Here is a 114067-nt window from a genome sequence, read left to right on the forward strand (position 1 = left end):
CGCCCGAACAGCGTGCCCGCCATCACGTAGCGCCGCCCCGACCTGAACCGGTCGAGGATCGGCCCCACGAACGGCGCCAGCAGCGCGAACGGCAACATCGTGATGACCAGGTAGAGGGCCACGGAGCCGCGTGCCTCGCCGACGGGCACCCCGAAGAAGACCGTGCTGGCCAGCGCCACCGTGACGAGCGCGTCACCGGCGCTGTTGCCCGCCGACAGCTCGATCAACCGGCCGAGCCCGGTGCGGCCGGCGCCGTTGGCGTACGTGAGCCGGCGGGTGGCCTGGCCCACCTTCCTGGCGCCGCTCGCGGTGGCCTTGCCCGCCCGCGCGGTGCCGCTCGCCGTGACCCTGCCCGCACGCACGGTGGCGCGGCCCGCGTCGGCGGCGCCGCGCGCCATCCGCCGCGAGACCTCCCGTGCCCGGCCCCAGCCACCCTCCACGCCTACCAGTCTTACCCGATTCGCGGGCGATCTCTGAGCCGGATCCGCCGTTGTGGGCCCCCGCACGTCCCGGGATGGGTGAGAATGAAGTGTGAGCGAACAGCACCTTTCGGCGGAGCCGGCCCGATGAGCCGCACCCGGGCCCGCGTCTCCGCTCCCGACCAGGCCTGTGTCGCCGCGGTCGATCTGGCTCGCGCCGCGGCCGAGGAGCTGGCGCGGCCGGGCGAGCCCGGCGAGCACCTCGGCTACGAAAGCGAAGGCGACCGGATCGTCACCCACTACTTCGCCTGCCTCGACCGCGCTTATCGCGGCTGGCGCTGGGCGGTCACGGTGACCCGGGCCTCGCGGGCGAAGAAGGTCACCGTCAGCGAGGCCGTCCTGCTGCCCGGCACCGGCGCGTTGCTGGCGCCCGAGTGGCTGCCGTGGAGCGAGCGGCTGCGTCCGGGCGACCTGGGCGTGGGCGATCTGCTGCCGACCGCGGACGACGACGACCGGCTGGCGCCGGGCTTCACCGAAGTCGACGACGACACCGACAGACAGATGGTTTTCGAGTACGGCCTGGGCCGGGCCCGTGTGCTCTCGGCCATTGGCAGAGACCGTGCTGCCAGACGCTGGCACGCGGGCGAGCACGGGCCGCACACACCGATCGCACACGCCGCTCCCGCGCAGTGCTCCACCTGCGGCTTCTACTGGTTGCTCGCGGGTGAGCTCCGGTTGTCGTTCGGGGTCTGCGCCAACGAGTACGCGCCCGACGACGGCAAGGTCGTCGCCGCCGATCACGGCTGCGGCGCCCATTCCGAGGCCGCGGTGCTGCCGCCGCCGGTGGAGCAGGCCATCCCGATCCTCGACGACCTGGGCTACGACCTGATGGAGGAGGAGGCCGGCTCGGTCGACGAATCCGCCTCCGAGGAGCTCGGGCATTCCTGAGCCTGAGTGCTCGGGCGTTCCCGAGCCTCAGTGTCGGTGCGGGCCGCTAACCTACGGTGGCCCCCTACCCTCGACCAGGATCGTGATCGATGAGCGACACCTACGGCACTGACCGGTTGCGCGCAGCCGTCCTCTCGGCGTGGACGGCCTCGCCCGCCCGGTTCCGCGAAGACGCCAACGCGGAGGAGGACTTCGCGCTCGGCGGCTACCGCGATCGGCTGATCGTCGAGCTGGCGCAGAATGCCGCCGACGCGGCGCTGCGGGCGGGCGTGCCAGGGGTGTTGCGGCTGACCTTGCGCGGTGACGTGCTGACGGCCGCCAACACCGGCGCCCCGCTCGACGCCACCGGCGTGGAGAGCCTGTCCACGCTGCGCGCCTCGGGCAAGCGTGACGAGGCCGGCGCGGCGGGCAGGTTCGGCGTCGGGTTCGCGGCGGTCGTGTCGGTCTGCGACTCGCCCTCGATCGGCTCGCGCGGGGCCCCCGCCGTGCGCTGGTCCCGTACGGAGACCGCGGCCATCGTGGCCGAGCTGCCCGCGCTGGCGGGCGAGCTGGCCGACCGGGGCGGGCACGTGCCGCTGCTGCGGCTGCCCTTCGACGAGCCGCCCCTCATCGACATCCCCGACGGCTTCGACACCCTCGTCCGGCTCCCGCTGCGCGACCAGGCGAGCGTCGAGGCGGTCCGGCGCATGCTGGCCGAGGCCGGTCCCGCGCTGCTGCTCGGCCTGCCCGCGCTGGAGAGCATCGAGATCGACGTCGACGGCTCCACCCGCGCGGTGGCCGCCGACGGCTGGCACGTGGTGTCCGACTCCGGGGTGTTCACCCCCGAGGAGGTCGGCAGGCTCTTCGCCGACCGGCCCACGGAAGAGCGGGCCCGTCCCTTCTGGTCGCTGCGCTGGGCCGTTCCGGTGACCGGCACCGGCGAGCCGGGCGCGCTGCCCGCCTCCGTGCCGCCCGTGGTGCACGCCCCGACGCCCAGCGACGAGCCCATCGACCTGCCCGCGCTGCTCATCGCCTCGTTCCCGATGGCCACCGACCGGCGTCACGTGGCCAAGGGGCCGCTCACCGACTTCCTGGTCGAGCGGGCCGCCGACGCCTACGTCCGGCTGCTGCGCGAGCTGCCCCGCACGTCCAAGCTGCTCGACCTGGTGCCCTCGCTGATGGGCAAGGGCGAGCTCGACGCCCGCGTACGCAGGGCCGTGCTGCAGCGCCTGCCCGGCACGCCGCTGCTGCCCGCCCTGTCCGCGCCCGCCCCCGTCGTGCAGACGCCCTCCTTCGCCGACGAACGGGTCTACGAGCCCGACGCGGAGTGGCAGGTCGAGCAGCCCGCCCCCGAGCCCGACGGCGACGGCTGGGTCGTGCCGGGCCGCGAGGCGGCCGTCGTGGCCTCCGCCTCGGCCGAGCTGCTCGACACCGTGGCCGGCTTCGTACCCGGCCTGCTGCCCGCCGGCTGGCCCGCCCGCCACCCCGCCATGACCGCGCTCGGCGTGCGCCGGGTGGAGCTGGCCGACGTCGTCGACCTGCTGTCCGGTGAGGCCGCCGAGGCTCGCGAGCCGTCCTGGTGGCGCGCGCTCTACCAGGTCCTGCCGGCCGACGACCCCGAGTCGCTGGGCGCGCTGCCGGTGCCGCTGACCGACGGCCGGCTCGTCCGCGGCCCGCGCGGCACGCTGATCCTGACCGACGGCGGGGCCGAGCTCGACCTGTCCCCGCTCGGGCTGCGCATCGTGCACCCCGAGGCGGCCCATCCCGCGCTGCTGCGGCTCGGCGCGGCCGAGGCCACGCCGCGGACCGTGCTCGACGACCCGCTGACCAAGGCCGCCGTGGCGGAGTCGCTCGACAGCCCCGACCCCGAGCCGGTGGCGCGGGCCGTGCTGTCCCTGGTGGAGGCGTCCGGGCTGGCGCCCGGCGAGGCGCCGTGGCTGGCCGAGCTGGCCCTGCGCGGCAGCGACGGCGAGCTCTACCCGGCCGGTGAGCTCATGCTGGCCGAGGGGGCGCTGGCCGGGCTGCTGGAGGCCGACACGCATCTCGGGGTGGCCGCGTCCGAGCTGGAGGAGGCTTACGGCGCGCGGGTGCTGGCGGCGGCCGGGGTGCTCGACGGGTTCGCCGTCGTGCACGAGCCCGACGTGCTGCTCGACCCCGACGACTGCGACCACGACCTCGACGGCGAGGCCGACTGGCTCGACCACGTGCTCGACCTGCTGCCCGAGCTCGACGTGCCGCCGCTGGTGCCCGAGTTCCTGGCGGTGCGCGATCTGGAGCTGGTGGCCGACTGGCCGGCCGCGCTCCGGCTGCTGACCACGCCGCCGCTGCGGGCCGCGCTCCATCCGCTGCGCGTCGAGGGCGTGGAGGTGCCGTCCTACACCGCCTGGTGGCTGGCCGGCCACGCCGTGCTGGGCGGGCGCAAGCCGCTGGAGCTGCGCCTTCCCGGGGCCGACCCGCTGCTGCAGGGCCTCTACGCCGACGCGCCCGCCGGTCTCGACGAGGCCGCGCTGTCGATGCTCGGGGTCCGTACGACGCTGGCCGAGCTGCTGGCCTCCCACGGCGGCCCGGAAGAGCTCCTCGACCTGATGGCCGACGAGTCCATCGAGGTCGACCGGGCCCAGCTCCGTGCCCTGTGGACCGCGCTGGCCGCCGTGGACCCGTCGCGGGTCGCGCCGCCGTCGCGGGTGCGGGCCGTGCTCGAAGGGGCCATCGTGGTCGCCGCCGCGGACGACGCCGTCGTGGTGGAGGCGCCCGACCTGCTGCAACTGGTCCAGGACCGGCCGCTGGTGCTGGCCTCCTACGACCTGGCCGAGTCGCTGTCCGAGCTGCTCGACCTGCCGCTCGCCGGTGAGCTCACCTCGGGCGAGGTCACTTCGGAGGGGGTCCGGCGTGACGTGCCCGCCGAGGTCAGGTCGCTGCTGCCGACCGCGCCGGGCACGTACGTGGAGCATGAGAAGTTGCTGGTCGACGGGGTGGAGTGCGCCTGGCGGTTCTTCGAGGGCTCCGTGCACTGCACCGGGGTCGACGGGCTGGCCAGAGGGCTCGCCTGGGCCACCGGGCAGTGGAACGACCGGCTCGCGGTGGCGGCGCTGCTGCGCGACCCGAGCTCGGTGCCCCTCCTGCTCGCCGAGGCCGACCTGTCCTGAGCGCGGAGCCGGGGAGGCGCCCCCGTGTGGCCTCCCCGGTACGTCGTGCGGCGCCGGTCAGGCGGCGCAGGTGGTGCCGTTCGCCGGGACCTTGCCCTCCACCAGGTAGGCGTCCACCGTCTTCATGACGCAGCCGTTGCCGGTCAGATAGGCGCCGTGGCCCTCGCCCTCGTAGGTGACCAGGACGCCCGTCTTGAGCTGGTTGATCAGCTTGCCGGCCCACTGGTACGGCGTGGCGGGGTCGCCCTTGCCGCCGATGACCACGATGGGCGCCGAGCCGGTGGCGTCGATGCGCTTGGCCGCGTCGTCCCCGGGCACCGGCCAGTGGGCGCACGTCCCGGTGGCCCCGTCGAAGGAGAGGATCGGGAAGATCTTCTTCACCTTCTCGTTGACCCGGGCGGTGTGGGCGGCGGTCGGCCGCTCGGTGTTGTCCGCGCAGTTGATCGCCGTCAGGCTCGTCATCATCGTCGAGTACGTCCCGTCCGCCCTGCGCCCGGTGTAGGCGTCGGCCAGGGCGAGCAGGATGGTGCCGTTGCCCTTGATCGCGGCGGCGGTCGCCTGCTCCAGCATCGGCCACGTCTGCTGCGCGTACAGCGGCGTGATGACGGCCAGCTGGCCCAGGCCGTAGGTGAGTTCGCGGTCCCCGACCTTGATCGGCTTGGTCTTGAGCCCGTCGACGAAGTCCTCGATCGTCTTCTCCACGGCCGCCGGGTCGGCGCCCAGGTCGCAGCCCTTGGCCACGCAGTCCTTGGCGAACGCCGCGAACGCCTGGTCGAAGCCGGTCGCCTGGATGACGGCCCGCTCCTCGAACGTCACGGTCGGGTCGAAGGCGCCGTCCAGGACGAAGCGGCCGACGTTCTTGGGGAAGTGGGTGGCGTAGACGGCGCCGAGGTGGGTGCCGTACGACAAGCCGAAGTAGTTGAGCTGCTCGTCGCCGAGCGCGGCCCGCAGGACGTCGAGGTCTTTGGCCGCGTTGACGGTGCCGACGTGCGGGAGGACCTTGCCGGAGTCCTTCGCGCAGGCGTCGGCGTACTCCTTGGCCAGCGCGTCCTGGTCGGCGTCGAGGTCGGCGGTCAGCAACTCCTCGATCTCGTCGCCGCACGTGACGCCCGAGCTGCGGTCGACGCCGCGGGGGTCGAAGCTGACCAGGTCATAGCTCTTGCCCAGACTGGCGAAGGCCGTGGCGGCCATGGCCAGCGTGTCCACGCCCGAGCCGCCGGGGCCGCCGAAGTTGAAGACGAGCGAGCCGGCGCGCTCGCCGGTGGCCTTGATCCGGATGAGCGCCAGGTCGATCTTGTCGCCGTCGGGCTTGGCGTAGTCGAGGGGGACCGGGAGCTTGCCGCACTCGACGCCCGCGGCTGGGGTGGCCGGCTTGCCGTCGGGCCCGACGAGGTCGGTGCACGCGCCCCAGGCCACTGTGCCCGTGCCCGTGCTCGTGCCTGCGCTGGTGGCCGTGGGCTTCGCGCTGTCGCCCGCGGGTGCTGAAGGGCCGGCGGTGCCGCAGGCGGTGAGGACCGCGGCTCCCAGGAGGAGGGTCACTATGGGCTTCTTCATGCATCAAGGATGAGATGCCAGGCATATGCCGATGTAGTGGGCGGAAACACCACTTGTAGATGACTTCGGCGAACAGCCGGAGATGACGAATGTCAGCTCTCGTACGGAGCGGAAGTCAACGCGGTTCTGGTGATCAGCCGTTTCTGGGGCGCCGGATGTACCAGAGGCCGAGCAGGCCGAAGCCGATGCCGGCCACGCAGGTCCAGATCCACCACGAGTTCTCCGGGGCGGGGCGGAAGATCAGCAGGGCGACCAGCGCGACGGCCCAGGCGGCCGTGCCGATGGCGACGGCGGCGGTGTCGTTGGTCTCGATGGGCTCCGGATCGGGATGCCACTGCTGCTTCACGTTGTCCAGCCTAGCTTCCAATCGGGTCTCGATCTCATCACTGGCTCTTTTCGCAGTTCACCACCTACTGTCACCCTTCGCGTCGTGAGCGACACACGTAACGCAATCGATCGTTTCTTCGCGATCTCCGCACGAGGTTCGACCGTCTCCCGTGAGGTACGGGGAGGCTTGGCCACGTTCTTCACGATGGCCTACATCGTGGTACTCAACCCTCTGATCCTGGCGAACGGCAAAGATGTCACCGGTGAGTTCATCGGTGACGGCACGGTGGCCAACGTGCCGCTCGTCGCCGCGGGCACGGCCTTCGTGGCCGGTGTGCTGTCGATCCTCATGGGGGTCGTCGGCAGGGTGCCCTTCGCGATGGCGGCCGGGCTCGGCCTGAACGCCTTCGTCACTTTCAGCATCGCCTCCGTGATGACCTGGGAGGAGGCCATGGGTCTGGTCTTCCTCGAAGGCGTCCTCATCACGATCCTGGTGCTGACCGGGTTGCGGACGGCCGTGTTCCACGCCATCCCGGCCCAGCTCAAGACCGCCATCAGCGTGGGCATCGGGCTGTTCATCGCGCTGATCGGCTTCGTGGACGCCGGATTCGTGCGCAAGGGCGGCGGCACGCCGCTGGAGCTGGGCATCGGCGGCAACCTCACGTCGTGGCCGATCTTCGTGTTCATCGTCGGGCTGCTGGCCACGGCCGCGATGGTGGCGCGCAAGGTCAAGGGCGCCATCCTCATCGGCATCGCCGGCACCACGATCCTGGCCGTCATCGTCGAACTGCTGGCCAAGGTGGGCCGGGCCTCGGCCGACAACCCCGGCGGCTTCCAGCTCAACGTGCCCACCGTGCCGGACCAGATCCTCGGCTTCCACAACCCGCTCGTGCTCTTCACCGAGTTCGACCCGTTCGGCGGGTTCGTCCGCGTGGACGTGCTGCTCGCCGGGCTGTTCGTGTTCACGCTGCTGATCACGGACTTCTTCGACACCATGGGCACCATCGTGGGCGTCGGGCGGCAGGCCGACCTGGTGCAGGAGGACGGGACGCTGCCGCGTACCAAGCAGATCCTGCTCATCGACTCGCTCGGCGCGGCGGCGGGCGGCGCGGGCTCCGTCTCGTCGAACACCACCTACATCGAGTCGGCGGCCGGTGTCGGCGAGGGCGCTCGCACTGGCCTCGCCAGCGTGGTCACCGGGCTGCTGTTCCTGCTGGCCATCTTCTTCGCGCCGCTGGTCGAGGTGGTCCCGTACGAGGCCGCCGCCCCGGCGCTGGTGCTGGTCGGGTTCATGATGATGACCGCGGTCAAGGACATCGACTGGACCGACTTCGAGATCGCCGTACCGGCGTTCCTCACCGTGGTGCTCATGCCGTTCACGTACTCGATCTCCAACGGCATCGGCGCGGGCTTCATCACGTACGTGCTGATCAAGGTGGTTCGCGGTAAGGCGCGGGAGATCCACCCGCTGCTGTGGGGCGTGGCCTTCCTCTTCGCGCTCTACTTCGCGATCGGCCCGATCAGGGCGGCGCTCGGCATCTGACGATCCGGCCGCAGCCCGTCGATCCGGTCGGCACGTCCCGTATGTCGATCCGGTCGAAGCCCGTCGAGATCGATCGAGGCCGTCCCGCGCAGGCGGGGCGGCTTCGAGGTATCAAGGGATCAGACGAACGTTCTGTACGGAAATATCCCACCATGCCGTATAGTTAGCAAAGGTAATGACTCATGCTAACCAAACCCCAGCCCAAGATGGACCTGCGCAGCGACGCGGGTCTCGCTTCAGCCCTGCGCGTTTCACTCGCAAGGCTGAACCGACGCCTACGACGACAGGCGGCAGCGCACACACTGACTCCCACGCAGTTCGCGACGCTCGCCGCGGTGGAACGGCATTCCGGGATAACCCCCGGCGAATTGGCCGAGCTCGAGAAGGTGCAACCGCCCTCGATGACCCGCGTGATCGCCGCGCTAGAGGAACGCGGCCTGGTCGCCCGCAGCCCGCATCCGACCGACCGGCGGCAGGTGACCGTCTCGGTGACCGAGGCCGCCGAGAAGTTGCTGAAGGAGGAGCGACGCCGCAAGGAAGCGTGGCTGACGCAACGCCTGAAGGAGCTGTCTCCGGAAGAGAGAGCGATCCTCAGGCAGGCGGCGCCGCTGCTGGAGAAGCTCAGCAGGATATAGAGCCTGAAGAACCCAAGACCGGGATGTTCCGGTCGCTCAGGATTCGTAACTACCGCATGTTCAGCGCGGGCGGCGCGGTGTCCAACGTCGGCACCTGGCTGCAGCGCACCGCCCAGGACTGGCTGATCCTCGACCTCACCCACGGCAGCGCGAGCGCCCTCGGTACGGCGACCGCGCTGCAGTTCCTGCCGATGCTGCTCTTCGGGATGTTCGGCGGCGTGCTCGCCGACCGCTACCCCAAGCGCCCGATCCTCATCACCGCCCAGTCGCTCATGGCCGGCCTCGCGCTGACCATCGGCCTGCTGACGATGACGGGCACCGCCCAGGTCTGGCACGTGTACGTCATGGCGTTCCTGCTCGGCATGATCTCCTGTGTGGAGGTGCCGACGCGGCAGGCGTTCGTGGTCGAGATGGTCGGCCGCCAGGACCTGCCCAACGCGATCGCCCTGAACAGCTCCATCTTCAACCTCGCCCGCGTGCTCGGCCCGGCGCTCGCCGGCGTGCTGATCTACGTCCTGGGCGGCACGGGGCCGCTGTTCCTGATCAACGCCCTGACCTTCGGCGGAGTCATCTCCAGCCTGGTCTTCATGCGCAAGGCCGAGCTGAACCTCTCCGAGCCGGTGCCCAGGGCCAAGGGCCAACTGCGCGAAGGACTCCGGTACGTGCTCCGGCACGAGGAACTGCTGATGCCGGTGCTGCTGATCGCGTTCGTGTCGATGTTCTCGCAGTCGTTCTCGATGTCGATCGCGCTCATGGCCCGCGAGGTGTTCGCGGCCGGGGCGTCCTCGTTCGGACTGGCCTCCAGCATGTTCGCGGTGGGAGCGTTCGGCGGCGCGCTGCTCGCGGCCCGGCGGGCGCGGCTGTCGCGGAAGGTGCTCTTCTCGGGGGCGATCGGGTTCGGGCTGTTCCAGATCCTGACCGGGATCGCACCGTTCTACCCCGTTTACCTGCTGCTGCTGATTCCCACCGGGATCGCCTTGATCACCATCAACACGGCGGCCAACGCCAGCGTCCAGATCGCCACGTCGCCTGAGATGCGGGGCCGGGTCATGGGCATCTACATGCTGGTCTTCACCGGCGGAGCTCCCCTCGGGGCACCGCTGATCGGCTGGCTGTCCGAAATGGGCGGGCCGCGGATGGGCGTGATCCTGTCCGGCGCCCTGGTGCTCGTCGGCACGGGACTGGCCGTGGTGGTGACACGGCTGATCAGCTCACGGGTGGGCAGGCCGGCGCTCGCGGTGGCATGAGTCATTCACACCGCGAAGCTCTGGCGACACCCTTGACCATGGGGCGACGAGCTCCGAAGCGGCCGACGTAGGGCGACCCCCTCCGGGGCAGCCGACGTCTGAGGACGGGCGGCGAAGCACGGCGACGGGTTCGCGTAACGGCGCCTGCAGCTTCGACGTCGGGCGACGGGCATGGGAACAGCGACGAGCATGAGAACGGCGACGGGTATGGGGACGGCGACGAGCTCCGAAGCGTGACGACGCTCCTAGGCTAAGCCGACGACCTTGGGCGGGGGCGACGAGCTCCAAGCAGACGACGGGACGTGACCGGCGTATAAGGCACGGCGGTGGGCTTGGAGCTACGGGGCTCGACGCTTCGGGGTTCGGAGCTTCGGGGCTTGGCGGACCGGCGGTGGGAGCCGGTGTGACGGGTGAGGCGAGGCCGGGGCAGAATCGCATGACATGAAGCTCTTCACGACTCCTCCGGCACCGCCGGCATGAGGTTGTTCGCGGCTTTGGTGCCGCCTGATGAGGTGTTGGACGAGCTCTCCCACGCCATCGCCCCCCACGTCGGGCAGGTGCCGGGCCTGCGCTGGCCTGACCGTGCGACCTGGCACATCACGCTGGGGTTCTTCGGTGATGTGCCCGAGGGGGTGCTGCCTGAGCTGGAGACGCGCCTGGCCCGGGCCGTGGCTCGCCACCCTGCGCCGGAGCTGTCGTTCGACCGCTTCGGCGCCTTCTCCTCCGTACGCCGGGCGCGGGTCTTCTGGGCGGGCGTCACCGGCGACCCCATGACCAGACTGGCCGACTCCGTCAAGGCGGGTGCGCGCCGGGCGGGGGCGTCCCAGACGGACGACAAGCGTTTCCACCCGCACCTCACCCTGGCCAGGGCCAAGACGGAGCTCGATCTCCGCGACCTGGTCGAGTCGCTGGCCGGGTTCAGCGGCTCCGTCTGGCGGGCCGAGCACGTTCACCTGGTCCGGAGCCATGCCGGGCCACAGGTGAGGTACGAGTCACTCGCCGAATGGGCGCTCGCACCCGCCGAGCGGGGCTAGGCTCCAGGTCGTGGATCGTCCTCGCCCCTGGCTGCTGCCCATCGTGCTCGGCCTCCTCCTGCTGATCGTGATCATCGGCGCCTGGCTGAGCTGAGCCGCCCAGCCAACCTGAGGTACGCGGCATCCGGGTGGCCTGAGGTGCGCGGCGTCCGGGTGGCCTGAGGTGCGCGGCGTCCGGGTGGCCTGAGGTGCGCGGCGTCCGGGTGGCCTGAGGTGTGCGGCGTCCGGCCCTCTTGAGCTGTGAGGCATCGGGGTGACTGAGGTGTGCGGCGTCCGGCCCCCTTGAGCTGCGAGGTGCCTGGCGACCAAAGGCGTGAGGTGCCCGGGTGACCCGGCCGGTCCCGGCCTGATCGTCCGCCCCACCTTCCCCGCCGCACCCTCCGCTAAGGCCGCACAGCCTTGATGAGGCCACCCGCTCCGGTACGGCCGCCCGCCTAGGTCGGGCTACCCGCTCCGCCCTGCTACGACCGCGCCCACGGCTACGACCGCGCTGCCCTTGTATGGGACCCGCACGCACCGCCCTGATGCGGCCACATCGCCCTTGTCGGCCTTTGTACGGCGGCACCCGCTGTGGGGCCGCGCCGCCTTTGTCGGGCCGCACGCTTCTCCGTGATGCGATAGCGCCGCTCAAGCCGGGCCGTATCGCCTTTGTCGGGCTGCACGCACTTTTCCGGTGCGTTCGCACCTGCTGGTAGGCCGGGCCGCTTTGTCGAGGCGCATACACCTCCCCAGTACGGCGGCACCCGCTGGTAGGGCCGCGCCACCTGGGTCGGGCCGCATGCTGCGCCCTGATGCCATAGCGCCGCCCTAACGGGGCCTAAGCGCCTTGGTCGGGTCGCACGCACTGCCCCGCAATGGTCGCGCCAGCCTGGCAAAGCCGTATCGCCTATGCCAGGCCGCACGCACCACGCTGGTATGCGCCGCACCCGCTGGTAGCGGTTGCGCCGTCACTGTCGAACCGCATGCACAGCCCCGTACGGCCGCGCTTATGCACCGCCCTGGCAAGCCGAGGCCACAAGCCGAGGCCCGGTGGAGAACGGCCGGGCCTCGGGATGCGGTGTTACCAGGCGTAGTCCTCGGGGGCCGTGCGGTGGCCCGGGAAGATTTCGTCGATGCGGGCCAGGGCGGCCTCGTCGAGGTCGATCTCCAGGGCGCGCAGGCTGCCTTCGAGTTGTTCCATCGTGCGCGGCCCGATGATCGGGGCGGCGACGGCGCGCTGCTTGAGCAACCAGGCCAGGGCCACGTTGGCCGGGTCCTCGTTGAGCTCGTCGCAGAACTTCTCCCACTGCTCGATCTTGTCGCGGTGCCGTTCGAGCTGCTTGACCATGTTGTCGGCGGCCGAGCGGCCCTTGTCGATCTTGCGCAGCACGCCGCCGAGCAGGCCGCCGGCCAGCGGGCTCCACGGGATGACGCCGAGGCCGTAGTCCTCGCACGCGGGCAGCACTTCGAGCTCGGGAGCCCGGGTGAGCAGGTTGTAGTGGGACTGCTCGCTGATCAGGCCGGTGAAGTTGCGGCGGGCCGCCGTCTCCTGGGCCTTGGCGATGTGCCAGCCCGCGAAGTTGGACGAACCCACGTAAATGATCTTGCCCTGCTGCCGCAGGACCTCCATGGCCTCCCAGAACTCCTCGAACGGGGTGTCCCGGTCGACGTGATGGGCCTGGTAGATGTCGATGTAGTCGGTCTGCATCCGCTTCAGCGAAGCGTCGCAGGCCCGGCGGATGTTGAGGGCGGACAGCCGGCGTTCGTTGGGCCAGTCGCCCATGTCGCCGTAGACCTTGGTCGCGAGGACCGTCTTCTCACGCCGCCCGCCGCCCTGGGCGAACCACCGGCCGAGGATGTTCTCGGTGATCCCCGCGCCCTTCTGGCCCCCATAGACGTTCGCCGTGTCGAAGAAGTTCAGCCCCAGCTCGTGAGCCCGGTCCATGATCGCGAAGGAGTCTTCCTCCGTGGTACGCGGGCCGAAGTTCATGGTGCCGAGGCTGAGCGGGCTCACCAGGAGGCCGCTGCGTCCGAGATTGACGTAGTCCATGACTTCACCCTAAATAGCTGGAGTGCACTCCAGGCCAGAGGGTGGATTCGTGAACTCGGTCGACACCGGCGCCTGACGGGCGCATCATCGGTCGCGATGATCGCCCTGCTTCGCGCCGCCGTGCCGCTCTTTCTCGCCATGATCACCGGTCAGCTCGGCTCGCTCGTGGTCACCTCGGTGCTCGGTAACCATGCCACGGTCACGCTGGCGGCCTTCGCGGTGGTGACCGCCGTGCTCAATCCTGCCAGCACGGCCGTGCAGGGCTCGCTGCGCGGTCTCGGGCCGTTCGTCGCGCCGTACCGGGACGATCCGGCGGCGGCGGTGCCCGTGATCAGGGACGCCCGCTGGCTGAGCATGACCACCGGGCTGGTCGGCGCCACGGCCGTCGCCTGCGTGCCGCTGCTCGCCGGGGCCACCGGGGTGCCCGGCGAGGTGGTGGCGGAGATGGGGGCGCTGCCGTATTTGCTGGCGGTGTATCTGCTCGTCTTCGCCTCCACCGGCGGCGCCACCACCATCCTGGTCGCGCTCGGGCGCGGCGGGAGCGTGATGTGGCCGACCCTGTCGTTCGCGGCGCTGCTGGGCGGGCTGAGCGCCGTGCTGGTGCCGGCGCTGGGGCTGACCGGGGTCGGCGTGGCCTGGGTGACCGCGGGCGTGGTGTCGGCGGTGGTGGCCGCCCTCAGCCTGCGCCGGGCGCTCGGCCGGGCGATCGGCCAGGCCAGGCCCAGGATCCGCGAGATCATCACCCTGGCGAAGGTCAGCATCCCGCTGGCCGGCACCGTGCTGATCAAATTCGCCGTGCTGGGCGTGGTCACCCTCGCCGCGAGCACCACCGGCACCCGCGACACCGCCGCCCACGCGGTGCTGACCACGCTCACCGGCTTCATCATGGTGACCTCCCTGTCCATCGCCTCGGCCGCGTTGCCCGACGTGGCGCGCGCCACCGACACCGCCGGGGCCCGGCGGGCCCATCGCGGCGCGGTTCTGCTCGCCATAACAGGGACGCTTGTGGTGGCCGGTCTGCTGCTCGGGTTCGGGGAAAATCTTCTGGTGCTGTTCAGCGACGACGCCGCCGTCCGGGACCGGGTGCTCGGGCTGCTGCCGCTGATGCTGCTGGCCTCCGCGCTCGACGCGGCGCAGGCCGTGCAGGGCACCGGCCTCACCGCGCTCAAGCGCTCGTCGTCCAGTCTGATGTTCCTCGCGATCGGGTACGGCCTGCTGCTCCTGGCCGCCGTGCCCGTGGCCGGGACCTGGGGCGTCACCGGCCTGTGGGCGGCCATGGCGGTGGCCAACGGGCTCCTGGTCGTGCTGCAGGGCACCGGTTTCCGCCGCCACAGCGCCAAACTGGGCGAGCCTAGAACCCCGGCAGGGACAGTTCACCCGCCCACGCCCGATACGTGTACGAAACCCCCTGCCGCACCCGGCCGCTCGTGACATCCACCGCGTACACCGTCTCACCCAGCGCCTGATGGCCGGCGTCGGCGATGACGCCGACGTCGCGGCCAAACGGGAGATCATCCGCACCATGGCCGACATCCGGATCAGCCTGGCAGCCGCGTGGGCATGAGTGGCCGTTCGCGCCGCAACGAGCAGATGGACGCCACGCCGTTGGAAGGCGGGCCCGAGGCGGTGCGTGGGGCATGATGGCGGCGTGGGGGACTTCGTGACCAGGGTGCTCGCCGCCGTCGCGGCTCTTTTCCTGCTGCCCGCCGCGCCCGCCTTCGCGGCGGACGACGACGGCACGGAGAAGTTGTTCGTCTTCAAGGATCCGCGGATCACGGAGTCGAGCGGGCTCGCGGTGTCGCCGACGCACGACGGCGTCTACTACACCCACAACGACAGCGCCGCCGCGCCCACCTTCTACGCCGTGGACGGCCGGGGACGTACGCGGGCCACCTTCCAGGTACGCGGCGCCGAGGCGCGCGACTGGGAGGCCATGGCCGCCACCAAGGACCCGGCGACCGGCCGGGGGGTGCTCTGGTTCGCCGACATCGGCGACAACCTGGACGGCGCGTGGCCGAACGTCTCGGTCTACAAGGTGACCGAGCCGCATACGCTCAGGGACGCCACGCTGCCCGCGGTCCGCTACCGCTTCCGGTACGCCGACGGCGCCCGCAACGCCGAAGGCGTCATGATCAACCCGGTGACCGGGCGGCTCTACGTGGTCTCCAAGGAGTTCGCCGGCTCGGTCTACGCGGCGCCGAAGAAGCTGCGCAGCGACAAGGTGAACGTGCTGCGCAAGGTCGGTGGCGCGCCCATCATGGCCACGGACGCCGCCTACGCGCCCGACGGCTCTTCCTACGTCGTGCGCACCTACTTCTCCGCCACCCTGTTCAAGCCGTCGGGCGAGACGATCGCCAAGGTGACGATGCCGGATCTGAAGCAGGCGGAGTCGATCGCGTACACGGCCGACGGGAAGGCGCTGCTCACCGGCTCGGAGGGGCCCGGCAGCCCGGTCTACCGCGTGCCGCTTCCCGACCGGGCGCGTCCCACCGCCACGCCCAGCCCGTCCAGCTCGTCCAGGGCGGAGGAGCGTGAGGAGAGCGGCTCGCCCGTCGCCGCGCAGGCGGACTCGGGGGGCGGCGGGCTGACGGTCACGGACGTGCTCATCTGGCTGGCCGCCGCCGCGGCCGCCATCGGAGTGATCACCTTCCTGGCCCGCCGCACCCGCTGACCCGCAAGAGAGAGCGCGCTGGTCACGAGAGAGCGCGCTGGCCAGAGGCGGCGCATGGCGGCGGTGAGCAGGTCGCCCGGTCAGGGGCGGCGCATGGTGGCGGTGAACAGGTCGCCTCTCAGTGCGCGTTCGACCACCTCGATCGAACGCGCCAGCCGCACCAGCCGCGGCCCCTCCTGCCGGTAGGTGTCGAGCACCGCCTCGATGGCGTGCGGCGGCAGGTGACCCTTGAGGTCGACGGCCGCCCCCCGGTAGCCGGCGCGCGCGGCCTCGACGGCCGAGGTGACGTGGTGGCGGGCCATGGCGGCCAGCGCCACGGGGTGTCGCCTGAGCACCTCGTACGCCCGGTAGTCGGGCGGCACCGCGTCCAGCAGCCAGGCCACGGCCGTGGTCTCCCAGTCGGGCACGCTGGGCGGCCGGACCTCCGGCGGCCACTCCGGCGGCAGATACATGAGACCATCGTACTCACGTTCGATTCCGGGCTGTGGGCCCGCCGGGCATGATGAAGTGATGCCCCGTGTGATCGTCCTTGACGCGATGGGAGTCCTGTACCGGTACGGCGATGTTCAGGGCCGGGTGCTGATCCCCTACCTGCGGGCCCGTGGCTGCGAGCGGACCGAGGCCGAGATCCGGGCCGCCTACCGGTCGGTCACGCTCGGGCGCATCACGACCGGGCAGTTCTGGACGGCGGCCGGGCTGCCGGAGGAGAGGGACGAGGACTACTGCCGGGAGCACCGGCTCACCGAGGGCGCTCAGGAGGCTCTCGCCGAACTGGCGGGCGACGGTCTGGAGCTCGCCTGCCTGAGCAACGACGCGGCGGCGTGGTCCGCGCTCGTCCGCCGCCGTTTCGGCCTGGAACGGCGGGTCCGGCGGTGGTTCGTCAGCTCGGATCTGCGCGCCCGCAAACCTGACGAGGAGGCGTACGAGGCGGTGCTCGGTGCGCTGGGCGTCGCTCCTGGGGAGGTGGTGTTCGTGGACGACCGGCCGGTCAATCTCGCTCCCGCGCGTTCGCTGGGGATGAGGACGGTGCTCTTCCGCAGCGACGACACCGACGCCCACCCCGAGCCTGCCGCCGGACGAGAACCGCACCGCGCCGTCGGGACGATGCCCGAGCTGGTCGCCGCGGTTCGCGAACTTTCCCCGGCACACGGTTGAGCCCGCTCGACCGGCTCTCCGGGGATATGGCGGTCATGGGCGGATGGCCGGAAAATCGGAGGTGTGAGGGAGAAGATCGGAGTCGTGGGCGCGGGCATCGTCGGTCTGGCCGTGGCGCGGGAGCTGGCCACCGTCAGGGGCGCCGAGGTCACCGTGCTGGAGAAGGAGGGGCGCGTCGGCGCCCACCAGACCGGGCACAACAGCGGCGTCGTGCACGCGGGGATCTATTACCCGCCGGGCTCGCTGAAGGCCAGGCTGTGCCGGGAGGGCGTGGCGCTGCTCAAGGAGTACTGCGCCGCGCACGGGGTGGCCTACCAGGAGGTGGGCAAGCTGGTGATCGCGAGCACGCGGGCCGAGCGGCCCCGCCTGAGCGCGCTGGCCGAGCGGGCGCGGGCCAACGGCGTGCCCGGCATCGCCGAGCTGGACGCGCTGGCGCTGCGCGAGATCGAGCCGCACGCGGTCGGCGTCGGCGCCGTGCACTCGCCGTACACCGCGATCTGCGACTTCCCCGCCGTCGCGCGGCGGCTCGCGCTGGACGTGGCCGAGCTGGGCGGGTCCGTCCGGCTGGGGCATCCGGTCAGGGCGATCAGGGAGCGGGCGGGCCGGGTCGAGGTGCTGGCGGGCCGGCGCGGGCACGTCTTCGACCAGCTGGTGGTGTGCGGCGGGCTGGGCACCGACGCGGTGGCCAGGATGGCGGGGGCGCCGGGGGACGTGCGGATCGTCCCGTTCAGAGGAGAGTTCTACGCGCTCAAGGGAGCGGCGCGAGACCTCGTGCGGGGGCTGGTCTATCCGGTGCCTGATCCGCGTTACCCGTTCCTCGGCGTGCATCTGACGCGGCAGGTCGACGGGCGGGTGCTGGTGGGGCCGAACGCGGTGCTCGCCCTCGCCTACGAAGGCTACAGATGGCGAAATTTCCGTAATATCGGGCAAATTCTCGGCTGGCCGGGCACCCTGCGCATGGCCCGCTCCCACTGGCGGACGGGCCTGAGAGAGGTCCGCGGCTCGCTCTTGAAGAGCGCGTTCGTCGGCGACGCCCGCCGCTACGTGCCCGAGCTCACCGCCGCTGACCTGGAACGGGCTCCGGGCGGCGTACGCGCGCAGGCCGTGGCCCGCGACGGCCGTCTGCTCGACGACTTCGTTGTGGACGTGCACGGCAAGGTCGTCCTCGTCCGCAACGCGCCCTCGCCCGCGGCCACCTCAAGCCTGGCCATAGCCCGGCATATCGCCGGAATTGTCCCAGCACTCGTCCGATGAGGGCATCCTTGGAGGTGATGGAATCACGCCTGCTGATAGTCGAGGACGACCCGAACATCCTCGAACTCCTCGCCGCGAGCCTCAGGTTCGCGGGTTTCGACGTGTCCACGGCGAAGAGCGGCCTCGACGCCGTGGCCTCGGTGCAACGGCACCGCCCCGACCTCGTCGTGCTCGACGTCATGCTGCCCGACCTCGACGGTTTCGAGATCGTCAGGCGGATGCGCGGCGGCGGGGTGCACACCCCTGTGGTCTTCCTCACCGCGCGTGACGAGACGGAGGACAAGATCCGCGGGCTGACGCTCGGCGGCGACGACTACGTGACCAAGCCGTTCAGCCTGGAGGAGGTGGTCGCCAGGATCCACGCCGTGCTGCGAAGGACCAGCGGGGACTCACCAGCGGCGCCGCCCAGGCTCACGTTCGCCGACATCGAGCTGGACGAGGAGAGCCACGAGGTGTGGCGCGGCGGCAACGCCGTGGCGTTGTCGCCGACCGAGTTCAAGCTGCTGCGTTACTTCATGACGAACGCCGGCCGCGTCCTGTCCAAGCCGCAGATCCTCGACCACGTCTGGGACTACGACTTCCGCGGCGAGGTGGGGATCGTCGAGTCGTACGTGTCCGTGCTCCGCCGGAAGATCGACAACCGGAGCCCGCGGCTCATCCACACCCTGCGGGGTGTCGGCTATGTCCTGCGTCTGCCACCGAGTCCCTGATGCGCGGCCTGCCGCTGCGGATCAAGCTGATCGCGTCGATGCTGACCCTGCTCGGTTTCGGCATGTTCTTCATCGGCCTGGTGAGCGTGTCCGTGCTGCACGGCTACCTGATCGACCGGGTGGACAGCCAGCTCCACCTGCTCAGCGCGCGGATGGAGAAGAAGGTCAGGAGCGACTGGCGGAAGGACAGGGAGACGGCCGAACGGCCGATCCTCATCGAGTCCGACGCCATCGCCCTGGTCAAGGAGCCGAACAGCGACTTCGTGCCGATGCTGACCGACCGGGACGTGGACGCCAAGCCGAAGCCGGTCCTGTCGACGTCGCCCGGCACCGAGGCCTACACCGCGCCCGCCATGAGCGGCCCCGGCGAGTGGCGGGTGCTGGAGACCGTGGACAGGTGGCGCACGCTGGTGGTCGCGGTGGACCTGGAGGAGGTCGACGCGATCACCCGGCGGTTAGTGCTCATCGAGCTGCTCGGCGGCGGCGGGATCCTGCTCATCCTGGCCGTGGCCGGCGTCACGATCGTCCGGCACAGCATGCGGCCGCTCGGCCAGATCGAACGTACGGCCGAGGCCATCGCCGCCGGTGAGCTGGGCCGGCGGGTGCCGGACGGCGACCCGCGCACCGAGGTGGGCGGCCTGGCCAGGTCGCTGAACGGGATGCTGGCCCAGATCGAGAGCGCGTTCGCGGCCAGGTCGGCCTCCGAGGAGGCGGCCCGGCGCTCCGAGGACCGCATGCGCCAGTTCGTCGGCGACGCCTCGCACGAACTGCGCACCCCGCTGACCTCCATCCGCGGCTTCGCCGAGTACGCCAGGCAGAACCCGGGCGCCGACCCCGTCGAGCTGATGCAGCGCGTGGAGCAGGCCGCCGGCCGGATGAGCGTGCTGGTGGACGACCTGCTGCTGCTGGCCAGGGTGGACCAGCAGCGGCCGCTGCGGATGCAGCCGGTGGACATGCTGGCGCTGGCGGCGGACGCCGTACAGGATGCCCGGATCATCGCGCCCGACCGGACGATCAAGCTCGACGTGGTCGGCGGCACGGCCCTGATCGTCTCCGGCGACGAGGTACGCCTGCGCCAGGTCATCAGCAACCTCGTCACCAACGCCCTCGTGCACACCGACCCCGGCTCCCCGATCATCGTGCGCACGGGGACGAGCGGCGACAAGCTCTTCGTCGAGGTCGTCGACCACGGTCCCGGCCTGACGCCCGAGCAGATCGAGCACGTCTTCGAGCGCTTCTACCGGGCCGACTCCGCCCGCTCGCGCCGCCGCTCGGCCGAGGACCGGGGCAGCGGGCTCGGCCTGGCCATCGTGCAGGCCCTCGTCCAGGCCCACGACGGCACCGTCACCGTGGAGAGCTCGCCTGAGGCCGGCTCGACCTTCCGGGTCGAACTCCCACTCGCCTTGGAGTGAGCCTTCAGCTAACCCTCAGGCTGCTGCGTCACTCTAAGTAGGTGACGAAACCCGAGGCGTTGATCATGGTGGTGGACGACGAGCCCAGCATCAGGGATCTGCTCTCCGCCAGCCTGCGCTTCTCCGGGTTCGAGGTCCTGACCGCCGCCGACGGCGAGGAGGCCGTCGAAGTGGCCGTAAGGACCTCTCCCGACCTGGTGGTGCTCGACGTGATGCTGCCCGACCTGGACGGGTTCGAGGTGGCCAGGCGGATCGACGCGCCCGTGCTCTTCCTGACCGCCCGCGAGGCCACCGAGGACAAGATCACCGGGCTGCGGGTCGGGGACGACTACGTGACCAAGCCGTTCAGCCTGGAGGAGGTCCAGGCCAGGATCAGGGCGGTGCTGCGGCGTACGCGCGGCGAGTCCGCGCCCGCCAGCCGGCTCAAGGTGGCCGACCTGGAGCTGGACGAGGACGCCCGCGAGGTCTGGCGCGGCGGCCGTCAGGTGCGCCTGTCGCCGACCGAGTTCAAGCTGCTGCACTACTTCATGGTCAACGCCGGGCGCGTGCTGTCGAAGGCGCAGATCCTCGACCACGTGTGGAACTACGACTTCGGCGGCGACGCGGGCGTGGTCGAGTCGTACGTCTCCTACCTCAGACGCAAGGTCGACGATGTCGAGCCGCGGCTCATCCACACCCTGCGCAGCGTCGGTTACGTGCTTAGAGAGCCGCCGCCCGGTTAGTTTGACAGCATGGACCTGCTGGGCGCGCTCGAGTCGCTGCGGCGACCGCTGGAGCGGGAGCTGTTCCCGCTGGCCGTCGGCGAGGCGGAGGCCGACAGGCGCGCGCTGCGCGAGCTGACCGGGCAGCTCGACGACTACCTGCTGCCCAGGCTGCGGGCCTTGGACGCGCCGCTGCTCGCCGTCGTCGGCGGTTCGACCGGGGCGGGCAAGTCCACCCTGGTCAACTCGCTGGTCGGGGCCGACGTGGCCGAGCCGGGCGTGCTGCGGCCCACCACGCTGGTGCCGACCCTCGTGGTCAGCCCGGCCGACCGGCCCTGGTTCCTGGGCCAGAACGTGCTGCCGGGCCTGTCCCGCGCCACCGGCGGCGGCCCCGGCGCGCTGCGCGTGGTGGACTCGCCGGCGCTGGGCGCGGGGCTCGCCCTGCTCGACGCGCCCGACATCGACTCCGTGGTGACCGCCAACCGGGAACTCGCCGCCCAGCTGCTGGCAGCCGCCGATCTGTGGCTGTTCGTCACGACCGCCGCCCGCTACGCCGACGAGGTGCCGTGGGGCTTCCTGCGCTCGGCCCGCGAACGCAGCACCGCCCTGGCCGTCGTCCTCGACCGCGCCCCGCCCGAGGCCGTCGAGCCCGTAAGCCGCGACCTGACCAGGCTGCTCGCCGAGAACGGTCTCGAAGGCACCCGGCTGTTCACCGTGCCCGAGGCCGCGCTGCCCGACGAGAAGGCCCGGCTGCCCGCCTCCTCCGTCGAGCCCATCTCCACCTGGCTGACCGGGCTGGCCTCGGACGCCGCCGAGAGGTCGCGCGTCGTCCGCCAGACGCTGTCAGGGGCGCTCGACAGCCTGGCCGTCCGGGTGCCGTCGCTGGCCGATGCCGTCGAACGCCAGCAGACCGCGTTCGACGGGCTGCGCTCGATCGTGGCGGGTGCGTACGCGGGCGGGATGGCCGACTTCGACGAGGGCATGCGTGACGGCTCGCTGCTGCGCGGCGAGGTGCTGGCGCGCTGGCAGGACTTCATCGGCACCGGCGACCTCATGCGCTCCCTGGAGAGCCGCGTCGGCTGGCTGCGTGACCGCATCGTCGGCTTCTTCACCGGGCGGGTGCCCGAGGCGCAGCTCAGGGACGCGCTGGAGAGCGGGGTGGAGGCGCTGATCAGGGGCGCCGCCGACGGGGCCGCCGAGCGCGCCCTGGAGGGGTGGTCGGCCGCGCCGGGCGGGCCGGGGCTGCTCGACCGGCTGGGCGCCGTCGAGTCCGCCCGCCTCGGCCGGGCCTCGGCCGACCTGGGCAAGCGGGCCGAGGCGGCGGTGCGGGGGTGGCAGGAATACGTGCTCGATCTCGTACGCGAGGAAGGAGCCGAACGGCGCACCACCGCCAGGGTGGCCTCCTTCGGCGTGAACGGGGCCGGGCTGCTGCTCATGCTGGCCGTCTTCGCCTCCACCGGCGGGCTGACCGGGATCGAGGTGGGGATCGCGGGCGGGACCAGCGTGCTGTCGCAGAAACTCCTTGAGGCCGTCTTCGGCGACCAGGCCGTACGGACGCTGACCGTGCGGGCCAGGGAGGATCTGCGGGAACGGGTGCGGGGGCTGCTGGACGAGGAGTCCGGGCGGTTCCTGACCCAGCTGGAGAGCATGGAGCCGCCCCGCGGCACGGCGGACGGGCTCCGCGCGGCGGCGCGGCGCATCCGCGACCACCGCGCCGAACTCCCCAGCACGGCCGGCGACACGGGCACGGCCGGCGACACGGGCACGGCCGGCGACACGGGCACGACTGGCGACGCGGATAGTTCCGCCGACGCGGGCACGGCCACGACGGCGGAACTGCCCGCGCCGCACCTGGACGCGCCCGGGACGGAGCCGCCCGCCAGACCTGGACCGGACGCGCGGCGGGCCGGGGACCGGGACGGGCTGGGGGAGAGGTCGTGAAGCTGCTGCGGCGTAAGGAGGGGCCGTCGCTGGACTCCCGGCTGGCCGCGTTGCGGGAGGCCGCCGACCTGGCGGAGGGGCGGCTGCCCGAGCAGGTCGTGTCCGGCGCGCGGGCCGTCGCCGACCGTGCCGGCGTACGTCGTGAGCTGTCCATCGAGCACACCGTCGCCGCGCTGGCCGGAGCCACCGGCAGCGGCAAGTCCTCGCTCTACAACGCGCTGGCCGGGCAGGACCTGGCCGACGTGGGCGTCACCAGGCCCACGACCTCGGCCGCCCAGGCGGCGCTGTGGGACGGGGACGGCGCGGGGCCGCTGCTCGACTGGCTGGACGTACCGAAACGTCATGCGGCCGACGGCCACGCGGACCACGCCGGCCCCCGCACCGGCACCGACGCTGGGGCTGATCTGTCCGGGTTGGTGTTGCTTGATCTGCCCGACCACGACTCCATCCGCCTGTCACACCGGCTGGAGGTGGATCGGCTGGTGGAGCAGGTCGATCTGCTGATCTGGGTGGTGGACCCGCAGAAGTACGCCGACGCCGCGCTGCACGAGCGCTACCTGCGCCCGCTGGCCGGGCACCGGGACGTGATGCTGGTCGTGCTCAACCAGGTCGACCGCCTGCCCGTCCCGGCCGTGGAGCGGTGCCTGGCCGACCTGCGCCGGCTGCTGGACGAGGACGGGCTGGCCGGCGTCCCCGTCCTCGCTGTCTCGGCCCGTACGGGGGAGGGCGTGCGGGAGTTGCGCTCGCTGCTGCGTGAGCGGGTCGCGGAACGCGCGTCCTGGTCGGCCCGCCTGGCCGCCGACATCACGGCCGCCGCCGACCACCTCGCCCCGCCCGAGGCGCGGGGGGAGCCCGTCGCGGCCACAAAGCGGATGCAAGGGGCGGAACGGGCGCTCACCGGGGCGCTCAGCACGGCGGCCGGGGTGCCGCTGGTCGTCCAGGCCGTGGCCAAGGGGCATCGGCATCGGGCCGTGGTCGCCACCGGATGGCCGCTCACCCGCTGGATCAGAAGGCTGCGGCCCGACCCGCTGCGCCGACTCCGCATCGGCGGCATCCCGCACGACCGGCTGAACGGGAAGCGCGGACGACAGGACCGGAAGCTCGACCGGCAGAGCACGAAGCTCGACGGGCGGGACAGGACGCTCGACGGGGCGGGCAGGGAGCGCGACCGGCGGGATCGGGAGGACCGGCAGATCGTCGGGCGCACCTCCGTACCGGCGGCTTCGGCCGTGCAGCGGGCGCAGGTCGAGACCGCGATCAGGGACGTCGGCGAGGTGGCCGCGGCCGGACTGCCGGGGCCGTGGGCGGCGTCGGTACGTGAGGCGGGCAGGTCGCGCGCCGGCGAGCTGACGGACGCGGTGGACCGGGCGGTGGCCACGACCTCCGCCGGAGCCACGAGGCGGCCCCGGTGGTGGCGGGCCGTGAACGTGCTGCAGTGGCTGGTGTTCGCGACCATGCTGGCCGGCGTCCTGTGGCTGGGCGGGCTGTTCGCGATGGACTACCTGCGCCTGCCCCAGCCGCCGCTGCCGACCGTGGGCGTGGTGCCGTGGCCGACGGCGCTGCTGGTGGGCGGGGCGCTGGCGGGCGTGGTGATCGCCCTGCTGTCGCGGCTGGCGGCCTGGGCGGGCGGCCGGCGCCGGGCCCGCCGTACGGCCAAGGCTCTGCGTGCGGCGATCGGACAGGTCGGGCGGGAGTACGTGCTGGGGCCCGTGGAGACGGAGCTGGCGGTGTACGCCCGCTTCGCCGAGACCCTGGACCTGGCCCGCGGCAGAACCTGAGAGCACTCGGGCCAGAGTCAGCGTCGGACGGTGACGGCGTTCATGGGCGCCTGAGAAACGTGACGGCGTTCAAAGGCGTCTGAGGAGCGCCAGGGCCAGGGCCGCTCCGATCAGGGCGAAGGCGGCGGCGGTGAGGAAGGGGGCCGTGGGGCCGAACCGGTCGCCGGCCACTCCGGCGACCGCCGCGCCGGTCGCGCCGCCCGTGCCGATGGCCGTCGAGACCCAGCCGAACGCCTCCGCCTGCGCGTCCGGCGCGTACACGTCCACCAGCAGGGAGGACGTCGTCAGCGCCGGGGTCAGCGCCAGCCCGGCGGCGAACAGGGCCGCCCAGAACAGCCCCATCCACAGCAGCGACCCCGACGCCGGAGTGCCGAGCAGGGCCAGGGGCGTCAGGGGGAGGCCGAGGGCGAGCAGCAGGGCCGCGAGCCGGGCCGGGACCGCCGAGCGCCATCGCCGGGAGCCGTACACCATGGCGCCGGTGATGCCGCCCACCGACAGCGCCGCCACCAGCGGCCCGGTCGCGGCGGGCAGGCCGCGGGCGGCGGCCAGCGCGGGCACCCCCACCTGCACCGCTCCGATGAAGCCGCCCAGCAGCAGCACCACCGGCAGCAGCACGAACATGCCGCGGTCGGCGAACACCCGTCTCCGGCCCCGTGCGGAGACGGCCGAGCCGGTCCGCAGCGCCCGGGCGTAGGCCAGCGTGCCCGCCCCGGCCGCCGCCGCGACCGCGCCCAGCGCCAGCGAGGCCGAGGCCACCGCGATCAGCAGGCCGAACAGCAGCGGCCCGGCCAGCATGGCCAGCTCCTGGACCAGGAAGACGAGGCTGTAGGCGGCGGTACGCCCCTCGGCGGGCGTCCTGCGGCCCCATTCGAGCCGCATGCTGACGGAGATCGGCGGCAGCGCGACCCCGACGATCCAGGCCAGCGCCACCATGGGCCACTGCGGCCGGCCGGGCTGGGCGTAGCCGACCAGCGCCAGCAGCGCCGCCACGTGCAGGAGGGCCGTGGCGGCCAGCACCGGACGGGGACCGTGGCGGTCCATGAGGCGTCCCAGCACGGGCCGGCCCATGCCCGCCCCGACGGAGAACGCCGCCGCCGTCAGTCCGGCGAGGGCGAGGGAGCCGCTCGCGCGCTGCGCGACGAGCACCAGCCCGACCGGCGCCACCTGCTGCGTGAGCTGCGCCAGGAACCCGAGCACGGCCTGCGCCGCGACGCCGGGCAGGCCGAGCAGCCTGCGGTGGGGGAGGCCGCCGGATCCGTCGCGGGTCACCGCCGCAGGCTACCTCCGGAGATCACCCGATCGGGCAGCCGTACGTTCTCATCGACTTCTCGTTCTGGAACGTGATGTCCTCCGCCGGCATCGGCGTCTCCGAGATCGAGAGGGTGGCCACGCCGGGCTCGGTGAGGAAGCCGCCGTCCACGTGCCAGTCGCCGGGCACCGACGTTGCTCGGGTTCAGGGGGCCCATGGATTGGTCCTTCCGATCGGCGAACACACCCGAGGAGATGTCCGGATATGGGCGGAGTGTTTCAGCCCGTTCCGAGGGATCCGGCCACTTCGCGGAGGGCCGCGAGGAGCGGGCGCAGGAGGGGGTGGGCGTCGGAGCCCCGTCGTACGGCGGCGAAGACGCGGCGTTCAGGGCCCGGCGTGTGCCGCACCACGACCCCCGGCAGCGCCATGTCCCGGAGCGCCAGCCGTGGCACCAGCGCCACCCCGGCACCCGCCCCGACCAGGGCGACCACGGCGCGGAAGTCGTCGGAGCAGTGGACCAGGTCGGGCGTGAATCCGGCCTGCTGGCAGGCGAACGTGATCACGTCGTGCACGGGGTTGCCGGGATGGGGGCCGATCCAGGTCTCGGTGGCGAGTGAGACGAGGGTCGCCGAGCCGGCCAGTGGATGATCGCGGGGGAGCACCAGGTCGAACGGCTCGGCGTACAGGGGATGGCGGGACAGGCGGCGGTCGGCGGCGTCGGGGGCGCCGCGGTATTCGACCGCGATGGTCAGGTCGGCGCGCTCGTCGAGCAGCATGAGCAGGCCGTGGTCGCCCTCGGCGTCGTGGACGCGGACGCGCAGGCCGGGGGCGTCGTGGCGGAGGGCGGCGATGGCGGGGGAGAGCACGGCGCTGATCGCGGTGGCGAAGCAGGCCACGGTCACCTCGCCGGCCGCGCCCGTCGTGTACGCGGCCACCTCGGCCTCGGCGCGTTCGAGCTGGGCCAGGACCTCGTTGGCGTGCGCCACCATGATCTTGCCCACCGCGGTGAGGTGCACGCCGCGCCCGTCGCGGGTGAGCAGGCGGTGGCCCACCTCGTGCTCCAGCGCGGCGAGCTGCTGGGACACGGCGGAGGGCGTCAGGTGCAGCGCCGCCGCGGCGGCGGTGACCGTGCCGTGGTCGGCCACCGCGCGCAGCGTGCGCAGTCGCCGCGTGTCTATCACGCGAGCGAGGATACTCAGCCCCCGAGCTTGCGGGAGCGCCTGGAGCTCAGCCCCGGGCTTGGGCGAACGCCTGGAGTGCGCGCTCGACGTCCTGCTCGGAGTGCGCGGCCGACAGTTGCACCCTGATCCTGGCCTGGCCGTGCGGTACGACGGGGTAGGAGAAGCCGATCACGTAGATGCCCAGGTCGAGCAGGCGTTCGGCCATGGCCCCCGCCTCGGCGGCGTCACCGATCATGACCGGCACGATCGGGTGGTCGCCGGGCAGGATGTCGAAGCCGGCCGCGGTCATCCCGTCGCGGAAGCGGGCGGTGTTGGCGCGCAGCCGTTCCCTGGCCTCGCTGGAGGTCTCCAGCAGGTCGAGAATGCGCAGCGACGCGGAGGCGATGACGGGGGCGAGGGAGTTGGAGAACAGGTAGGGGCGCGAGCGCTGGCGCAGCAGCTCGCAGATCTCCGTGCGGGCGGCGACGTAGCCGCCGCTGGCCCCGCCCAGCGCCTTGCCCAGCGTGCCGGTGATGATGTCGATCCGGTCGGTGACACCGTGCAGTTCGGGCGTGCCGCGGCCGGTCAGGCCGACGAAGCCGACGGCGTGGGAGTCGTCGACCATGACCATGGCGTCGTACTGGTCGGCCAGGTCGCAGATCTCCCGCAACGGCGCCAGATATCCGTCCATGGAGAACACGCCGTCGGTCACGATCAGCCGCCGCCGCGCCTCCGACGCCTCCTTCAGCCGGGCCTCCAGCTCGGCCATGTCGCGGTTGGCGTAGCGGAAGCGCTGGGCCTTGGACAGGCGGATGCCGTCGATGATGCTGGCGTGGTTGAGCGCGTCGGAGATCACCGCGTCCTGGGCGTCGAGCAGGGTCTCGAACACGCCGCCGTTGGCGTCGAAGCAGGAGCTGTAGAGGACGGTGTCCTCCATGCCGAGGAAGTCCGACAGGCGCGACTCCAGTTCCTTGTGCACCTCCTGGGTGCCGCAGATGAAGCGTACGGAGGCCATGCCGAAGCCCCACCGGTCGAGCGCCTGCTTGGCCGCCTCGACCACGGTCGGGTCGTCGGCCAGGCCCAGGTAGTTGTTGGCGCAGAAGTTGAGCACCTCGCGGCCGGCCACGCTCACCTGGGAGCTCTGCGGGGTGGAGATGACGCGCTCGGGCTTGAGCAGCCCGGCCTCGGTGATCTCGTCGAGCGTCGTACGCAGCTGCTCGCGCACGTTCGTGAACATCAGGCGCTCCTGTTCGTGGTGGCTCCGGCCGGCTCGCCGCCGGTTTCCCCCGAGCTGGACGCGTCGCTCCAGTCGAGGATGACCTTGCCCGTCCTGCCGCCGGCCGCCGTCTCGAAGGCGGCGTCGAAGTCCCGGTACGAGAACCGGTCGGTGATCACGGGGGAGAGGTCGAGGCCCTTCTCCAGCAGGACGGACATGTTGTACCAGGTCTCGTACATCTCGCGGCCGTAGACCCCCTTGATCGTGATCATGGAGGTGACCACGGTCGACCAGTCCACGGCGAACTCCTCGGCCGGCAGTCCGAGCATGGCGATCTTCCCGCCGTGGGTCATGCTCGCGAGCATGTCGCGCACGGCCGTCGGATTGCCGGACATCTCCAGCCCCACGTCGAAGCCCTCGCGCAGGTGGAGCTGCCGCATGCCTTCGGCGATCGAGGACCTGGAGACGTTGACGGCCAGGGAGACGCCGAGCTTGCCGGCCAGGTCGAGCCGCTCGTCGCTGACGTCGGTGATCATCACGTTGCGCGCGCCGACGTGGGTGGCCACGGCCGCCGCCATCAGGCCGATCGGGCCCGCGCCGGTGATCAGCACGTCCTCGCCGACCAGCGGGAACGACAGCGCGGTGTGCACGGCGTTGCCGAACGGGTCGAACAGGGCGGCGATGTCGGGGTGGACGGGCACGCGGTGCACCCAGACGTTGGAGGCGGGCAGCGTGACGAATTCGGCGAAGGCGCCGTTCCTGTTGACCCCGAGGCCGACCGTGTTGCGGCACAGGTGCCGGCGGCCGGCCATGCAGTTGCGGCACTTGCCGCACACGAGGTGACCCTCGCCGCTGACGAGGTCGCCGACGGAGATGTCCTCGACGCCCGGCGCCACCTCGACCACGTGCCCGGAGAACTCGTGCCCGACGACGAGCGGCAGCTCCAGCGTGTGCCTGGCCCAGTCGTCGAACTTGCGGATGTGCAGGTCGGTGCCGCAGATCCCGGTGCGCAGCACCCGGATCTTCACCTCGCCGGGCCCCAGCTCGGGCTCCGGCACGTCCGTCAGCCACAACCCGGGTTCGGCCCGCTCCTTGACCAGCGCTTTCATGGCCTCACTTCCCCCTTAAGAACCTAACGCACCATGCCCGCAGGACCCGGGACGTGTCCATCGAGGAGTTCTTAAGTGCCCCCACAGCTCCGCTTCACGCGGCAGGCACGTGGCAGGCGGCCGCGCCACGGCGCGGGAAAGCGGGAAAAGCGGCGGGGAGAACGGCGGGAGGACGGCGGGAGGACGGCGGAGAAGGCGGCGGGAAAGCGTTCCGGCGGGTCCCGGCCGCCGATGAGACGGCCGGAACCCGCCGGGAACGGCAGGCCGGCGAACGCCGGAGGACGGTCAGCGATCGGCCTCCGTCGGGTTCCGGTCCAGGCCGGGGAACGGCGACGGCTCCTCGTTCCGCTGGGTGAGCTGCCGGGGCCCGTTCGGGCTCTCCGCCTCCTGGGCGTCGGCGACCGCCTCGGCCGCCGCCTCGGATGCCTTGGCCACCTCCTCGTCCGCCGCGGAGGTCTCGGGCATCTCGTCCCGCGTGGCGGCCGAACGGGGCAGGGCCTCGGTGAACGCCTTGGAGACGCCCTGCAGCGCGGAGGTGACCTCGCTGGGGATCACCCAGAACGTGTTGCCGTCGCCCTGCGCGAGCTGCGGCAGCACCTGGAGGTACTGGTAGGCGAGCAGCTTCGGGTCGGGGTCGTTGCGGTGCACCGCCTGGAAGACCTGGTCGATGGCCCGCGACTGGCCCTCGGCCTCCAGGATGGCGGCCGTGCGCTGGCCCTCGGCGCGCAGGATGCGGCTCTGCTTGTCGCCCTCGGCGGTGAGGATCTGCGACTGCCGCTGGCCTTCGGCGTTCAGGATGGCCGCGCGCTTGTCACGCTCGGCCCTCATCTGCTTCTCCATGGCGTCTTTGATCGTTTTCGGCGGGTCGATCGCCTTGATCTCGACGCGGTTGACGCGCAGCCCCCACTTGCCGGTGGCCTCGTCGAGGACGCCGCGCAGCTGGCTGTTGATGGTGTCGCGGGAGGTCAGCGTCTTCTCCAGGTCCATGGAGCCGACCACGTTGCGTAGTGTGGTGACGGTCAGCTGCTCGACACCGGTGATGTAGTTCGCGATCTCGTACGCCGCCGCTCGCGGGTCGGTGACCTGGAAGTAGAGGACGGTGTCGATCTCGACGACCAGGTTGTCCTCGGTGATGACCGGCTGGGGGCGGAAGGAGACGACCTGCTCACGCAGATCCATCATGGGGTGGACGCGGTCGATGTAGGGGATGACGAAGTTGAGGCCCGGCTTGAGCGTGCGGTGGTAGCGGCCGAGGCGCTCGACGTTGCGGGCACGGGCCTGCGGCACGATGCGTACGGCCTTCAACAGGGTCATGACGGCGAAAAGTATGACGAACAGTCCGACCAGCAACAGCGGATCCATGGGTCACTCCCGGGGATACACGAGGGCGGTAGCCCCCTCGATCTCGATGACGTCGACGGTCGCCCCTGTGGGGATCACGAGGGTCTCGTCGTAGGCGCGCGCCGACCATTCCTCTCCCCCGATGCGCACGCGGCCGTCGCGGCCCGTCACTTCCGCCACGACGTAAGCGGGCTTACCCACGAGTGCTTCGACGCCGAACCGCTGCAGCGGCGGATGTTTGATATGGCGCATCGCGATCGGCCTGAGCACCAGCAGGCCGGCCGCCGAGGAGACGGCGAAGAAGATCAGTTGCAGGGGAACGGGCAATCCGATGGCAGCGGTGGCGGCGGTCAGCAGCGCCGCGACACCCAGGAGGCCGAGCGAGGCCGTGAGCGTGAATATCTCAGCCACGCCCAGGACGACTGCGAGGATTACCCAGATGATCCATTCATCCATATCCGGCCCTCCTATAAGGGGTAACGGGCCTGAGCTCGCCGAAGGTTCCCCCCTCCTCTACCGTAATGCCGATTTCAGCGCTTCGGCACCCCGCCGCCCGCTGGGCCGGTTTCCGCCAGCGCGCTTCCCAGCCGCCATTTCTCCCACGGCAGTTGCCAGAAACCCCACCCGTTGTTCCATTCGAGCGACCGGTCGGTGCCGGTGATGGTGACGGGGTCGCCGCGCAGCGATGTGGCGTAGAACCAGGCGGCCTGGTCGGGCCGGGAATTGATGCAACCGTGACTGACATTGGCCCGGCCCTGCGCCCACACGTTGTCCTTGGCGTGCACGTATTCGCCGCTGTTGGAAATGCGCACCGCGTGGTCGATCATCATGTCGTAATAGCCGGGGTCGCCTTTCTCCCGGCCGGGGGAGACCATGCGGACCGGGTTTCCCTTGTCCATGGTCAGGTGGACGCCGCTGGTCGTGGTGTATTCGTGGGTGGTGGCCATGCCGGCGCTGATGGCCATGCGCTGCACGATCTGCCCGTCGCGGCTGACCAGCATCTGGTGGGTCTTCGCGTCGATCAGGCTGGTCTGCCGGCGGCCGACGGTGAAGGAGAAGGTGGAGTCGGCGGCGCCGTAGAGGCCGGCGCCCGCGCGCACGCCGGCCAGGTGGGCGCTGACCGTGACCCGCTGCCTGGCCGGCCAGAACCGCCGGGTGCGGTAGACCACCTGCGTGTCGCTGATCCACCGCCAGGCGCCTTCGACCGGCGTCTGCGTGGTGACCTCCAGCGCGCGCTCGACCGCCGCCCGGTCCTCGACGGGCGTGTCGAAGTCGATCACGATCGGCATGCCGGCGCCGACGGTCTCGCCCGGCAGGGGCGCGGTCGCGGCCACCTGGAACGTCCTGACGGCGGCGCGGGTGCGGACCCGGCCCATGGCCACGGTGGCGGGCGCCCCTTCGCGCCCGGCGGTGGCGGTGATCGTGTATTCGGTGGCGGGCTTGAGCGTCCAGTCGGTGCGCCACGTCGTCCGCGACTCGTCGAGCCGCCCCGGCACCGGCTCCCCGCCCTGGTAGACCAGGACCTGGCTGAGCGTGCCGCCCTGCGCGCTGACCAGCAGGCCGCGATCGGGCCGCGCGTGCTTGCTGCCGAACGGCGGCCACACCCGCACGACGGGAGGCGCCGAAGGGGTCTCGGCCGTGACGGAACTACAACCGCCACAGGCCAGGACAAAGGCGACACAGAACATCACGGCGCGGCGCATGTGACTCCTGCTTTCCGAGGGAAGGGGAGGTCCCAGGGTAGCGGTGAGTCATCACACAAGCACGTCGAGTCACTTATCCGACGGATCCCGACACCTCGCCCAATGTCAGGTCACCGGCGGTGGCGCGGATGACGACCGTGTCGCCGTCCTCCAGGAAGCCCCGGGTCTCGCCGCCCGCCAGCTTCACCGGCTCGGTCCCGTTCCAGGTCAGCTCCATGAGCGAGCCGCGCTCGCCCGGCTCGGCGCCGGAGATCGTGCCGCTGGCGAACAGGTCTCCCGTACGCAGCGAGGCGCCGTTCACCGTCAGGTGGGCGAGCATCTGGTCCGGCGTCCAGTACATGGCCGAGTACGGGGGCCGCGCCACCACCTCCCCGTTCAGCAGCACCTCCAAGGAGACGTCCAGCCCCCAGTCCGCCCGCCGGCGCAGGTAGGCGGCCGGCTCGGGCTCCTGGACCGGGCCGGGAATCCGGGGCAGCGCCTCCAGCGGCGTGATCCACGGGGAGATCGAGGTGGCGAACGACTTGCCCAGGAACGGCCCCAGCGGCACGTACTCGAAGGCCTGGATGTCGCGCGCGCTCCAGTCGTTGAGCAGGGTCACCCCGAACACGTGGTCCTCGAACGCCCCCGCCGGCGACCCCATGGCGGACGGCACGCCCACCACGAACCCCAGCTCCGCCTCGATGTCGAGCTTCCCGCTCGGCCCGAAGGAGCCCGGCCCGAGTTGCCCGTGGGGGCGCCTGACCGGCGTGCCCGACACCACGACCGTGCCCGCCCTGCCGTGGTAGCCGACGGGCAGGTGGCGCCAGTTCGGCTGCAGCGGCTCCGAGCCGGGGCGCAGGATCCGGCCGATGTTGCTCGCGTGCTCGAGAGAGCAGTAGAAGTCGACGTAGTCGGCCACCTCGAACGGCAGGTGCAGGCGCACCTGGTCGAGCGGGATCAGGTGCCGTTCGGTGACCGACACGTCGCCGGTGAGCTTGTTCTGGATCAGGGTCCTGGTGTCGTGCCAGGCCGCGCGGCCCCGCGCCATGAACGGGTTGAGCGAGGACGCGGCGAAGACCTCGTCGTGCAGCGCGGCGGCCAGGTCGAGCACCTTGTCGCCGTAGCGCACGCCGACCCTGGGGCGCTGCCCTGGGCGGGAGAAGACGCCGTAGGGCAGGTTGTCCACTCCCCAGCTCATGAGTCCTCCTCGACCAGTCCGAGCGAGCGCAGGTCGTCCAGGGGCGCGGTGGTGTTGCACGAGCCGTAGCTCACCAGCAGCCGCCTGGCCCGCCTGGCGGTCTCCTCGCGCACGGCCGTGGACAGCCGGACGAGGTGGCCGACGTCGGTGGTGCGCAGGACGGGCGCGGGGTCGCGGCCCTCGACGGCCTCGCAGACGGCCAGCACCAGGTTGAGGAAGCCGTGCCGGTCGACGCCGAGCGAGGGGTCGAAGTGGCGTACGGCGTGGTGCAGCCCGGCGGAGGCCTTGAACGGGATCCCGTTCTCCACGCAGGACCTGATGAACTGCCCGAGGTGCTCGACCGGCGGGAACTCCTCGCCCGTCGCACCGCCGCAGCGCACCTTCAGGCCGGCGCCCTCGGGCACCTCCATGGACGTCTTGCGCGCGGGGACCTCGGCCCAGAGCCGCACGCCGTCCGGCAGATCCAGCCGCGCGGCCAGCTCCTCGACCGACATGTCGGGCGGCAGCTTCGTCTCGACGTAGTCCACGGGCAGGTCGCCGAAGTCGGGCAGTTCGTCCATGTCGCAGATCAGCCCGATGCGCTGAGGCAGGTAGTCCATGCCGCGCAGCCGGTCGAGCCGGCCGGCCGGGCACAGGAAGCGGTGCGTCAGCACCGGGTGGCCCTGCTCCAGATCGCGCCGGTTGCGGGCCAGGGCCTCGTCCATGTGCAGAGACGTCGGCGGGAACAGGCCCGCGTCGTCCACCAGATCGGCGTAGAGGGTCATGATCGCGCCCACGTCCACGCGTAGCCGGGATCCTCGCAGGCCAGCGCGCTGCCGCCGAGGTCGAGCGGGCGGAACGTGTCGACCATGACGGCCACCTCGCTCGTCGTGGTGACGCCGCGCGAGACCGCCTCGATCACCGCCTCCACCGCCCCCGGCTGCGGCCCGTGGGTGAACCCGGCCGGATGCAGCGAGATCGAGCCGACGCCGATGCCGGAGCCCTGACGGGCCGAGTAGTCGCCGCCCACGTAGAACATGAACTCGTCGGAGTCGACGTTGTGATGGTTGTACGGGATCGGCACGGCCTCCGGATGGTAGTCGAGCGGCCGGGGGCAGAAGGAGCACACCACGAACCCGGGCCCCTCGAACGTCTGGTGCACCGGCGGCGGCGCGTGCGTGCGCTTCACGATCGGCTCGAAGTCGTCGATGTTGAACGCGAACGGATAGAGGCAGCCGTCCCAGCCCACCACGTCGAACGGATGGTGACGGTAGACGAGCCTGGTCAGGCCGCCGCGCGTGCGGACCAGGACCGGCACCTCCTCGCCCTCGACCGTGAACGGCTCGGCCGGCGCCCGCAGGTCGCGCTCGCAGTAGGGGGCGTGCTCCAGGAACTGCCCGTGCTGCGACAGGTAGCGCTTGGGCGGCCTGATGTGCCCGGCCGCCTCGATGGCCAGCACGTTGACGGTCCCGTCGGGCACCCACCGGTGGATGGTGCCGGTCGGGACGACGACGTAGTCGCCCTCGCCGGCCTCGATCACGCCGTAGGTGGACTCGAAGCGCACCCGGCCGCGCTGGACGTAGACGCATTCGTCGCCCATGGAGTTGCGGTAGAGCTCGCTCGGCTGATCGCTGGTGGCGTACGACAGCCGGACGTCGGCGTTGCCCGCCAGCGGCATGCGGCCGGAGACCAGGTCGCCGGCGCTGGAGAGCTCCTGGGTGCGGAAGTGGCGGGGGGAGAGCGGCAGGTTGGGCTCAAGGCGCGTCTCCCCGATGGGTGTGACCGCCTCGGCCTTGACGATCGCCGTGGGCAGGTGCCGGTGGTAGAGCAGCGAGGAGTCGGACGAGAAGCCCTCCTCGCCCATCAGCTCCTCGGCGTAGAGACCGCCGTCCGGCCGTCTGAACTGCACGTGCCGCTTGCGCGGCACCTCTCCCACGACCCGGTAGTACGGCATCCCGGCCCCCTCCACATCTGTCCGGTTATCGGACGGAAGTGTCCTCTATATGTGAGCCACCGTCCGCCATCCGCCGGGAGATGTCAACCCAGCACGGCGGCCAGTTCGGCGGCGGCGGCCACCACCGCCGGGCCCGTGGACTCCTCCAGCGGCCCGAACGTCACCACCCCCACCGACGCCTCCAGCCACGGCAGCCCGGTGACCGGCGCGGCGACGCCACGCGCACCCTCCTGCAACTGCCCCTCCGTGACGAAGTAATCGTGGCTGCCCGCGCGCAGGGCCAGGATCGCCCGCCCGGCCGCGCCCCTGGCCAGCGGATGGCGCGAACCCTCCCGGTAGGCCACGTGCATGTCGGTCCAGGACGGCTCCACCACCGCCACGGCCAGCCCGTCGTCGCCCTCGGCCACGGTCAGGTGCGCGGTCGCGCCCACCTGCTCGGCCAGCCGCCGAAGCGTCGGGACCGCCGCCGCCCGCAGTAGCGGCTGCACGGCCTGGGCCAGCGCCAGCACGCCGAACCCGAGGTGCACCCGGCCCTCGGCGTCCCTGCGCACGAAGCCCGCGTCCAGCAGCGTGGTCAGCAGCCGGTACACCACGGGCCGGCTCAGCGATAGCTCGGCGCTCAGCTCGGTCGGCGTGCGGCCGCCCTTGCCGTCGGCGAGCAGGCGGAGCAGGCGGAGCCCGCGTTCGAGGGTCTGAGCGGATTCGGCGGCCATGCGACCGATTATGTAGTGACGCCGCGCGGTTAGGGGGGTAGGTATGGGCGTAGAACCGCCGGGGGGTGACGATGCGGCATTGGTGGGTGCTCCTGCTGGCCGGAGTGGCAATATGCGCCTTTTCTCCCGCCATGTCCTCCATCACCACGCCCATGGCGTACCAGACGCCGCTCGCGCGGCCGGAGCGCGCCCTGGTCGAGGACACCTTCTACGTCACCCAGGGCATCGAGGTGCGGCAGCAGCTGCTGCCGATCGCCAAAGGCGTCACCTTCCGCGCCGCCTATCTCGCCGTCGGGGTCAGGGTCGACGCCGGTGGCCGCCTGTCCGGCAGGCCGCAGCGTCCCGGCACGTTCGTCGCGCCGGTCCAGCTCTGCATGGACCGGTCGTGCCAGGCGCACAACCTGACGCTCGTGGTGCTGGCCAACGAGCCGTGGGAGCCGCGTGAGCTGACCTTCCCCGGCAAGGTGGGCACGCCGCTCGACGGCGAGATCGGCATCAACGGCGGGCCCTCGGGGGTGGTGCCCACCTTCACGGTGACCGACGTCGAGAAGGTGCCCGGCGGCGTGAGCATCGGCCCCGACGGCCACGTGGGCGGGGTCCCGGTGGTGGCGGGCATCAGCGAGGTGCCGGTGCGGATCTGCGTGGCGGGCAACTGCGCGGGTGTCGTCGTCCGCCTCATCATCGTGTGACAGATCTGAGGTCTCTTGCGGTGAGGCGGGGTTTCCGGTCACCGTGGTTCCATGAAATCGGTCATCGTGGTCGGAGCGGGCATTTGGGGGTCATCACTGGCGCTGCGGCTGGCCGACGACGGCTGGCGGGTGACGCTGGTCGAGCAGCACCGGCCGGGCCACCTACGGCAGGCCAGCGCGGGCGAGACCCGGCTGCTGCGCTGCGCGCACGGCGGCGACGAGTGGTACACCCGGCTCGCCTGGCAGGCGCGGGACGGCTGGCGGCGGCTGGAGGAGCGGGCCGGGGAGGAGCTGTATCTGGAGGCGGGCATGATCTGGTTCGCCGGCACGCCGGACGGGTGGGAGCACACCAGCGCCCAGGTCCTGAAAAATCTGGACATCGAGTGTGAGGTGCTGGACCCGGCGGACGGCGGCCGGTTCTTCCCCGACTTCCGCGGCGACGACCTCAGCTTCCTGCTCAGAGAGCCGTACGCGGGCGTGATCAGGGCCCGCCGGGCCACCCAGGTGACGGCCGCACTGGCCCGCGACGCAGGGGTCCGGCTGGTCAGGGCGCGGGCCCTGCCCGTACGGGACGAGCAGACCGGCTCCCACCTGAGCGCGGTGGAGATCGACGGCGAGCGGCAGCACGCCGACCGGGTGGTCTGGGCGTGCGGCGCCTGGTTGCCCGCGCTGTTCGACGGGCTGCCGATGACCGTGACGAAGCAGGACACGCTGCACTTCGCGGTGCCGCCCGCGTGGTCGCTGCCCGAGACGCCGGCCTGGGTGGACCACGGGGCCGCGGCCTACGGGCACGGCGACGTGGACGGCGTGGGCATGAAGGCGAGCACCGACGGGGAGGGCCCGCCGTACGAGCCCGAGCACGGCGAACGCGTCGTGGACCCGGCCGGCGTCGAGCAGGCCAGGACCTATCTGCGCCGGCGGTTCCCCTCGCTGGCCCAGGCGCCGGTGCTGTTCACCCAGGTCGGCCAGTACGCGCTCACCCCCGACGCCGAATGGCTGCTGGCCGAGACGGCGCCAGGGGTGTGGCTGCTGGGCGGCGACTCGGGGCACGGCTTCAAGCACGCCCCCGCGCTGGCCGGCTACGTGGCGGGCGTGCTGGACGGCGCGTACGAGCCGGAGCCGCGCTTCGGCCCGCACGAGCGCACCCCCGCACGTGAGCTGCGGACCAGCGGCCGGCCCCGGTAGGGCTCTCCCCACCTGGACTGGGGGGACGGCGGGCATGATCCGGGCCAGGTGCGCGGCGGAGACTTGTCCCCATGAAGCACTCCATGACCACCCTCACCGAAGCCCGCGAGCCCGCGACCGCACCCGCGCCGCCGCCCGTCGTGCACGCCGCCGCCATGCTCTGGCTCTCGGCGGTCGCGTTCGGCGCGTTCGAGGCCGCGCTGATGATCGGCGAGCAGTTGACCGAGGGCACGGCGGTGATGGACCTGCTGCCGGGCGCCGGGTTCCGGCTGGCCGTGTTCGCCGGGGCGATCTTCCTCGCGCTCCGGCTGAAGGCCGGGGCGAACTGGGCCCGCTGGGCGCTCGCGGGTACGCTCGGCGTCTTCGGCACGCTCTCGCTGGTGATCGAGCCGGTGCGGTGGCTGCTGGACGGCGGCTCGATCGCCGCGGCCGTGTCCGGGGCCGACGCGATGGCCTGGGTCTTCGCGGCCAGCAGGATCCTGCACATCGTGGCCGTGCTGGGGGCGCTGACCCTGATGTTCCAGCCCAGGGCCGGCGCCTACTTCAGGTCGGCCTGAGCGGGGGCCACGGGGGCGCGCAGGTTCCGCACCCCGGGGGAGAGCAGCGCGGCCAGCGTGGACACCACGACGATGACGGCGCAGCCGAGCAGCGACTCCTCGGTGCCGAACAGCGCCGCCGCCGGTCCGGCCAGCAGCAGCCCGATCGGGCCGAACATCAGCGAGCCCAGTACGTCGTACGAGCTGACCCGCGACAGCGCCTCCGCCGGGATCTCCCGCTGCATCGTGGTCTGCCACAGCACGCCGAACACGTCGAAGCAGACGCCGAGCACGAACGCCCCGCCGACGATCGCCCAGAGCGGCGCGTCGACCCCGAGCAGCACGTACGGGAGCGCGGTCGGCAGGCAGAGCAGCACCGCCACCAGGATCGGCCGGCGTGGCCGCACCCGCAGCGACACCAGCACGCCGACGATCGTCCCGACGGCCTCGCCGGTCAGGAACGCCGACCAGGCCGCGGGGCCGCCCAGGGTCTCCTTCGCCATCAGCGGGCCGAGCACGCCGTGCCCGGCCTGGATGGCCATGACCATCAGCGAGAACTGCGCGACCACCACCCAGATCCACTGCCGCGAGCTGAACTCCCGCCAGCCGTCCCGCAGGTCGGCCAGCACGGAGTGGGACTCGGCGCGGGGCCGCTCGCCCGGCTTCAGCCGCAGCAACGCGATCAGCGCGCCCGCCACCGCGAACAACGCACTGCTGATCATCAGCGCCCAGCCGCCGCCGAACAGCACCACGGTGGCGCCGCCCAGCACGGCGCCAGCCACCCGTGAGGCGTTCGCGCCCAGGCCGAGCAGCGCGTTGCCGCTCTGCAGCCGGTCGCGCGGGACGACCTCGGGGATGATCCCGGTCAGCGCGGGGAACGTGACCGCCGTGGCCACGCCCGCGATCGCCGCCGCCGTGGCCAGCGCGGGCAGCGGGGTCCAGCCGGTGAGCAGCATCACCGCCAGCGCGAAGAAGGCCGCCGCCATCAGGACCTCGCCGGCCGTCATCACCCGCTGGCGCGGCAGCCGGTCCGCGATCACGCCGCCGACCAGCGTGAACGCGATCATCGGCACCGCCTCCGCGGTGAGCACCACGGACAGCGTCGAGGCGGTGGCCCCGGGCAGGTCGAGGATGCCGAAGGCGAGCGCCACGGGGGCGAAGGCCGACCCGAGGACGGAGATCGTCCGCGCCGTCAGCAGTAGTGCGAACCGCCGGTCCCGGAGCAGCCCGAGATCGCCGAGGATGTCATGCATCGGCGCAAACCCCCTGAAAGTGGCCAAACCCCGCCATCTTGCCGCATGGCCCGGCCCTTTGTCGTGCGCATATTTATTGTCACCCCGGCGACAAGACCGGTTGCGGAATGTGTGCGGGGTTTCGCAAGAATCGAACCCGCATCTCCCGTAATTTGCTAGGTCGCTGCTGACGGCGAGGGGACGACCAGGCATGCTCGAGACGGCGGGCCGCTTCGTCCACCGGGGTCGCTGGACGCTGCTCGCGCTGACCCTGGCGGTGGCCGTGCTCGTCGTGCCGCTGGGGATGGAGCTGTTCGGGCGGATGGCGGACGGCGGGTTCGAGGACCCGCGCGCCGACTCCACCGTCTCCGCCGGCTGGAACGACGACTGGTACGGCGGCCACACCCCCGACGTGGTGGTCCTCTACCGGCATCCCACCGTCAAGGTGCGCGACCCCCGGTACAAGCGGGCGGTGCACGACTCGCTGCGGGCGCTGCCGGCCGGGCACGTGCGCGCGATGGTCACGTACTGGACGAGCCGGTCGAAGAAGATGGTCTCCGCGGACGGGCACGCGACGTACGCGGTGATCACCCTCAAGGGCGACCAGCGGCGCGCCTACGCCGCCGTCGCCGCGCAGCTCAGGGACGTCCACAACCTGCGCGTCTCCGTCGGCGGCGCGGTGCCGCTGCGCGCGGAGCTGGCCGACCGGATCGCGGCCGACCTCGTCCGCGCCGGGGCCGTCGCCGTGCCGGTGCTGCTGGTGCTGCTCGTGCTCGTGTGCGGCGGGCTGGTGGCGGCCGGGCTGCCGCTGGTCGTATGGGTGCTCGCGGAGCTCGGCGCCCTGGTGGTGTTGCGGCTGCTCACCGGGGTGACCGAGGTCTCCGTCTTCGCACTGAGCGTCGTCGCGCTGCTCGGGTTCGTCCTGGCCGTCCCCTACTCGTCGGTGGTGCTCAAGGCGTTCAGGGAGGCCGTCGCGGACGGCGCGAGCACCGAGCAGGCCGTCGTGCGCACGATGGCCACGGCCGGGAGCACCGTCGCGCTCTCCGGCCTGACGGTGGCCGGGGCGCTGCTCGGGCTGCTGGTGTTCCCGCAGCCGTTCCTGCGCTCGATCGGGCTCGGGGCGGCGGCCGTGACCCTGGCCGCGACCGTGGCGGCGCTGTTCGTGCTGCCTGCTTCGCTGGGCGTGCTCGGGTCGCGGGTGAACGCGTTGCGCCTGGCCCCCGGCCTCGGGCGAGGTGAGGGCGGGCCGTGGCATGGCGTGGCGTCGAGCGTGACGCGGCGGCCGGTGGTGTGCCTGGTAGGGGTGAGCGTCGTGCTGGTCATGCTGGCGCTGCCGTCGGCGCACGTCAGGTTCGGGGAGGCGGACCATCGGGGGCTGCCGGTCGCCTCCGAGGGACGCCGGGTCGCCGAGACCATCGATCGGGACTTCGCCAGGAACGTCATGACGCCGATCGACGTGCACGTCCTGGTCGCGCGCACCTCCACCGGCGAGCCCGACGAGCCGGAATCGCTCGCGGACTGGCAGCCGCCGGTCAGCGCCGCCGACGTGCGGCCCTTCGCCGCCCGGCTGAAGCGGCTGCCGCACGTCACGGCGGTCGAGGTGACCGGGGTGTCGCGGGCGAACGGCGCGGTGCGGCTGGCCGTGCGGCACGACCTGGATCCCCTGTCCGACCAGGCCGGAGCCCTCGTCCGGGCGATCAGAGCCATGACGCCGGAGCCGGACATCCGGCGGGTGGTGGTCGGCGGCTCCACCGCGGAGCGGCTGGACCTCCAGGACGGCTCGGCGGCCCGGCTGCCGTGGGCGGCGCTGGTGGCCGGCTCGGTCGTGGTGGTGCTGCTGTTCGCCGCGTTCGGGTCGCTGGTGCTGCCCGTCATGGCGCTGCTGCTGAGCGTGCTGTCCATCGGGGCCTCGTTCGGGGTGATCGTGTGGGCGTTCCAGGACGGCAACCTGGCCTCGGTGCTCGGGTTCACCCCCACCGGGGCCGTCGAGGCGACCGTGGCCGTGCTGATCCTGGCCGTGGTGTTCGGGCTGTCGATGAACCACGAGCTGTTCCTGCTGTCCCGGGTGCGGGCCGAGTGGCTGCGTACCGGGGACGACACGGCGGCCGTGGCGGCGGGCCTGCGGCAGAGCGGCGGCGTCATCACCGGCGCGGCGCTGCCGCCGCTCGTCGTGGCCGGAGCCTTCTGCACCGCCGAGGTCACGATCGTGAAGCTGCTCGGGGCGGGCCTGTTCGTGGCCGTCGTGGTGGACGCCACCCTGGTCAGGATGCTGCTCGTGCCCGCGTCGATGCGGCTGCTGGTCGGGGCGAACCGGTGGTCGTGGCGGCGCTTTCACCGCCGGGTCGAGCTCCGCCGACCCACCCCGCTCCCCGCCCCGCCGAAACCCACGCCGTCGCCCCCGCCCGCGCGTCCGGCCGCCCGTCCCGGATGGGTGCGGATCAAGGAGAGCCCGGCGCGGGTGGTGCGGCCCGGTCCGGACGGCGGATGGACGTGGGCGAAGGTCGACGAGTGAATGGGTTGTTCGCCGAAAAGACGGCCGTTGTTCATCATGGCGCGAAATATCAAGAAAAAGCCGCGCAACTGAGACGGCTACTTCGCGTCGAGGACGGCGTGAAGAACGGGGCGGATCTCATTGAACGTTGTTGATCGTGCGGATAGTGTGCATATGCCCACGATCACCCCCTGGAAGTAAGGTGCCATGAGACGGCGGCTACGGCAGGTCTTCATCATCGGACTCACCCTCTCGCTCCTCGGCATCGGCGTTCCCGCGTGGTCGGAGGACGACGACAGGAGCTGCAACGACCTCATGGCGGCCGACACCCCGGCCTACGTCGTCTGCACCTGGATGGCCACTCCTGAAGAGGCCCTGGAGATCGCCCACTTCTGGCTCGACAACGACGGTGAGAACCTGAAGGGCGCCGACCCGCAGGACCCGCTCACGATCGACTGCAGCGCCCCGGGCACCGAGTGCCCGACCGAGGGTCTGGAGGGCGACGGCGAGGCCCACGAGGCGGGCGACCCCGACGTCCCCGGCGCCGAGGACGGTGGCACGCCCGAGTGCCAGAACGGCGAGCAGTGCTTCGTCGACGGCAACGGCATCAGCGCCGCCGAGCGGGCCTCCGCCCTGGAGACGCCGACCGGCAAGGCCACGAAGGTCGTCGCGCCGACGGGCATGCGGATCTGGATCGAGACCGAGCTCGCCGACGACTACAAGGCCGGCAAGCTCGACGAGGCGGCCAAGAAGGTCGCCGCGCTGGCCGTCGCGCAGCCCGGCGTCGTGGGGGTCAGGTTCACCTCCCAGCTCGGCTACGACCAGACGTTCGCCACCGCCGACGAGCTGGACGCGTTCGTCGCCGAGACCACGGCCGCGCTGCGCACGCTGCTGCCGGGCAAGAAGCTGAGCGCGCACACGGTGGTGCCGGTGCTCGGCTGCGGCTCGAACGACGCCTGCAAGGCCGAGCTGACCAAGAAGTACCCGCTGCTCGACCCCGAGCGCATCGGCGCCTGGCTGAGCAAGGGCTCGATCGATCAGCTCGCCCTGGACAGCGGCCACCTGGCCACCGAGTACGCCACCTGGAAGATCGACGCCGCCGAGGCGCAGCGCAACCAGTGGATCCAGGTCCGGGCCCGCGCCTGGGACGCCTACGCCCAGATCGCCGCCGAGGACGCCGCCTTCACCGCCGGGCAGCTCACCGAGGAGCAGGCGACCAAGGCCATCACCGAGCGGATCGCCGCCCCGCTCCAGGACGACGCGGCCGAGACGGTCACCTTGTGGAGCCGCTGGCAGAACGACCAGGGGCAGGTCAACCGGGTGTACGGCGAGAAGTGGGCCGCCAGCGCGACCTGGGACCAGCTCAAGAAGCTCGGCTCGATCCGGGCCCGCCTGGCCACCGTCTACGACCCGGCCAACCCCGAGGTGGACCTGGCCACCGACCTGAAGAACCTCTCCGAGGTCTTCGGGCAGGTGTACCTGCACGCCGCCTGACCCTGCTCGACCCGACTTACGGCGAGGGGCCGGGACACCGCTCGGAGAGCGGCGCCCGGCCCCTTCGCCTGTCCCGGGGAGCCGGCGCGTGTCCCGGGGAGCGGGCGCGTCAGCCGAACAGGCCGTTGACGGTGGCGTTGGCCTGGTCGAGCGCGTTGACGTCGCTCTTGAAGGAGAAGATCGAGTCCATGGTCTCGGTCATCGTGGCTGTGATGTCGGCCCAGTGCTCGGCGATCGGCGCCAGGTGGGTGGTCTTCTCGTCCACGTGGATGGTGAACGGCTTGACGTCGATGCCGGCCTCGGCGAAGGCCTTCTCCGCCTTGACCGTCGCGGTCTTGATGGCCGGGAACACGGTGGCCTCCTTGGCCACGATCTCCTCCTGGCAGGCCGGCGAGGCGAGGAACTTCACCCAGGCCCAGGACGCCTCCGGGTTGTCGGTGCCCGCCGTGATGTTGTCGGCCAGGCCGTTCAGCAGGCTCGCGCGCTTACCGGTCGGGCCGATCGGCGTGGGGGCGATGGCCGACTTGACGTCCTTGAGGGAGAAGAAGGTCTTGGTGTTCCAGCTGCCCTCGGTGACCATGGCGTACTTGCCCGCCCCGTACGCGTCGATCATCCCGACGCCCGAGTTCACGATGTCCAGGCTCGGCATGTAGCCCTTGTCGATGAGCCCGGTGAACCACTTGATGGTCTCCTTGAACTTCGGGTCGGCGTAGTTGAACTTGGTCGGCCACGGGTTCTGGTCCCCGTACTGCCAGCCGTTGCTCATCGTGTACATGCTCCACTCGGTCTGCCCGAAGCCGGCGCCGCTGCCGTTCGAGCCGATGCCGTAGGTGGCGACCTTCGTCTTGTCGAAGCCGGGCTCGTCGCCGCGCTTGCCGTTCTTGTCCACGGTGAGGTGGGCGATGACCTTCTCGTACGTGCCGCCGTCCTGCGGGTTCCAGGAGAGCTCGGCCATCTCCTCCGGCTTGATGCCGGCTTCCTTGAGCTTCTCCGTGTTGTAGATGACGGCCACGGTGTCGAAGTCCTTGGGCAGCCCGTAGCGCTTGCCGTCCTTGGTGACCCACAGGTCGGCCAGGCCGTCCTGGTAGATCGACAGGTCCACCTTGTCCTTGGCGACGAAGTCGTCGAGGGGCATGAGCTGGCCCTGGGCGGCGAACTCCGGGTAGCGCGAAAGGTGGCCGGTGAAGACGTCGGGGGCGGTGCCGGAGACGAAGGCGGTGGTCAGCGTGTTCCAGTAGTCGTCCCAGCCGTACTGGGTGATCTTGACGGTGTACTGCGGGTTCGCCTTGTGGAAGGCGTCGGCGCAGGCCTGGTACTGCGGCTGCTGGCCGACGTCCCAGAGCCAGTAGTCGATCGTGGCGGCGCCGCCGGCGGCCGCCGGCTCCGACGATCCCGAGGTGCCGCAGCCGGTCAGCAGCAGCACCGCCGCTCCGGCGACGGCGAGAGAACGCTTCATCACAACATCAACCTTCCGTGGTGTGGGGGGACGGCGCTCACTTGACGCCGGTGTAGCCGATGGAGTCGATGACCCGGCGGCCGAGCACGGCGAACAGCACCATGATCGGCAGCGCCGCGAAGAGGGTGGCGGCCATGAGCCCGGCCCAGTCGGGGCTGCCCTGCGGCGTCTGGGAGCGGAAGATGCCCAGCGCGACGGTGAGCACCCGGACGTTCTCCGCCTTGCCCACCAGCAGCGGCCAGAAGTAGTCGTTCCAGCTGGTGATGTAGGTGAGGATGGCCAGCGTGGCGATGGGGCCCTTGCTCATGGGCAGCACGATGCGGAAGAACGTGCGCACGTGCCCGGCCCCGTCGATGCGCGCGGCCTCCTCGACGCTGGCGTTGATGCCGAGGAAGAACTGGCGCAGGAAGAACACCGCGAACGGCGTCATGAGCAGGTGCGGCAGGACGATGCCGAGATAGGTGTTGAGCAGCCCCAGATCCTTGACCAGCACGAAGTTGGGCAGCGTGGTGAAGATCGGCGGCACCATGAGCGCGGTGACGAAGACGGTGAACAGCGCGTTCCTGCCGGGCCAGCGCAGCCGGGAGAAGGCGTAGGCGGCCATCGAGCTGAAGAAGACCTGGCCGAGCGTGGTCACGGTGGAGACGACGATCGAGTTGCGCAGGTAGAGCCAGAAGCTGACGGTGCCGCTCGACCCGCCCTCGGCGATCGCCTCGGCCGTGGTCGACAGACCCAGCACCCGGCGGTAGGCCCCGAGCGTGAAGTCCACCGGCAGCAGGTCGGAGGCGCCGCCGGCCAGCGCGCGGGTGTTGGAGAAGGACGTACGCAACATCCAGTAGAACGGGAACAGCGTCACCAGCATGACCACGACGAGCACGGCCCACCCGGCCACCCGCCCCCAGCGGATCGAGCCCATCACGACCCCCTCAGATCCGACTCGCCCGCCCGCGAGAGGCGCAACTGGAGATAGGCGATCCCGGCGAGCAGCACGAACAGCACGGACGACAGCGCGGCGGCGTAACCGAAGTTGAACCGGTTGAAGGCCATGTCGTAGATGTAGAAGTAGATGACCCGGGTGGCGTTGATCGGCCCGCCCGCCGTGGTGACGGCGATGGTGTCGAAGACCTGGAACGAGCCGATGACGCTGAGCACCATGACCAGCGCCATGACCGGGCGCAGCAGCGGCAGCGTGACCCGCCAGAACGTCTTCCACTCCGAGGCCCCGTCGATGGAGGCGGCCTCGTACACGCTGGGCGGGATCATCTGCAGGCCGGCGAAGATGAGCAGCGCCGTGTAGCCGGTGTGCCGCCAGGTGTTGATCCCGGCGATGGTCGGGATGGCCCAGTCGGAGCCGAAGAACGCCACCCGGTCCAGGCCCAGCCACTCGATCATGTTGTTGACCACGCCGATCTGGAAGTCGAGCATCCAGTACCAGACGAGCGCGACGACCACGTTGGCGACCAGGTACGGCAGCAGCACGACGCCGCGGACGACCATCGACTTGGTCAGCCGGTACATCAGCACGGCCAGCAGCATCGCGGCCACGGTCTGGGTGACGATGTTGAGCACCACGTACTCGGCGGTGACCTTCAGCGCGTTCCAGAACAGGCGGTCGCCGAAGAGCCGCTCGTAGTTCTCCAGCCCGATGAAGGTCGGCGGGGTGAGGACGTTGAACTTGGTCAGGCTCAGGTAGGCGCCGCGCAGCGCGGGCCAGAGGTAGAAGACGGCGAAGCCGATGGTCGCGGGCAGGACGAACATGATCGCGACGGGCAGATCGCCCAGGCGTTGTCGGAGTGAGCGAGGCGGAGGGTCGGGCACTGTCCCAGGCGTGGCGCGGGGGGCGGCGCGGACGGTATCACTGGTCATCAGACCTCCAGGTGCCCGCCGGCGGTAGATCAGCGGTGCAGCAGCAGATGCTGGAGAGCGGTGACGGCCGCTCCCCTGGCCCATTCGTTGAAGGCGAAGGGCTTGACGGCCACCCGTACGGGAGTGGCCGTCCAGTGGGTGTGCCGGGCCAGCGCGGCGTGGAACGCGCCGGCGCAGACGTCGTACATGTGGACCGACTCGCCGGACAGGACGACCAGCTCGGGGCCCGTGAGGTTGGCGACGGTGGCGACCACCTGGCCGAGGGCGGCCCCGGCCTCGTCGATCACGCGGCGCGCGACGGGGTGGCCGTCGGCAGCCAGGCTCAGGCAGTCGTCGAAGGTGAGCTCGGGCCGGTCGAGCGTGGCGGCGATCGAGCGGCGGATGGAGGGGGAGGTGGCGTACGCGCGGGCGCAGCCTCGGTGGCCGCGCTCGCACATGGGCCCGCGGTCGTCGATCTGGAGGTGGCCGACCAGCCCGGTGGCGCCGGACTGCCCGGTGACCAGCCGGTCGCCGACGACGAGCCCGCAGCCGATCCCGGCTCCGACCGTGACCAGCGCGAACGACGAGTGGCCCACGCCTTCGCCGAACCACTGCTGCACGGCCGTCAGCGCCCGGACGTCGTTGTCCAGCACCGTGGGCACGGACACGGCCCGCTCCACCAGCGTGGCCAGCGGGAGCTTGCTCCAGCCGAGGAACGGGGAGGTGTGCACGACGGGGTCGCTGGGACTGGCGATGCCGGCCAGGCTTATCCCGACGGCCGACAGGGGCCGGCCGGGCTCGGCCAGCTCCTCGATCACCTCGGCGATCTGGCCGAGCACGTGGTCGATCTCGTGGTCCGCGAGCGGCCTCGACGTCTCCGCCTGTACGGTGGCGGCCAGGTCGGTGCGTACGGCGAACAGCTCGTCGGCGGTCAGCTTGATCCCGACGAACGACATGCGCGAGGCGTCCACCTGCAACGGCTGGGAGGGCCGCCCGACGGTCGCCGGGCCCTCGCCGGCCGCCTCCAGCAGGTAGCCCGCTTCGAGTAACGGCTTGGTCAGCTTGGTGAGCGCGGACGGCGACAGGGCGAGCCGCCGCGCCGCCTCCGCCCTCGACAGGGGGCCGTGCACGAGCAGCTCGACGAACACCGATCGCATGGCGTCGGTGAGCCGCACAGACTCGGTCTCGGTGTGTGAGAACACGGCCCCATGGTTGGGGTTATATGTTCATACTGTCAAGTAAATGGGTGGCACAGATCACGAACAGTCGGTATGGGGCGGTTGATGTCCCCAGCTTTCATTGACCGAGTGCACTAAAGCGGGTTAGTCTCCAGCGGCCTGATCGATCCAGCAGCCTCGGGGGGACGCCGATGCCTGTAATTCCGCTCGACGATCAACACTGGGCGCTCACCACGCCCGGCTCCACGTACGTCATAGGCGTGGTGATCGACCCGGAAACCGGTGAGGCCGCGCCGCGGCAGACCTACTGGGGGCCGCGGCTCGGACCTGAGGCCGCCCGCCAGGTGACCGACCTGCCGCGGCGGCACGTCTCCAGCTTCTCCACGCCGTCGGAGATCGAGGAACTGCTGCCGGTGGACGGCGGCAAGCGCTGGGGGGCGCCGTCCCTCCAGGTCGCCTTCGGCCACGTGCGATCGCTGGAGCTGCGCTTCGTCCGGTCCGAGGTCCGCGACGAGGGCGACGGGGCCGAGCGGCTGGACCTGGTGCTGGCCGACGCCCACCACCCGTTCGAGGTCGTGCTGTCCGTACGGGTGCGCGCCGACACCGACGTCATCGAACGCTGGACCACCGTGCGGACCGGCACCGACGCCGCCGTCACCCGGCTCGACTCGGGCAACTGGTTCGTCCCCGACGCCGACGCCTACCGCTACAGCGGCGTCTTCGGCGCGTGGGCCGAGGAGTCCCAGCTCCAGCGCGGCCCGCTGCCGGTCGGCGAGCTGGTCTTCACCAGCCGCCAGGGCATCACCAGCCACATCGCGAACCCGTGGATCATGATCGACGCGGGGGAGACGACCGAGGAGCACGGCGAGGTCTGGGGTCTCGCCCTGGCCTGGAGCGGAAGCTGGCGGCTGACCACCACGCACCGCCCCGAGGGCGGGGTGAGCGTCTCGGGCGGCTTCGGCCACGACGGCGTGCGCTGGACGCTCGCGCCCGGCGAGGAGCTGGTCACGCCGCCCGTCCTGGGCCTCTACACCGACGGCGGGTTCGGCGCGGCCAGCAGGGCCTGGCACGAGTACGCCCGCCGGCACGTGCTGCCCACCCCCGCCGAGGAACGGCCGGTGCTCTACAACTCGTGGGAGGCGACCACGTTCGCCGTCACCGAGGCGCACCAGCTGGCGCTGGCCAAGACGGCCGCCTCGATCGGCGTCGAGCTGTTCGTGATGGACGACGGCTGGTTCGGCCGGCGCGACGACGACACCACCTCGCTGGGCGACTGGTTCCCGCACCGCGAGCGTTTCCCCGAGGGGCTGCGCTCCATGTTCGACGGCATCCGCGACCTCGGCATGAGCACCGGGCTGTGGGTCGAGCCCGAGGGGCTGAGCAAGGAGAGCGAGCTCTACCGCGCCCATCCCGACTGGGCCCTGCACCTGGAGCACCGCCGCAGGGACGAGAAGCGCCAGCAGCTCGTGCTCAACTTCGCCCGCGAGGACGTACGCGAGTGGGCGGTCGGCTGGCTCGACGGGCTCGTCACCGAACTCGATCTCGACTACCTCAAGTGGGACATGAACCGCCCGTTCACCCAGGCGGGCTGGCCGGAGAAGGAGCAGTCGCAGGACCGGATCTGGATCGAGCACACGCGCGGCGTCTACGAGGTCATGGCCCGGCTCCGCGAACGCCACCCCGGCCTGCGGATCGAGTCCTGCTCGGGCGGCGGCGGGCGGGTCGACCTCGGGATCCTGCGCTACACCGACGAGGTGTGGCCGTCCGACAACACCGACGCCCGCGACCGGCAGCACATCCAGCACGGTTTCTCCCAGCTCTACCCGGCCGGCGCCATGTCCGCCTGGGTCACCGACACGCCCAACCCGACCACCCGGCGCACGATGCCGCTGCGCTACCGCTTCCACGTGGCCATGGCGGGCGTGCTCGGCATCGGCGGGAACCTGGCGGAGTGGACCTCCGGCGAGCTGGAGGCGGCCGCCGAGCTGATCGCCCAGTACAAGCACGTGCGCGCGACCGTGCAGCACGGCCGGCAGTACCGCCTGGCGGGCACGCCGGGAGCCGAGCGGTCGGCGGTCCAGTACGTGCACGGCGACCAGGTGGCGGTGCTCGTCTACAACCCGCTCGGCAACGCCAAGCGCGCCCCGCGGCTCCTGCGGCTGACTGGACTCGACCCGGAGGCCCGGTACGAGCTGGAGCGGGACGGCTCGCTCTGGTACGGCGCCACCCTCATGGCCGCCGGCATCAGGCCCGCCGCGTGGGAGCCGATCGGACCTGACTATCGCAGTGAACTGGTGGTGTTCAGGAAGGTGTGAACCCCCCTCGGGCATGACTTCGCCGCCAGGGTCCCGTAACCGTCCGGAGTGGTCGTTGCCCGTCCCCAAGGTGCGTGAGAGTTTCGAACCCGCGAGGTCACGGACGGCGGCAGGCAGCTTCCGGCCGTGACCTTCGGGGGTTCATGTCCATCTCACGAAGGGGGATCCACCATGACCGAGAACTTCGCCGAGAACCCGCCGGCCGCGTCCGTGCGGCTGATCGACTTCGAGGAGGCGAGGGTCGTGCCGGGCATCGTGCCCAGGACGTTCATCCTGATCGTCAGCGGCACCAAGCCCTACCTCAACATGAAGGTCTCGCTCTCGCCGCTGATCTACATCAAGCAGCCGGAGTACTGGGGGATCGAGGTCGTCGGCTCGCTGTCGGGCATCGGGCTGCCCGCCACGGCGCCCTACACGGTGTCGCTGCCGCTCGACGGCATCCTCGGCACCAAGGGGATCGAGGTCATCGGGGCGAACAACCGCAAGACGTTCGACGTCCCGTAGGAGTCTTCTCCTGCGAAGCGGGATGACGCGGGCCGGGGCCGCCGTGCGGCGCCGGCCCGTCCGTCGTGCGGCGCCTCCCCGCGCCCGCGGATCCGTGCGCTTGTGGATCGGTGCGCGCGTGGATCGGAAGAACGGCAGGTAGGGCGATATTTCGGTATCTTGCGTAACTCGACAGAACCGAAATCGCGACAGAAGGGAACGGCGCGTGTCGGACGATGCCGGCCTTCAGGCCCTCCGGGAGGCGGCGCGCCTGTCTCCGGACAACCTCCCCCTGCGTCAGCACCTCGCCGGGCAGCTCCTGGCCAAGGGGTACCTCGCCGAGGCCGAGGCCGAATTCCGCGCCGTACTCGTGCTCGCGCCCAAGCACCCCGACATCATCGCCGGCCTGGCAGAGGCGTTCGTCCGGCAGAGCGCGCACGGACCCGCGCTGGCCGCGCTCGAACCGCTGCTGGCCGAGCCCGGCTACCCGCCCAGGCTGGGCATCCTCGCGGCCAGGGCCCTCATGGGCGAGGGCGACATGGGCCGGGCCGCCTACCGGTACTTCGAGGCGATCAGCAGGGACGCCTCCCTGGCCGATCCCGACCTGGCCGGCCGCCTGACCCCGGGCGGCCCCGGCAGCCCGTGGCCACCCCCGGCCGCCGCGCCGCCTCCCATACCCGCCACCCCGGCGAACAGTTCCACGGCCGAGGTCGAGCGTTCCGGTGTGACGTTCGCCGACGTCGCCGGCATGGAGACGGTGAAGGAGGCGCTGCGGATCAAGCTCCTGCTCCCGCTCCAGCAGCCCGAGCTCTACGCCGCGTACGGCAAGCGCGCCGGCGGCGGCGTCCTGCTGTACGGCCCGCCGGGAGCGGGGAAGACGCACCTGGCCAGAGCGGCCGCGGGCGAGCTGGGCGCGGCGTTCGTCAACGTCGGCCTGGCGGACATCCTCGACATGTACGTCGGCTCCAGCGAGCGCAACCTGCACGCCACGTTCGACCTGGCCCGCCGCAACCGCCCCTGCGTGCTGTTCTTCGACGAGGTGGACGCGCTGGCCGGCCGCCGCTCCGACATGCGTCACGCGCAGACCAGGCAGCTGGTCAACCAGTTCCTGGCCGAGCTGGATGGCGTCGACCAGAGCGCCAACGAGGGCGTCCTGGTGCTGGCGGCCACGAACGTCCCCTGGTACGTGGACGCCGCCTTCCGCCGCCCGGGCCGCCTCGACCAGCCGGTGTTCGTGCCGCCGCCGGACGCCGCCGCCCGCGCGGCCATCCTGCGCATCCTGTGCCGGGACAAGCCGCTGGCCGAGATGGACTTCGACGCGGTGGCGCGGGTGACCGAGCACTTCGTCGGCGCCGACCTCAAGGGCCTGGTGGACCGGGCGGTCGAGGCCAAGCTGCAGCAGTCGATCAGCGCGGGCCGCCCCATCCCGCTGTCCACCCAGGACCTGCTGGCCGCGGCCCAGACGCTGCGCCCGACGGCGGTACGCGAGTGGATGGCGACCGCCCGCAACTACGTGCTGCACGCCAACGACTCGGGCGCCTGGGACGAGCTGATGCCCTGGGTGAAGGGCAAGTGGTGACCGTGGTCGGCCCCGGCCCCGGCCCCGGCCTCGATCTCGGCCGCGCCGGGGAAGGCACGTGGTGACGGTCGCCGATCCGGTCGAGCGGGCGCGCACGCTGATCCGGCTCCGCCGCCCGGCCGACGCCGAGCGTGAGCTGCGTGGCCTGCTCGCCCAGGAGCCCGAGCACGTCTCCGGGCACGCGCTGCTGGGCATCGCCCTGATCCAGCAGGGCCAGGCGGGCGAGGCCGTCGAGGCGGCCCAGGAGGCGGTACGGCTCGGGCCGGACCAGTGGTTCCCCCAGTACGCCGCCGCCCAGGTCTACTACCGCGCCCGGCTGCCGGAGCCGGCGATGACCGCCGCCCGCGAGGCCCTGCGCCTGGAACCCCAGCACGTCCCGAACTGGGAGGTGCTGGCCCGCGTGCACATGCTGTGCGGCGAGTGGGAGCTGATGGCCGGCGCGGCCCGGCAGGGGCTCGGCATCGATCCGCAGGACCGCGACCTGGTCAGCCTGTTCTCGCTGGCCTGCACCAACCTGGGCGACGGCGGGCAGGCGACGGCCGCCGCCGCGCACGCCGTACAGCTCGATCCCGAGGACGCCACCGCGCACTTCGTGCAGGGGCGGGCGGCGCTCAGGTTCGGGGAGCCCAGGCGGGCGGCGGAGTCGTTCCGTGAGGTGCTCCGCCTCGATCCCGGCTTCGGCGCCGCCAGGGACTACCTGGTGGCGGCGCTCAAGCAGCGCAACCCGCTCTACCGGGTGCTCTCGCGGCTGCGCGGCCGGTTCACCGGCGGCCGGCGGCTGATCTTCCTGCTGCCCGCCGTCCCGCCCGTCATCCTGGTCTTCATCCTCGTCGCGGTGCTGCACTGGGTGGCCTGGATCGCCGAGGCGTGGACCACGTTGCGGCTGGCCCGCGCCAAGGCGACCAGGCTGCTGTTCGAGGGCGCCGAGGCCCGGGTGGCGGTGGCGTGCTGGGGCCTGCTGGCGGCCGGCGGGCTCCTGCTCGGGCTGGGCATCGGGCTCGGCGCCGAGCCGGTCGGCACGGCGGGCGTGGCGGCGATGGCGCTGGTCACGCCGCTGCAGGAGGCCGCGCACACCGGCTCGCCGCGCGGGCGGGCGATCCTGTACGGCTGGACCGGCCTGCTCGCCCTGGCCGCCGCCGTCTCCATGATCGTCGCGCAGCCGGTGGTCGCCCTGCTCGCCGTGTACGCCGCCCTCGCCACGGTCTGGCTCGCCACCCTCGTCCGCGGCCGCCCGGCCGGCAGCCTCTGACCACGTACGCGTCGCCGGCCGGCTCCCACTGGTCGATGCGCTCACGACCGTGAGCCGGCCGGTCCGCTACAGCAGCGTCCCGCCGCTCACCTCGAACCCGCGCAGCGCCTCGTCGATCCTGGCCAGCGTGTCCGGGTGCAGGGTCAGGTCGGCGGCGGCCAGGTTCTCCTCGATGTGCGCGGGGGTGCGGCTGCCCGGGATGGTCACCACGTGCTCGTCCTGGTGCAGCAGCCAGGCAAGGGCGAGCTGGGCCGGGGTGAGGCCGAGGTGCGTGGCCAGGGACCTGATCGGGGCGTAACGGTCGTTGTTGCCCGCCAGGTTCTCGGCCGAGAAGCGGGGCGCGTTGTGCCGGAAGTCGCCCTCGCCGAGCGCCTGCACCGTACCGGTGAGGAAGCCGTTGCCGAGCGGGCTCCAGGCCACGATCCCGACGCCCAGCTCGCGGGCCGTGGCCAGCAGGTCGGCGTCCACGGGCCGCCACATCGACCACTCGTTCTGCACGGCCGTCACCGGGTGCACCGCGTGCGCCGCCCGCAGTTGCCCGGCGCTGACGTTGGACAGGCCGAGATGCCTGACCAGCCCGTCGCGGACCAGCTCCGCCATCGCGCCGGCGGTCTCCTCGATGGGGACGCCGGGGTCGGGGTAGTGGGCGTAGTAGAGGTCGATCACGTCGGTGTCCAGGTTGCGCAGGCTGCGCTCGGCGTAGCCGCGCACCAGGCGCGGCTCGGCGTTCACCCGCAACTCGCCGAAGGCGTAGCCGACGGGATAGGACCGGCTCGGCTCACCGTCCGGGATCGCCAGGCCGAACTTGGTCGCGACCACCACCTCGTCCCTGCGGCCCTTGATCGCCCGGCCGACCAGGCGTTCGTTGTGGCCGTCAGACCCGTAGGCGTCACTGGTGTCCACGTGGGTGCCGCCGGCGTCCAGCGCCGCCTTGAGCGCGGCCTCGGCGCGGGTGTCGTCGATCTCGCCGTACACCCCGGGAGAGAGCACCATCGCGCCGAAGCCGATGGCGGGGACTTCAAGATTTCCGAGTACGCGTGTCTTCATGCGCTCGATCGTGCCGCCGGAACCGCCGCCGAGTCCAAGACCTTTTGCTATAACCGATGGCTATGGACGTGCATCTGCGGGAGTTGCGGTACTTCGTCGCGGTGGCCGACGACCTGAACGTGACGCGGGCCGCCGAGCGGCTGTTCGTCTCCCAGCCCGCGCTGTCCAAGCAGCTCAGGGTGCTGGAGCGGCAGCTCGGGTTCCGGCTGTTCGACCGGGTGCCGAGCGGGGTGGTGCTCACCAGGCAGGGCGCGGCGCTGCTGCCGGCGGCCCGCGACCTGCTGGAACGCTGGGGCGCCGGGGTGGAGCGGGCGCGGGCGGCGGCGCCCACCGGCACGCTGGTGATCGGGATGCAGACCGCCGTGGGCAGGGGGCTGCAGCAGGAGGCGCTGCGGCGCTTCCGTACGGCGATGCCGGGGTGGGAGGTGTCGCTGCGGCTGGTCGGATGGGACGACCCCAGCGGCGGGCTGGCCGACGGGACCTCCGACGTGGCCTTCATCTGGCTGCCGGTGCCGGCGGGGCTGCGGACGTACGTGCTGGCCAGGGAGGAGCGCGGGGTGGCCATGCCGGCCGATCACCGGCTGGCCGGGCTGGCGGAGGTCCCGTTCGCGGAGCTGCGCGACGAGCCGTTCATCGCGCTGCCCCCGGCCGCCGGGCCGCTGCGGGACTTCTGGCTCGCGCTCGACGCGCGGGAGGACGAACCGGTGATCGGGGTGACCGCCAACACGCCCGAGGAGGTGTTCGAGGCCGTGACCAGCGGACTCGGCGTCGTCCTGGTGGCGAAGGGGAACGCGATGTTGTACGACCGGCCGGGAATGACCTACCGGCCCGTTACGGGGCTGCCTCCTGGGGAACTCGCCATTGCCTGGCGCGAAGGGGATGCCAGCCCGCAAGTACTGGCATTCATTGACGCGCTACGACAAGTCACGACTAAGGTCTGACGCGATATCGGATCAAGCGGGAAGGGTGACCATGAGCGACTACGCGACCACCTTCGAACTGATCGACGCCGACAAGGACGGCCGCATCTCGGCGGTCGAGCTCGTCCGGCTGATGGAGGTGCTCGGCCAGCCCGTGACGCTGGAGGCGGCGCAGGCGGGCGTGCAGAAGCTCGACAAGGACGGTGACGGGCTGATCGACATCGACGAGTTCGGCGCCTTCCTCCAGAAGTGACAAAAAACAAGCACTTGCTTCACATTCTTCTGTTGCCTGGGTCACAATGGCGACAGGAGGGACGATGGCCATCAGGAGTGACGTCAGCGAAAGCCGCATCCCCGCGGAGATCGTCAGAACGCTCAGGTCGGGCATCGGCCGGGTCTGCGATGAGGTGATCGAGGAGATCAGGACCCGCATCCCCGAATACGCCCGGCCCTCGGACGAGATCTACGTCAAAGTCGTGCGAACGGCGGTCGAGCAGGCCATCGACGGCTTCCTCGACCGCCTCGAAGACCCCGGCGCACCCTGGGACCCCGAGCCGTTCCGCATGCTGGGCAAGGGGGAGGCGGCGGAAGGACGCAATCTGGAGCCGCTCCAGGCGGCGATGCGGCTCGGCGCCCGGGTCGGCTGGCGGCGGCTCACCGAGCTGGCCGGCCCGCTCGGGCTGTCGCCGCAGTGCCTGTACGGCCTCGGCGACGCCATCTTCGTCTACCTCGACCAGCTCGCCGACGCCGCCGCCGAGGGCTTCGAGTACGCCAGGGCGCACGAGGCGGGCGAGATGGAACGCCGCCGGAGCCGCCTGCTCGACCTGCTGCTCAGCCGGCCGCCCGCCGGTCAGGAGGCCATCGCCGACCTGGCCAAGGCCGCCGGCTGGCGGTTGCCGAGGACCGTCGCCTGCGTGGCGCTGGACGAGCAGCACGGCGCCCGCCGCCTGCCTCCGCTGCCACCCGACGTGCTGACCGGCCACCAGCGGCCGGCGCCGTGCCTGCTGGTGCCCGACCCGGCCGGCCCCGGCCAGGCCCAGACGCTGGAGCACGCCCTGCGCGGCCATCACGCGGCCATCGGCCCCGCCGTCCCGCTGACCTCGGCCGCGACCTCGCTGCGGTGGGCGGGCGAGGCGCTGGAGCTGTCCCGGCGCGGCGTGCTGCCCAGGGGTTTGCTGCGGTGCGAGGACCACATGGCCACGCTGGTGGTGTTCAAGGACGAGGAGCTGGTCAGTGCGCTGGCCGAGGTACGGCTCGCGCCCTTGGCCCACCTGCGGCCCACGCAGCAGGACCGGCTGGCGGAGACGCTGCTGGCCTGGCTGCGGCACGGCAGGGGCGCGGGCGAGGTGGCGGCCAAGCTGCACGTGCATCCGCAGACCGTGCGTTACCGGCTGCGCCAGCTGGAGGAGTTGTACGGCGACCAGCTCACCGACCCCGACATCAGGTTCGAGCTGGAGATCGCCCTGCGCGCCCGGCAGGCGGTCCTGGCCCGCTGACCGGCCTCGGCCGGGCTGATCCACAGGCCCGCCGACCGCCCGCAGTGTTCCACCGCAAACTGGTCTATAACATGGGCGGATGCCGAAACCGGTCATCCTGGACTGCGACCCCGGGCACGACGACGTCTTCGCGATCTGGCTGGCGGCCGGCGACCCGGAGATCGACCTGCGCGCCATCACCACCGTCGGCGGCAACGGCCTGCTCAGCCACACCACCTACAACGCCAGGGTGGTGACCGGGCTGGCCGGCATCACGGGGGTGCCGATCGCGCCCGGCGCCGCCGGCCCGCTGGTCCGGGTGCTGACGCCGGCCGAGTCGATCCACGGGGCCAACGCGCTCGGCGGCCCCGAGCTGCCCGAGCCGGCCGTGGACGAAGATCCGCGCACGGCGGTCGAGCTGATCAGGGACGTCCTCGACGCGGCCGGCGAACCGGTGACGATCGTGGCCACCGGCCCGCTGACGAATATCGCCCTGTTCGTCCGGGCCCATCCCGAGCGGCTTCCCCTGGTCAGGGAGGTGGTCTGGATGGGCGGGTCGACCGGGCGCGGCAACATCACCCCGTACGCGGAGTTCAACGCCTGGACCGACCCCGAGGCGGTCGCCGTCGTGCTCGGCTCGGGGCTGCCGTTCACCATGATCGGCCTGAACGTCACCCACCAGGTCCTCGTCACACCCGGGGTGGTCGCCAGGATCGGCGCGGCCGGCACCAGGACGGCCGCCTTCGGCGTCGAACTGCTCACCTTCTTCAACTCCACGTACGAGCGCGACCAGGGCATGCCGGCCGGCCCGCTGCACGACCCCGTCGCGATGGCCCTGGTCGCCCGGCCGGAGCTGCTGACCACGGTCGAGACCAGGATCGACGTCGAACTGCACGGCACCGAGACGGCCGGCGCGACTAGCGTCGACCTGCTCGGCAAGCTCGGCCGCGAGCCCAACGCGCGGGTGGCCACCGGCGTGGACGTCGAGGGGTTCTGGCAACTGCTCGAAGCGGCCGTCCGCACGCTGTCATGACCGGCCCCGCCGGGGGTAGCGGGAGTGGATGCGACTGACGTACACCTCCGACGTCTGGTGGAAAAATGCCGTCGTCTACTGCCTGGACGTGGAGACGTTCAAGGACGGCAACGACGACGGCGTGGGCGACTTCCGCGGCCTGACGCAGCAGATCGACTATCTCGCCGGGCTCGGCGTGACCTGCCTGTGGCTGATGCCGTTCTTCCCCACCCCCAACAAGGACGACGGCTACGACATCACCGACTTCTACAGCGTCGATCCGCGGCTCGGCACGCTGGGCGACTTCGTGGAGTTCATGCGCACCGCCCACGACCGCGGCCTCCGGGTCATCGCCGACCTCGTGGTCAACCACACCTCCGACAAGCATCCCTGGTTCAAGGAGGCCCGGTCGAGCAAGGACTCGCCGCTCCGCGACTGGTACGTCTGGTCCGACACCCCAGAACCGGACAACCCCGACCAGGTCGTCTTCCCCGACAAGGAGGACAGCATCTGGGAGTACGACAAGGGCTCGGGCCAGTACTACCTGCACAGCTTCTATCGGCACCAGCCGGACCTGAACGTGGCCAACCCCGCGGTCAGGGACGAGATCGCGCGCGTCCTGGGCTTCTGGATGGAGCTGGGGCTGTCGGGCTTCCGGGTGGACGCGGTGCCGTTCCTGATCGAGAACGTCGATCCGAAGCTGGCCGAGCCGCACGAGTTCCTGGCGGACCTGCGGGCGTTCATGACCCGGCGGATGGGCGGGTCGATCCTGCTCGGCGAGGTGAACGTGGCCTACAAGGACCTCGTCGCCTACTTCGGCGACGGGCTCGGCGACCAGATCACGATGTGCTTCGACTTCATCGGGATGCAGAAGGCCTGGCTGTCGCTGGCCCGCTGCGACGCGGGGGCGCTGGCGGAGGCCCTGCGCGAGCGGCCGAAGCCGCCCAAGGACTCCCAGTGGGCCGTGTTCCTGCGCAACCACGACGAGCTGACGCTGGACAAGCTGACCGAGGACGAGCGGCAGGAGATCTTCCAGGCCTTCGGGCCGAGCGAGGACATGCAGATCTTCGGGCGCGGGCTGCGCCGCCGCCTGCCGACCATGCTCGGGGGTGACCTGCGGCGGATCAAGATGGCCTACAGCCTGCTGTTCTCGCTGCCCGGCACGCCCGTGATCTTCTACGGCGAGGAGATCGGGCTGGGGGAGAACCTGAAGGCGGAGGGCCGGATGGCGGTCCGCGTCCCCATGCAGTGGTCGCGCGACGGCGGGTTCAGCCGGGTCAAGCCGGCCCGGGCCGTGCCCGAGGGCGCGTTCGGCCCCGAGCGGGTGAACGTGGCCGACCAGAAACGCGACACCGACTCGCTGTTGCGCTGGTTCCAGTTGCTGATCGAGCGCTACCGCGAGTGCCCCGAGCTGGCGTGGGGCGAGTCCACGGTGCTGGACACGGGCGAGCCGGCCGTCTTCGCGCACCGCTGCGACGCCGACGGGGCCACGGTGGTGGTCGCGCACAACCTCAGCGACACGGCGCGGGAGGCGGAGCTGCGGCTGGACGGCCTCGGCGGCTACCGGCTCACCGATCTACTGGTGGACGGGACCACCGAGGTGCCGGACGGAGGCGTGGTGCGGATCACGATGGAACCGCACGGCTGCCGCTGGCTGCGCGCCTCGCATCCGGACGTCGCCCCCGAGGACGCGTCGGTGAAGGCACGGTGAGTCCTGGTCGCGGTGAGTTCCGGTCGCGATGAGCTCCGGGCAGGGTGAGCTTGATCAGCATCTTTCGTAATCAATGAGTAATTTGTCGAGATTACTCTCCAGCAGCATGCAGACCAAGAAGCTCGCCCTCACCGGAGCCGCCGCGCTGTGCGCGCTGGCCCTGGTGGCGCCCCCCGCGCAGGCCGGCCCACCGGCCAAGACGGTCACGGTCACGGTCATGGGCACGTCCGACCTCCACGCGAACGTGCTCAACTGGGACTACTTCAAGGACGGCGCCTACACCGACAGCCAGGGCAACGCCGTCGGCCTGGCCAAGGTGTCCTCGCTGGTCAACCGGATCAGGGCCGAGCGCGGAGCGGATCGTACGCTGCTGTTCGACTCGGGTGACACCATTCAGGGCACCCCGCTGGCGTACTACTACGCCAAGGTCGAGCCGATCACCGAGACCGGCAGGACCCACCCGATGGCCAAGGCCATGAACGCCATCGGCTATGACGCCGTGACGCTGGGCAACCACGAGTTCAACTACGGGCTGCCGCTGCTGGCCACCTGGATCAAGCAGATGAAGGCCCCCGTGCTGGGCGCGAACGCCGTCCGCGACAGGACGGGGCTGCCGGCGTACCAGCCGTTCGTGATCAAGACGATGAAGGTCAAGGGCGACAAGCCGATCAAGGTGGGCGTGCTCGGCCTGACCAACCCGGGTGTGGCCATCTGGGACAAGGCCAACGTCGAGGGCAGGCTGCGCTTCACCGACCTGGTCGACACGGCCAGGAAGTGGGTGCCGGTCATCCGCGGCCTCGGCGCGGACGTGGTCGTCGTCACCGCGCACGCGGGCGACAGCGGCCTGTCCTCCTACGGCGGCGACCTGCCGGTGGAGAACGCCTCAGCGATGGTGGCCGAGCAGGTGCCGGGCATCGACGCGGTGCTGTTCGGGCACGCGCACAACGAGGTCGCGCAGAGGTTCGTGACCAACAAGGCGACCGGCGAGCAGGTGCTGCTGACCGAGCCGAGCAAGTGGGGCCAGCGCCTGTCGGTGCTCGACTTCCAGCTCGCCAAGCAGCGCGGCAGGTGGACGGTCACCGGCAAGTCCGCCACCACGCTCAACACGAACACCGTCGCGGAGGACCCGAAGATCGTCCGGCTGCTCAAGCCGCAGCACGACACCACGATCGGCTACGTCAACAAGGTCGTCGCCCAGTCGGCGCAGGAGCTGCCGGCCACGGAGTCGCCGTACAAGGACACGCCGATCCTCGACTACATCCAGCACGTCCAGGTCGAGACGGTGAAGAAGGCGCTGCCGGACAACACGCTGCCGGTGCTCTCGATCGCCGCGCCGTTCAGCCGCAGCGCCGTCTTCCCCGCCGGTGACATCCGGGTCAGGGACGTGGCCGGTCTGTACGTCTACGACAACACGCTGCTGGCGGTGAAGCTGACCGGCGCGCAGATCAAGGACTACCTGGAGTACTCCGCCAAGTACTTCAACCAGCTCGCCCCCGGCGCCCCCGTGGACCCGGCCACGCTGACGAACGCGAACAACACCCCCGACTACAACTACGACCAGCTCTCCGGGGTGTCGTACGACATCGACGTGGCCAAGCCGGCCGGGCAGCGCATCGCCGACCTGAGCTACGAGGGCGCGCCGCTCCCGGCCGACAAGGAGTTCGTCGTCGCGATCAACAACTACCGCCAGTCGGGCGGCGGCAGCTTCCCGCACGTGACCACGGCCCCGGTCCTCTACAACGCCCAGGTGGAGATCAGGCAGGCGCTGATCGAGTACGCCACCGCGCAGGGCACCATCGACCCGGCGGACTTCGCCGCGTCCAACTGGAAGCTGACCAGGGACGGCCAGCCGCTCTTCTAGAGGTAGGAGGGCCCGCTCACGCGGTGCCGGAACGTCCACCACACCCACGCCTGGGCGGCCACCAGGAACGGGAGCAGGGTGAGGACGACCGGCACCAGCAGCGGCCCCGCCGAGCCGGGCTCCAGTGGCAGCCGGAGCCCGGCCAGCACCCCCACCACCACGAGCGCCGCCGACGTCAGCGCGTACGTGCGCCACTCCCCGGCCCCGCCCGACAGCACGGCGGCCCGCTCGCGCAGCGTTCCGCGCAGCCGCAGCGCCGCGAACGTCAGCCCGTGCGTGCCGAACAGCGCGGCCGGCACCAGCGCGGGCAGCGCCGCCGCCGGCCCCCGGATGCCGAGCAGCACGTGGGCCAGCAGCGTGCCCCAGCTCAGCGCCAGCCCCCAGCTCCCGGCCACGATCGCGCCGTCCCAGAACGCCTGCCAGCGCGCCCCCGGCACCCGCCCGCGCAGCCACAGCCCCATGTCGCGCACCACCCACGCCACCAGCAGCGTCACCACGACCGGGTAGTTGCCGTGCAGCAGCTCACCCTCCAACCGGGGGAACAGCCCGGCCAGCACTCCGGCCGCGGCCACCAGCCACACCTCGTTGCCCAGGAAGAACGGCGCGATGGCGGCGATCACCTCGCGCCGCTCCGCGGGCGAGCGGCCGAGGTACGGCAGCGCCATGCCCACCCCGATGTCGGCGCCGGCCAGCACCAGGTAACCGAGGACGAAGAAGGCCAGGATCAGGATCTCCATGATCGGCTCCGGTTCTAGAACGAAGGGACGGGGACGGGGGCGTCGGCCGGCCGGTCGCCCAGCGCCACCGCGCCGGGCCCGCGCCGGGCCTGCCTGGCCAGCAGCCAGGTGTTGACCGCGATGAGCACGGCGAACGTCGCGCAGAACGCGATCAGGGAGAAGCGCATCTGGCCGGGCGTCACCGGTGACATGGCCTCCGAGGTGCGCAGCAGCCCGTACACGGCCCACGGCTGGCGGCCCATCTCCCGGAAGATCCAGCCGCTCAGCATGGTCACGAACGGGACCGGGATCATCAGGACGAGCAGCCAGTGCCAGAGCCGGAACCCGCGCACCACCGGCCGGAACAGCATGAGCAGGAAGCTCAGCCCGGCCACGGCCAGCATGACCGCGAACAACGTCAGCATCGTGATGCCGCCCGCCTGCACCCACCCCACGGGCGGCAGATAGTCACCCGGCCCGAACCGGGCCACCATCTCGGCCTGCGCCTCCGCCAGCCGGCCGGCGTCGTTCGTCCAGGCGGCGGTCTTGGCGGGCTGCAGGGTCTGGAACGAGATCCCGCCGAACACCGCGTTCATGAAGACGGCCGGCAGCGCCAGGCCGATCCCGATCCGCAGCGACTTGCGGAAGACGTCCTGCTCGGGCGTGCGCCGGCACAGGTGGTACGCGCTCACCCCGGCGACGAAGAACGCCCCGGTGATCAGCCCGCCCACCAGCACGTGCCAGAACGCGAGCTGCGCCGCCGGGTTGGCCACCATGGCGCCGAAGTCCGTCAGCCTGAGCCGGTCGCCCTCCAGCACGTGGCCGACCGGGTTCTGCAGGAAGCCGTTGGCGGTCATGATGAAGAACGCCGACGCGTACGCCGTCAGCGTCACCACCCAGATCACCGCCAGGTGCGCCCACCGGTTCAGCCGGTTCCAGCCGAAGATCCACAGGCCCAGGAACGTGGACTCGACGAAGAACGCCGCCAGCGTCTCGATCGCCAGCGCCGAGCCGAACACGTCGCCGGCGTAGTTCGTCAGCCCGCTCCACGACAGCCCGAGCTGGAACTCCATCACGAGACCGGTGACGATGCCCATCGCGTAGTTGATCAAATAGAGCTGGCCCCAGAACCGCGTCATCCGCAGGTGCACCGGGTTGCCGCCGAACGTGGCCCGGGTCTGGATGACCGCCACGATCGTCGCCAGGCCGAGCGTCAGCGCCACGAACAGGAAGTGCGCGCCCGCCGTGAGGGCGAACTGCAGGCGGGCGAGGTCCAGGGTATCCATGCTCCGAGCCTCCGGGCAGGACACCGCGCGCCGCGTCATGCCCGGGCGGGCACCCGGCGTACATCCCGGGTGGCATGGGCCGGCCCGGCGTACCACTCAGGAGGTAAGCAGGGCCGGGGGTGATCACGCTCCGGGGGTGAGCCAGCCCGGGGTGATCATGCCGGCCTCGTACGCGATGACCACGAGCTGCGCCCGGTCCCGCACGGACAGCTTGGTCATGATCCGGCTGACGTGCGTCTTCGCCGTGGCCGGGCTGAGCACCAGCTTGGCCGCGATCTCGTCGTTGGACAGGCCCGCCGCCACCAGCGTCATGACCTCGCGCTCCCGCTCGGTGAGCGCGTTGAGCCGCGGTCCCGGCTCGGGGCGCTTGACCCGGCCGGCGAACTCGGCGATCAGCCGGCGCGTGATCGACGGGGCGATCAGCGCGTCGCCCCTGGCCACGACCCTGACCGCGTGGATCAGCTCGGCCGGCTCGGTGTCCTTGACCAGGAACCCGGCCGCGCCCGCGCGCAGCGCCCCGTACACGTAGTCGTCCAGGTCGAACGTGGTCAGGATGATCACCCGGACGCCGTCGAGCGCCGGGTCCCCGGCGATGCGGCGGGTGGCCTCCAGGCCGTCGAGCTCGGGCATCCGGATGTCCATGAGGACCACGTCGGGCCGGTGCTCGCGGGCCCCGGCGACGGCCTGCGCGCCGTTGGCGGCCTCGGCCACCACCTCGATGTCCTCCTCGTCGCTGAGGATGGACCGGAAGCCGGCACGGACCAGGGTCTGGTCGTCGGCGAGCAGTACGCGGATCATCGAGCCCCGTTCGTCGGCAGGTTCGTCGGCAGGTTCAGCGGCAGGTTCGTGGGCAGGTTCAGCGGCAGGCGGGCGGCGACGCGCCAGCCGCCCTCGGGTCGCGGGCCCGCGACCAGGGTGCCGCCGAGCGCGGCGGCGCGCTCGCGCATGCCCTGCACGCCGAAGCCGCTGCCCTCGTCGTATGCGGCGCCGGGGCCCTCGTCGTCGACCTCGATCTCGACGTGCCCGGACGCGCTGGTGAGCCGGAGCGTGGCCCGGTCGGTGCCGGAGTGGCGCGAGACGTTCGTCAGCGCCTCCCTGACGATGCGGGCGGCGGCCAGGTCCACCTCGGTGGGCAGCGCGTCGAGCGGCCCGGACAGCTCGGTGCGCACGTCCAGGCCAGAGTCACGCACCAGCGCCTCGACCCGGGCCAGGCTGTCGGGGGGAGTGGTCGGCGCGTCCTCGTCCACCTGGCGCAGCACGCCCAGCGTGGTCCGCAGTTCGCGCAGCGTCTCCTTGCTGGTGTCCTTGATCGTCCGCAGCGCCGTCTCGGCCTCTTCCGGCCGCTTCTTGAGCCCGTGCAGCGCCGCGGCGGCCTGCACGTTGATCATGGAGATGTTGTGGCCCAGGACGTCGTGCAGCTCCCTGGCGATCCGCAGCCGCTCCTCGCCGGCCCGCCGCCTGGCCTCCTCCTCCTTGCTGCGTACGGCGTCCAGCGCGTGCTGCCTGGCCTCCTCCAGGTACGCGCGGCGGTTGCGGGTGACGCCGCCGAACGCGATGGCGGCCACCACCCACCCGGCGATCATCAGGAACAGGCTGTCGTCCACGTGCCGGACGCCGCCGCTCTCGCCGATCCCCATGGCCAGCAGCGAGGCGCCGCCGGTGGCGATGGCCGCGGTCAGGTGCCCCAGGTCGGCGGCGGAGTAGAGGCAGACGAACAGCAGCACGAGGATCGGCCCGTCGACCGTGGCCCACGGGTAGTAGGCGACCACCGACGCCGCCACGACGATCAGCGCCGCGACGGGGAAGCGTTCCCGCACCAGCAGCCCGCAGGCGGCGGTCAGCGGCAGGACGAGGTCGAGCGCGTTCAGCGGGTTGACGCGCGGGAAGAAGGCGTAGGACGCCAGGGTGCCGATCAGCGCGACGGCGATCGTCACGGACGTCACGATCGTGCTGGTCGACGGCCTGCTCATGACTCCTATTGTCTACATATCCGCATATGACGGGGTAATTGGCAGCGCACATCCTGGGTAGAGCCGGTGCATGAGCACCAAGGACGAACTCCGGCAGGTCGAAGAGGATCTGGCCCGGCTGCGCGCCGAGAACCAGGAAGTCCGCGACCAGATCCGCGACATCGGCGCCACCGACCAGGTGGAGATCTCGGCGATGATCAGCCAGGCGGACGAGCAGGTCGAGCTGATCGCCGGGCTCGAACGCCGCCGCGACGCCCTGATCCAGCGCCTGGAGGAAGAGGGCGCCCGGTAGGGGCGCCCCGCATGGTTCGGCGTTGCCGGAGTTCCGCGTTGCCGGAGTTCCGCGTTCAGCGTTGCCGGGGCTGTGACTTTCAGCGTTGCCGGAGGTTCGCGCCGACCTCGTGCAGATGGCTCAACGCCTGCCCGTACGACGTGAGCAGCCGGGTCTGGAGATAGTCGACGCCGATCTCGGCGCAGTAGCGCTCCACGATCGGCTGGGCCCGGCGCAGGTTCGGCGCCGGCATGTGCGGGAACAGATGGTGCTCGATCTGGTAGTTGAGCTGGCCGAGCGCCACGTCGGTGAACAGGTTGCCGCGCACGTTGCGCGAGGTCAGCACCTGCTTGCGGAGGAAGTCGAGCTTGTCCTCCTTGGTCAGCACCGGCATGCCCTTGTGGTTGGGGGCGAACGTGCAGCCGAGGTAGAGCCCGAAGAGTCCCTGGTGCACGAGCAGGAAGAGCAGCGCCTTGCCGAACGGCAGGATGGTGAAGACCAGGCCGAAGTAGAGGACGAAGTGGGTGACCAGGAGCGTCAGCTCCAGGCGGCGGCGCTTGGCGGCCGGGTTGAGCAGCGCCTTGAAGCTGGCGATGTGCAGGTGCCAGGCTTCGAGCGTGAGCAGCGGGAAGAACCAGAAGGCTTGATATTTCGCGATAAATCGCGGCAAGCCATTGCTGTTCGCCGCCTGCTCCTGGGACCAGACGATCACGGCGGGGGAGACGTCGGGATCGTGGTCCTCGTGGTTGGGATTGGCGTGGTGGCGGTTGTGCTTGGTGTTCCACCAGCCCCAGCCGAGCCCCACGCCGAAGTTCCCGATGATCAGGCCGGCGATGTCGCTCGGCCGTCTGGTCCTGAAGACCTGCCGGTGCCCCAGGTCGTGGGCGAGAAAGCCGAGTTGCGTGAACACCACGGCCATCAGGACCGCGACGAGAAGTTGCAGCCAGGAGTCGCCCACCCAGGCGAACAACGCCCAGCAGCCGAGGTAGACGAGGGCCGCGATGGTCATGCGTACGGCGTAGTAGACGGGACGCCGGTCGAGCAGACCGGCCTCCGTGATGCGATGGGCTAGTCGGGCGAAGTCACTGCCTCGAGTGTCGATCGTGCCTGGACTGGCCACTGCTCTCCTTACCTCGCGGTGCAAGTTGCCCTAACCATGGCGTATCAGCCGCCAAACTGGAAGAACATCGAGTGACCGCGTGACCTACCCCACCGATCGGCCCGAGAACGTCAGCGCTCGACCGCCGCCGACGCGAGCGCGCTCAGCGCGTATTTCTCGGGCTCAGGCAGCGCCGGTCCCTCCCGCAGCGCCGCCTGCAATCTGTCGGGGCCCAGTGCCTGTTCGCACCGGCGGGTCAGGCGGCGTACGTACGGGTCGGCGGACTCGCCGATGCCGCGCAGCGCCCGCGCGGCGCCCAGCAGCCGGGCCGCCGGCCGTGGTTCCAGGTGCTCGGCCACGCCCTCCAGCACGGTGGCCCGCGCCGTCCGGTCGGAGCAGCCGGCCATCAGCTCCAGCGCCCGCCGCAGCGGCCCGGCCGGCGCACGGCTCACCCTGGCCAGCTCGACGTGCATGAACGCCCGGCACTGCGTGGACACCTCCGCCTCCATCGCCAGCGCCGCCTCCAGCAGCCGTGCCGCCTCATCGCGGTCACCTGTGCGTCGGGCCAGCTCGCCCCTGGCGTGCATGACCCGGGCCATGAAGCCCTGGTCCTCCGAGCGCACGGCGGCCGTCCAGGCCCGCGCCAGCGTCTCCGCCGCGCCCACGTGGTCGCCCGCCCTGACCTTGAGCTGCCCGAGCCGCAGCAGGAACGTCATCGGCCCCAGCGGCGTCTCCAGCCCCGACAGCTCGGCCGCCGCCCGCTCGGGCTCCTCGCCCAGCGCGACGGCCGCCGCGAAGTCGCCCCGGTTCTCCGCCACCAGCGACAGCCAGTAGAGCGCCGCCCACTGCCCCCACCGGTCGCCGGTGGCCCTGAACCCGGCCAGCGCCGGCTCCAGCAGATCCTCCGCACCGGCCACCGTCCCGTACTCGAACCGGACGATGCCGCCGACCAGCAGCGCCGTCGACCGGGTCCACGGGTCGGGATGCCCGCGCAGCTCGGTCACGCCCCGCTCGGTCAGCTCCACCACGTCCTCGGGCGGTTCCATCACGGTGGCCAGCGCCCACGCGTTCAGCGCGGCCGGATGGTCGGACGCGCGCACCGCCTCGTTCAGCCCGCCGCCCGTCGCCGCCAGGCACAGCCCGTACGCCAGCTCCCGTCCCGGCGGCGGCGTGTCGCCTACCCTGGCCAGCACCTCGGCGCTCCGCTCGGTGATCTCGCGGCGCCGGCCGCGCATGATCCACGGCCAGAAGCGCGGCAGCACGGCCCGCAGCGGGTCGTCGGTGTGGCGCAGCGCCGCGTCCAGATTGCCCTGCTCCGCGTCCAGCACGGCCAGCCAGGTGAGCTGCGCGCCGGTCCGCAGGTGCGGCTCCGCCGTCTCGGCCAGCTCGGTGTAGTAGCGGGCGTGGGCCCGGCGCAGTCCGGGGAGGTCGGCGGCGGCGTACCGCCTGATCGTCTCCAGCATCGTGTAGCGGTCGCCGGTGAACGCGATGAGCGACTTGTCCACCAGCGAGGAGAGCAGGTCGAGGTCACCGCCGCAGATCTTCGCGACGGCCTCGTACGTGGCGCCGCCGGAGAAGACCGTCAGGCCCCGTAGCAGCTCGCGTTCGCGCTCCGAGAGCAGGTTCCAGCTCCAGTCGATGACCGCGCGCAGCGTGCGGTGACGCGGCTCCGACGTGCGCCCGCCACGGAAGGCCAGCCGGTCGCCGAGCTGCTCCACCAGCACCGGGACCGGCATCGTGCGCAGGCGGGCGGCGGCCAGCTCGATGGCCAGCGGGATGCCGTCCAGCTCGCGGCAGATCCGCGCCGCGTCCGCGTCGTCCAGCCGCAGCCCCGGCCGGGCGGCGGCGGCCCGGTCCCTGAGCAGCTCCCGTGCCGGCTGCTCGGGCAGCGGGAGGACCTGGTGCAGGCGCTCGCCGGGGATGTCCAGCGGCTCCCTGCTGGTGGCCAGGATCCGCAGCCCCGCCACCTCGGACAGCAGCCACCGCGCCACCCGCGCGGCCTCGTCGATCAGGTGCTCGCAGTTGTCCAGCACGATCAGGGGCGCGCGGCCGCGCAGCGTCGGGACCAGGTCGGTGGTCCTGAACACCGCCTCCAACGCGGCCCGCACCCCGGTGACAGCGGCCAACTCGACCAACCACACACCACCAGGAACGCCCGGCCCCGCACCCGCCCTCGGTCCCGCGCCTGCTCCCAGTTCCGCGCCCGTTTCCAGCGACGCGGCCACCTCCACGGCCAGGCGTGTCTTTCCGGCGCCGCCGGGGCCCACCAGCGTGACCAGTCTGGCCGTGCCGAGTTGCCGGGTGACCTGGGCGACGTCCTCCGAGCGGCCGACGAAGCTCGTGAGCCGTGCGGGCAGGTTGCCGCCGGCGGCCGGCTCGTCGTCGCGCAGTGCCGCCAGGTGCGCCTCCCGCAGCTCGGGCCCGGGATCGACGCCCAGCTCCGTCGCCAGGGCCGTCCTGATCCGCTCGAACACGGTCAGCGCCCCGGCCCGCCTGCCGCCGGCGGTCAGGGCGCGCATGAGCAGGGCGTGGAACGGCTCCCGCAACGGATGCGCCGCCACCAGCCCTTCCAGCTCGGCCACCAGCCCATCCAGGCCGGTCACCGGCTCGGCCGCACCCTGATCACCGACGGCATAGAGGCCGGCGTCCGGAGAACGGTTCCGGCCGGTCACCCGGAGGGCGTCGAGGCCGGCGTCCGGGAAGCCGTTCCGGCCGGTGCTCTGCAGGGTGGTGAGGTCGGTGGCGATGCGGGTGGCCAGGGTCGTCAGCCGCAGTTCCTCCAGCCGCGCCGCCGGCCCCGCCGCGAACGGCAGCTCCGCCGCGTCGGCCAGCGCCGGGCCCCGCCACAGCGCCAGCGCCCGCCCAGCCTCGCCGTCGCGGGCCAGCCGTTCGAACGCCCACGCGTCCACCTCGCCGGGCGGCACGTCGAGCAGGTAACCGGCCGGATGGGAGGAGATCAGCCCGGGAGCCTCCCTGCGCGCCCTGGACACCAGCGACTGCAGCGCCGCCGTCGGATGCGCGGGCGCGTCGTCCGGCCACAGGTCGTCGATCAGGCGATCGGCGGTCACCACGCGGCCGGGGTCGAGCGCCAGCCGTACCAGCAGGACGCGTACCCGGGCGCCGCCGATCTCGCCGCCCGCCACCCGCAGGGGCCCCAGGATCCCGACCCGCATCCGCCCTCCACGACCGCACGCCGAGTCCACAGTAACCGCCACGCCACCACCCCGCCCCCGGCCGCCCCAGGCCCGCGCCCGCCCCGCCGGGGGCGGGCGTGTGCCCGCCTCAGCGGGAGACGGTCAGAGCCCGAGGCGCTCCCGTAGCAGCTCGACCGGCAGGTGCGGCACCGTGGCCTCGTGGAACACGGGCAGCCCCACGACCAGCTCCCCGTCCACCACCCGCAGTCCGTCCGGCGCGGAGTAGCCCCTGGTCTGGCGTGGTTCGATGGCGTAGTAGCCGCCGGTGCCGTAGTCGATCCGCACGCTCTCCAGCGACGGCCGCGCGCTGGCCAGGCACGCCCCCATGGGCAGGCCGAGCTCCGTCGGCGAGGTGAGCGCGTGGGCGTGACCGGCCACGACCAGCGCCGGCTCCAGGTGCGCCGTCAGCACCCGCTCGGCCATCAGGGCGTCCCGCTGCGACCAGTCGCCGGTGAACATGCCCCCGTCGAACAGCGTGATCGACAGTCCGGGGATGGCCTTGAGCATCGCGAGGTGCCCGGCGGTGACGCGCCCGTCGCCGAGCCACCACAGCGGGTGGTCCAGCCCCGTACCCTCGCTCAGATAGACGTCGAGCTGGTGCTTGAGGTCTCCGGGCCATTCGAGGGCCAGGTGGGTCAGCCCGAGCGCGCGCATGAGCGCGCCGATGATCAACGGGTTCTCCCTGACGCCGTGCACCTCGCCGAGCAGCAGCAGCCCCGACTCCTCGATCGAGCGCCTGGCGCGGTCGAGCGCGCCCTGCTCGGCCCGCAGTTCGTAGTCGTCCGTACGGAATTCGGCGACGGCCTTGAGCAGACCGTCCAGCGTGTCGACGCCTGGCATGCCTCCACATTCTTCGCCAGGCCCGCTCCGCGCAACAGCCGACCTAGGAGAACACCTTGGCCTTGAGCGCGGGGACGTGCTGCACCACCCGCAGGAACGTCTTGAACCCGGCCCGCGCCGCCCGGTTGTCCCCGATGAACTGCTCGGCCGAGCGCAGCGAGTCGCGCACGGCGGCGAAGCCGTACTCCCGCATCTCCGCCTCGTAGCGGGCGATGGCCGCGACGGGGTCGCCGCCGATGGTCAGGCCGGCGGTCAGAGCGGCGCAGAGCAGGCGCGCGTCGCGCAGCGCGGTGTTGGCGCCGATGCCGCGCATCGGCGTCATGCTGTGGATGGCGTCGCCGAGCAGGGTGATCGTGCTGGCCGGCCAGGGCTCGATCGGGATCGAGGTACGGATCGGCAGCAGCGTGACCGTGTCCGGGTGGGACAGGTCGACCAGCCTGCGCAGGTCGGGATGCCAGGACGCGATCATGTCCGCCACGGTGGCCTTGAGCTGCTCGCCCGTCATCCCGGAGAGGTTCGAGGGGAACCGTCCTGACGTCGCGCCGAACGCCCACAGGATGTAGCTGCCGGCGTTGTCCATCAGCGCGCCCTCCTGCTCGGTCCCGCCGATCCCGTCGTCGCGGGCGGTAGCCGCGCCCAGGTCGTGCGGGGCGGTGAAGAACCCCATCCCCTGGGGCGGGATCACGTTGTTGGGTCCTTCGACCAGCCGGGGCGTGAGCAGCTTCCTGGTCTCCGCCGTCAGCGGGAACTTGCCGGCCAGGGTGGTGATCCCGGTGTCCACCCGCTCGGCGTGCGGCAGGTACTGCTTGCGCACCCGGGAGTTGCCGCCGTCCGCGGCGACCACGATGTCGGCCGTCGCGTCGGTGCCGTCGGCGAAGAACAGCCGCACCCGCCCGTCTGGCAGCCGCTCGTAGCGCTCGTACGTCTTCCCGAACCGTACGACGTCGTCCAGGCCGGACAGCAGCACCTGCCTGAGCGTGATGCGGCTGACGGAGTGGTGGTCGTCGGCCGCGTCCGCGGCGGCCGGCGTCTCCAGCAGCGCCAGCGTGCGCAGCCGCTCGGTGAGGAAGCCGAAGTCCTGCCCGCCTCGTCCGGTGGTGTCCAGGAAGGCCTGCCACAGCGGTGCGGGCAGGCAGTCGTGCAGGGCGCGGGCGCCGTGCGGGTCGATGTGCACGCGGTAGCCCTGGAGCCGGTCGGACGGGGTCCGGTCGCGCTCGTAGACGGTCACGTCGAGCCCCGCCTTGCGCAGTCCTTGGGCCAGGCAGAGCCCGCCGACCCCGCCGCCGATGATCGCGATGTGCTTCGTCTGCGTCGTCATGCCTCCGACTATCAACCAAGCGGATGAAACTGTCAACCAAACAGATGGATGATAAGCTGGCGGGCATGAGGCGAGCACCGGAGGAGAGGCAGCGCGACCCCGAGCGCACGAAGGCCCGGATTCTGCAGGCGGCGCTGGAGGAGTTCGCGGCGAAGGGGTTCGCGGGGGCGCGGGTGAGCGAGATCGCGACCAGGGCCGGGGTGAACAAGCAGCTTATTTCGTACTATTTCGGCGGAAAGGAGGGGCTCTACCAGGCCCTCAACACCCGCTGGCAGGCCGAGGAGAGTGCCTTCGCCGACCCGTCGGCCTCACTCGGCGAGCTGGCCGCCTCCTACGTCCGCGCCAACGCCGACCGCCGCGACTACGGCCGGCTGATGCTCTGGCAGGGCCTCACCGACGACACGGCACCCGACCCGGCGTTCGTCGCCGATGTGCGGCGCGACCTGGAGCAGTTGCGCCGCCGCCAGGAGGCCGGCGAGTTCCCCGCCGACCTCGACCCGGGCGCGCTCCTGGTGGCGCTCTTCGCGATGGCGGCGGCGGGCATCTCGTTTCCCCGGCTCGTCCGCGCCGTCTGGGACCAGGACCCGGCCGCGCCCGAGGTCACCGACCACTACGCCCAGCAGATCGAGAAACTGGTCGCCCACCTGAGCCGGCCGCGCCCGTCAGCCGACCCGCCCGCCGCCGGCCCCTGAGTCCATCCTCAGGGGCAGCGCACGATCATGCCCGCGTAGGACAGGTTCCCGCCGAAGCCGAACAGCAACATCGGCGCACCCTTCGCCACCTCGCCCCGCTCCAGCAGCTTGGCCAGCGCCAGCGGCACGCTCGCGGCCGAGGTGTTGCCCGACTCGACCACGTCACGGGCGACGATCGCGTTCACCGCGCCGAGCTTCTGCGCGATGGGCTCGATGATGCGCAGGTTCGCCTGGTGCAGCACCACCGCCGCCAGTGCCTCCGGCCGTACGCCGCCGCGCTCGCACGCCCGCCGGGCGAGCTCGGGCAGCCGCGTGGTGGCCCAGCGGTAGACCGACTGGCCGTCCTGGGAGAAGCGGGTGGGCGTCCCCTCGATCCGTACGGCGGTCCCCAGCTCCGGCGCGGAACCCCACACGACGGGCCCGATCCCCGGCTCCTCGGCCGCGCCCACCGCGCTCACCACGGCGGCCCCGGCGCCGTCGCCGGTCAGCACGCACGTCGTCCGGTCGGTCCAGTCGGTCACGGCGGTCATCTTGTCCGCCCCCACGACCAGCGCGTTCGTCGCCGCGCCCGCGCGGATGGCGTGGTCGGCCTGGGCGAGGGCGTGCGTGAACCCGGAGCAGGAGACGCCGACGTCCATCAGCGCGGCCTCCGGCACGCCGAGCCGCCCCGCGACGTGGGAGGCGACGTTGGGGGCGCGTTCGGTCTGGGTGCAGGTGGCGATCAGCACGAGATCGATCGCGGACGGCTCCAGCCCGCTGCCGGCCAGCGCTTTGGCGGCGGCGTGCGTGGCCAGGTCCGCCACGCTCTCGCCGTCAGCGGCCACGTGCCTGGTACGGATCCCGACCCGCCTGGTGATCCACTCGTCGCTGGTGTCCACCATGGCCGCCAGATCATCATTCGTCAGGACTTTTGCCGGTTGATAGTGACCAGTCGCGACAAGCCGTGATCCATTCATATTGCGGACTATAGCAACCGACCGTTCGTACGCTAATCCACCGAGGCCCGCTACCCTGACCCCATGACCCCGCTCACCCACCGGCACACCGGCCGCAGGCAACCGCTGCCCGGAAGCGAGCTCGGATGAGCCCGCGCAGGTCCGTGGCCGAGGCCCTCGGCACGCGTGCGGCCATCCTCGACCGCTCGGTGGCCATCGCCTCCAACGACGGGCTCGAAGGGCTGACCATCGGCCGCCTCGCCGCCGAACTGGCCATGAGCAAGTCAGGCGTGCTCGGGCACTTCGGCTCCAAAGAAGCACTCCAGCTCGCGGTCCTGGGCCGCGCCGACGAGATCTTCCGCGCCGAGGTCTGGGAGCCCGCCCGCTCGGCCACGCCCGGCCTGACCCGGTTGCGGGTGCTCTGCGAGGCGTGGATCTCCTACCTGGAGCGTCAGGTCTTCCCCGGCGGTTGCTTCTTCACGGCCGCCGCGCACGAGTTCGACGGCCGTCCGGGCCCGGTGCGGGACGCGGTCGAGTCACGGTTCGACGCCTGGCGCGACCGTCTCGGCAAGGAGATCCGCAGAGCGGTGGCCGCGGGAGATCTCCCCGAGGACACGGAGCCCGGTCTCCTCGCCTTCGAACTCCTGGGCCTGGCCATGGCGCTCAACCACGCCGTCCAGCTCCACCGTGACCCCCGAGCCGCCACGTACGCCCGCCAGGCCATGCGAGCCCGCCTGGGCCACACTCCCACGCACTGAGCGCTGACTATCCTGCTCGCGTGGGCTACGAAGGTCACGAGGGCCAGGGCAGGCCGTCCGACGTGCTGGTTCGCTGTTCGCGGGACCCCGCGGTGGCGATCCGGCTCAGCGGGCGGCGGATCGACGACGACGAGACCGTCTTCTCCGTCGAGGCCACGGCCGATGGACTCGGCGGTCACGTCGAACTGGGCTGGAGCATGCGTCCCGGTCTCGGTATGGAAGCGACGTGGGAGGTCTCCGCGACCACCTGGATCGAGGCCGGGCAGCAACTGACCACCCTGGCCTCCGACGTCCGGGCCTTCCTCGCCCGGCCATGAAGGTCGGTGGGGGCCGCGAAACGGGCAGCGCGAAAACGGGCAGCGCGAAGACAGCCGGCGCGACAGTTGGGCAGCGTTGAGTGGTCCGTGCTGAAAGAGCCCGCGCCGGAAGAGCCCGCGCCGGAAGAGCCCGTGCCGGTGACGCCGGTCGGCGGGCTGGTGGCGCGGCCGGTTGCAGGTGGTGCCGGTCCGAGGAGAAGCGGTCGGGCGGGTCAGGCCGAGGAGAGCCGGTCGAACAGTTGCAGCGCCGCCTGCCTGACCTCCTCGGGCGAGAGCCCGTCCAGGGTCTTCCTGGCGTCGGAGATGTCACGGGTGGTGGCAAGCGTGATCGCCACCGACGAGGCGGCGGCGCGGTCGATCGATCCCGTCGGGGCGGCGTCGGCCAGTTCCTGGGCGCTCGCGGCGAGGTCGAGGTTGTCTCTCAACGGATCTCCTCGGGTGAAGACGGTTCGGCCCATTGCATCACTTGGCATCGTGCCGCATCCACCATTCGGTGAATTCCCGGCATCGCCCATCGGAAGCGAAGCGGATCACCCAGAGGTTGCTGTACGTCTTATCCGGATATGTCGTGACTCCTTGGATGACGCTCAGGTCGTCCGTCACGCACACCGGATGCCACTCGAAAGTGGCCTCGCCAGGTTTGTCCTGCCGTCCCAGCCATTGCGCGACGATCTCGTCACGCCCCTGCCAGGGCGAGCTGTACGGCTCGGTGTAATAGACCGCGTTCTCGGTGAACAGGGCGGCGATGTCGTCGGGATCGTTGGAGTTCCACGCCCGCACGTATCCCTCGATCCACGGAAGGGGCTCGACCATCGGTCTAACCTCTCAGCGGATCGTGTCCGACGGACATCAGCTCGCGTCGCGAGCCGTCGTCCGTACGGTCGCCCATGGTCTCGACGCGCTCCACGACCTGCCGCATCACGTCGAGGTCGACCTTGGTCAGGTCGCCCTTCCGCTTGCGCAGGACATGCAGAACGGCGCGCCCCAGCTCGTCGATGCCCAGATCCGGGTCAGGAGGGAACCCCTCCTCGTCGGACGCGTCGGCGAGCAGGTGGGCCCGAAGTTCCTCGGAGCTCATGTTGACCACACGATGGAACTCGTCCCACAACATGTCGGTGTCGAAACCCTCGAACCCTGCACTCATGCCAGGCCGCCTACCCGCCTGGCCGGGCCTTACGCACCTGAAACCCGCCCCGTGCGGCATTCGCGCGGCCACCGTACGTCCGTGTCCGCCGGGATTCGCACGGCCACCGTACGTCCGTGCCCGCCGAGATTCGCACAGCCGTCGTACGCCCCGTGCCCGCCGGGATTGGCGCGGCCGCCTTACGTCAGCCGGCCGCGCGGCTCAGCGGAGGCCGGCGGCGAGTTTGGTGACCGTGTCGGCGATGCGCCGCTGCCGGGTCTCCGGCTTCTTGGCGGCCTCGACGGCCAGCACGTAACGCCGCTTGCCCGAGTACGACAGGCTCTCGAAGAACGCCTTGGCCTCCGGCGCGGCGTCGAGCGCGTCCGCCAGGTCGGCGGGCACCTCGACCTCCCTCGGCGCGGTGTCGGCGGCCAGCTCCACCTCGACCTCGTCGCCCGCCGCCACCCCGGCGGCCTCCCGGTTCTCCGCGCTGAGCGGCAGCAGGAACCGGCCGCCCATCGAAGCCACCGTGCTGCGGTAGGTGTGGCCGTTGACCGTGACGGTCACGGGCGGCCGCTTGCCCGCGCCGAACTCCTCGACGACGGCGGCCGGGACCTCGAACCCCGTCGCGGTCTTGCCGTTCAGCTCGATCGTGGTGCGGAACCTCATCGGAAGAATCCCTCCAGTACGGGCGCCAGCGCCTCCGGCTTGACGATGTGGGTCTGCCCTTCGAGCGTGCGGTAGGTGGCCTCGGGCAGGTGCTCCGCCAGCGCGCGGGCCGCGTTCCTGATCCAGACCTGGCTCTTGCCGCCGTCCATGACCAGCGTGGGCACCTTGACCGAGGCCCAGTCGGCGGCGGGATAGGGCGCGCCGTGCTCGTACGGCGCGACGAACGCCGCGTCGTAGGGCAGCGTGTGCGCCAGCGCCTTGAGCGTGGACCAGGCGGGCATGAACCGCATCATGGCCACGACGAACCCGGGCAGCCCGACGCCCCTGCGCATGAAGTAACGCACCGCGTCGGCGCGCCGGTCGGCGGCGACCAGGTCGTCCAGCGTGCGCAGATAGTCATCGGGAATGGGTGGCCGGGTGGCGTCCACGATGAACGGCGGCTCGTACAGGGCCAGCCGCTCGACCGGGACCCCGCTGTCGGCGGCGGCCAGGGCGAGGGCGGCGCCGGACGAGGTGCCGTAGAGGCGCACGGGGCCGCCGGCCTCGGCGACGAGCGCGGCCAGGTCCTCGACCTCGCGCTCAGGAGCGAAGGGCATGGAGGGCAGGGTGTCGCCGCTCTCGCCCCGGCCGCGCCGGTCGTAGGTGTAGACGGTGAAGTGCGCGGCCAGGGCGGTGGCCAGGCCGGCGTTGATGCTCTGCGCGCGGTGGCTGAGCGCGCCGTCCACGAGGACGACCGCCGGGCCGGAGCCGGCGCGGGTGTAGGCGATGCGGGTGCCGTCCGCGGACGTGACGTTGCTCATGGTGTCGACAGTAGTTGCCGACAAAAAAATTTGTCAAGACCTGGCCGCCAGGTCACAATTCGCTGGATTTCCCATCTCATTTAGGTACGGGCGTACGCGAAGCAGGCATGTGGCACTCGGGTACATCTGGAGCCGTCTCGCGCGGGGGACGCCGGGACGGCTCCCGAAGGGCTTGACGCCGCGAAGGAGGGGGCGGCGCGTGTCCGGGCCAGGAGCCGCGGTCTGCCAGCCGCCGCCCCCGCCCCGGACACGCGCCGCGAGTTCCCGCGCCCGCCGGGGACGGCGTCCAGGAACCGAGAGCCGCGGTGCTGCGCGCCCGGAGGCTACGCGCCGGTGTGGGCGGGGCCGGTGCTGCCGCGAGGGGTGAGGATGGCGGCCTGGTCCTCGAAGGGGGGCACGCTCTCGCCGGCGATCAGCGCGAGCAGGCGCTGCGCCGCGTGCGCCCCGTACGCCGGGATGTCCCGGGTGAGCGCGGTCAGCGGCGGCCGGACGACCTGCGACAGCGGCGAATCGTCCCAGGCCACGATGGACAGGTCGCGCGGCACGTCCACCCGCATCTCCTGGGCCACCGACAGGCCCGCCACGGCCATGATGTCGTTGTCGTAGATGATGGCGGTGGGCCGGTCGGGCGAGCTGAGCAGCCGCCTGGTGGCCCGGGCGCCCTCCTCGCCGGTGTAGTCGGTGTGCACGATGACGTGCTCGACGGCGTGCTCGCCGATGCCCGCGCACGCCTGCGCGAACGCCTGGTCGCGGACGGTCGTGTGGACCAGCTCGGGCAGCCCGGCCACCCGGGCGATGCGCCGGTGGCCGAGCGCCACCAGGTAGCCGACGGTCTCGCGGACGGCCTCGCCGTCGTCGGACCAGACGGCCGACAGCGAGCCCGACTCCGACGGATGGCCGATGACCACGACCGGCATGCCGAGCCGCTCCAGCTCGCTCACCCGGGAGTCGGAGTAGTGCAGGTCGACGAGGAAGACGCCGTCGATGCGGCTCTCGCCCCACCAGTGCCGGTAGACCTCGCTCTCCTGCTGGTGGCTGGTGACCACCTGGAGCAGCAGCGCGTAGGAGCGGTCGGCGAGCACGCCCTCGATGCCGCTGATCAGCTCCATGAAGAAGGGTTCGACGCCCAGGATGCGGGCGGGCCGGCACAGCGCGAGGCCGACGCAGTTGGCGCGGGCGCCGTTGAGCGCCCTGGCCGCGCTGTTGGGACGCCAGCCGATCTCGTCGGCGATGGCGACGATCCTGGCCCGCGTCGCCTCCGACACCCCGGGCTGCCCGTTGAGCGCGTAGGAGACCGCGACCTTGGACACTCCAGCCCGGCTGGCGATGTCGGCGATGGTGGGGCGTTTCACCGTTTGATATTAACCGCTTAAGCCGTGTGCCAGGGTTTCGATTCCCGGGTCTCCTTGGCGGCCGGGGCCACGCGCAGGGCGTAGGTGGCCCGCTCCGCCCCTTCGACGGGGCCGAGATAGGTGTGCCCGGTCAGGTGGCACCACGCGGGCAGGTCCACGGGCGCGGCCGGATCGGCGGCGATCAGGTGGATCACCGCGCCGGGACCGGCCGCGCGCACGTGGGCGCGCAGTTCGAGGAGCAGCTGCACGCAGAGCTTGTCGCCCCCGTCGACCACGAGATCAGGCATACCTCTAGGAAATCACCCCTTGAGTCCCGTATGTGCCAGTCCTTCCACGAACTGCTTCTGCGCCACCACGAACACCACCAGCACCGGCAGCGCGGTCAGCGAGGCCGCGGCCAGCTGCACGTTCCACATCGGCCCGCCGTAGGCGTCCACGAACTGGGTCAGCGCCTGCGGCAGCGTGAACCGTTCCGGCGTGGACAGGAACACGATCGGCTCCAGGTAGAGGTTCCAGCTATGCAGGAACGTGAAGATGGCCACCGCGCCGACCGCCGGCCTGGCCAGCGGCAGCCCGATCCGCCAGAACGTGGCCAGCCGCCCCAGCCCGTCGACCGCCGCCGCCTCGTCCAGCTCCTTCGGCAGCGCCAGGAAGAACTGCCGCATGATGAACGTGGCCAGCACGCTCGGCGCGCCCAGGATCGGGATGAGGATCAGCGGCCAGTGCGTGTCGGTCAGCCCGGCCGAGTGGAACAGCCGGAACAACGGCACGATCGTGACCTCGCTGGGGATCAGCAGGCCGACCAGGATGACCAGGAACAACGCGTTCGAGCCGCGGAAGCGGATGCGCGCGAACGCCCATCCGGCCAGCGACGACACCGCCAACGTGCCGACGGTGACGACGGCGGCGATGTAGAGGCTGTTCCAGTACTGCTGGGCGAACGGCTGCAGCTCGAACACCTGCCGGTACGCCTCCAGCTGCGGCCGGCCGGGCAGCAGCGAGGGCGGGAAGGCGAAGATGTCGCTCACCGGCTTCAGCGACGAGGTGACCATCCACCAGGTCGGGAAGACGAAGGGCACGCACAGGACGCACAGCACGCCGTACAGGAGGGTCTTACGCCTCAAGGAACACCCACCTCCTGCGCATCCGCCACTGCAGCACGGTGAGGGCGAGCACGATCACGAAGAGCAGCACCGACAGCGTGGCGCCGTAACCGAAGTGGTGGAACTGGAAGGCCTGCTGGTAGAGGTAGTAGACCAGCACGGTCGTGGAGGTGCCAGGACCGCCCTGGGTGAGCACCGCGATCTGGGCGAACACCTGCAGCGACCCGGCCACCGTGATGATCGAGGTGAGCAGCACGGTCGGGCTGATCATGGGCAGCGTGATCCGGGCGAACCTGGTCCACGCCCCGGCCCCGTCCATCCTGGCGGCCTCGTACAGCTCCTTGGGCACGCCCTGCAGCGCGGCCAGGAACAGCACCATGTTGAGCCCGACGTTCTTGAACACCTGGACGCCGATCACGGACACCATCGCCCCCGTCCCTGTACGCAGCCAGTTGGGCCCCTCGACGCCCACGGTCTGGAGCAGGGCGTTGACGCCGCCGTTCGACTGGAGCAGGAAGCCCCACACGATCGTCCAGGCGACCAGCGAGACCACCACCGGCGAGAAGAACAGCGTCCTGAACACCACCGTGCCGCGCAGCCGCTGGTTGAGCAGCACCGCCAGCAGCATGGCCAGCGACAGGTTGAACACCACCAGACCGACGGAGAACAGCGCGGTGGCGCCCAGCACCTTGGGCACGTTGGGGTCGGCGAGCAGCTGCCGGTAGTTCTCGCCGCCGACGAACTCGAACGTGTCGGCCAGCACGTTCCACTCGTGCAGGCTGTAGTAGAGCACCAGGCCGAGCGGGAGGAAGACGAACAGCAGGCTCCCGAGCAGCTGGGGGGCCACGAAGGCGTACCCCACCAGGTGGTCCCTGCGGCTCGCCGTCCACCACGTCGTACGGTCGGGCATCACTTGGCCAGCATCGGCTGGATCGCGGTGCACACCCCGGCCAGCGTCTTCGTCACGTCCGCGCCCGGCTGCCAGAGCTGGTCGAGCTGGGCCCGCACGGTCTGCGCCAGCTCGGCCTGCCCGGCGTGGCTGGGCTTGACCCGGCCGGTGGAGATGCCGTCGATGACGACCTGCTGGAGCTGCTCGGGCTTGAGCAGCGGGTTGCTCTTGCCCAGGCTTTCGGCGGTGAGCAGCTGGGTGCGCGGCGGCGGGAAGTACTGGCCGAGCTTGGCGGAGTTGTCGGGGTTGGAGAGGAACGACAGGAAGTCGGCGGCCTTGGCGGCGTTCGGGCTCTTCTTGATGACGCCGATGCCGGCCTGGCCGATGACGCTGTAGGCGCCCTTCGGGCCGGTGGGCAGCGGGATCAGGTCCCACTTGAAGGTGGCGTCCTTGAGCAGCGAGGCGCGCGAGATCTGGGTGATCGTCATCCCGGCCTCACCGGCGAAGAAGTCGGCGGTGGTGCCGGGCGCGGGCAGCGCCTTGTCGGTGAAGATCGCCTTGTGCAGGAAGGTCATCGCCTCGACCATCTCCGGCTTGGCGAAGCCGCAGGTCTTGCCGTCCTCGCTCCACGCCTCGGCGCCCCAGCCGCCCCACACGGTGGCCAGGTTGTCCCAGCCCTTGTAGTCGAAGTCGCGCACCACCAGGCCGGCCTTGCCGCTCTCCTTGTTCACGGCGGCGGCCGCCGCGACGGCCTGCTCCCACGTCCAGCCCGCCTTGGGCGGCTTCTGCCCGGCCTGCTTCAGCAGGTCGAGGTTGACGAAGACACCGAAGGGCGAGGTGGAGAACGGGTAGGCGTAGAGCTTGCCCTCCTGCTGCCACAGCTTCGTCGTTGCGGGCGCGAGCTGCTCCGGCTGGACCAGGTTGTCCAGCGGCGCGAGGGCGCCGGAGCCGACGAAGTCGGGCGCGGAGTTCTCCAGGATCCAGGCCAGGTCGGGGGCGTTGCCGCCGGCGATCTGCGTGGTCAGGGTCGTCGTGTAGTTCTCGATCGGCAGCGTGTCGAACTTGATCGCCGCCACGTCCTGGTGCGTCTTCTTGTACTCGTCGGCGATCGAGTTGAGCAGGGACAGGTGTTCGGCGTTGCCGGTCCAGATCGTCATTCGCAGCGTGGCGGGGCCGGTGGCGGCGGGCTCGGCGCCCGAGCCACAGGCGGTCAGGACGAGCAGTCCCGCAAGCCCGGCGGCGGCCATGGTGATGCGCATCGGCGCTCCTAACAAAGGGGGGATCAGTAGCCGGACACGTCCGGCCAGTGGAGTTCGACGCCCTGCTCCTCCAGGCGTTCCTGGAAGTCGGCGAGCAGGGCGGGGTCGGCCCGCACGGCGTGCGGGGCCGTGGACCGGTCGAGGCAGAACGCGGCCAGCGCGCCCGCGGCCTCCCCGATGTTCCACTCGACCGGGTGCAGGCGGTAGCAGCCGTTGGTGATGTGGGTGGTGGCCAGGTTCTTGCCGGCGGGCAGCAGGTTGTGCACGCGGCGGGGGAGCAGCGCGCCGAGGGGCAGCTCGAACGGGCTGCTCGGCACGTCCAGGTAGTTGTCGCCGCCGGTCGAGGGGTGCAGGTCGATCCGGTACATGCCGATGCCGACCGAGTCGGCGTAGCGGGCGGCGCCCTTGTCGCCGCGCACGGCCATCGACAGGTCCTGCTCGACGATCGTGTACTCGCCCAGGATCCGGCGCGACTCCCGTACGTACGGGGCCTGGGCCAGGCCGTCGGCCGAGCCCGTCACGTCGCCGCGCAGCCGCAGCCCCGGCCACCCGGTGCCGCCGTCGGGGCGGGGCGCCTCGGTCTGCAGCCAGTAGAGCACCGACCTCGACAGCTCGCGCGCCGCCGCCAGATGCTCGGCCGCGTCGGGCACGTCGATGACCGGGCCCTCCATGTAGTCGATCATCGGCCAGTTGACCAGGGTGATGTCGCTGGCGTACGCGCCCGGCGCGAACAGGTCGCGGGCGGCGATCCTGCGGAAGGTCCACAGGTTGCCGTCGCCGGGGTTGCGCCGCTGGTCGGCGCGGACCCGCAGCGCGTCGTCGCCGGGGTTGGGGGTGAAGGAACGCTCGGAGATCTCCAGCGTGCGCGGGTTGGGGCTGCGCCAGCCGAGCATCGGCCCGCCCCAGAACTCCGGCTGGTACGCCCGCCAGAAGTCGTAGCGCTCCGGCCGGTCGATCGTGTGGTCGCCGTCCACGTGGTCGAGGGCGAAACAGACGGACACGGCCTGCATGTTCATCGGCTGGGCGGTGGCGGGGGCGCTGGGCTCGCCGGTGTCGGCCTGCGACTCGAAGCCGGTGACGTACTCGGTGCCGGTGAGCGGCAGCAGCTCGCCGGTCTCGGTGGCGTCCAGCATGTACGGCGCGGCGACCCAGATCTCGTCGCCGGGATCGTCGCGGTGCGCCAGCCGCACGGCCGTCACCCGGTCGCCGTCGACCTCCGCCCCGACCGGCCGGTACGGCTGCAGCACGGTCAGCCGCCCGCCGCCCCGGTAGGGGGCCAGCATGGCCTCCAGCACCGCCACCGCCACCCGCGGCTCGTGACAGAGCGGGCTCACGTGGCCCGCGCCGGGATTGAGCTCACCCCATGCGCGGGCGGCCTCGGTCAGCGGGTAGTGACGCCGGTAGTAGTCGCGGATGCCGTCGCGCAGCGCCCGGTAACTCGCGGTCACGCCGAACCGCTCGACCCACGTGTGCTCGTCCGGCGGGACGGCCTGGCTGGTCAGCTGGCCGCCGAGCCAGTCGTACTCCTCGGTCAGCACCACCTTCCGGCCGGCCCGCAGGGCGGCCAGCGCCGCGGCGACCCCTCCGAGGCCGCCCCCGACGATCAGCACCTCGGTGCTCGACTCGCGCAAATCCGGTCCTTTCATCTGCGTACGGGCGCCAGCGTGGCGCCCTCGGTGTACTCGCACGGCAGCAGCCGCTGGACGGGTGAACCGCCCTCGACCAGCTCGGTCAGGTCCTCCACCGCCTGGCGTCCCATCTCCCTGCGCGGGATGCGGAAGCCGGTGAAGTCGACGTCGGTGGGCGCGGGCCGGGTCGGATCGCCCAGCGTGAGCACCGACAGGTCGCCGGGGACGGAGACGCCGCGCCGGCCCAGCACGTCGGTCAGGGCGACGCCGTCGGCATACTCCTCGGCCAGCACCGCCGTCACGCCCGCGGCCAGCACCCGCTCGGCCATCTCCGCGGGTTCGCCCGGGTCGAGCCGCAGCGGCTCGGGCACGGACTCGGCGTAGCCGCGGTAGCGGTCCACGTACGACTCGGGGCCGCGGCCGTGGCCGAGATAGGCGACGCGCTCGTGGCCCATCGCCCGCGTCCGCGCGACCAGCTCGCCGACGGCGGCCGGATAGTCGGCACCGACGTACGGCACCGTGCCGCCCGCGTCGTCGCGGCGGCCCACCGACACGAACGGGTAGTCCTCGGCCACCAGCCTGGCCAGGTCCTCGCGGTCCAGCTCGCGGCCCAGCAGCACGCACCCGTCGGCCAGCCGGAGCCGGTGGTCCTGGTGGTAGACGCGCTTGCGCCCGTCGACCGTGGGCGCGCTGGTGAACAGCAGCAGGTCGCAGCCGCGCTGCTCCGCGCACTCCTCGATGCCGATCAGGAACGGGTGGAAGAAGTCGCCGGTCGCGCTGGGGAAGACGGGCTCGTAGGTGAAGACGCCGAGGATGCGGTTGCGCCCTGCCGCCAGCCTGCGGGCCGCCGGGTCGGCGACGTAGCCGGTCTCCTGGATCACCCGCAGCACGCGGTCCCGGGTCTCGGCGGGGATGCGGGACTCGGCGTCGGCGCGGTTGTTGAGCACCAGGGAGACGGTGGTCTGGCTGACACCGGCCAGCCGGGCGATGTCGCGCTGGGTCAGGCGTCGTGACGGGACTGGGGGAGGCATGCGGTGATCCTAGCTAATGCGCATTAGCGCGGGGCGATGCCTGGAATTGTTCGCTGCGCGGCCGCATGGTGTCAAGAGTTCCCGCAGCGCTAATCCGGATTAGCGGATTATCACCGGTGGCGTGGAGGTGAGGGGGAGCGCGACCTCGACCCGGGTGCCCGCGCCCGGCTCGCCGGTCACCACGCAGATGCCGCCGAGCTCGGCGGCCCGCTCGCGCATCGAGCCGAGCCCCACGCCCGCCCGGTGCGACTCGGGCAGCCCCCGGCCGTCGTCGCCGATCAGCATCCGCAGCACCCCCTCCTCCCGGTGCACGGCGATCATGGCCCGCGACGCGCCCGCGTGCCTGCGGATGTTGGTCAGGGCCTCCTGGACGATGCGGTAGACCGCCACCTCCACGGCCGCCGGCAGGTCGGACAGGTCGCCGCCGATCTCCACCTCGGCCTCGACGCCTGAGGACGACCGGCCGGCCAGGTCCCGGATCGCGCCGGCCAGCCCCAGGTCGTCGAGCGCGGGCGGGCGCAGGCCGTACACGAGCTCGCGGATGTCGCTGGTGACGGCGCCCATGCCGGTGTGCAGCTCGCGCAGCAGCTCGTCGGCGGCCTCGGGGGAGCTCTTGAGGCTCAGGCGGGCCATGTTGATGGTCATGGCCATCGCCGACAGGGTCTGGCCGAGGCCGTCGTGCAGGTCGCGGCGCAGGCGGCGGCGCTCCTCCTCCCTGGCCGTCAGGATGCGTTCCCGCGAACGTTGCAGGTCGGCGGCCATCCGCACGGCGTGCGCCACGTCCGCCGCGTACGGGGTGAGCGTGGCCAGGACGCGCTCGTTGTGCGCGGCGGGGAAGCGGCGCGGCCCCGGCGGGCCGACGAGCAGGCGGCCGACGCGGGTCCCGTGCCAGACCAGCGGCACCTCGCGCGCGGCCGGCCCGACGCGCCCGCTCTCGACGTAGCGGGGCTCGCCGTCGGCCACCTCCACCGCCACGCCCTCGACCGCGAGCCCGTCGCGCAGCACGCTGACCACCGAGGTCAGCGCCTCGGCCGGATCACCCCGGCGCACGGCCTGGGTCAGCCGCCCGGCCAGCACGCCCGGGTCGCCCACCGCGCCGTACAGCAGCAGGTCCACGACCCGTTGCAGGGCGCGGCGCAGCGGCTGGAAGAACGCGCCCGCGAACAGCGCGGCGGTGATCCCGGCCACCTGGTCGTAGCCGGAGACGACTAGCCCGGACAGCGCGCCCGCGCCGAAGTAGACGGCGCTGACCACGATCACCAGGCCGGCCGCGACAAGGGCCCGGCTGACGACGGTGTCGATCCCGTAGAGCCGGTACCGCATGACCGAGAACGCCACCGCGAACGGGATCGCCGCCGCCCACACAATGGCCGGCCACATGAACACCGGCCAGATCGCGGCCAGGACCAGGAAGACGATGTAGCCGGCGAAGGCGAACAGCGGCCAGCCGATCTGCCGTCGGGTGGCCGGATCGGCCCGCCGCATCCGGGTCAGCAGCGACAGCGCCGACAGCGCCATCGCCGTGTAGATGCCGGCCCAGCCGACGACGTTCACGCTCTCCATGTACGGCGCCAGCGCGGGAATCCCCAGCGGGCTGGGGATGACCTCCGGGTACGGGTACCCCTCGCGGGGCGGCGTCATCCGGAACAGGTTGTGCACGGTCGCGGCCGTGATCGACAGGCAGCCCAGCCACAGCGCGGGCCGCCAGCGCGGGGAGGGCAGCCGGCCGTCCGGCGAGTACAGCGGCAGTACCATCGTCAGCGCCAGCCCGCACACCGCCCAGCCGAGCTGCGTCGGCACCCGCAACCAGCCGGCCAGGGCGAGCTCGCCGCCGGCGGCGGCGCGGAACATGAGCGCGCTGGACACGTCGCTGATCCCGGCGGCCAGCCCGCCCGCGCACATGAGCCAGGCCATGTTCAGGCGGGGCCGGTGGTAGATGAGGAACGCGCCGACCGCCGGGAAGGTGAAGACGACGGCGGACTGCGGGCTGACCGTTTTTGTGGGAGCCCACTCGGCGGGCAGACCGAGCCAGACCAGGATCGTGGCCAGCCCCAGCACCGGGGAGGCCACGGCCATGATGGCCGCCACCACGGCCGCACCACTCATCCGCCGTGCGCGCCCGGGGTCGTCTGTCGTGTCGGCGAGTTCGGCCATCGTGCTGCCCTCCGCCTTCCCCGCCCGAGCCCGGCGTACCCGTCCGTCCTGGCCCCGCGAAACGGGCGGGGCCAGGACAGAATAGGCGCTACCCGACTACCTTGTCGGCAGCCAGACGCGCATGGTCGCCGGCCCCCGGTTCCCCCACCGGTGGTAGGGAATCAGCCGCAACCGCACGTCACCGCCGTCCCCCGGAGCATCCGCCGCCCCGTACGGCCACCCGTCCTTGGAGCCGGAGCCGCCGAGCGAGGCGGCCACCTCCAACTCGACCACCCCCTCGGCCCCGTCACCCGCCGGCCGCTCCACCGGCGGCTCGGCGCGGACCGTCAGATCGCCCAGCGGCGGCTCGTCGGCCACCGACTCCGCGCAGTAGACCAGCGGTCCCCGCTCGACCGCCGCGCTGCCCCGCAGCGCGTCGATCCGCCGATCGGGGAACGTCCACCGCGGCCGCATCGGCAGTTCAAGCCGGAGCTCGTCGCCGGCCCGCCACGGCCCGTCGGCGTGCACGTACCCGGGACTCACCGGCCGCACGACCGGCCCCTCGGGCAGCGGCGCGTCCTGGGCGGAGACGGGCACGCGGGCCAGCGTCGCGTCCGCCGCCCAGGCGGGGACGCGCAGGCCGATGCGGCCCGCGCCGTCCTCCAGCACCCGCACCCGCACCGAGCCGGTCCACGGGTAGCCGGTCTCCACCCGCACCGCCAGCCGCCCGTGCCGGATCTCCGACGGCGTGAAGTGGTGCAGCACGATCCCGTCGCCGGTCCCGGCGGCCAGGTAGGCGGGCAGGGACGCCAGCGTGCGGGCGATGTTGTTCGGGCAGCAGGACACGTCGAACCAGGGCGAACGCAGCCCGCCCTCCGCCGCGTGGTTGACGCCGTCGTGCGGCACCGCCGGCACCCGTACCTGCAGCGGGTTGGCGTAGAAGAACGAGCGGCCGTCCAGCGCCACGCCGGTCGCGAGCATGTTGTAGAGCGTGCGCTCGGTCAGGTCGGCGTAGCGGACGTCGCCGGTGGCCAGCAGCAGCCGGTGCGCCAGCATGACGGAGGCGATGCTGGCGCAGGTCTCGTTGTAGGCCCGGTCCGGCGGCAGCTCGTAGTCCTCGCCGTACGACTCGTCGGCATGCCTCGAGCCCATGCCGCCGGTCAGGTGGGTCCGCCGCGCGACCGTCCGCTCCCACTGGGACTCGACCGCCTTCAGCAGCTCCTGGTCCCCCGTCTCGATCGCCACGTCCACCACGCCGGAGGCCAGGTAGAGCGCGCGTACGACGTGCCCGCGGAACACCTGAGCCTGCCTGACCGGCACGTCGTCCTGGTAGTAGCCGCGGCCGAAGGGGATGTCGGCCAGGGCGGGCAGCCCGCGACGGTCGACGAAGCGGCGGGCCATCTCCAGGTAGCGTTCGGTGCCGGTGGTCCGGTAGAGCTCGACCAGCGCCATCTCGATCACGGGGTGGCCGCAGGTCTCGGTGCCGTTCATGAAGCGGCGGCACACGTGGTCGGCGGCCTTGACGACCACCTCCGTCAGCAGATCCTCGCCGTGCGTGCGCAGCCGGGCCACGCCCGCCTGGATGAGGTGGCCGTAGCAGTAGAGCTCGTGACCCCACTCGAAGTCGGTGTAGCGGCTGCCGGACCAGCGCGTGTTGAGGTAACCGTCGCCCTCCTGGGCCTGCGCCACCGTCTCGGCCAGTGCGGGCAGCCCGGGATGGCCGGCCCAGGCCATGGCTTCGAGCAGCTTGTATATCTCGGAGTCGCTGAACTCCCGCCCCCTGCGGGGCCGCTCGCCCCTGAAGTTGCCGATCCAGCCTTCTCGTTCCTCCCATTCCCGGCAGTGGTCGATCGTGACCTCGCGGTTGAGCGCGGCCCGGTCGCCCCAGAAGCCGGGCGAGAGGCGTACCGCGTCGAGGCCGATGGGGGACAGGACGCCCGATGAGGGCAGGACGGGATTAGCCACGCAGAGCTCCTGACATGAATCCGCGCACGTAGTGGCGCTGCAGCACGATGAAGAGGATGAGGCAGGGGAGGGCCATGACCATGACGCCGGCCTGGAGCATGCCGTAGTCGACGGCGCCGAACGTGTGCTGCGTCATGCTGACCACGGCCACCGGCAGCGTGAACGACGAGCCGTCGTTGAGCAGGATGAGCGGGGCGAAGAAGTCGTTCCACGAGGCGAGGAAGGCGAACAGCCCCACCGTGATCAGCGCCGGCCGCACGGCGGCCAGCAGCACCCTGGAGAAGGCGCGGAACGTGCCGCACCCGTCCACCAGCGCGGCCTCCTCCAGCTCGCGCGGCAGCGCCTCGAACGCGTTGCGCATCATGAACAGCGCGAACGGGAGCTGGAACATCACGAACACCAGCGACAGCCCGACCAGGGAGTTCTGCAGGCCGAGGTAGCCGAGCAGGACGTAGAGCGGGATCAGGATCGTCGCGTACGGCACCATGAGGATCGCCAGCGTGGCCAGGAACAGCAGGTTCTTGCCCGGGAAGTCGAACCGGGCGAACCCGTAGCCGCCGAGCGCCGAGACGACGAGCGTGCCGCCCACCGTCATGACGGACACCAGCACGCTGTTGGTCGCGTACGTGTCCAGACCCTCGCCGAACCCGGCCATCTCCAGGTAGTTGGACGGCTCCTCCAGCGACGCGTAGCCGCTCCACGCCAGCGGGAACAGGAACAGCACCGCCAGCGCGGACAGCGTGAGGTAGCGGCTCACCGCAGCCTCCTCATCATCAGCGTGTTGAGCCCGACCAGGGCCGCGAGCAGCACGACCGACAGGGCCGCCGCGCCGCCGAGGTCGAAGCGGAAGAAGGCGTCGCGGTAGACGACCATGACCATGGAGACCGTGCTGTTGTCCGGGCCGCCGTTGGTGAAGACGAAGAACTGGTCGAAGGCCAGCAGCGAGCCGGTGACGCTGAGGATCAGCATCAGCGCCAGCGTCGGGCGCAGCAGCGGCAGCGTGATCTTGGTGAAGATCTGCCACCGGTTGGCCCCGTCGCTCCTCGCGGCCTCGTACACCTCGGTCGGGATCGCCTGCAGGCCGGTCAGCAGGATGAGCATGTTGAACCCGGCGAAGCGCCACAGCACCAGCGTGATCGTGGAGAACAGCGCCATGTTCGGGGTGCCGATCCACTTCACCGGCTCACCGGTGATGCCGAGCGCCTGGAGCATGGGGTCGATGGGGCCGAAGTCGTTGTTCAGCATCCCGTAGAACAGCAGGCCCGCCGCCGCGAAGCCGACCGCGCCGGGCAGGAAGAACGCGGTCCTGAAGAAGGCGATGCCGGGCCTGCGCTCCTGCACCAGCAGCGCCAGCCCGAGCGCCACGCCCGACAGCAGGACCGTGGTGATCACCGTGTACTTGAGCGTGAACACGACCGCGTCCACGAACAGTGGATTGTCGGCGATCTTGAGGTAGTTGTCCGGGGCGTTGAAGGTGGCCGGGCCGAGCAGCGGCCAGCGGTTGAGCGACATCCAGACGACCAGCACGAGGGGTGCGAGGAACAGCACGCCCACGATGACCGCCGTCGGGGCCGCGTACAGCCAGCCCTGCACCTTCCTGCCGCGCCACCGGGCGGGCGGCGCCGCGTGTGCCGCCCGCCCGGATCTCGTGACCGTCAGCGTCATTGCTGCAGCGACTTCGTGATCTCGGCGTTCAGCTGCGCGACCTTCGCCGCGTCGCCGAACACCGCCTCACGGGCCAGGCGCAGCCACGGGCCCTGCGGGTCGTTGTAGGTCTGGCCGAAGCGCAGCGCGTACGGCGTCTGGCCCTTGGCCACCAGCGAGTTGATCAGCACCACCCGCGGGTCCTCGGCGGAGTACTTGTTGCCGGCCAGGTCGGTGCGCGCGAGCACGTCCTTGTTCTTGGCCATGACCTCGATCTGGGCGTCGTCGGAGACTGTCCAGGACAGGAACTCCCAGGCGGCGTCGGCGTGCTCGCTGGTGGCGGAGATGCCCACCGAGTCGCCGCCGACGAACGTGGACTCGCCGCCGTCGGGGCCCGCGATCGGGGTGACGCCGATCTTCATCTCCTTGGGCATCAGGCCGAGCGTGGTCGAGGGCATCGGCATGACGCCGATCTCGCCCTTGGGGAAGAAGCCGGTCCAGGTCGGGCCCTGCTCCTCCTTGGCGGTCGGTCCGGTGGCCTTCTTCTCGTACAGCTCGCGCCAGATCCGGAACACCTCGGTCATGACCGGCTGGTCGTTGAGCGAGGCCGTGCCGTCGTCGTTCATCACCTGCGCGCCCGCGGCCCAGACCGACGGCCAGAAGGTGAAGACGTAGCAGCCGCCGCAGTTGCCGCCGAAGAAGGTGCCGTGGACCTTGCCGTCCTCGCCCAGCTTGTCGTGGATGGTGGTGGCGTGCCGGGCGAACTCCTTCAGCGTCTTCGGCCCCTGCTCGGGGTCGAGGCCGGCCTTCTCGTACAGGTCCTTGTTCCAGAACCAGACGGACAGGTCCAGGGTGTGCGGGAGCGTGTACTGCTTGCCGTCCAGCGTGCCGAGCTTCATGTGCGAGGGGGCGAGCTTGTCCTTGTACGGCAGCGCCGCGATCCGGTCGGTGACGTCCATGAACAGGCCCTGGGAGGTGTAGTTCGGGACGAAGATGACGTCGGCCGCGAAGACGTCCGGCAACTGCTTGGCCCCGGCCGCCGCCGCGATGCGCGGCTGGTAGTTGTCGGTCGGGATGACCGTGAGCTTGACCTGGTTCTTGTGGCTGCTGTTGTAGGCCTGGACCAGGCGCTCGGTCTGCGTCTGGGTGGCCGCGCGGGTCCACATGGTGATCGTCACGGGACCGTCCGCGGGCGTGGCGCCGCCTCCGCCGCCTCCGCCGCCGCAAGCTGCGGCTGTGAGCGCTAACACACCTAGGAGGGAGATCCCGGCCAGCCTTCGTCTCATGATGTGCTCCTGGACTTAAAGGTTTTCGGAAACGTAGAAGAAACAAGAGGCCCTGTCAATGGGTGCTAAGGTGCTCAGTGGTTCACCATTCACCGAAAAGGGTTTCGACATATGGCGGTTAAGCGGGCGACCATCAACGATGTGGCCTCGCTGGCGGGGGTGTCGATCGCCACGGCCTCCAAGGCGCTCAACGGGCGCCAGGACGTGCGCGCGGCCACGCGCGAGCGGGTGCTCGCCGCCGCGGCCGAGCTCTCCTTCCAGCCGAACGCCCTGGCCAGAGGGCTGCTGTCCGGGCAGACGCGGACCGTGGGGCTGCTCACCTCCGACAGCGTCGGCCGGTTCGGCATCCCCGTGCTGCTCGGCGCCGAGGACGCGTTCGGGGCGGGGGAGATGGCCGTGCTGCTCTGCGACGCGCGCGGCGACGCGATCAGGGAGCAGCACCACATCAGGGCGCTGCTGTCGCGGCGGGTCGACGGGCTGATCGTGGTGGGCGAGAGCACCGACCCGCGGCCGTCGATCAGCAAGGACCTGCCGGTGCCCGTCGTCTACGCGTACGGGCCGTCGGAGGACCCGGCCGACGTGTCGTTCGTGCCCGACGACGTCGGGGCGGCGGCGACGGCCGTCAATCACCTGCTGGCACTCGGCCGGCGGCGGATCGCCCACGTCACCGGGCCCGGCGACTACAAGGCGGCCCGCGACCGCGAGGAGGGCTTCCGCCAGGCGCTGGCCGAGGCCGGCGTCGCCCAGGCGGGGCGGACGCTGTCCGGGGTGTGGTCGCAGCGGTGGGGGCGGCACGCGGCGGAGATGCTGCTCATGGCCGAGCCGGAGATCGACGCGGTGTTCTGCGGCAGCGACCAGATCGCGGCCGGATTCGTCGAGGCGGTGCGTGAGCGGGGCCGGCGGGTGCCCGACGACGTCGCCGTGGTGGGTTACGACAACTGGGAGGTGCTGTCCACCGAGACGCGGCCCGCGCTGACGACCGTGGACATGAACCTGGAGGTGCTGGGGCGGACGGCGGCGCAGCACCTGTTCGCGGCCATCGACGGCAAGGCCACTCCGGGCGTGCACACCCTGCCGTGCCGGCTCGTCATCCGCGACTCCACCTCACCTCCCGGGGTGTCCTGACACTCCGGGAGGCGGATGGGCCGGTCAGGAGACGGCGCAGGTGTACGTCAGGAGACGGCGCAGGTGTACGAGCTCACGGTGGCGGTGCCGCCGGGGCGGGTGACCTGGAAGCCGAAGCCGGTCGAGCCGCCCGCGCCCAGGTTGCCGTTGTAGCCCGCGTTCCGGGCCGTCACGGTCTGCCCGCTGGTCGTCAGCGTGGCGTTCCACGAGCCGGCGATCGTGTGCCCGGACGGCAGCGTGAAGGTGACCGTCCAGCCGGTGACCGGGGCGGTGCCGGTGTTGGTGACCGTGGCCTGCACCACGTACCCGTCGCCCCACTGGCTCTGCACCGACCCGGTGGCCGTGCAGCCGCCGCCGCCTCCGCCGGACGTGGTGGTGAACGCCGTGGTGGCCGAGTTGCCCGACACGTTGCCGGCTCCGTCGCGGGCACGGACGTAGACCTCGTACCTCGTGGCGGGGCTCAGCCCGGTGAGGGCGATCGAGGGGGTGGCGCTCTGCCCGAGCAGTGTGTCGGTGCTGCCCTGCTCGCGGTAGACGTCGTACCCGGCCAGTCCCGACCCGCCCGCGTCCGTGCTGGCCGTCCAGGTCAGGGTGGCCCCGGTGGCGGTCACGCCGGATGCCGACGGGATGCCGGGCGTGGTCGGGGCGGTGGTGTCGGGGGTGCCGCCGCCGAAGAACGTGGCCTCACGCGAGGTCGCGGCGATGCCGTTCGCGCCGTTGAAGATGCGCTGCCCCCACGAGGTCAGGCTGGCGGCGTCGAAGTTCGTGACCATGTCGAGGTATTCGACGCCGCCGCCGTTCCCGCTCCACGACCAGCCGATGTAGCCGAGGCCGCGCGACTGCGCCTGCGCCATGATCGTGTCCTCGTCGGGGTCGCCGTCCGAGTGGTTGTGCCCGAACTCCCCGATGACCAGCGGCAGGCCGGCGCTCTGGAAGGCGTTCAGGTAGGCGTTGATCTCGGCGGCGGTGTCGAAGACGCCGTACATGTGGATGGAGAAGACGGTGTTGTGCTGCGGGTCGGCGGCGGCGACGGCCTGGGCGTTGTCGCGCATGGTGAACTGCCAGTCCTGACCCCAGTTGGGCGCGTCCACCATGAGCAGGTGCTGGAAGCCGAGGGCGCGCATCCGGCCGATCGCGCCGGTGGTCGCGGCGGTCCAGGAGGAGGCGTTGTTGTTGCCGATCGGCTCGTTGCCGATGTTGACGATGATGAAGTCTTCCGTGCCGGTGAGGGCGCTCTTGACGCTGCTCCAGTAGTCGACGGCCTGGTCCAGCGAGTACGCCCCGCTCTGCTCGCCGTACCCGGTGGTGTCGTGGTTTTCGAGCACGCATATTAACCGGTTCTGCCGGCACAGCGAGACGACGTTGGCCACGTCGGCCGCCCCGTTGGCCGGCCACCGGCCGCCGCTCAGCACCACGCGCACGGTGTTGGCGCGCAGGGCCTTGATGTCGGCGAACGAGCCGGTCTGGCCGGTGTACCAGGTGTGCGCGTGGCTGACGCCGCGCATGACGAACGCGTTCCCGTTGGCCTCCACGATTCTCGTGCCACTGACCCGTAACCCGACGGCGGCGTGCGCGGTGTCCGGGGTGATGAGCATGGAGGCGAGCATCGAGACGAGGAGCGACAGGAGCGCCGCCGCGGCGAGCCCGAGTCGGTGGGTCATGAGGGTGCCCTTCTACTGCCATTAACCGGTTAGGTCCTGCACGGGCACATGCTCTGCGGAATCGGCGGCGACGTCCAGAAAGTCAGCCGAGGACGGTCAGGAACGCCTGGACCGGGGTGAAAGTTTCACTTCACCGGCTCGTCGGTGCGGGCCGGCGGCTCACCTCTGCGGGCCGGCGGCTCGCCCCTGAGGGTGGACGGCTCGTCCCTGAGCGTCGGCAGGCCCGCCGCCAGGGCCCTGAGCGCGCGGACGAGCGTGGGCAGCAGCACCGGGCAGAGGGCGGCCAGCTCGGGATCCTCGGCGTAGACCTGGACCAGTGTGGCCGGCGGGTTGGATGCCGGATAGAGCATGCCGGCCAGGCTGCTGGCGGCGGCGACCAGCTCCAAGCCCTCGCGCTCGGTCAGGTCGGTCACGGCCGCGACCTCGGCGCCCAGCTCGGTGACGATGGTGATGACCGCGCGCTTGAACGCGCGGGCGGCCTCGACGGAGACGTTGTGTTCGAGGCTGGTGGAGGTGTGCCCGAGCAGGTCGCAGAGCAGCGGCCGGTCCGTGATCGTCTCAGCCAGCACGGTCACCGCCTCGCCCGCGCCGGCGGCCGCGCGCAGGCGCGGAGTGGCGGTGTCGGCCCACTGCCGCCATTCTTCGCCGGCCAGCTCCAGGTAGATCTCCTCGCGGGTGCCGAAATAGCGCACGATGTTGGACTTCACCAGCCCGACGGCCTCGGCGACCGCGCCCAGGCTGACGTTGCGCACGCCGGAGGTGCGGGCCAGCTCGCGGGCGGCGTCGAGGATCGCCTCGCGCCGCTGCTGCTTGTGCTCGGGCCGCCTGGCCCGGCGAAATGCCGCCCTCGTCATGTCCGTCCCAGCATACTGGGGTACTTAACGGTACGCCGTTCACTTGTTAAGGGTACGGTGTTCTGTTAGCGTCCCGACTACACCGGCACAGAAAAGAGATGGCGAGTGACCGAGATCAGGATGAAGGTGAACGGCGACGTCGCCGCGCTCGACGTCGAGCCATGGGTGAGCCTGCTCGACGCGCTGCGCGAACGCCTCGGCGTGACCGGGCCGAAGAAGGGTTGCGACCAGGGCGCCTGCGGCGCCTGCACGGTGCTGGCCGACGGCGTGCGGATCAACTCCTGCCTGGCCCTGGCCGTCCAGTACGACGGCCAGGAGATCACCACGATCGAGGGCGTGGACCATCCGCTGCAGGAGGCGTTCGTCCGCAACGACGGCCTCCAGTGCGGCTACTGCACCTCCGGCCAGATCTGCTCGGCCATCGGCATGCTGGCCGAGCACGCGGCCGGCATGCCCAGCGCGGCCGGTGGCTCGGGTGCGCTCACCGAGGACGAGGTCAGGGAGCGGATGAGCGGCAACCTGTGCCGCTGCGGCGCCTACAACGGCATCGTGGACGCGATCATGGAAGTGGCCCGGTGAAACCGTTCGCCTACGTCAAGCCGGCCGACGTCGAGGCCGCCCTGCACGCCGCCGCCACCGAGCCGGGCGCCAAGTTCCTCGGCGGTGGCACCAACCTGGTCGACCTGATGCGCGAGGGCATCGAGCAGCCCCAGACCGTCGTGGACGTCACCGGGCTGCCCTTCGACACCGTGGAGGACCTGCCGGACGGCGGGCTGCGCATCGGCGCCCTCGTCCGCAACAGCGCCCTGGCCGCCGACCCGCGGGTGCGCGACCGCTACCCGGTGCTGTCGCAGGCGCTGCTGTCGGGCGCCTCCGGCCAGCTGCGCAACATGGCCACCGTGGGCGGCAACCTGCTCCAGCGCACCCGCTGCCTCTACTTCTACGACACCACCTCCGCCTGCAACAAGCGCGAGCCGGGCAGCGGCTGCGACGCGCTCGACGGATTCAACCGGAGCTGCGCGATTCTGGGCGTCAGCGACAGCTGCATCGCCACCCACCCCTCCGACATGTGCGTGGCGCTGGCCGCCCTGGACGCCGTCGTCGAGGTACGCGGCACCGGCGGCACCCGCCGCGTCCCGGTGACCGACCTGCACCGCCTCCCTGGCGACACCCCTGAGATCGAGACCGACCTGGCCCCCGGCGAGCTCATCACCGCCGTCGAGCTGCCGCCGGCCCCGGCCGACTCCCGCTACCGCAAGGTCCGCGACCGGGCCTCGTACGCGTTCGCCCTGGTCTCGGTCGCCGCCGCGCTGGAGGTGAGCGACGGCACGGTGACGCTGGCCCGGCTGGCGCTCGGCGGCATCGCCCCCAAACCCTGGCGCGCCCGCGAGGCCGAGCGGCTGCTGACCGGAGGCCCGGCCGACGAGGCGGCGTTCCGGCGCGCGGCCGAGGCCGAACTGGCCGCGGCGAGCGTCCGCGACGGCAACGCGTTCAAGACCTCCCTCGCCACCGCCACGATCGTGGCCACGCTGCGCGAGCTGAGCCAGGAAGGGGCCGTGCGATGAGCATCAAGTACGCCGAGGCCGAGCCGGCGACGACCGACGCGACCAAGTACGTCGGCCGCGCGGTCGACCGGATCGACGGCCCCGCCAAGACCACGGGCGAGGCCCGCTTCGCCGCCGAGTACTCCTACCCCGACCTGGCCTACGCCGCGCTCGTGCACGCCACCATCCCCAGGGGCCGGATCACCGCCATCGACACGGCGGCGGCGCGGGCGGTGCGCGGCGTCATCGACGTGCTCACCCACGAGAGCACCCCGGCCATGAAACCGCCGCCCAAGCCCAGCGTCCTCGACCTCAGCTCGATGGTGGCCGGCACGTCGGTCAACTACCTGGGCACCGACGAGGTGCACTGGAACGGCCAGCCGATCGCCGTCGTGGTCGCCGAGACGCCCGAGACCGCCCGGTACGCGGCTTCGCTGGTGCGGCCGGCGTACCAGGAGCTGCCCGCCGCGACCGACTTCGAGGCGGAGAAGCACCATGCCGTCCCGCAGAAGAGCAGCCTGATCTCCGAGGCCTCGGCGAACAAGGGGGACGCGCCGGCCGCGCTGGCCGCCGCGCCGTACGCGGTCGACCTGACCTTCTCGACGCCGCCGCAGAGTCACAACGCGATCGAGCCGCACGCCAGCACCGCGGTCTGGGACGGCGACCGGCTGACCCTGCACGAGGGCACCCAGAACATCCCTTGGACGCGCCGGCACCTGGCCCTGCGGTTCGGCGTGCCGGAGAAGGGGATCAGGATCCTGTCGCCCTACGTCGGCGGTGGTTTCGGGGGGAAAGGCTCGGTCTGGGCGGGCACGCTGCTCGCCGTACTGGCCGCACGGGTCACCGGCCGCGCCGTACGGCTGGCGCTCACCCGCGAGAGCGTCTACCACACGGTCGGCGGACGCACCGCCAGCACGCAGCGGGTCGCCCTGGGCGCGGAGGCCGACGGCCGGCTGACCGCGCTGATCCACACCAGCGTGTCCAGGACCGGCCGCACCGGCGGCTCGGGGGAGCAGATCACCGCCGGCTCCCGGCACCTCTACGCCGCGCCCAACATCCACCTGCAGCAGAACGTGGTCCAGCTCGACCTGCTGGCCAACACGTTCATGCGGGCTCCAGGCGAGTCCATCGGCACCTTCGCGATGGAGTCGGCCGTGGACGAGCTGGCCTGGAAACTGGGCATGGACCCGATCGAGCTGCGCATGCGCAACGAGCCCGAGCGTGATCCGCTGGGCGGGCAGGAGTTCTCGGGGCGGCGGCTGCGGGAGGCGTACGCGCTGGGGGCCGAACGCTTCGGCTGGCACGCGCGCGACCCGCGGGCCGGTGCCATGCGCGACGGGAAATGGCTGGTCGGCATGGGGGTGGCCACGGCCTACCACCCGTCGCTGCAGATGATGGCGAGCGTGACCGTGCGGCTGGAGGCCGCCGGCACGCTCGTGGTGCGCTGCGGGCTGCACGAGATGGGCATGGGGACGGCGACCGTACAGGCGCAGATCGCCGCCGACGAGATGGGCGTGCCGCTGGAGCAGGTACGCGTGGAGTACGGCGATTCCGACCTGCCGCCGGGCCCGCAGGCGGGCGGCTCGATGCAGACCGCGACCGCCGCGGCGGGCGTGCTGGCCGCCTGCGCCAAGCTCAAGCGCACGCTGACCGGCCTGGCCCGCCGCGCACCCGGCTCACCCCTGCGCGGCACCCGTCCCGCCGACGTACAGGCCCGCGACGGCGGCCTCTACGCGGGGGGCCGCGGCCTCACCTACAAGGAGCTCCTCTCCGCCGCCGGTCGCGACCACGTGGAGGCCGAGGTCAAGGGGAGCACGCTGGCCTTCATGGCCAAGTTCCTGCGCGAGCGCAGGAAGTGGGTGAAGGCGGCGACCGGGGCGCACTTCTGCGAGGTGCGGGTCGACCCCGACACCATGGAGGTACGGGTGTCGCGCTGGCTCGGCGTCTTCGACGCCGGCACGATCATCAACGCGAGGACGGCGGCCAGCCAGCTGCGCGGCGGGATCGTGATGGGCCTCGGCATGGCGCTGTCGGAGCACACTCTGATCGACCCGCGCAACGGCCGTGTCGTCAACCCGAGCCTGTCGGAGTACCACCTGCCGGTGCACGCCGACGTCCCGCACATCGACGTGGAGTGGCTGAACGAACCGGACCCGAACATGCCCCTGGGCCTGCGCGGGATCGGGGAGGTGGGCATCACGGGGGTCGCCGCGGCCGTGGCCAACGCCGTGCGGCACGCGACCGGCAAGCGCGTGGCGGACCTGCCGATCACGCTCGACAAGCTGCTGTAGCTCTAGGCTGCTGTGTCGAGGCTCGTCGAGGAGGCACCCGTCATGTCACGTCCGCCGTTCCCGCCGTTCACCGAGGAAAGCGCCCGGCTCAAGGTCCAGGCTGCCGAGGACGCCTGGAACACCCGCGACCCCGACAAGGTCGCGATGGCGTACACGGAGGACACGGTCTGGCGCAACCGCGACGAGTTCGTGACCGGCCGCGACGCGGTCAGGGCGTTCCTGCGGCGCAAGTGGGACAGGGAGCTCGACTACGCGCTGCGGAAGGAACTGTGGGGCGTGCTCGGGAACCGCATCGCGGTGCGGTTCCAGTACGAGTGCCACGACGCATCGGGGCAATGGTGGCGTAGCTACGGGAACGAGCAGTGGGAGTTCGACGAGGCGGGACTGATGCGGCGCAGGGAGGCCAGCATCAACGACGTGCGGATCACGGAGTCGGAGCGGCGCATCTTCGGCACCCGCCCGGAGTCGGACCACGGCGTGGACGTCCTGCCGCTCAGGTGAGATATCTGAGCCACAGATAAGGCGTCGACAACGCCACGGTGACGAACGTGACCACCAGCCCATAACGGGTGAACTGCCAGAAGGAGATGGGCGTGCCGTTACGGGCGGCGATGCCGATGACCACCACGTTGGCCGCCGCCCCCACCGCCGTCGCGTTCCCGCCCAGGTCGGCCCCGATCGCCAGGGCCCACCAGAGCACCTGGGCGTGCTCGCCGCCGCCGTTGGCCTGCACGAGGTCGGCGACGATGGGGCTCATCGTGGCCACGTACGGGATGTTGTCGATCACCGCGGACAGCCCCGTCGAGGCCCACAGCAGCGACATCGTCGCCAGCCCGAGCTGCCCCTGCGTCGCCTCCGCCGCCGCCTTCGAGAGCTCGCCGATGACGCCGGTCTCCACCAGCGCCCCCACCATGACGAACAGCCCGGCGAAGAACACCAGCGTCGGCCACTCCACCTCGCGGATGGCGTCCTCGGTCGTCACCTTCGTCGCGGCCACCAGCACGCCGGCGCCCAGCAACGCGACCACGCTCGGCTCGTGGTGCAGCACGGGATGCAGCACGAACGCCGCCATCACCAGCGCCAGCACGGCCAGCGACTGCCACAGCAGCCGCCGGTCCGCGATGGCCTCGCGCTCGTTCAGCGTCATGATCTCGGCGGCCAGCTCGGGGTCGTACTTGAACGACTTCCTGAACAACCACCGGCACAACACCGCGAACACCACCATCAGCACCACGATCAGCGGCGCCAGGTGCACGAGGAAGTCGTTGAAGGTCAGGCCGCCGCGGCTGGCGATGATGATGTTCGGCGGATCGCCGACCAGCGTGGACGCGCCGCCGATGTTCGACGCCATCGCCTCGGCGATCAGGTACGGCGCCACCGGCAGCGCCAGCCGTTCACACACCAGGAACGTCACCGGCGCGATCAGCAGCACGGTCGTCACGTTGTCCAGCAGCGCCGACGCGCTCGCGGTGATCACCACCAGCAGCACCATCAGCCGGTACGGCCGCCCCCTGGCCCGCTTGGCCGCCCAGATGGCCAGAAACTCGAACACCCCGGTCTGCTTCAGCACGCCGACGATGACCATCATGCCGAGCAGCAGGAAGATCACGTTCCAGTCGATGCCGGATCGCTCGTCGAAGAACGCGGAGCCGGCGTCGGTGGCGTGGATCAGCAACATGATCCCCGCCCCGCCGAGCGCCGCTGCCACGCGGTGCACCTTTTCGGTGGCGATCAGCGTGTACGCGCCCAGAAAGACGGCCACCGCCACCCACGCCGTGATCGTCACGCGCGCAACCTATCAACCAGCGCTCAGCGACCCGCACACCACCCACACGGCGTCGTCTGAGGGCTGCTTAAGCGTCACCGGAACCCCTACCGGGGCCGAGCTTCACCGTGGGACGCGAATCCAACGGGGATCGTCGTACCGCTGCTCCACCCCATCCCCCGGCAGAAAATCGGGCGCCGTACACAACACGATCTCCCCCCGGACCTCCAGATACCGGATCAGCCCCGCCGCCACGGACAGCACCGCCTCGACCCCGCCACTCCCCGGCGGCATCTGCCCTTCCAGCACCGCCACCACATCGGTGAGCCCGAACTCCTCAGGCAGCAACTCCGCCACCTCCCGGATGAAGCCCTCGGTCACCCGCGCATGCACCATGACCGGGCCCTTCCCCGCCTCCGCTCCGGCCCCCGGCTCGGCCCGCCCCGACCCACCACAACTCCCGCAACCACCCTTGTCGCGAGGATTGATGGAGATTTCCCCGGTGCCCAGACACATCACGCACCGCCCGTACTCACCGGCATGCCTGGCAGCGGCGTCCCGATCGGCCAGCGGCAGCCCGCAACTGCAGGAGAAGGAGTTGTAGGTCCCTTCGGCATAGTCGTGAAAGGCGATCTCGTCGGGTGCGTCAACCCACCCGATGCTGATGACATGCTCGTCCATAAGGGGTGTCAGCGCTCTCGTTCCGGCGGTACGGATGCCACGAGGCACCCAAGATAGCCCGCCCCACCACGCCAGATCACCCATTCACCCAAACCCATCACCCTGAGTAAGCGCGTTAACCCGAGCCCCACCTCCAACTGCTCGGTCCTCCACATGGCGGCGCTCCGCGCCACGGGGCTCCGGGCTGCGCCTTGTGGGGGAGCCAAGCTCCCCCACACCCCCTAGCCGGGGGCCTCCCGGCCCCCGGACCCCCGGCCTGACCCCCGGACCCCCGGCCTGGCCCCCGGACCCCGGGCCTGGCCCCCGGACCCCCGGCCTGAGCCGTGGAACCGGCCCCACCACTAGATCACCCATGCATGCGAACCCATCGCCCTCAGTGAGCTCCCTAGACCCCTGACGTGTGTCTTTATCCTTGAGGGGAGCCCCGAGCAGATTCTGAAGACCGAGGAGATCATGGCCCTGCGGTTCGAGCATCGCGGCACCGAGATCGACGTGAGCATCGTCGACCGGGTGTGGCGCACCAGCAGCGGCGCCGATGACACGATGACATCCGCAGCGCGCACCTGCTCGCATCTGATCCTTTCGCGGACGCAGGGATGCCTGCTCGCCAGCCTGCGCGGGCCGGAGACCAAGGCGACCAGCGCACCGGTCCCGCCGTACACCGAGTTCCTCGGGATCCGATTCGCGCTCGGTACGGTTCTTCGGCCACATCCGGCAGCCTCGATCATCGACGGGTCCGTGCCGTTCCCAGTGACGGACTCGGGCAGAGTCGTCATCGGCGGCGAGGACTGGGAGGCGCCGACGTACGAGAACGTCGAATGCTTCATCCGGCGACTGCTGGACGCGGGCCTGCTGGTGCGATTGCGCCTCGGGGACGAGGAGGACGTCGCCGGGCATCCCGAGGCCGGCCCCACCCCGCGTACCCTCCAGCGTCGATACCGTGCGATCACCGGACTGTCGCAAACCGCCGTGACGCAGATCGACCGCGCGAACGCCGCGGCCACGATGCTGCGCGACGGCCACGATTGGCGCGCTGTCGTCGAGGCGCTCGGGTACTTCGATCAGGCCCACCTCGCACATGCGCTACGTCGCTACGTAGGGCGCACCGCGCGCGAGCTGCGGGAGGGCGGCGACCATGCCGCGATGTCGTTCCTGTACAAGACTCACCCTGGGCCCGGGAGCTAGCGTCTGCCTGCCGGTCAGCCCTGGCCGGCTGTCCGCGACCCGAATCCCCGGGGGAGAATCGTGCTGCTCAGCGTCAACACCTTCATCAGTCTCGACGGCGTCATGCAAGGGCCCGGAGCCCCCGACGAGGACCGCTCCGACGGCTTCGACCGCGGCGGGTGGCTCGTTCCGCACGCCTCGGCGCACACAAACGACGTTGTCGAGAGCTGGTTTCGTGCGGCCGACGCCTTCCTCTTCGGCCGCACGAGCTTCGATCTGCTCGGTGGGTATTGGCCGAAGGTCACCGAACCTGACGACCTGATCGCCACCAAGCTCAACACGCTGCCGAAGTATGTCGTCAGCTCGACGCTGTCCGACGAGGAAGCCGACTGGAGCCCGACGACTGTCCTGCGCGGTGAACTGGTCGACGAGATACGCCGCCTCAAGGAGCTTCCCGGTATGGAGCTCCAGGTTCACGGTAGCTGGAAGCTGGTGCAGACGCTGCATCAGGCAGGACTTGTCGACCTCTACCGGCTGCTCCAGTTCCCAGTCGTCGTCGGGGCGGGGAAGCGCCTGTTCCCGGACGGATCGACGCCCGCGACGTTCACGACCGTGGACGAGAATGCGCGCGTGCTGCCCGGCGGCGTCGTCTCGCTGACCCTCAAGCCGGCGAGTCTCGGGGCGATCTCCGCGGGTGCGTACACCGTGGACGAGGGGCGCTCGGCGACGGTCCTCGGCTGACACTGTGTCCGCCCGGCTTCGGGACGCTGATCGCCGGCCAGAGAGAAGGGGCCCCGCCGTACGGCGGGGCTCCGGGTACATCAGATCAGGAAGAGCTGTCCGTATCCGGCGTCGGCGAGAGTTCTCTTCTGATCTCAACTCAGTACAGGCCCTAGATCTGCGGCTGCTCGTGGGGCCTGCCCTTCAGCTCATGGAACCCCGCAGTGCCCGCCACCAGCAGCGTCCCGTCCCACAGCCGGCCCGCCTGCTCACCGGTCGGGAGGCGCGAGACGACCGGACCGAAGAACACCACCCGTTCGCCGCCGCCCCGGGTGACCGCCACGATCGGGGTGCCCACATGGTCGCCACCGATCAGGGCCATGCCCTCGGCGTGCGAGGCCCGCACGTCGCCGTCGTACGCGGTACTCATCCCCGCCTCGGCCAGCTCGACCGGCAGCCCGGCCGTGGCCAGCGCCGTCCGCAGGTCGCCGAGCCAGTCTCCGGTGCCGGTCGTCCACAGGGCGGTGTACAGCCGGCCGAGCGCTTCCTGGCCGTGCTCGCGCAGGGTGGCCGCGCAGACGCGTACGGGGACCCAGAGATAGCCCTCCGGATCCCCTTCCGGATCGTCGTCGCGGCCTTCGTTGAGCACCGACAGGCTCATCAGATGCCAGCGCACCTCGACCGGCCGCACCTCCCGCACCTGCAGCAACCAGCGCGAGGTCAGCCAGGTGTAGGGGCAGGAGGGATCGAACCAGAAGTCAGCGATGTCCATCACCTCAGCATGCCACCCCCGATCTTCCCCACCCCGGAACCAACGGCCACCGGACCTGGGCCCCGTCCCGCCTCAGCCCTAACTGCTTGGTCCTCCGCAGGGGGCGCTTCGCACCTGGGGGCTGCGGGCTGCGCTTGGTGGGGGAGCCGAGCTCCCCCACACCCCCTTGCCGGGGGCCTCCCGGCCCCCGGACCCCCGGCCTGGGCCATGGAACCCCGGCTCTGCCCCTGGCCCCCTTCCGACCGCCAGACCTTCGATTTACCGGCTACTGGCGCGCGGCCCAGGCATTGAGCCATGGACCTGCGGTGTAGGCCCCGCACGCGTCGTGGGCTAGGCCAGATCCCCACCCCTCGACCGCCGTACCTCAGACCTCGACCTACGACGGGCCGTCACCCCCTGAACCACAACCGGCGTCTCTACCCTTGAGAGGTGCTGACAGCAGGCATCGACCTCGCCGCAGAACCGCCCCGCACAGCCGTGGCCTGGCTCACCTGGACAACCGGCCGCGCCCACCTCACCCGCCTCGAACTCGGCGCAAAAGACGACCTACTCCTCGAAGCCATCACCACAGCTACCAAGACCGGCATCGACTGCCCCTTCGGCTGGCCGGTCAAGTTCATTGACTTCATCACCGCCCACCGAACAGGCGCCGTCCCAGTGCCCCAGGGCGTGCCCGGCCTGGTGTGGCGCCACGACCTGACCCACCGCGTCACGGACCAGGCAGTGGAGGCCCGAACCGGCCGCCGCCCCCTGAGCGCCTCAGCCGACCGCATCGGCCACACCACGATGCGGTGCGCCGCCCTCCTCTCAACCCTCGCCGCCCAGGGCCACCCGGTGGACCGCCGCGGGACGGGCGCGGCCGTGGAGGTCTACCCGGCCGCCACCCTCAAACTCTGGAACCTCCCGCACAACCGCTACAAACGCCCCACAGAACTGGGCCTGCTCGTAGACCGCCTCAAGGAAGCAGCCCCCTGGCTAGACCTGGCCGACCACGAGCCCCTCTGCCGCACCTCCGCCGACGCCACCGACGCCGTCATCTGCGCCCTGGCCGCCCGCGCCGCCGCCCTCGGCCTCACAACCACCCCACCCCCGGAACACTCGCGAACCGCAGCCGCCGAAGGCTGGATCGCCCTCCCCACCACACCCCTGAGCGCCCTCATCCAGACCCCCTGACCAGCGCCGTTTCTGTCAGGCCCACCTGCCACCATGCCGAAATGACACCAGACAACGACTACGAATCCCTCGCCGAAACAGGCGGCTGCATCACCTACGTCCGAGGCCTCACACCGGAGCAGGTGATCCTCGAACTCGGCGGCCGTCCTGAGGATTTCGCCTCGGCGTCGTTCCACGATCTGTATGACACCGTCCCCGGCTCGTCCGGAGCGAGCCTTGGCATCACATCCATCGGCAACTGGACGATGATCGTCGAGATGCACACGGTGCTCGGCCTCACCAGCAGCGTCATCACCCGCTTATCCGCCGGCACCCGCCTCGTTTCCCACTACTGCCTCGACGTCAAGGCCCTCGACTACTTCTACTGGCTGGAGGACGGCGACCTCCGCTTCGCTTCATCGCCCAGGAGGGCTACATGCAGCCGGTCCCCGACGAACTCGTACCGATGATGCGCGACCTCGACACCCGCTACCCCGACTCCGCCGACCCCCACGAAGGCCCGATGTTCCTCCTGGCCGAACACCTCACCGGCATCAAACTGACCCCGCACCTGCTGGAGCAGGCCACCTACCACTACGGCGTCGTCCCCGAGCCAGAGGGAGACCTCCTGGCTTGGTGACCAGCACCCCGATGAGGGGGAATCTCACAGTCCTGGCCGGCAGGACGACCCAAGCGACATAGGCGCGGCGGACGAACCAGTGGATCGCCCGCCGCGCCCTGTCACGCAGTCCTCCCGCTCAGAATCAGCTCGAAGATCCGCCTCGCGGCAGCGGTCGCCATCCAGGCGGTCTCGTGCACGGTCTTCGTCTCGCGATCCGTACGCCGGACGAAGCCCTGCCCACCGGCTGCACACAGCTCGTACACGGTCACCTGACAGCCGCAGGTGTGAGCGGAGACCCGGATGTGCGGCGCCCGCCGATGCGGCTCGTACCAGGCCACCAGGGCATGGTCAGGTCGGGGCGGCTGAACATGCCATCCGTGATAGTCCGGGACCTCGTCGGAGGCGCTCACCAGGTTCTCCCTTCGAAGATCTCGACGAGGTTCCTGAGCGCCAAGTCGACCCGCGCCACGATGAGCCCCCGCACGTGATCGCCTTCATCCGGCAGCCGATATCCGTGCCTCTCCAACACGGCCCGCACTTCCGCCACGAGCAGGGGCGTGAACCGAACTTCTGTGGTTGTGTTTCCCATGGGTCGGACCTCCACGTCCGATCAAGGGCCCGTCTCGGCGCTTCCACCGCTGGGGCGGGCCTGTCTACTTCGATGAACACGTCCTTCGAACCAGCACGTACGTCCCGCATCCAACGTGCAGTCCTGGCAGAACGTCCTTACCGTGTTGTCACGTGACAATTGATCAGCTCGACCCCACACCGATCTACGAGCAACTGGCGCAGATCATCAGGGGACGCATCAAGGCCGGTGACTTGGAAGAGCGCCGGCTGGTGCCCTCCGAGAGCTCGCTGCAACAGGAGCACGGCATCGCGCGCGGCTCCGTACGACGAACTAGGAAGTGCTGAGAGGGGAGGGCTGGGTGGCCACGATTCAGGGGCGTGGCACCTTCGTCGCGCCCAAGGACGCCTGGCCTGAGAATCGATGACTCCGCTCGTCCGGACGCGGTCAGACCCAGGTGCAGGTGGCGATCCAGCCGCTCGTGGTGATGACATGAGCGCTGTCACGCACCAGCGCCACGAGGCTCCTCAGCTCGCAGATCGTTCCAGTGGTAGCCACATTTGGTAGGAGGAACGCCTTCAAAGGTGCGAAGGTAGTCGATCTCCAGATCGCACAACCGTTCCTCCTGAGATAGCGCGTGGTAAGCCGTGGCCCTGCTGATCGCGTCGGCCATATCGGAAGCCGCCAAAACCCATGTGTAGGGCGCCTCACCATCGAAACGCTCAGTACCGGCGACGGTCACGGTAAAGGTCTTCACAGTCCTCCTCTCGCCTGCCTGGTGACGATCTTCGTCTCTCGATCTCAACGTTCCGAAGGCGGATGGTGCGTCTGCTCGCGTAGAGAGACCACACGGTGCCTGCAGACGAGCGACGAAGCGAGGGACGGGGTCGGGAGGCGCGAAGTCATCGCCGCGTGTTTGCTCCATGTCTGCAGGTTACGTCAACCTTCCCAGTCATGCCTAGGGGTCCCCCTAGGTACCTCCGGGAAGGTAGAGGAACCTTTGGGTTCCTATCGTTACCTTTATGGACTTCAAGCCCGACGAGCTTCGCTGGCAGGCGGTGGCGAATGAGATCAGGCGCAGGATCGCCGATGGGGTGTACCGGCCTGGCATGCCCGTTCCCGGCGAGCCACGACTGGCGGTTGAGTTGGGCGTGTCCAAGGGGACAGCCCGACGAGCGCTGAACGCCCTGCTCGCGGACGGCACTCTCTACTCGGTGCTAGGCAAAGGCACCTTCGTAAGCCGGCCTAGCGAAGTGGGGGATACAGAAAATTAACCGTATTCGCAGAGATGCGGAACCGCAGGCTAGCGCATGTCGTTCCTTCCTCTGCATGTACCCGCATAGGAGGTCGAATGGCGCGCGTGACGGAGTTCTTCAAGACGCATCAGAGCGGCCGCCCGCATCCGACTGAGGTGGAATGCGGCTACCAGCTGATCGCCGGAGCAGATGGTAACTACTTGCAGCTGAGCACGTACGGCTCGGATGGTAGGCAGTCGGAGAAGAAGGTGAGCCAGACGCTTCAGCTGGATCGAGAGAGAGCGGCTCTGCTGCTCAACATCATCAAGGAGGCGTTCCCTGGCATCGATTAGGTGGGTGGGAACGAGCGGGCGGCAGGCCGACGCTAGTTCCCTGGCGCCCTGTCGCTAGTTCTGCGGAAGGAACTCACGGCTGGCGATGGCGATCGCAACCCCTTGGCTCCTGATGTTGCCAGGGCAACGTAGTGATGCGGAGCTTCGGGCCGCACAAACCGGAGATCGGCCCCAAGCTCCGCTATACGTTATCTCGCTGTTATCAAACAAGAGTCACGCCTAGTTGTCGCGCTTGCCGGGGTTAATCCGCTTCGCCGTCTTGGCGACTGCTGCAGGATAGTCATCTGGCGGTAGCAGATCGAGCCTCCTGCTCATCGTCCTTATCTGCCCACCTCTCAGGGTTCCCGTTCAGGTGTGTCGCACGACGGCCCTTCTCTCAGGTACGTGTCTAGCCATACGCACCCGGCATGGAGACGGCAACTGAGGCTCACTTGGCGGTGACCTGGGAAGATATGTGTGGCTGGGTGTCCTTGCCGATCCTCTGGGGCGAATCTGCCGTATGTTCCGGTTGTGGCGTCGCGTGAGCAACGCTAGGGTACGAACCACTAGAGCCTGAAGGTGCCTCTGTGCGGGCGCAGGACAGGCTTCTGCCGGATGCCCCTCTTGAGTAGGTAATCAGATATGCGGCTGAACTCGTGGACCGTGTGGGGTGCCGTCGCCACGGCTGCGGTTGGTGTCGCGGTGAATCTGGCTACTGAATGGAAGTACAACGGTTTGGCGTGGCTCGCTGTGCTAGTTCTGGCAGTTCTGGTGGGCTGTCTTGCTTCCGTAGCCGACCAGAGAGGCAAGAGTGAGATGACCGATCGTAGAAAGCGACAGGAGCATCCGGTGCTGCGCTGGGATGAGCAGTGCGGTACGGCTCGCAGGACGGTCTCCACGACGAGTGAGAAGGTAGCCACTCAGTTCCTGAAAAGCGTTCCGCCACCTCTAAGCTCCCCTGGGGATACTTCTAGCTCAAGTTCCAGCAAGCTCTAGATCGTCGAAAGACTTACAGGTTGGAGGGCTCCACTTCAGTGGCCAAGTCTCGTTTTCAGTACATCTTGCCAGACCACCGCGTAGACTACGGCGTTCAGGTCGAGCTCGACTCGCTGCGGGTCGATGGGGAAGCACAGCGCGGGCTTAACCTTGCACGGGCGAAAAGCATCGCCGACGGTTTGATCGTAGATGCCCTTGGTTCGATTGTGGTGTCTGAGCGCTCTGATGGGACACGATACGTTGTCGATGGCATGCATCGTACGGAAGCTTGCAGGCTGAGGGGGCTCCGTACGATACAGGCGGAGATTCACTATGGTCTGACTCAGCAGCAAGAGGCAACTCTCTTTCTCATCAAGAACCGCGAATCAGCGAAGGTCAGCACGCTGGACGAATACAGAGTCGGTCTGACGGCAGGAGACGAGCTCTGTGTGAACGTCGATCGGGTTCTGAAGAGTCATAGCCTTAACCTAGGCTCAAGTTCGACGAACAGCGTAGGTGCGGTATCTGCTGTGTTGCGGATTACGAAGCAACATGGGCCAGAGGTATTGGATCGCACTCTGAAAGTGGTCGAAGCCGCCTGGGGTCGGGATAAGGAGTCATGGGACGGCGTGATCCTCGGAGGCTTGGCGATCTTCCTGAGCCGTCATGGGGATGGCATCGATGACGATGAACTCGCTAAGAGGATGCTCAAGAGAGGGATGGCAGCCCGCTGGCGCTCTGAAGCTTTGACTAGGGCTTCTAATGGTGGCTACAACAACAGCGGCACTGGATCACGCGAGAGCCAGTGCTATCAGATGGTGGTTGAGAGCTGGAATAAGGGACGAACTGCCGCCAACCGGGTCGGCTAGTTAGGGCCATTTGCCGGCACATAATGGATCCATGGAAAACTGTTGAGCCCCGGGGAGAGATCTTCTCGGGCTTGAGGATGCGCTTTTCTGTATGGCTGACGCCTCGGAGTCATTCAAGGCCTGTTGTTTGTAGCCGTTATAAAGATATCTCGCGTCGTCGCATCTTCTACTATTCTTCCAGTCGACGATGCAGCGTGTGATGTTAACTTCCTGCGTTAGTTGAGCAAATCGGTTTCCCTGCATGGGTACCGCCAGGATTCCTTCCGCTCGGCCTTGAGAGAGGCGATTACAGCACTCTGAAGCTTGCTGTCCGGTCACCAGGTCCGCCCATGCTCAAAGTTCGGCGCGCATGGTTGCCTAGACATGGAGGCGGTGGCGCCCATGTCCGGCTTCCTTTGGGGAGCGGACGGCGGGAGACTCCAGGTATGGATGCGAACCCGCTGCTGCGTCAGGTGCTGGATCAGATCGATGGGCCCGATCCTCGGGTCAACGAGTTGGTCTCCGCGCTCGTCAGTCATCTGCACGCCTTCGTCGAGGAGGTGCGGCCGACGCCGGAGGAGTGGCTGGCGGGGATTTCGTTCCTCGTTGAGACGGGGAGGATGTGCACGCCCGATCGCAACGAGTTCATCCTGGTGTCCGACATGCTCGGGCTGACCAGTGCTGTGGACGACGTCAATCACGTCGGGCCGGCGAACATGACGCCGTCGTCTGTGGAGGGGCCGTTCCACTCGCCTGCTCCTGTGCGGGAGCTGGGCGATTGGGTCAGTGATGGGCCCGAGCGGGAGCGTGGGGTGCCCACCGTGGTGCACGGGCGGGTGTTCGACTGTGACGGTACGCCGCTCGCCGGGGCGAGCGTGGAGGTGTGGCAGGCCAGTGATGCCGGCCTGTACGACAGTCAGGATGACGCTCAGGAGCTCGGCAATCTGCGTGGGGTGTTCACGGCCGATGACGATGGGCGGTACTGGTTCCGGACGATTCGGCCGAGTAGTTATCCCGTTCCTACTGATGGGACGGGGGGTGTGCTGCTGCGGGGCATCGGGCGGCATCCGATGCGGCCTGCCCACCTGCACTATCGGGTTGCCGCCGAAGGGCATCGGCCGTTGGTCACGCATGTGTTTCTGGCGGGGGATCCCTATCTGGGGTCCGATGCGGCTTACGCGGTGAAGGAGGAGCTTGTTCGTCGTCCGCGGGCGCGTACGGAGGGGTGGGGGATGGAGGTTCCGTACGAGGAGATCGAGTTCGATGTGAATTTGGTGCCGGTGGGGTGGAAGGAGGGCGCCTGACGTCGGTCGGGTTTGAGGGGTGGCGGGTCGCGGTAAGTGATCCGCGGGTACGTGCAGGGACTGGTCGGTGACGTACGGTAATCGTTGGTGTGGGGTGGAAGTGACGTGGGCCGGCTGGGGGTCGGGGCGGTGGGATCGGTCTGTTGAGGGCGGTTTGAGGGTGCGTTTCAGGTCGGCCTGATGTGCATTCGGGTCGGTCTGAGGGCTCGGCCGTTCCGGCGGGGGGCGGTCCGGTCGTGCGGAAATGCGGTGGGAAACTGTCGGACCCCGGTGATAGAAAACAGTTTCGAAGCCCACTCACTGCCTGATCGGGGAGGCCACGGTCGTGACCGGCAACAGCTCGGAGTTCTCCGTCTCCGGCCAACGCTACGACCGGCGTGGCCCGGTGCGCTGGCTCTGGTCCCATCTGCGCAGTCATCCGGTCTATCTGCTGGGCTTCCTCGGTGGCTCGCTCGTCATGATCGTGCTCAACGCCGCGGTGCCGCCGCTCACCGGCGCGGCCTTCGACGCGGTGCTCGGCGGCCGCGGCGACGCGGGCTCCGTGCTGGGGTTCATTGCGCTGATCCTGGTGGTCGTCATCGTGGCGCGCGGGCTGACCGACGTCGTCGCGCGGCTGTCGAGCGAGGTGCTGGCCAAGCGGCTCGAACGGGACGCGCGCGACGAGCTCTACGTGAGCCTGCTCGGCAAGAGCCAGACCTTCCACAACCGGCAGCGCGTCGGCGACCTGATGGCGCGCGCCGCCAACGACATCAGGCAACTGTCGATCATGGTCACGCCGGGCATCGACCTCATCGTGGACTCGGGGCTGACCGGGATCGTGCCGCTGTTCTTCATCGCCGCGATCGACCCGAGGCTGCTGCTGGTGCCCGGCGTCTTCGCGGTCTTCTTCGTCGCCGCGCTGTGGCACTACATGCGCCAGCTCAACCCGGTGGCGACCGGCATGCGTGAGCAGTTCGGCGATCTCAACGCCGGGCTTAGCCAGGCCGTGCGCGGCATCGAGGTGATCAAGGTGATGGCGCAGGAGGGGCAGGAGCGCAGGCGGTTCCGCTCGTACGCGCGTCTCTACCGTGATTCGTTCGTCCGCAACGGGCTGGTGCAGGCACGTTATCTGCCGACGTTGCTGTTCGCGGGCACGGTCGCCGGCGCGCTGTGGCACGGTCTCTACCTGCAGAGCACCGGCGCGATCTCGGTCGGTGACCTGGTGGCGTTCATGGGGCTGGTGGTCATGCTGGGCTTCCCGACCCAGATGTCCATCTTCACCTTCTCCCTGGTCCAGATCGGCATCGCCTCCGCGCGCCGGATCCTCGACATCGTCACCTCCGACACCGAGCTGCAGCAGCGCGACGACGGTCACGCCGCGCCGATCACCGGCGAGATCGTCTTCGACGACGTCACGTTCGGCTACGACGACGGCGGCGAGCCGGCGGTGCGCGGGCTGTCGTTCACCGTCAAACCGGGCGAGACCGTGGCGATCGTGGGGGAGACGGGGTCGGGCAAGAGCACGCTGACGAAGCTGGTGCCACGCATCTACGACGTCACCTCGGGGCGCATCCTGGTCGACGGCGTCGACGTACGCGACTGGGACCTCGACTCGCTGCGTTCCCAGATCTCCACGATCGAGCAGGACATCGTGCTCTTCTCCCGCTCGGTCGCCGAGAACATCGCCTTCAGCCTCGGCCAGCGGGCCGACCGCGAGGCCGTGATCAGGGCCGCGGAGGATGCCCAGGCCGCCGAGTTCGTGAGCGAGCTCGACGACGGCTACGACACGGTGATCGGTGAGCGCGGCGTCACGTTGTCCGGCGGGCAGCGGCAGCGGCTGGCCATCGCGCGGGCGTTGCTGACCGATCCGGCGATCCTCGTGCTGGACGACTCCACCAGTGCCATCGACTCCGCGACCGAGGACAAGATCCAGCAGGCCATCGGGCGCATCCTCGACGGGCGTACCACCTTGCTGATCACCCATCGGCTCTCCCAGATCCGGTGGGCGGACAAGGTGCTGTTGTTGCGGCGGGGGGAGCTGGTCGACTGTGGCACGCATGATGAGCTGATCGAACGAAGTCGTCTCTATCGGCGGATCTTCTCCCACTACGACGAGGCCGGTGTGGAGGCGGAGGCCGGCGTCGGCCGACCGGGTCAGGTAGGGGCGGAGGTCGGCGTCGGGCGGCCGGGCGAGGTCGGCGCGGGGCGGGAAGCGGGTGCCGGGTCGCAGAACGGCGTATCGCCTGACGACGGCGCCACGATTCTGGCGAGTGAGCAGGGAGGTGCTCGCTGATGGGCTTCATCATGGACGGCCTCGACGCCGAGGACTACGACCGTACCTACAACGACCGCGAC

Annotated in this window: 107 protein-coding genes (2 of these 107 running past the window's edge); 51 read left to right on the plus strand and 56 right to left on the minus strand. The window is 70.9% G+C overall.

Annotated elements, in window-relative coordinates; all coding sequences use genetic code 11:
* Positions 1 to 440, minus strand: the 5' end (the start) of a protein-coding gene (locus B0I32_RS46285) for an MFS transporter (RefSeq protein WP_181308534.1). It extends 1201 nt beyond the left edge of the window; 440 of the gene's 1641 nt are visible here — the first part of the coding sequence; it begins with the start codon at positions 438 to 440; its stop codon lies beyond the left edge, outside the window.
* A gap of 126 nt (positions 441 to 566) precedes the next feature.
* Here B0I32_RS46285 and B0I32_RS46290 point away from each other — a divergent pair, with 126 nt between their 5' ends.
* Both B0I32_RS46290 and B0I32_RS46295 read left to right on the plus strand, forming a co-directional pair.
* Positions 567 to 1367 carry a DUF3027 domain-containing protein gene (locus B0I32_RS46290; RefSeq protein WP_106250621.1) on the plus strand — a complete coding sequence of 267 codons (801 nt, stop codon included), beginning with the start codon at positions 567 to 569 and terminating at the stop codon, positions 1365 to 1367.
* Between the two features lie 89 nt (positions 1368 to 1456).
* Entirely contained in the window at positions 1457 to 4492 is a 3036-nt protein-coding gene (locus B0I32_RS46295) for a sacsin N-terminal ATP-binding-like domain-containing protein (RefSeq protein WP_106250623.1), read from the plus strand.
* Between the two features lie 57 nt (positions 4493 to 4549).
* Here the strand turns inward: B0I32_RS46295 and B0I32_RS46300 are convergent, their stop codons facing one another.
* Both B0I32_RS46300 and B0I32_RS46305 read right to left on the minus strand, forming a co-directional pair.
* The gene (locus B0I32_RS46300; RefSeq protein WP_106250625.1) at positions 4550 to 6046 is read right to left on the minus strand and encodes an alpha/beta hydrolase; all 1497 of its coding nucleotides are present in this window, start codon (positions 6044 to 6046) and stop codon (positions 4550 to 4552) included.
* A 133-nt stretch (positions 6047 to 6179) separates the two neighbouring features.
* The gene (locus tag B0I32_RS46305) at positions 6180 to 6392 is read right to left on the minus strand and encodes a DUF2530 domain-containing protein (protein ID WP_245956542.1); all 213 of its coding nucleotides are present in this window, start codon (positions 6390 to 6392) and stop codon (positions 6180 to 6182) included.
* An 84-nt stretch (positions 6393 to 6476) separates the two neighbouring features.
* Here B0I32_RS46305 and B0I32_RS46310 point away from each other — a divergent pair, with 84 nt between their 5' ends.
* The 4 genes from B0I32_RS46310 (at position 6477) to thpR (ending at position 10832) form a co-directional block, all read left to right on the plus strand.
* Positions 6477 to 7916, plus strand: a complete 1440-nt coding sequence (locus B0I32_RS46310; RefSeq protein ID WP_281262670.1) for an NCS2 family permease — start codon at positions 6477 to 6479, stop codon at positions 7914 to 7916.
* Positions 7917 to 8098: 182 nt separating this feature from the next.
* Positions 8099 to 8551 (plus strand): MarR family winged helix-turn-helix transcriptional regulator, encoded by a 453-nt coding sequence (locus tag B0I32_RS46315; protein WP_106250628.1) that lies wholly within the window; start codon positions 8099 to 8101, stop codon positions 8549 to 8551.
* 23 nt (positions 8552 to 8574) lie between these two features.
* The gene (locus B0I32_RS46320) at positions 8575 to 9798 is read left to right on the plus strand and encodes an MFS transporter (RefSeq protein WP_106250630.1); all 1224 of its coding nucleotides are present in this window, start codon (positions 8575 to 8577) and stop codon (positions 9796 to 9798) included.
* Between the two features lie 476 nt (positions 9799 to 10274).
* A complete protein-coding gene (gene thpR / locus B0I32_RS46325) occupies positions 10275 to 10832 on the plus strand; it encodes an RNA 2',3'-cyclic phosphodiesterase (RefSeq protein WP_106250631.1) in 558 nt (185 codons plus the stop codon).
* Between the two features lie 1060 nt (positions 10833 to 11892).
* Here the strand turns inward: thpR and B0I32_RS46330 are convergent.
* The gene (locus B0I32_RS46330) at positions 11893 to 12861 is read right to left on the minus strand and encodes an aldo/keto reductase (RefSeq protein ID WP_106250633.1); all 969 of its coding nucleotides are present in this window, start codon (positions 12859 to 12861) and stop codon (positions 11893 to 11895) included.
* 96 nt (positions 12862 to 12957) lie between these two features.
* Between B0I32_RS46330 and B0I32_RS46335 the strand changes: the two genes are divergently transcribed.
* Both B0I32_RS46335 and B0I32_RS46340 read left to right on the plus strand, forming a co-directional pair.
* On the plus strand, positions 12958 to 14292 hold the full coding sequence (locus B0I32_RS46335) for an MATE family efflux transporter (protein ID WP_106250635.1): 1335 nt from the start codon (positions 12958 to 12960) through the stop codon (positions 14290 to 14292).
* Positions 14293 to 14509: 217 nt separating this feature from the next.
* Positions 14510 to 15532 carry a hypothetical protein gene (locus B0I32_RS46340; RefSeq protein WP_106250636.1) on the plus strand — a complete coding sequence of 341 codons (1023 nt, stop codon included), beginning with the start codon at positions 14510 to 14512 and terminating at the stop codon, positions 15530 to 15532.
* A gap of 80 nt (positions 15533 to 15612) precedes the next feature.
* Here the strand turns inward: B0I32_RS46340 and B0I32_RS46345 are convergent, their stop codons facing one another.
* A complete protein-coding gene (locus B0I32_RS46345) occupies positions 15613 to 15984 on the minus strand; it encodes a hypothetical protein (protein ID WP_106250638.1) in 372 nt (123 codons plus the stop codon).
* A gap of 58 nt (positions 15985 to 16042) precedes the next feature.
* Here B0I32_RS46345 and B0I32_RS46350 point away from each other — a divergent pair, with 58 nt between their 5' ends.
* The 7 genes from B0I32_RS46350 to B0I32_RS46380 all read left to right on the plus strand — a co-directional run bounded on the left by B0I32_RS46350 (position 16043) and on the right by B0I32_RS46380 (position 24483).
* On the plus strand, positions 16043 to 16687 hold the full coding sequence (locus B0I32_RS46350; RefSeq protein WP_106250640.1) for an HAD family hydrolase: 645 nt from the start codon (positions 16043 to 16045) through the stop codon (positions 16685 to 16687).
* Positions 16688 to 16750: 63 nt separating this feature from the next.
* Positions 16751 to 17941: an L-2-hydroxyglutarate oxidase gene (lhgO, locus tag B0I32_RS46355; RefSeq protein WP_106250642.1), complete on the plus strand. Its 1191-nt coding sequence runs from the start codon at positions 16751 to 16753 to the stop codon at positions 17939 to 17941.
* Between the two features lie 17 nt (positions 17942 to 17958).
* On the plus strand, positions 17959 to 18651 hold the full coding sequence (locus tag B0I32_RS46360) for a response regulator transcription factor (RefSeq protein WP_106250846.1): 693 nt from the start codon (positions 17959 to 17961) through the stop codon (positions 18649 to 18651).
* The gene (locus tag B0I32_RS46365; protein ID WP_106250643.1) at positions 18651 to 20063 is read left to right on the plus strand and encodes a sensor histidine kinase; all 1413 of its coding nucleotides are present in this window, start codon (positions 18651 to 18653) and stop codon (positions 20061 to 20063) included. Before B0I32_RS46360 ends, B0I32_RS46365 begins: the two co-directional genes overlap by 1 nt.
* Before the next feature lie 65 nt (positions 20064 to 20128).
* Positions 20129 to 20785, plus strand: coding sequence for a response regulator transcription factor (locus B0I32_RS46370; protein ID WP_106250847.1), 657 nt, complete (start codon positions 20129 to 20131; stop codon positions 20783 to 20785).
* A 9-nt stretch (positions 20786 to 20794) separates the two neighbouring features.
* The gene (locus tag B0I32_RS46375; protein ID WP_245956547.1) at positions 20795 to 22705 is read left to right on the plus strand and encodes a GTPase family protein; all 1911 of its coding nucleotides are present in this window, start codon (positions 20795 to 20797) and stop codon (positions 22703 to 22705) included.
* Complete coding sequence (locus tag B0I32_RS46380; RefSeq protein ID WP_106250645.1) at positions 22702 to 24483, plus strand: YfjP family GTPase; 1782 nt, start codon at positions 22702 to 22704, stop codon at positions 24481 to 24483. Before B0I32_RS46375 ends, B0I32_RS46380 begins: the two co-directional genes overlap by 4 nt.
* 69 nt (positions 24484 to 24552) lie before the next feature.
* Here the strand turns inward: B0I32_RS46380 and B0I32_RS46385 are convergent, their stop codons facing one another.
* The 12 genes from B0I32_RS46385 to B0I32_RS46435 form a co-directional block, all read right to left on the minus strand.
* The gene (locus B0I32_RS46385) at positions 24553 to 25752 is read right to left on the minus strand and encodes an MFS transporter (RefSeq protein ID WP_106250646.1); all 1200 of its coding nucleotides are present in this window, start codon (positions 25750 to 25752) and stop codon (positions 24553 to 24555) included.
* 22 nt (positions 25753 to 25774) lie between these two features.
* Positions 25775 to 25921, minus strand: a complete 147-nt coding sequence (locus tag B0I32_RS58370) for a hypothetical protein (protein WP_181308540.1) — start codon at positions 25919 to 25921, stop codon at positions 25775 to 25777.
* An 89-nt stretch (positions 25922 to 26010) separates the two neighbouring features.
* Positions 26011 to 26913 carry a LysR family transcriptional regulator gene (locus B0I32_RS46390; RefSeq protein ID WP_106250648.1) on the minus strand — a complete coding sequence of 301 codons (903 nt, stop codon included), beginning with the start codon at positions 26911 to 26913 and terminating at the stop codon, positions 26011 to 26013.
* Positions 26914 to 26959: 46 nt separating this feature from the next.
* Positions 26960 to 28129: a glycine C-acetyltransferase gene (locus B0I32_RS46395; RefSeq protein WP_106250649.1), complete on the minus strand. Its 1170-nt coding sequence runs from the start codon at positions 28127 to 28129 to the stop codon at positions 26960 to 26962.
* Complete coding sequence (tdh, locus tag B0I32_RS46400; RefSeq protein ID WP_106250651.1) at positions 28129 to 29217, minus strand: L-threonine 3-dehydrogenase; 1089 nt, start codon at positions 29215 to 29217, stop codon at positions 28129 to 28131. The genes B0I32_RS46395 and tdh overlap by 1 nt, the downstream gene beginning before the upstream one ends.
* A 285-nt stretch (positions 29218 to 29502) precedes the next feature.
* Positions 29503 to 30579: an SPFH domain-containing protein gene (locus B0I32_RS46405; RefSeq protein WP_106250653.1), complete on the minus strand. Its 1077-nt coding sequence runs from the start codon at positions 30577 to 30579 to the stop codon at positions 29503 to 29505.
* A gap of 3 nt (positions 30580 to 30582) precedes the next feature.
* On the minus strand, positions 30583 to 31014 hold the full coding sequence (locus B0I32_RS46410; protein WP_106250654.1) for an NfeD family protein: 432 nt from the start codon (positions 31012 to 31014) through the stop codon (positions 30583 to 30585).
* Positions 31015 to 31088: 74 nt separating this feature from the next.
* Positions 31089 to 32261, minus strand: coding sequence for a L,D-transpeptidase (locus B0I32_RS46415; protein WP_106250656.1), 1173 nt, complete (start codon positions 32259 to 32261; stop codon positions 31089 to 31091).
* A gap of 73 nt (positions 32262 to 32334) precedes the next feature.
* Positions 32335 to 33438: a fumarylacetoacetase gene (gene fahA / locus B0I32_RS46420; protein WP_106250657.1), complete on the minus strand. Its 1104-nt coding sequence runs from the start codon at positions 33436 to 33438 to the stop codon at positions 32335 to 32337.
* A complete protein-coding gene (locus tag B0I32_RS46425; RefSeq protein WP_245956549.1) occupies positions 33435 to 34220 on the minus strand; it encodes a hypothetical protein in 786 nt (261 codons plus the stop codon). The genes fahA and B0I32_RS46425 overlap by 4 nt, the downstream gene beginning before the upstream one ends.
* On the minus strand, positions 34199 to 35371 hold the full coding sequence (locus B0I32_RS46430; RefSeq protein ID WP_106250659.1) for a homogentisate 1,2-dioxygenase: 1173 nt from the start codon (positions 35369 to 35371) through the stop codon (positions 34199 to 34201). Before B0I32_RS46430 ends, B0I32_RS46425 begins: the two co-directional genes overlap by 22 nt.
* Before the next feature lie 83 nt (positions 35372 to 35454).
* Positions 35455 to 36084 (minus strand): helix-turn-helix domain-containing protein, encoded by a 630-nt coding sequence (locus B0I32_RS46435; RefSeq protein ID WP_106250660.1) that lies wholly within the window; start codon positions 36082 to 36084, stop codon positions 35455 to 35457.
* 131 nt (positions 36085 to 36215) lie between these two features.
* Here B0I32_RS46435 and B0I32_RS46440 point away from each other — a divergent pair, with 131 nt between their 5' ends.
* The 3 genes from B0I32_RS46440 (at position 36216) to B0I32_RS46450 (ending at position 38515) form a co-directional block, all read left to right on the plus strand.
* Positions 36216 to 36773, plus strand: a complete 558-nt coding sequence (locus B0I32_RS46440; protein ID WP_106250662.1) for a hypothetical protein — start codon at positions 36216 to 36218, stop codon at positions 36771 to 36773.
* Positions 36774 to 36824: 51 nt separating this feature from the next.
* The gene (locus B0I32_RS46445) at positions 36825 to 37958 is read left to right on the plus strand and encodes an NAD(P)/FAD-dependent oxidoreductase (RefSeq protein ID WP_106250664.1); all 1134 of its coding nucleotides are present in this window, start codon (positions 36825 to 36827) and stop codon (positions 37956 to 37958) included.
* 71 nt (positions 37959 to 38029) lie between these two features.
* Positions 38030 to 38515: a hypothetical protein gene (locus B0I32_RS46450; RefSeq protein ID WP_106250665.1), complete on the plus strand. Its 486-nt coding sequence runs from the start codon at positions 38030 to 38032 to the stop codon at positions 38513 to 38515.
* On the opposite strand, the gene B0I32_RS46455 is transcribed toward B0I32_RS46450, so the two are convergent.
* Positions 38497 to 39747: an MFS transporter gene (locus tag B0I32_RS46455; protein WP_106250667.1), complete on the minus strand. Its 1251-nt coding sequence runs from the start codon at positions 39745 to 39747 to the stop codon at positions 38497 to 38499. The two genes, B0I32_RS46450 and B0I32_RS46455, sit on opposite strands and share 19 nt — an antisense overlap.
* Before the next feature lie 190 nt (positions 39748 to 39937).
* Here B0I32_RS46455 and B0I32_RS46460 point away from each other — a divergent pair, with 190 nt between their 5' ends.
* Positions 39938 to 42238 carry an MMPL family transporter gene (locus tag B0I32_RS46460; protein ID WP_106250669.1) on the plus strand — a complete coding sequence of 767 codons (2301 nt, stop codon included), beginning with the start codon at positions 39938 to 39940 and terminating at the stop codon, positions 42236 to 42238.
* A 186-nt stretch (positions 42239 to 42424) separates the two neighbouring features.
* On the plus strand, positions 42425 to 43711 hold the full coding sequence (locus B0I32_RS46465) for a hypothetical protein (RefSeq protein WP_106250670.1): 1287 nt from the start codon (positions 42425 to 42427) through the stop codon (positions 43709 to 43711).
* A 109-nt stretch (positions 43712 to 43820) separates the two neighbouring features.
* Here the strand turns inward: B0I32_RS46465 and B0I32_RS46470 are convergent, their stop codons facing one another.
* Genes B0I32_RS46470 through B0I32_RS46485 form a run of 4 tightly spaced genes read right to left on the minus strand, consistent with a single transcriptional unit; the run spans position 43821 to position 48214 of the window.
* A complete protein-coding gene (locus B0I32_RS46470; RefSeq protein ID WP_106250672.1) occupies positions 43821 to 45167 on the minus strand; it encodes an ABC transporter substrate-binding protein in 1347 nt (448 codons plus the stop codon).
* A 37-nt stretch (positions 45168 to 45204) separates the two neighbouring features.
* Positions 45205 to 46083: a carbohydrate ABC transporter permease gene (locus B0I32_RS46475; protein ID WP_106250674.1), complete on the minus strand. Its 879-nt coding sequence runs from the start codon at positions 46081 to 46083 to the stop codon at positions 45205 to 45207.
* A complete protein-coding gene (locus B0I32_RS46480; RefSeq protein ID WP_106250676.1) occupies positions 46083 to 47033 on the minus strand; it encodes a carbohydrate ABC transporter permease in 951 nt (316 codons plus the stop codon). The genes B0I32_RS46475 and B0I32_RS46480 overlap by 1 nt, the downstream gene beginning before the upstream one ends.
* Positions 47034 to 47062: 29 nt before the next feature.
* Entirely contained in the window at positions 47063 to 48214 is a 1152-nt protein-coding gene (locus B0I32_RS46485) for an ROK family transcriptional regulator (RefSeq protein ID WP_219912354.1), read from the minus strand.
* A 167-nt stretch (positions 48215 to 48381) separates the two neighbouring features.
* Here B0I32_RS46485 and B0I32_RS46490 point away from each other — a divergent pair, with 167 nt between their 5' ends.
* From B0I32_RS46490 to B0I32_RS46505, 4 genes are all read left to right on the plus strand, one after another.
* The gene (locus B0I32_RS46490; RefSeq protein ID WP_106250678.1) at positions 48382 to 50505 is read left to right on the plus strand and encodes an alpha-galactosidase; all 2124 of its coding nucleotides are present in this window, start codon (positions 48382 to 48384) and stop codon (positions 50503 to 50505) included.
* Between the two features lie 171 nt (positions 50506 to 50676).
* Positions 50677 to 51009, plus strand: coding sequence for a hypothetical protein (locus B0I32_RS46495; RefSeq protein WP_106250680.1), 333 nt, complete (start codon positions 50677 to 50679; stop codon positions 51007 to 51009).
* Between the two features lie 205 nt (positions 51010 to 51214).
* Positions 51215 to 52567, plus strand: a complete 1353-nt coding sequence (locus B0I32_RS46500) for an ATP-binding protein (RefSeq protein ID WP_106250682.1) — start codon at positions 51215 to 51217, stop codon at positions 52565 to 52567.
* Between the two features lie 58 nt (positions 52568 to 52625).
* Entirely contained in the window at positions 52626 to 53816 is a 1191-nt protein-coding gene (locus B0I32_RS46505; protein ID WP_106250684.1) for a tetratricopeptide repeat protein, read from the plus strand.
* A 66-nt stretch (positions 53817 to 53882) separates the two neighbouring features.
* Here B0I32_RS46505 and B0I32_RS46510 read toward each other — a convergent pair whose 3' ends face one another.
* Entirely contained in the window at positions 53883 to 54863 is a 981-nt protein-coding gene (locus tag B0I32_RS46510) for an aldo/keto reductase (protein ID WP_106250686.1), read from the minus strand.
* A gap of 62 nt (positions 54864 to 54925) precedes the next feature.
* Between B0I32_RS46510 and B0I32_RS46515 the strand changes: the two genes are divergently transcribed.
* From B0I32_RS46515 to B0I32_RS46540, 6 genes are all read left to right on the plus strand, one after another.
* Positions 54926 to 55804: a LysR family transcriptional regulator gene (locus B0I32_RS46515; protein WP_106250687.1), complete on the plus strand. Its 879-nt coding sequence runs from the start codon at positions 54926 to 54928 to the stop codon at positions 55802 to 55804.
* Between the two features lie 31 nt (positions 55805 to 55835).
* Positions 55836 to 56036 (plus strand): EF-hand domain-containing protein, encoded by a 201-nt coding sequence (locus B0I32_RS46520; protein ID WP_106250689.1) that lies wholly within the window; start codon positions 55836 to 55838, stop codon positions 56034 to 56036.
* A gap of 64 nt (positions 56037 to 56100) precedes the next feature.
* Positions 56101 to 57279, plus strand: a complete 1179-nt coding sequence (locus tag B0I32_RS46525; RefSeq protein WP_245956551.1) for a PucR family transcriptional regulator — start codon at positions 56101 to 56103, stop codon at positions 57277 to 57279.
* A 79-nt stretch (positions 57280 to 57358) separates the two neighbouring features.
* Positions 57359 to 58291 (plus strand): nucleoside hydrolase, encoded by a 933-nt coding sequence (locus tag B0I32_RS46530; RefSeq protein WP_106250691.1) that lies wholly within the window; start codon positions 57359 to 57361, stop codon positions 58289 to 58291.
* Positions 58292 to 58319: 28 nt separating this feature from the next.
* A complete protein-coding gene (locus B0I32_RS46535; protein WP_106250692.1) occupies positions 58320 to 59981 on the plus strand; it encodes an alpha-amylase family protein in 1662 nt (553 codons plus the stop codon).
* Between the two features lie 106 nt (positions 59982 to 60087).
* Positions 60088 to 61842, plus strand: a complete 1755-nt coding sequence (locus B0I32_RS46540) for a bifunctional metallophosphatase/5'-nucleotidase (protein ID WP_106250694.1) — start codon at positions 60088 to 60090, stop codon at positions 61840 to 61842.
* Here the strand turns inward: B0I32_RS46540 and B0I32_RS46545 are convergent.
* The 4 genes from B0I32_RS46545 to B0I32_RS46560 all read right to left on the minus strand — a co-directional run bounded on the left by B0I32_RS46545 (position 61839) and on the right by B0I32_RS46560 (position 65814).
* The gene (locus B0I32_RS46545; RefSeq protein ID WP_106250696.1) at positions 61839 to 62579 is read right to left on the minus strand and encodes a cytochrome d ubiquinol oxidase subunit II; all 741 of its coding nucleotides are present in this window, start codon (positions 62577 to 62579) and stop codon (positions 61839 to 61841) included. The genes B0I32_RS46540 and B0I32_RS46545 overlap by 4 nt on opposite strands.
* Positions 62580 to 62593: 14 nt before the next feature.
* Positions 62594 to 63844 (minus strand): cytochrome ubiquinol oxidase subunit I, encoded by a 1251-nt coding sequence (locus tag B0I32_RS46550; protein ID WP_106250698.1) that lies wholly within the window; start codon positions 63842 to 63844, stop codon positions 62594 to 62596.
* A 123-nt stretch (positions 63845 to 63967) separates the two neighbouring features.
* A complete protein-coding gene (locus B0I32_RS46555) occupies positions 63968 to 64642 on the minus strand; it encodes a response regulator (protein ID WP_106250700.1) in 675 nt (224 codons plus the stop codon).
* Positions 64639 to 65814: a sensor histidine kinase gene (locus tag B0I32_RS46560; RefSeq protein WP_106250702.1), complete on the minus strand. Its 1176-nt coding sequence runs from the start codon at positions 65812 to 65814 to the stop codon at positions 64639 to 64641. Before B0I32_RS46560 ends, B0I32_RS46555 begins: the two co-directional genes overlap by 4 nt.
* Before the next feature lie 70 nt (positions 65815 to 65884).
* On the opposite strand from B0I32_RS46560, the gene B0I32_RS46565 reads away from it, so the two are divergent.
* On the plus strand, positions 65885 to 66106 hold the full coding sequence (locus B0I32_RS46565) for a hypothetical protein (RefSeq protein WP_106250704.1): 222 nt from the start codon (positions 65885 to 65887) through the stop codon (positions 66104 to 66106).
* A 79-nt stretch (positions 66107 to 66185) separates the two neighbouring features.
* On the opposite strand, the gene B0I32_RS46570 is transcribed toward B0I32_RS46565, so the two are convergent.
* From B0I32_RS46570 to B0I32_RS46585, 4 genes are all read right to left on the minus strand, one after another.
* Positions 66186 to 67205: a fatty acid desaturase family protein gene (locus B0I32_RS46570; protein WP_106250705.1), complete on the minus strand. Its 1020-nt coding sequence runs from the start codon at positions 67203 to 67205 to the stop codon at positions 66186 to 66188.
* 110 nt (positions 67206 to 67315) lie between these two features.
* A complete protein-coding gene (locus B0I32_RS58375) occupies positions 67316 to 70357 on the minus strand; it encodes an AfsR/SARP family transcriptional regulator (RefSeq protein ID WP_106250707.1) in 3042 nt (1013 codons plus the stop codon).
* 123 nt (positions 70358 to 70480) lie between these two features.
* A complete protein-coding gene (locus B0I32_RS46580) occupies positions 70481 to 71218 on the minus strand; it encodes a hypothetical protein (RefSeq protein ID WP_106250709.1) in 738 nt (245 codons plus the stop codon).
* Positions 71219 to 71261: 43 nt separating this feature from the next.
* Positions 71262 to 72536: an FAD-dependent oxidoreductase gene (locus tag B0I32_RS46585; RefSeq protein WP_106250711.1), complete on the minus strand. Its 1275-nt coding sequence runs from the start codon at positions 72534 to 72536 to the stop codon at positions 71262 to 71264.
* A gap of 65 nt (positions 72537 to 72601) precedes the next feature.
* Between B0I32_RS46585 and B0I32_RS46590 the strand changes: the two genes are divergently transcribed.
* Complete coding sequence (locus B0I32_RS46590; protein WP_219912356.1) at positions 72602 to 73228, plus strand: TetR/AcrR family transcriptional regulator; 627 nt, start codon at positions 72602 to 72604, stop codon at positions 73226 to 73228.
* A gap of 8 nt (positions 73229 to 73236) precedes the next feature.
* Here B0I32_RS46590 and B0I32_RS46595 read toward each other — a convergent pair whose 3' ends face one another.
* Positions 73237 to 74184 carry a beta-ketoacyl-ACP synthase III gene (locus B0I32_RS46595; protein WP_106250715.1) on the minus strand — a complete coding sequence of 316 codons (948 nt, stop codon included), beginning with the start codon at positions 74182 to 74184 and terminating at the stop codon, positions 73237 to 73239.
* Positions 74185 to 74309: 125 nt separating this feature from the next.
* Between B0I32_RS46595 and B0I32_RS46600 the strand changes: the two genes are divergently transcribed.
* Entirely contained in the window at positions 74310 to 74921 is a 612-nt protein-coding gene (locus B0I32_RS46600; protein WP_106250717.1) for a TetR/AcrR family transcriptional regulator, read from the plus strand.
* Positions 74922 to 74941: 20 nt separating this feature from the next.
* Positions 74942 to 75238 carry a DUF6228 family protein gene (locus B0I32_RS46605; protein WP_106250718.1) on the plus strand — a complete coding sequence of 99 codons (297 nt, stop codon included), beginning with the start codon at positions 74942 to 74944 and terminating at the stop codon, positions 75236 to 75238.
* A gap of 212 nt (positions 75239 to 75450) precedes the next feature.
* Here the strand turns inward: B0I32_RS46605 and B0I32_RS46610 are convergent, their stop codons facing one another.
* The 17 genes from B0I32_RS46610 to B0I32_RS46690 form a co-directional block, all read right to left on the minus strand.
* The gene (locus B0I32_RS46610; protein WP_106250720.1) at positions 75451 to 75663 is read right to left on the minus strand and encodes a hypothetical protein; all 213 of its coding nucleotides are present in this window, start codon (positions 75661 to 75663) and stop codon (positions 75451 to 75453) included.
* A gap of 37 nt (positions 75664 to 75700) precedes the next feature.
* Positions 75701 to 76051 carry a nuclear transport factor 2 family protein gene (locus B0I32_RS46615; protein WP_106250722.1) on the minus strand — a complete coding sequence of 117 codons (351 nt, stop codon included), beginning with the start codon at positions 76049 to 76051 and terminating at the stop codon, positions 75701 to 75703.
* A 4-nt stretch (positions 76052 to 76055) separates the two neighbouring features.
* Positions 76056 to 76382, minus strand: coding sequence for a DUF3140 domain-containing protein (locus B0I32_RS46620; protein WP_106250724.1), 327 nt, complete (start codon positions 76380 to 76382; stop codon positions 76056 to 76058).
* A gap of 201 nt (positions 76383 to 76583) precedes the next feature.
* Entirely contained in the window at positions 76584 to 77030 is a 447-nt protein-coding gene (locus tag B0I32_RS46625; RefSeq protein WP_106250725.1) for a YdeI/OmpD-associated family protein, read from the minus strand.
* Positions 77027 to 77830, minus strand: coding sequence for an alpha/beta fold hydrolase (locus tag B0I32_RS46630; RefSeq protein WP_106250727.1), 804 nt, complete (start codon positions 77828 to 77830; stop codon positions 77027 to 77029). The genes B0I32_RS46625 and B0I32_RS46630 overlap by 4 nt, the downstream gene beginning before the upstream one ends.
* A gap of 323 nt (positions 77831 to 78153) precedes the next feature.
* Positions 78154 to 79182, minus strand: a complete 1029-nt coding sequence (locus tag B0I32_RS46635) for a LacI family DNA-binding transcriptional regulator (protein ID WP_106250729.1) — start codon at positions 79180 to 79182, stop codon at positions 78154 to 78156.
* Between the two features lie 17 nt (positions 79183 to 79199).
* The gene (locus tag B0I32_RS46640) at positions 79200 to 79469 is read right to left on the minus strand and encodes a sulfurtransferase TusA family protein (RefSeq protein ID WP_106250730.1); all 270 of its coding nucleotides are present in this window, start codon (positions 79467 to 79469) and stop codon (positions 79200 to 79202) included.
* 12 nt (positions 79470 to 79481) lie between these two features.
* Entirely contained in the window at positions 79482 to 80306 is an 825-nt protein-coding gene (locus B0I32_RS46645; RefSeq protein ID WP_219912357.1) for a carbohydrate ABC transporter permease, read from the minus strand.
* Positions 80296 to 81195 (minus strand): carbohydrate ABC transporter permease, encoded by a 900-nt coding sequence (locus B0I32_RS46650; RefSeq protein WP_106250732.1) that lies wholly within the window; start codon positions 81193 to 81195, stop codon positions 80296 to 80298. Before B0I32_RS46650 ends, B0I32_RS46645 begins: the two co-directional genes overlap by 11 nt.
* Positions 81195 to 82433 carry an ABC transporter substrate-binding protein gene (locus B0I32_RS46655; protein ID WP_106250734.1) on the minus strand — a complete coding sequence of 413 codons (1239 nt, stop codon included), beginning with the start codon at positions 82431 to 82433 and terminating at the stop codon, positions 81195 to 81197. The genes B0I32_RS46650 and B0I32_RS46655 overlap by 1 nt, the downstream gene beginning before the upstream one ends.
* A gap of 23 nt (positions 82434 to 82456) precedes the next feature.
* Positions 82457 to 84064, minus strand: coding sequence for an FAD-dependent oxidoreductase (locus B0I32_RS46660; RefSeq protein WP_219912359.1), 1608 nt, complete (start codon positions 84062 to 84064; stop codon positions 82457 to 82459).
* 11 nt (positions 84065 to 84075) lie between these two features.
* Positions 84076 to 85092 carry a LacI family DNA-binding transcriptional regulator gene (locus tag B0I32_RS46665; RefSeq protein WP_106250737.1) on the minus strand — a complete coding sequence of 339 codons (1017 nt, stop codon included), beginning with the start codon at positions 85090 to 85092 and terminating at the stop codon, positions 84076 to 84078.
* Between the two features lie 99 nt (positions 85093 to 85191).
* Positions 85192 to 87246, minus strand: a complete 2055-nt coding sequence (locus tag B0I32_RS46670) for a sensor histidine kinase (protein ID WP_245956552.1) — start codon at positions 87244 to 87246, stop codon at positions 85192 to 85194.
* Between the two features lie 96 nt (positions 87247 to 87342).
* A complete protein-coding gene (locus B0I32_RS46675) occupies positions 87343 to 89190 on the minus strand; it encodes a glycoside hydrolase family 127 protein (RefSeq protein ID WP_106250738.1) in 1848 nt (615 codons plus the stop codon).
* Complete coding sequence (locus B0I32_RS46680; protein ID WP_106250740.1) at positions 89183 to 89947, minus strand: carbohydrate ABC transporter permease; 765 nt, start codon at positions 89945 to 89947, stop codon at positions 89183 to 89185. The genes B0I32_RS46675 and B0I32_RS46680 overlap by 8 nt, the downstream gene beginning before the upstream one ends.
* Entirely contained in the window at positions 89944 to 90855 is a 912-nt protein-coding gene (locus B0I32_RS46685; protein ID WP_106250741.1) for a carbohydrate ABC transporter permease, read from the minus strand. The genes B0I32_RS46680 and B0I32_RS46685 overlap by 4 nt, the downstream gene beginning before the upstream one ends.
* Positions 90852 to 92012 carry an ABC transporter substrate-binding protein gene (locus B0I32_RS46690; RefSeq protein WP_245956554.1) on the minus strand — a complete coding sequence of 387 codons (1161 nt, stop codon included), beginning with the start codon at positions 92010 to 92012 and terminating at the stop codon, positions 90852 to 90854. The genes B0I32_RS46685 and B0I32_RS46690 overlap by 4 nt, the downstream gene beginning before the upstream one ends.
* A 219-nt stretch (positions 92013 to 92231) precedes the next feature.
* Here B0I32_RS46690 and B0I32_RS46695 point away from each other — a divergent pair, with 219 nt between their 5' ends.
* Positions 92232 to 93245 carry a LacI family DNA-binding transcriptional regulator gene (locus tag B0I32_RS46695; RefSeq protein WP_106250744.1) on the plus strand — a complete coding sequence of 338 codons (1014 nt, stop codon included), beginning with the start codon at positions 92232 to 92234 and terminating at the stop codon, positions 93243 to 93245.
* Between the two features lie 47 nt (positions 93246 to 93292).
* Here the strand turns inward: B0I32_RS46695 and B0I32_RS46700 are convergent, their stop codons facing one another.
* Both B0I32_RS46700 and B0I32_RS46705 read right to left on the minus strand, forming a co-directional pair.
* Positions 93293 to 94906, minus strand: coding sequence for a cellulase family glycosylhydrolase (locus tag B0I32_RS46700; RefSeq protein WP_106250746.1), 1614 nt, complete (start codon positions 94904 to 94906; stop codon positions 93293 to 93295).
* A gap of 125 nt (positions 94907 to 95031) precedes the next feature.
* Complete coding sequence (locus tag B0I32_RS46705; protein ID WP_106250747.1) at positions 95032 to 95760, minus strand: TetR/AcrR family transcriptional regulator; 729 nt, start codon at positions 95758 to 95760, stop codon at positions 95032 to 95034.
* Between the two features lie 120 nt (positions 95761 to 95880).
* Between B0I32_RS46705 and B0I32_RS46710 the strand changes: the two genes are divergently transcribed.
* From B0I32_RS46710 to B0I32_RS46725, 4 genes are read left to right on the plus strand one after another with little or no spacing between them, the layout of a single operon-like run.
* Positions 95881 to 96339: a (2Fe-2S)-binding protein gene (locus tag B0I32_RS46710; RefSeq protein WP_181308552.1), complete on the plus strand. Its 459-nt coding sequence runs from the start codon at positions 95881 to 95883 to the stop codon at positions 96337 to 96339.
* Complete coding sequence (locus B0I32_RS46715) at positions 96336 to 97325, plus strand: FAD binding domain-containing protein (protein ID WP_106250750.1); 990 nt, start codon at positions 96336 to 96338, stop codon at positions 97323 to 97325. The genes B0I32_RS46710 and B0I32_RS46715 overlap by 4 nt, the downstream gene beginning before the upstream one ends.
* The gene (locus tag B0I32_RS46720) at positions 97322 to 99595 is read left to right on the plus strand and encodes a xanthine dehydrogenase family protein molybdopterin-binding subunit (RefSeq protein ID WP_106250752.1); all 2274 of its coding nucleotides are present in this window, start codon (positions 97322 to 97324) and stop codon (positions 99593 to 99595) included. The genes B0I32_RS46715 and B0I32_RS46720 overlap by 4 nt, the downstream gene beginning before the upstream one ends.
* A 42-nt stretch (positions 99596 to 99637) precedes the next feature.
* Entirely contained in the window at positions 99638 to 100096 is a 459-nt protein-coding gene (locus tag B0I32_RS46725; RefSeq protein ID WP_106250753.1) for a nuclear transport factor 2 family protein, read from the plus strand.
* Here B0I32_RS46725 and B0I32_RS46730 read toward each other — a convergent pair.
* Positions 100089 to 101381, minus strand: a complete 1293-nt coding sequence (locus B0I32_RS46730) for an ArsB/NhaD family transporter (protein WP_106250755.1) — start codon at positions 101379 to 101381, stop codon at positions 100089 to 100091. The genes B0I32_RS46725 and B0I32_RS46730 overlap by 8 nt on opposite strands.
* 102 nt (positions 101382 to 101483) lie before the next feature.
* Complete coding sequence (locus tag B0I32_RS46735; RefSeq protein WP_106250756.1) at positions 101484 to 102041, minus strand: hypothetical protein; 558 nt, start codon at positions 102039 to 102041, stop codon at positions 101484 to 101486.
* Between the two features lie 453 nt (positions 102042 to 102494).
* Here B0I32_RS46735 and B0I32_RS46740 point away from each other — a divergent pair, with 453 nt between their 5' ends.
* Positions 102495 to 103226 carry a helix-turn-helix domain-containing protein gene (locus B0I32_RS46740; protein ID WP_106250758.1) on the plus strand — a complete coding sequence of 244 codons (732 nt, stop codon included), beginning with the start codon at positions 102495 to 102497 and terminating at the stop codon, positions 103224 to 103226.
* 60 nt (positions 103227 to 103286) lie between these two features.
* Positions 103287 to 103946: a dihydrofolate reductase family protein gene (locus B0I32_RS46745; RefSeq protein WP_106250759.1), complete on the plus strand. Its 660-nt coding sequence runs from the start codon at positions 103287 to 103289 to the stop codon at positions 103944 to 103946.
* 151 nt (positions 103947 to 104097) lie between these two features.
* Here the strand turns inward: B0I32_RS46745 and B0I32_RS46750 are convergent, their stop codons facing one another.
* Positions 104098 to 104697, minus strand: coding sequence for a DsbA family protein (locus B0I32_RS46750; protein ID WP_106250761.1), 600 nt, complete (start codon positions 104695 to 104697; stop codon positions 104098 to 104100).
* A gap of 429 nt (positions 104698 to 105126) precedes the next feature.
* Between B0I32_RS46750 and B0I32_RS46755 the strand changes: the two genes are divergently transcribed.
* The 3 genes from B0I32_RS46755 to B0I32_RS61205 are packed head-to-tail and all read left to right on the plus strand — an operon-like array spanning position 105127 to position 106489.
* A complete protein-coding gene (locus B0I32_RS46755; protein WP_106250763.1) occupies positions 105127 to 105870 on the plus strand; it encodes a DUF429 domain-containing protein in 744 nt (247 codons plus the stop codon).
* A gap of 41 nt (positions 105871 to 105911) precedes the next feature.
* A complete protein-coding gene (locus B0I32_RS46760) occupies positions 105912 to 106319 on the plus strand; it encodes a DUF6461 domain-containing protein (protein WP_106250764.1) in 408 nt (135 codons plus the stop codon).
* The gene (locus B0I32_RS61205) at positions 106286 to 106489 is read left to right on the plus strand and encodes a DUF6461 domain-containing protein (protein WP_146178563.1); all 204 of its coding nucleotides are present in this window, start codon (positions 106286 to 106288) and stop codon (positions 106487 to 106489) included. The genes B0I32_RS46760 and B0I32_RS61205 overlap by 34 nt, the downstream gene beginning before the upstream one ends.
* 101 nt (positions 106490 to 106590) lie before the next feature.
* On the opposite strand, the gene B0I32_RS46765 is transcribed toward B0I32_RS61205, so the two are convergent.
* A complete protein-coding gene (locus B0I32_RS46765; protein ID WP_106250766.1) occupies positions 106591 to 106881 on the minus strand; it encodes a hypothetical protein in 291 nt (96 codons plus the stop codon).
* Positions 106882 to 107212: 331 nt separating this feature from the next.
* Between B0I32_RS46765 and B0I32_RS46775 the strand changes: the two genes are divergently transcribed.
* Positions 107213 to 107386, plus strand: coding sequence for a GntR family transcriptional regulator (locus B0I32_RS46775; protein ID WP_245956555.1), 174 nt, complete (start codon positions 107213 to 107215; stop codon positions 107384 to 107386).
* A gap of 155 nt (positions 107387 to 107541) precedes the next feature.
* Here the strand turns inward: B0I32_RS46775 and B0I32_RS56935 are convergent, their stop codons facing one another.
* A complete protein-coding gene (locus tag B0I32_RS56935) occupies positions 107542 to 107796 on the minus strand; it encodes a hypothetical protein (protein WP_146178564.1) in 255 nt (84 codons plus the stop codon).
* A gap of 265 nt (positions 107797 to 108061) precedes the next feature.
* Between B0I32_RS56935 and B0I32_RS46780 the strand changes: the two genes are divergently transcribed.
* The 6 genes from B0I32_RS46780 to B0I32_RS46805 all read left to right on the plus strand — a co-directional run.
* Positions 108062 to 108313, plus strand: a complete 252-nt coding sequence (locus tag B0I32_RS46780) for a GntR family transcriptional regulator (protein WP_106250770.1) — start codon at positions 108062 to 108064, stop codon at positions 108311 to 108313.
* 77 nt (positions 108314 to 108390) lie between these two features.
* Positions 108391 to 108627, plus strand: coding sequence for a hypothetical protein (locus tag B0I32_RS46785; RefSeq protein WP_106250772.1), 237 nt, complete (start codon positions 108391 to 108393; stop codon positions 108625 to 108627).
* A 1013-nt stretch (positions 108628 to 109640) separates the two neighbouring features.
* Positions 109641 to 110450 (plus strand): DUF6551 family protein, encoded by an 810-nt coding sequence (locus B0I32_RS46790; RefSeq protein WP_106250774.1) that lies wholly within the window; start codon positions 109641 to 109643, stop codon positions 110448 to 110450.
* 425 nt (positions 110451 to 110875) lie between these two features.
* The gene (locus B0I32_RS46795) at positions 110876 to 111733 is read left to right on the plus strand and encodes a dioxygenase family protein (RefSeq protein WP_106250775.1); all 858 of its coding nucleotides are present in this window, start codon (positions 110876 to 110878) and stop codon (positions 111731 to 111733) included.
* 325 nt (positions 111734 to 112058) lie between these two features.
* Positions 112059 to 114005: an ABC transporter ATP-binding protein gene (locus tag B0I32_RS46800; protein ID WP_245956556.1), complete on the plus strand. Its 1947-nt coding sequence runs from the start codon at positions 112059 to 112061 to the stop codon at positions 114003 to 114005.
* Positions 114005 to 114067, plus strand: partial view of an ABC transporter ATP-binding protein gene (locus B0I32_RS46805; RefSeq protein WP_106250777.1) — the 5' end (the start) only. 1761 nt of this gene lie beyond the right edge of the window; only the first 63 of its 1824 coding nucleotides appear in the window; its start codon is at positions 114005 to 114007; its stop codon lies off the right edge, out of view. The genes B0I32_RS46800 and B0I32_RS46805 overlap by 1 nt, the downstream gene beginning before the upstream one ends.

Source organism: Nonomuraea fuscirosea (assembly GCF_003001935.1).
GTDB classification, from domain to species: domain Bacteria; phylum Actinomycetota; class Actinomycetes; order Streptosporangiales; family Streptosporangiaceae; genus Nonomuraea; species Nonomuraea fuscirosea.

Coding starts and splice junctions, on each gene's coding strand:
- B0I32_RS46795 (WP_106250775.1), top strand. CDS start 110,876: ATGGATGCGAACCCGCTGCTGCGTCAGGTGCTGGATCAGATCGATGGG.
- B0I32_RS46435 (WP_106250660.1), bottom strand. CDS start 36,084: ATGGCCGCCGAATCCGCTCAGACCCTCGAACGCGGGCTCCGCCTGCTC.
- B0I32_RS46585 (WP_106250711.1), bottom strand. CDS start 72,536: ATGACGACGCAGACGAAGCACATCGCGATCATCGGCGGCGGGGTCGGC.
- B0I32_RS46445 (WP_106250664.1), top strand. CDS start 36,825: ATGAAATCGGTCATCGTGGTCGGAGCGGGCATTTGGGGGTCATCACTG.
- B0I32_RS46290 (WP_106250621.1), top strand. CDS start 567: ATGAGCCGCACCCGGGCCCGCGTCTCCGCTCCCGACCAGGCCTGTGTC.
- B0I32_RS46665 (WP_106250737.1), bottom strand. CDS start 85,092: ATGCCTCCCCCAGTCCCGTCACGACGCCTGACCCAGCGCGACATCGCC.
- B0I32_RS46615 (WP_106250722.1), bottom strand. CDS start 76,051: ATGGTCGAGCCCCTTCCGTGGATCGAGGGATACGTGCGGGCGTGGAAC.
- B0I32_RS46495 (WP_106250680.1), top strand. CDS start 50,677: ATGACCGAGAACTTCGCCGAGAACCCGCCGGCCGCGTCCGTGCGGCTG.
- B0I32_RS46475 (WP_106250674.1), bottom strand. CDS start 46,083: ATGGGCTCGATCCGCTGGGGGCGGGTGGCCGGGTGGGCCGTGCTCGTC.
- B0I32_RS46670 (WP_245956552.1), bottom strand. CDS start 87,246: ATGGCCGAACTCGCCGACACGACAGACGACCCCGGGCGCGCACGGCGG.
- B0I32_RS46540 (WP_106250694.1), top strand. CDS start 60,088: ATGCAGACCAAGAAGCTCGCCCTCACCGGAGCCGCCGCGCTGTGCGCG.
- B0I32_RS46315 (WP_106250628.1), top strand. CDS start 8,099: ATGCTAACCAAACCCCAGCCCAAGATGGACCTGCGCAGCGACGCGGGT.
- B0I32_RS46750 (WP_106250761.1), bottom strand. CDS start 104,697: ATGGACATCGCTGACTTCTGGTTCGATCCCTCCTGCCCCTACACCTGG.
- B0I32_RS46455 (WP_106250667.1), bottom strand. CDS start 39,747: ATGCATGACATCCTCGGCGATCTCGGGCTGCTCCGGGACCGGCGGTTC.
- B0I32_RS46300 (WP_106250625.1), bottom strand. CDS start 6,046: ATGAAGAAGCCCATAGTGACCCTCCTCCTGGGAGCCGCGGTCCTCACC.
- B0I32_RS46655 (WP_106250734.1), bottom strand. CDS start 82,433: ATGCGCATCACCATGGCCGCCGCCGGGCTTGCGGGACTGCTCGTCCTG.
- B0I32_RS46565 (WP_106250704.1), top strand. CDS start 65,885: ATGAGCACCAAGGACGAACTCCGGCAGGTCGAAGAGGATCTGGCCCGG.
- B0I32_RS46430 (WP_106250659.1), bottom strand. CDS start 35,371: ATGCCGTACTACCGGGTCGTGGGAGAGGTGCCGCGCAAGCGGCACGTG.
- B0I32_RS46465 (WP_106250670.1), top strand. CDS start 42,425: ATGAGACGGCGGCTACGGCAGGTCTTCATCATCGGACTCACCCTCTCG.
- B0I32_RS46405 (WP_106250653.1), bottom strand. CDS start 30,579: ATGGATCCGCTGTTGCTGGTCGGACTGTTCGTCATACTTTTCGCCGTC.
- B0I32_RS46345 (WP_106250638.1), bottom strand. CDS start 15,984: ATGTATCTGCCGCCGGAGTGGCCGCCGGAGGTCCGGCCGCCCAGCGTG.
- B0I32_RS46415 (WP_106250656.1), bottom strand. CDS start 32,261: ATGCGCCGCGCCGTGATGTTCTGTGTCGCCTTTGTCCTGGCCTGTGGC.
- B0I32_RS46535 (WP_106250692.1), top strand. CDS start 58,320: ATGCGACTGACGTACACCTCCGACGTCTGGTGGAAAAATGCCGTCGTC.
- B0I32_RS46560 (WP_106250702.1), bottom strand. CDS start 65,814: ATGAGCAGGCCGTCGACCAGCACGATCGTGACGTCCGTGACGATCGCC.
- B0I32_RS46510 (WP_106250686.1), bottom strand. CDS start 54,863: ATGAAGACACGCGTACTCGGAAATCTTGAAGTCCCCGCCATCGGCTTC.
- B0I32_RS46555 (WP_106250700.1), bottom strand. CDS start 64,642: ATGATCCGCGTACTGCTCGCCGACGACCAGACCCTGGTCCGTGCCGGC.
- B0I32_RS46780 (WP_106250770.1), top strand. CDS start 108,062: ATGGACTTCAAGCCCGACGAGCTTCGCTGGCAGGCGGTGGCGAATGAG.
- B0I32_RS46515 (WP_106250687.1), top strand. CDS start 54,926: ATGGACGTGCATCTGCGGGAGTTGCGGTACTTCGTCGCGGTGGCCGAC.
- B0I32_RS46580 (WP_106250709.1), bottom strand. CDS start 71,218: ATGCCAGGCGTCGACACGCTGGACGGTCTGCTCAAGGCCGTCGCCGAA.
- tdh (WP_106250651.1), bottom strand. CDS start 29,217: ATGAAAGCGCTGGTCAAGGAGCGGGCCGAACCCGGGTTGTGGCTGACG.
- B0I32_RS46550 (WP_106250698.1), bottom strand. CDS start 63,844: ATGGATACCCTGGACCTCGCCCGCCTGCAGTTCGCCCTCACGGCGGGC.
- B0I32_RS46720 (WP_106250752.1), top strand. CDS start 97,322: ATGAGCATCAAGTACGCCGAGGCCGAGCCGGCGACGACCGACGCGACC.
- B0I32_RS61205 (WP_146178563.1), top strand. CDS start 106,286: ATGCAGCCGGTCCCCGACGAACTCGTACCGATGATGCGCGACCTCGAC.
- B0I32_RS46460 (WP_106250669.1), top strand. CDS start 39,938: ATGCTCGAGACGGCGGGCCGCTTCGTCCACCGGGGTCGCTGGACGCTG.
- B0I32_RS46630 (WP_106250727.1), bottom strand. CDS start 77,830: ATGAGCAACGTCACGTCCGCGGACGGCACCCGCATCGCCTACACCCGC.
- B0I32_RS46695 (WP_106250744.1), top strand. CDS start 92,232: ATGGCGGTTAAGCGGGCGACCATCAACGATGTGGCCTCGCTGGCGGGG.
- B0I32_RS46410 (WP_106250654.1), bottom strand. CDS start 31,014: ATGGATGAATGGATCATCTGGGTAATCCTCGCAGTCGTCCTGGGCGTG.
- B0I32_RS46370 (WP_106250847.1), top strand. CDS start 20,129: ATGGTGGTGGACGACGAGCCCAGCATCAGGGATCTGCTCTCCGCCAGC.
- B0I32_RS46685 (WP_106250741.1), bottom strand. CDS start 90,855: ATGACGCTGACGGTCACGAGATCCGGGCGGGCGGCACACGCGGCGCCG.
- B0I32_RS46650 (WP_106250732.1), bottom strand. CDS start 81,195: ATGCCCGACCGTACGACGTGGTGGACGGCGAGCCGCAGGGACCACCTG.
- B0I32_RS46525 (WP_245956551.1), top strand. CDS start 56,101: ATGGCCATCAGGAGTGACGTCAGCGAAAGCCGCATCCCCGCGGAGATC.
- B0I32_RS46725 (WP_106250753.1), top strand. CDS start 99,638: ATGTCACGTCCGCCGTTCCCGCCGTTCACCGAGGAAAGCGCCCGGCTC.
- fahA (WP_106250657.1), bottom strand. CDS start 33,438: ATGAGCTGGGGAGTGGACAACCTGCCCTACGGCGTCTTCTCCCGCCCA.
- B0I32_RS46590 (WP_219912356.1), top strand. CDS start 72,602: ATGAGGCGAGCACCGGAGGAGAGGCAGCGCGACCCCGAGCGCACGAAG.
- B0I32_RS46620 (WP_106250724.1), bottom strand. CDS start 76,382: ATGAGTGCAGGGTTCGAGGGTTTCGACACCGACATGTTGTGGGACGAG.
- B0I32_RS46350 (WP_106250640.1), top strand. CDS start 16,043: ATGCCCCGTGTGATCGTCCTTGACGCGATGGGAGTCCTGTACCGGTAC.
- B0I32_RS46295 (WP_106250623.1), top strand. CDS start 1,457: ATGAGCGACACCTACGGCACTGACCGGTTGCGCGCAGCCGTCCTCTCG.
- B0I32_RS46360 (WP_106250846.1), top strand. CDS start 17,959: ATGGAATCACGCCTGCTGATAGTCGAGGACGACCCGAACATCCTCGAA.
- B0I32_RS46705 (WP_106250747.1), bottom strand. CDS start 95,760: ATGACGAGGGCGGCATTTCGCCGGGCCAGGCGGCCCGAGCACAAGCAG.
- B0I32_RS46480 (WP_106250676.1), bottom strand. CDS start 47,033: ATGACCAGTGATACCGTCCGCGCCGCCCCCCGCGCCACGCCTGGGACA.
- B0I32_RS46785 (WP_106250772.1), top strand. CDS start 108,391: ATGGCGCGCGTGACGGAGTTCTTCAAGACGCATCAGAGCGGCCGCCCG.
- B0I32_RS46365 (WP_106250643.1), top strand. CDS start 18,651: ATGCGCGGCCTGCCGCTGCGGATCAAGCTGATCGCGTCGATGCTGACC.
- B0I32_RS46490 (WP_106250678.1), top strand. CDS start 48,382: ATGCCTGTAATTCCGCTCGACGATCAACACTGGGCGCTCACCACGCCC.
- B0I32_RS46710 (WP_181308552.1), top strand. CDS start 95,881: ATGAAGGTGAACGGCGACGTCGCCGCGCTCGACGTCGAGCCATGGGTG.
- B0I32_RS46520 (WP_106250689.1), top strand. CDS start 55,836: ATGAGCGACTACGCGACCACCTTCGAACTGATCGACGCCGACAAGGAC.
- B0I32_RS46600 (WP_106250717.1), top strand. CDS start 74,310: ATGAGCCCGCGCAGGTCCGTGGCCGAGGCCCTCGGCACGCGTGCGGCC.
- B0I32_RS46595 (WP_106250715.1), bottom strand. CDS start 74,184: ATGAATGGATCACGGCTTGTCGCGACTGGTCACTATCAACCGGCAAAA.
- B0I32_RS46530 (WP_106250691.1), top strand. CDS start 57,359: ATGCCGAAACCGGTCATCCTGGACTGCGACCCCGGGCACGACGACGTC.
- B0I32_RS46625 (WP_106250725.1), bottom strand. CDS start 77,030: ATGAGGTTCCGCACCACGATCGAGCTGAACGGCAAGACCGCGACGGGG.
- B0I32_RS46395 (WP_106250649.1), bottom strand. CDS start 28,129: ATGTTCACGAACGTGCGCGAGCAGCTGCGTACGACGCTCGACGAGATC.
- B0I32_RS58375 (WP_106250707.1), bottom strand. CDS start 70,357: ATGCGGGTCGGGATCCTGGGGCCCCTGCGGGTGGCGGGCGGCGAGATC.
- thpR (WP_106250631.1), top strand. CDS start 10,275: ATGAGGTTGTTCGCGGCTTTGGTGCCGCCTGATGAGGTGTTGGACGAG.
- B0I32_RS46320 (WP_106250630.1), top strand. CDS start 8,575: ATGTTCCGGTCGCTCAGGATTCGTAACTACCGCATGTTCAGCGCGGGC.
- B0I32_RS46330 (WP_106250633.1), bottom strand. CDS start 12,861: ATGGACTACGTCAATCTCGGACGCAGCGGCCTCCTGGTGAGCCCGCTC.
- B0I32_RS46545 (WP_106250696.1), bottom strand. CDS start 62,579: ATGGAGATCCTGATCCTGGCCTTCTTCGTCCTCGGTTACCTGGTGCTG.
- B0I32_RS46440 (WP_106250662.1), top strand. CDS start 36,216: ATGTCCTCCATCACCACGCCCATGGCGTACCAGACGCCGCTCGCGCGG.
- B0I32_RS46760 (WP_106250764.1), top strand. CDS start 105,912: ATGACACCAGACAACGACTACGAATCCCTCGCCGAAACAGGCGGCTGC.
- B0I32_RS46470 (WP_106250672.1), bottom strand. CDS start 45,167: ATGAAGCGTTCTCTCGCCGTCGCCGGAGCGGCGGTGCTGCTGCTGACC.
- B0I32_RS46700 (WP_106250746.1), bottom strand. CDS start 94,906: ATGACCCACCGACTCGGGCTCGCCGCGGCGGCGCTCCTGTCGCTCCTC.
- B0I32_RS46740 (WP_106250758.1), top strand. CDS start 102,495: ATGGCCCTGCGGTTCGAGCATCGCGGCACCGAGATCGACGTGAGCATC.
- B0I32_RS46375 (WP_245956547.1), top strand. CDS start 20,795: ATGGACCTGCTGGGCGCGCTCGAGTCGCTGCGGCGACCGCTGGAGCGG.
- B0I32_RS46735 (WP_106250756.1), bottom strand. CDS start 102,041: ATGGACGAGCATGTCATCAGCATCGGGTGGGTTGACGCACCCGACGAG.
- B0I32_RS46640 (WP_106250730.1), bottom strand. CDS start 79,469: ATGCCTGATCTCGTGGTCGACGGGGGCGACAAGCTCTGCGTGCAGCTG.
- B0I32_RS46450 (WP_106250665.1), top strand. CDS start 38,030: ATGAAGCACTCCATGACCACCCTCACCGAAGCCCGCGAGCCCGCGACC.
- B0I32_RS46335 (WP_106250635.1), top strand. CDS start 12,958: ATGATCGCCCTGCTTCGCGCCGCCGTGCCGCTCTTTCTCGCCATGATC.